Genomic DNA, 114,542 nt, shown 5'->3' with positions numbered 1-114,542 from the left:
TCACCCATAACCCACGTGGCGGGTGTCAGTTCCACGGTTCCCTGCAGGGATTTTCACCCAGCGCCTTCGCTGCGGCCACACAGAGGTCTTCGCCATAGAGCTGGTTACTGCCCCATTCGGAGCCCCACAGGTCAGACACGGCCTGAGCCACAGCGCGCCAGGAGTACTCCTCATCGCATCGCCACATGCGAATCTGAACAGCCATCTCCGGTGTGATCGTCGCGGGATCCACAGTGTGTGTGTCATTCCAGCGACCCTAGTGACGCCGCGAAGTAGGTGGCCACCGGATAACGTCCCCTGCCGCCCGTCGACAGGCCCCAGGGCTTCGTTTTCACAAGATCCGAAAGAGAGGGCCTAGTCGAACACACCCGAGGAACCAGGGGTTTCACCCCGATCCCGAAACGCTGGGCGGTTGAGCGGACCTATGTATGGCTGAGGCCTCGTAGTCGCGCGCCGGGCGGCGGTGGCAGATGGCCTCTGAGAAGGCGCTGCGCGTCGAGGGACTGCCAGGCAGTCAAGGCCCGTGCGTGGCCGAGGCGGACGTGCCCCGACCGGTTCGGCGCCGGCACTCACCGGCCGGGGCAACGCACCTACGTGTGACGAGGGCGGATGCGGCGTGCGTCGTCGCTGGTGGTCTGCGGCTGTTTCTGCGTTTCGGCCCAGGTCGCGAGCAGGGTGAGGGCGTCTGCGCTGGGTGTTCCGGGGGCCGCGGTCCAGGTGGTGATGGTGACGTGTGGGTCGCCGGGCAGGGCGAAGTCGTCGTAGGCGAGTTCCATCGTGCCGACGACCGGGTGGTGGACGACCTTGCGTCCGCGGGTGTGGAGGCGCACGTTGTGCTTGGCCCAGCGGGTGCTGAAATCGGTGCTGCGGGTGGAGAGTTCGCCGATGAGTTCGCTCACCTGCTTGTCCAGCGGGTCCCGCCCGGCCGTCGCGCGCAGGATCGCGACCAGCAGGTTCTTCGCCTCCTCGAGGTCGTCGTAGAAGGCCTCGGCGCGCGGGTCGAGGAACACGTACCGGGCGAAGTTCGGTGGCTGCTTGCTGGCGGGGAACAGGTCGGTGTACAGGGCGCGGCCCAGGTCGTTGGCCGCGAGAACGTCGAGGCGGCCGTTCTGCACCACGGCGGGAACGCTCATGGAGTCGAGGACCTGCTGCACCGACGCGGTGATGGGCGAGGTGGGCCTGGGGCGCCGGCGGGACGTGCCAGGGGCGACGCTGCGTGCCAGGTCGTAGAGGTGGGCGCGCTCGTCGTCGTCGAGTTGCAGCGCACGGGCGACGGCGTCGAGAACGCTCTCGGACGCGCCGCCCAGCTGCCCGCGCTCCATGCGGGTGTAGTACTCAACGCTGAGGCCGGCGAGCATCGCGACTTCCTCGCGCCGCAGTCCTGTGACGCGACGGTTGCCTCCGACGAAGGGCAGACCAGCCTGTTCAGGCGTGATCCTCGCCCGGCGGCTCATGAGGAAGCCCCGGATCTCCTGCTGAAACTCCATGGCCTCAAGGCTAGGACGACTGTTCCCGATGTGGGGGTCCCTGAGAGTGCCTGGCAGTCGCCCGCGAGACGAGGGACGGTGATGAGACACCCCAGAAGATCCGTATGAAAAGGAATGCTGCAAGTGCGTGGAGCTGTCATTCATGCCCCGGGCGATGTCCGGGTGGAAGAGCGCGAGAACCCCACGATCGTCGCGCCGACGGATGCGATCATCCGCGTGTCCGCCGCCTGCGTGTGCGGTTCGGACCTGTGGGACTACCGCGGCATCAACGAGGTGGCCCAGCCGACCCCGACCGGCCACGAGTACGTCGGCGTGGTCACCGAGATCGGTGACGAGGTGAAGGACATCGCGGTCGGTGACTTCGTCGTCGGGTCATTCTTCGCCTCGGACAACACCTGTGAGATCTGCCAGGCCGGCTACCAGTCCCGGTGCGTGCACGCCGAGTTCGTCGGCGCGGGCGGGGCGCAGGCGGAGTACCTGCGGGTGCCGCTGGCCGACGGCACCCTCGTCGCCACCCCCGGAATGCCGGACGACGACCTGATCCCCTCGCTCCTGGCCGCCTCCGACGTGCTCGGAACGGGTTGGTTCGGCGCCGTCGCGGCCGAGGTGGGGCCGGGCAAGACCGTGGCCGTGGTCGGTGACGGCGCTGTGGGCCTGCTCGCCGTGCTGGCCGCGAAGCGGTTGGGCGCGGAGCGGATCATCGCGATGTCGCGGCACGCATCGAGGCAGAAGCTCGCCCTCGAGTTCGGCGCGACCGACATCGTCGAAGAGCGCGGTGACGAGGGCGTGGCCAGGATCAAGGAGCTCACCGGCGGCTACGGCGCCCACAGCGTGATCGAGGCCGTCGGCACCCAGGAATCGATGATGCAGGCCATCCGCTCCACCCGCCCCGGCGGGCACGTGGGATACGTGGGCGTGGCCCACGGGGTGGAGCTGCCGGGCGAGGAGCTGTTCTTCGCCAATGTCCACCTGCACGGCGGCCCCGCTCCCGTGCGCCGGTTCCTGCCCGAGCTGATCCAACTCATCTGGGACCGCGAGATCGCCCCGGGCAAGGTCTTCGACCTCACGCTCCCGCTCGATCAGGTCGCGGAGGGATTCAGGGCGATGGACGAGCGCCGCGCCATCAAGGCCCTGCTCAAGCCCTGACCCCGCACTCCCCCTCCGGGCGCCCAACGCATCGACTGCACGATGTCGGCTGCCCGCGCGAACGCATCGACCTCGAATTCCCCCGTGTGAGAGCACGGTCTGACGACAGACGAAAGAAGCCCTGATCCAGATGACCGCTTGGTCCTCAGACGACATCGCCCGGATCGCCGCCGCCGATGACCTTCACATCGCCCCGTTCCGGGCAGATGGAGTCACTCACGGCACCCTGACGTGGATCTGGTCCGTCGTGGTCGACCGACGCCTGTTCGTGCGTGCCTACAACGGCCCGGACTCCCGCTGGTACAAGTCCGCGATGAGCCGGCATGCCGGCCGCATCACCGCCGCCGGCTCCGCCTTCGACGTCACGTTCGCCGCCGCGGACCCGTCCCTCGCGGAACAGATCGACGCGGCCTACCGCACCAAATACGCCGGCAGCCCGTACCTGCCGCCGATGGTTGCCCCCGGCCCTCAGGCCGCGACCGTCGAGATCACCCCGCGACAGGCCGCCTGACTCCCCCTTTCCAGCCGCCCTCGCCCGGGACCTCGAACACCCTGGGCAGGCCGCGGAACCCCATGTGACTCGACAGGAGAACACACCATGAACCCCACCTACGACTTCTCCGGGCAGGTGGCCCTGGTCACCGGCGCCGCCTCCGGCATGGGCCTGGCCGCCGCCCGTGCCTTCGCCGACTCCGGCGCCGCCGTGGTCCTGGTCGACCGCGACCCCACTGCCGTCCGCAAGGCCGCCGAAGAGATCACCGGCAGCGGCGGGCAGGCGCTCGGTGTCGTCGGCGACGTCACCGACGAACAGCAGATGGAAGCGGCGGTGCGGGCCGCAGTGACCGAGTACGGCCGCCTGGACATGGCGTTCAACAACGCCGGCATCCAGGTAGATCCGTCCGACGCGGCCGACGAGACGGCCGAGGACTTCGACCGGGTCAACGCCGTCAACCTGCGCGGCGTCTGGGCGTCGATGAAGCACGAGCTGCGCCAGATGCGTGAGCAGGGCAGCGGCGCCATCGTCAACTGCTCCTCGTTGGGCGGGCTCGTCGGGCTGCCCGAGCGCGCCGCCTACCACGCCTCCAAGCACGGCGTCATCGGCCTGACCCGCAGCGCCGCGGTCGAGTACGCGCCCCGCGGCATCCGCATCAACGCCGTGTGTCCTGGCGTCATCGAGACCCCGATGGTCGCCGGCATGCTCGAGGGCCAGGCCGAGGCCATGGCCGGGATCATCAAGGAGCAGCCCATCGGCCGCCTGGGGAGTGCGGACGAGGTCGCCGCGGCCGTTCTGTGGCTGTGCAGCCCCGGCGCCAGCTTCGTCATCGGAACGGCTCTTCCCGTCGACGGCGGCTTCACCGTCCACTAATACCGCGCCGGACACCCCCCTCCTCCGCCGCCGGCGGACAGGTGACGGAGCATGGAACCGTTGTTCAGTTCCGGCGAGCGCGCCCGCGCCGTACTGCCCTACCAGAACGGCATCTACGTCACCTCCACCAACACCTCCCCACGCGCAGCCGAGGGGGCCAAGTCGGTGGACCGCCTGCTGTGGATCAGCGCCGCGTCATAACGAGGCCCGCCGGCCACGACGACAGGCCGCGACTTGCCGGGCGCTTCCGGCAGAACCGGGCAGCCCGATTCCAGCGCGGAACCTTCCTTGCCGCGCATCCCGGCCGTCTCCGCGGGTGGCTGCTGCTTCGGACGTAGATGACGTCGGCGGCGATGAAGGGCGCGCCGCTCGTCAGTGAGCAGCAGGAACTCCGTCAGGGCCTTTCCCCTTTCTACAAGTGAGTGGGGGGTGTGGGCCGTCGAAGCGACCAGGTGGGTGGGGTGGCTTGTGCGGTGGCCAGGTTGGTGCGGGCACTTGCGGTGTAGGGGTGGTGGGGGCCCAGAACGCGCTCGTAGTCGGCGAGAACGACACGGAGACAGGTGATCGCGCGGGATCGTCTGCGGGCGGCCAGGAGTGCCAAGCCGAGGTTGCGGCGGGCGTTGAGAGTCTCGAAGTGATCAGCGCCCAGGACACGTTGACGGTCATGGGCGCAGGCGGTGAACAGTGCCAGAGCGGTGGCGTGATGGCCGACTGCGCTGTGGGCGCGGGCGAGGAAGATACGGAGACACAAGGTCTCAGGGTGGTCGCTTCCCAGCTCGGGTTCGGCGCGCCGAAGCAGGCGGTTGAGCTCGGCGATGCCTTCATCGGTGTGGCCGGCACTGACCAGTGCACGGGCGCGGTGGCGGCCCCACCACAGCCCGACTTCTTGGCCGGTGCCCGTCAGATGGGCGAAAACTTGTTCGTACAGGGCGAGTGATTCGGCGTAGCGCCCCATCCGCTCATACATGCGGGCCAGTTCGCCGCGAGCGTTGTTGGTCGAGGGGTGGTCGGGGCCCATAGCACGCTCGTTGTCGGCGAGGTTCTGCTCGAACAGCGCCAGGGCGGTTTCGTTTTCCCCTTTGGAGCGCAAGGTACTGGCCAGGTTGACCTGGGCGTACATTGTCGTCTGGTGATCGGGGCCGTTGATCCGCAGGCTGTCCGCCAGGTTGCGCCGGTGCAGGGCCTCCGCCTCGTCCAGCCGCCCGGCCGCCTCCAAAACGTAGCCAAGGGAGTTGACCGCGTTGAGAGTGCGAGGGTCGTCCGGGCCGAAACGCTCCCGGTGGGCGGCCGCGTATCGTTCACGCAGCGGTATGGCGCGGTCGTAGCGGTCCGCCACCTGATACGCGTAGGCAAGCGCGGCCGTCGCCCCGAGAACCTTGTCGTCCTCTGGTGACGCAAGGCGCGTGTGCTCGGCCAGCACCTCCATGCCCAGGTTGCAGGCCCGCAGTACCTCGGCCCGGTCGACGAGCAAGGCTACGGCGGCCCGGTGCAGGTCCATCAGGGTGCGCCGGGTCTCGTCACCGAGCGGTTCGGCCGCTGCCCACAGGGCGAGGATGTGATCCGTGAGCCCCCGGTCCGCCGCCTCTCGTCTCGACCGGTCGTCCGCGTGCCCCAGCAGCCGGTGCAAGGCCTCGGCCGCCTCCACAACGCGTTCGGCCAGGCGGCCGTCCCGCAGCAGCCGATCACGGATGATCCGCTGAACCAGCCGGTGCATCAGGATCACATCGCCGTCCAGACTCAGGCTCACCACTGAGGCCTCGGACAGCATCCCCACCACACCGTCGACTTCGGCCGCTTCCCGGTCTGCCAGGGCCGTTTTGAGGTCCTCCCGGTACACGCCGGAGGGCGACAGCAGCGCGATGAACTCAACTACGCGGCCCACGGTGAGGGCGTGATCACCGGTCTCCACCTGCCGGATGGCCATGAGCAGAGCTTCCGCCGCCCCGTGAGGATAGGGCTGGCCCGGTACGCGCCGCATCACCTGCCCGACCTGGTGACGGCGAAACCGCTCCTGGTACTCGGCGAACGTCAGTCTCTGAGCACGGATCACCGCGGCCGCTTGGGCCAACGCCAGCGGAAGGCACCCCAGTTCCTCAGCCAGCCCTTCCGCATCGCGGGCGGCGTCATCGTCTTCCGCCACCCCTGTCGTCTCCCGTAGGAAGCGGGCGGCCTCCTTTCGGCTGAACACCTCAATGTCCACGCAGGTGCCGAGGTGGGCCACGGAACGCACCGTACTGGTGATCAATGTGTGGGCCGGGCCGAACCGGGGCAGCCACCTCGCCACCTCGTCCGGATCCACGACGTTGTCCAGCACCAGCAGCGCAGGCTCTTGCAGTTGCTCCAGCCAGCGCCGCGCCGCAGCGGCGGCCAGTTCGGAGTCCTGGACGCCGCCCTTGACGCCCGCGGCGTCCGCAAGCTCGTCCAGCCCGGCCACGACCTGGCCCGGTTCCTCCGCCACGATCCAGGCCACGACACGCCACCCGGCGTCGATCCGAGAACGGGCGCAGGCCCCGGCCAGCTGTGTCTTGCCCACCCCCCGGCCGCCGGTGAGGGCACACACGACCGCCACGCGGTGCTGCTCCATGGCCTGATCGACTGCTTCGAGGAGTTCGGCACGCTCCTGGAAGCCGGGCGGCTCGCGGGGAAGGGGTCCGACAACAATGGTGCCCTCAGATCCGGGGACAGGGGCCGGCTCAGGCCCCGTTGACCGGGGCTCACGGGCCGCGTACCACCCTCCGGCACTGAGCACCGCGGCACTGGCCGAAGACGCGAAGGCGAGAACGGCGTCCTGCTCGGCTCCCGCGAACGTCAGCGCGACCCAAGGCAGCGCAAAGGCGCCTGCTGCGGACACAACCACCACGGTCCACCGAACTCCATGCCCCACAGCAGCCCCCCGGTCGACGTGGTTCGCCGGAAGCAACCGGCATGCCTATGGTGCCCAACTACCGAACGGGCCACCATGCGCCGTCACCGGGACACAGCCCGAACTCAACACCTTGACCAGACAGGCGCGCGGGCAGGCGCGCCCCCGGAGGTCCCGCGGCAGCGGCCGGCGTTAGCGGACACCGCAACGAGCACGCCCGCCCCGTGATGATCTCGCCCACCACAGCCATCGCACGGCGGCCATCGCGGCTGCGGCGCCCCCGCTGCCGGCTCCCGCAAGCAGGCGCGGGAGCCACCCGGGACGCCGAGCGCCCGTGACCGGCGTGAACGATGTACTTGTCCGGTTGCCGGGTGCGATGCCGGTCATCTGGTCCTCCCCTCAGGTATCCGTAAGGGCGCGGTCCCCAGCGACGCTCTAATTCTGGTTTCAGGTTGATCGAGGACAATGAGCGGCAAAAACATGGACTGGAAGGGAGCGGGCCGGCGTGCGGATCATGATCGCGGATGATGAAGCGGCCATCCGGGATTCGCTGGAGCGGGTGCTCCAGGTCGAGGGTTACGACACCAGCACCGTCGCCAACGGTTTCGCCGTGCTCGACGGGATCGGTGGGGCCGACGGCGACACGCTGGATCTGCTGATCCTCGACGTGATGATGCCCCGCCTCGGCGGGTTGGAGACCTGCCGGCGGTTGCGGGCCGCGGGTCGGGATCTGCCGGTGCTGATGCTGACCGCCCGCGACCAGGTCTCCGACCGGGTCACAGGGCTGGACGCGGGCGCCGACGACTACCTGCCCAAGCCGTTCGCCACCGAGGAGTTGCTGGCCCGGGTGCGGGCCCTGCTGCGCCGGCGCACGCCGACCGACGAAGAGTCGCAGATCCTGTCGTTCGCCGACATCCGGCTCGATCCCGACAGATTCGAGGCGTGGCGGGGCGGGCGACCGCTGCGCCTGACCCGGACCGAGTTCTCCCTCCTGCAGGTCCTCATGAGCAACGCGACCCGTGTCTTGACCCGCGACGCGCTGTTCGAGGCGATCTGGGGCTTCGACATGAGCGCCACCGCCAACAACCTCCAGGTGTACGTGAGTTACCTGCGCCGCAAGATGGAGGCCGAGGGTGAGCGGCGATTGATCTACACGCTGCGCGGCCTGGGTTACGTGCTGCGGGAGACGCCTCCGTGAGCAGGCCCGCCGACCGGGAACCGCGTCGGCTGATCCGATGGTGGCGCCGGCGGTCCCTGCGGGCCAGGCTGACGGTGATCGCGGCGACGGCCATCGCGCTCAGCGTGTTCGTGGCCTTCCAGGTGGCCAGCGAACTACTGGGCTGGGAGCTGAAGGACAGCGCCGAGAACCAGCTGCGCGCCGACTCCCGGGTTATGGCCGCGAACGCGCAGCGCGCCGGTCTGGCGCAGGTCGAGCTACCGCCGTATCCCGGATCCGGTCGGCTGGTGCGGATCATCCTGCCCGACGGCTCGACCCGGACGCCGGCCGGTCAACCCGCGCTGCCCCCCGTCAGCGAGAACGCCGAGCGCGTGGCGCAGGGCGCGTCGGCCGACCTGATGGAGTCGAACGACAGCGACGAGGACGGCTACCTCATCTACACGGTGCGGGTGGGCGGCGGCGCGGTCCAGGTGGCCCAAGTCGCCGACGACAGCCCGATCAACCGGTTCGGGTTCGGCATGCTGCTGATCGGGCTGCTCTGCGTGATCGGCGGCGCCCTTGTCGGGCGGACCGTGGCACGGACCGGGCTGGCACCGATCGACCGGCTGACCGCCGCCGCGGTACGTGTCGCGCACACCCGGGACCTCGACGCCGACATCCCGGACGAGGGCGGTGGGGAGATCCGGCGGCTGATCCAGTCGATCAACGACATGCTCGCCGCGCTCCGGGACTCCCGGCAGGCCCAGCGGCTGCTCGCCGAGGACGCCGCCCACGAGCTCAAGACCCCGCTCACCAGCCTGCGCCTCAACGTCGAGCTGCTGATCCGGCTCGATCGACGCGGCACCCTGGACAGCGCACTGCCCGCGGAGAGCCGGACCCGGCTGCTCAACGATCTCGGCGCCCAGGTGGCCGAGTTGAGCACCCTTGTCGCCGAACTGACCGACCTGGCACGCGGTGACGTCAGCGACGAGAACACCGAACTGCTCGACCTCGCCGACGTGGTGGCGGCCGCCACGACCCGGGCACGGTCCCGCACACCCGACATCGAGGTCGCACTCGACGTGACCTCCGTGTGGGTGAGCGGGCGTCCCGCTGCGCTCGAGCGGGCGGTGCTCAACCTCATCGACAACGCCGGCAAGTGGTCCCCCGCGTACCAGCCGGTCCAGGTCCGTCTCGGTGCCGAGGGCTCGTCGGCGGTGCTTGAGGTCGATGATGCCGGACCGGGCATCGACGCCGCCGACGTACCGCGGGTGTTCGACCGGTTCTACCGTGCTGACAGCGCCCGGGCGTTGCCGGGGTCCGGTCTGGGGTTGTCGATCGTGCAGCGGGTCGTCGACGCCCACGGCGGCCGGGCCACCGTCGCCCGCTCCGCACGCGGTGGCGCGCTGCTCCGGGTCGACCTTCCGGCCGCGGCCCCTCCCGCCCCGATCGCTCGGCTCACCGCCGGGGAGGACACCGAGGTCCACTGACCCGCCCCAGTTGGATGCCGCAGGACAAGGAACGTCTCGGACAGGACCCCGCGCGGCTCGTCGTCGGGGCAGGACACCGCGATGCGCTGACTCCAGCCCTGGCGTGTGACGCAGGATCAAAGGGCGGTGACCGTCGGGCCCATGAAAGAAATCCGGGACAGGCCTTGGTCCCCGTCCCGGATCTCGTCCGTGCCGCCGCACTCACCGTTGCAGCGCGGCCTCCTCCTCGTCGTCGGCGAGCGGCTGTTGACCGTCCGGCAGCTGTGCCGCCGGGCGGGACAGCCGGCTCGGCCACCAGATCCGCCGGCCGATCAGCAGGGTGAGGGCGGGCACGAGGACCGACCGCACCAGCAGGGCGTCGAGCAGCACGCCGAACGCCACCAGGAACCCGACCTCGACCAGCATCACCAGCGGAAGTGTGGCGAGGACCGCGAACGTGGCCGCCAGGACCAGGCCTGCCGAGGTGATGACGCCACCGGTGGCCGAGAGGGCTTTGAGCATGCCCTCTCGGGTGCCGAGACGCACGGTCTCCTCCCGGGCCCGGCTGGCCAGGAAGATGTTGTAGTCGACGCCGAGCGCCACCAGGAACAGGAATGCCAGCAGCGGCACCGAATAGTCGACACCCTTGAACCCGAGGATCGTGTCGAAGACGAACACACTGCCGCCGAAGGCCGCGGCGAACGACACGATCACCGTGGCCATCAGGACCAGCGGCGCCAGCATCGCGCGCAGCAGCAGCCCGAGGACGATCAGGACGACGGCGAGCACCAGCGGGATCACCAGCTTCTCGTCGCGCTCGGTGGTCGCCTCGGTGTCGAGGTTCTCCGCACTCGGCCCGCCGACGATCGCCTCCGCCCCGCGCACCGCGTGCACGGCGGTGCGCACCCGCTTGATCGTGTCGTACTCCGCGGCGGTGTCCGGCGCGTCCTTCGGGAACACCGAGATGTTGGCCCAGCCACCGCTGGTCTGCTCCGGGATGGCCAGGGCCACACCGCGCGTGTCCTTGACGATGTCGAGCACTCGCTTCTGGTGCGCCGGCCGCGTGAAGACCGTCATCGGCTGGCCGCCGAGCTCCGGGAAGTGCTGGCGGAGAACGGTGAAGCCGGTGACCGACTCCGGCGCGGACAGGAACTGGTCCTGCTCCCGCAGGGCGCCGGTGTTGCCCGCCAGCCCGAGGGCGAGCACGCCGAGGACTCCGAGCGAGCCGAGCGTCGCCACCCACCGGCGGCGGCTGATGGCGGCGCCGAGCCGCCCCCACAGCCGCGGCTTCTCCTCCACGGCCGTGCTGAACCGCGGGATGGCCGGCCAGAAGATCCGCCTGCCGAGCACCACGAGCACCGCCGGAAACAGCGTCAGCATGGCCACCAGCGCGCACAGGATGCCGGCCGCACCGATCGGCCCCAGCCCACTGGTGCTGTTCAGGTCCGCGACGAGCAGGCAGAGCAGGCCGGCGACCACGGTGGCCGCGGACGCGACGACGGCCGGAGCCGCGCCGCGCAGCGCGTGGACCATCGCGACCCGGACGTTCTCATGGTGGTGCAGTGCCTCCCGGTATCGAGCGATGAGCAACAGCGCGTAGTCCGTGCCGACGCCGAAGACCAGGATCGTCAGCAGCGCCGAGTTCTGGTCGTTGACCACGATGCCGAAGCCCTTGACGAGCAGGTAGACGGTCCCCATCGCGGTCAGTGCGGCCGCGCCCACGGCCAGCAGCGGGATGATCCACAACACCGGGCTGCGGTAGGTGAGGATGAGCAGGAGCGTGACGACGACGATGGTGGTGAGGAGGACCTGCACGTCGATGCCGTCGAAGACGGCGTCCATGTCGCCGTCGATCGCGCCCGGGCCGGTCACATCGAGTTCCAGGCCGGAGGGGCGGTCCTTCGCGGCGTCACGCAACGGGCCGACGATCTCCTCCGGCGCACCGTAGGCCGTGCTCACGTCAAGGGTGAACATCATCGCCTTGCGGTCGGTGGAGAGGCTCAGCGGTGAGCCCTCGTCGTCCGCGCCGGTCGCCGCCGTCTCCGTCGGCGGGTACCGCTTGGCGAGGGTGCTGTAGTGGCGCGTGACCGTCGCGCGGTCGGCGGCGGTCATGCCGCCGGCGCGGTGGTACACGAAGACGAACGTGTTGCTGTCACCCCCGGGGAGACGGTCGTCCAGCACCGCCACCTTGGTGGACTCGGCGCCGGCCGGCAGGGTGTCCACGGCGCTGTCGGTGGTGACCGAGCTCAACTTTCCGCTCAGCGGCACCATGCCCGCCGCCAGCACCAGCCATAAGCCGATCACCAACCACGGCACCCACCGGCCTGCCAACCGACCGGCCGGCGCTCCCCCGGACGGCGCTGCGTCGACTGCCATCACTAGCCTCCTACACACGGGTTGCATCACTTGCCTGGACGCCGACTTCCTACGGAGCGAACCTGAGACGACTGTTAATGCGCTGCTCAGGCCGGTTGGCCGAACCACGTGTTCAGCGCACGCACCAGCGTGGTGGCGTCGAGGTCCTGCCCGGTGGGCAAGGCCCAGGCAACACAGCTGTCGGGCCGGATGAGCAACCCGTCGACGTCCACCCGATCCGCGCGTGCGGTGACGGTGTTGACCCGTCCGCTCCACGCGGCCGCGGCGATGCGGACCTCCGCGCGGTCGACGAGGTCGAGCACCAGCCGCAGGTCCGCCGACCGAGTCACCGGGGTGACGAAGTCCGGGTCGGGCCGCTCCAGCGTCAACTTCATGTCCGGGCACAGGGTGCCGACGAACCCGGTGGTCGTAGCCGGTACCGGGCGTCCATGCCGGCGAGCGGGTCGGCGACGGACCGGGGGACGTCGTCGAGATCCATCAGGTCGGAGAACATCTCCCACGGCGCCCTCGTCTGCGGGCCGGGTCGCATCAGGGCCCTGTCAGGCTGGCGAGACGAATCCGCAGCGACCGGGTGGTGCGGCTGCCAAGGCCCTCGATCACGGAGTGTGCATCGCATCGGCGGTGACGACGACGCCGCGCAGTCGAGCCGGTCCAGCAGCGGGGCGAAGGCGCGGGGATCTCGTTGCTCTTCGCGGCGACTTGGCGCTGGGCGATCACAGTCTGGCCGCCGTGCAGCGCGGCGGCGAGCAAGTGGACGGCCATGCCGTCGGTACGGGATCCACGCACAGCCTTGCCTCGACGGCCAGGCCGATCAGTGTCTCGCCGGGTTCGTCCACCGGGTCGGCTGCGTGCCGGGCGAGCCAGGCGCCCACGATGTCGTCCAAGGCGTCGCCGTCCAGACGAGCGAGGAGTCGTCCCAGTGTGCAGGCGTTCGGTGCGCTGGAGGCGAGTCCGAGTTGTTCGCGCAGGCTGGAGTCGTATCGGCGGAGAAGCGGGCGATGGCGGCCAGGGACGTGCCTCCGCCGAGTACGGCGACCAGGCACAACGCGAGCAGCGAGCCCAGGTGGTAGCGACGGCCGCGGACCCTGCCCGGATCGGGTATCCGGCTTGATATGCCAGCTATCCGACCGGTCTCAGCGCCCGCGCGAGCGCGTCGACGGTCACCCCGACGATCGCCCGGAGTTGCTCCGGGCTCGACCCGGCCCTGCCCATCACCGCGAGAGACTGGTTCACGGCCGCTACGTGTACGGCGAAGTCCTCGGCGTTCTCGTCGGACATTCCGCCGGCCTTCAGCGCGGTGCGCAGGCGCGGGCGCTGTAGGCCGAACAACTCTTTGACGTGCGCTGCGACGCTCGGGCTCAGCGCGGGACTCGCCATGACCGACTGGGCCATCAGGCATCCGTCGGGCACGGAGGGGTCGGCGATGCGCCCCAGGGTGACGTCGAAGAACGCACGGACGGCAGCGACGGGGTCCTCGGCCGCGCACGAGAGGGCCGCGTCGAACTTGTCGCCGTAGCGCGTGGCGTAGCGATCCAGGCAGCGAAGGAAGAGCGCGTCCTTGTCGCCGAGCGAGGAGTAGATCGAGCTGCGGTTCAGGCCGGTCGCCCGGGACAGGTCGTCGAGCGAGGTGTCGGCGTAGCCGGAGCGCCAGAACTGGATCATCGCGGCGTCGAGCACCGTGTCCATGTCGAACTGCTTCTTGCCTGCCATGCGACCCATCCTCTCATCTTGAACTAATCAGTTCAAGATGTGCTAGCGTCGCATCACGGTCCACCCGCCTCGATGGAGGATTCCCATGACCAACCCCGTCCCCGGCCTGCCCCTGCATGACCTGGCCGGATTCACGCACCACTGGGTTGACGCCGACGGCGTCCGCCTGCACGCCGTCGAAGGCGGTCGGCCGGACGGACCGGCCGTCGTCCTGCTCACCGGGTTCCCGCAGACGTGGTGGGCCTGGCGAAAGGTCATGCCTGCTCTCGCCGACCGGTTCCGGGTCATCGCGATCGACCGGCCGGGCCAAGGCAATTCCGAGCACCCGGAACTCCGCTACGACACCCACACGGTCGCCGCGCACATCCAGGCCGCCGTGAACGCTCTCGGCGTACGGAACTACTGGCTCGCCGGGCACGACATCGGCGCCTGGGTCGCCTTCTCCCTCGCCCTGAACCACGAGAGCCGACTGCACGGGGTCGCGCTGCTCGACGCCGGAATTCCCGGTATCACCATGCCCGAAGCGATTCCTCTCGACCCGGCTCTGGCGTTCAAGACCTGGCACTTCGCGTTCCACGTGGTGCCCGATCTTCCCGAGACGCTGATAGCCGGCCGCGAGCGGGAGTACATCACCTGGTTCCTGAAGACCAAGTCCCTCGCGCCCGACGCGTTCGAGGAAACAGAGCTCGACCACTACGGCGCGGCCCTCGCCGTCGATGGCGGCCTGCGCGCCGGCCTCGCGTACTACCGCGAGGCCGCCGAGTCCGCGCGCAAGAACCGCGCAGCACTCGAGCAACGCCGACTGACCACGCCCGTCCTCGGAATCTCCAGCAGCCACGGCTCGATCCCGGATATGGCGGCTTCCATCAGCCCATGGGCCGAGAACGTGACCGGCGTCATCGTGCCCGACGCCGGTCACTACATCCCCGAGGAGCAGCCCAAGGCCATCGCCGCCGCCCTCACCGACTTCTTCAGCGGCCGTTAGTGCTCCAGCAGGAGGGCGATCCCCATTGCCGTCGGCGGCCCGCCAGTCACAGACCCGCTCCGCGCGCCCACGGACGTGCCGTGAACCGCACCTCGCCCCGCTTGTGCAGACAGCCCCGGGCGGCGAGCTTGGTCATCTTCGCCCGCAAGGGTTCCAGCTTGCCGTGCACCGAGGCATCCAGCCCCAGCCGCTCGCCGACCACCCTGACCTGCACCGAGCCATCCGCCTCCCGCACGATCCCCAGGATCTCGCGGTAGCCGCCGGGCAGCCCGACCTGGTCGGCCGCGCCGCCGCGGTGCGGGATGAGCAGGACTGCCCGCTCGGCCACCTCCGCCGATCCCGGAGCCACAACGCCGCGATTTCATGCGGCGCGAGGGTCCACAGCCCCGTCGCAGGCGTCGAGGTCGACTGTCGGCCAGCCGGACGACTGAGTGGCGTACGGCAAGACCGGGGCCGACGGTCCGCGGCAGCCTCACGCCCCTCCGCCCTCCGGACACCCAACGGCAATCGCTGCGGCAGGGAGCTGCTGCGCCAGCACTACCGCACATCGCCGCACCATCAGTGAATCGCCGACGAGTTCGACGAAGCGCGCATTGTCGCGCTGGAAACGCCCCCGGCCGGTTCCATGCCGCACGTGACACACATCATGGCTCTCGCAGTGCCTGATTCCCACGAGCCACAATTACGGTTGCCCGCATGTCCCCTCTGGCCAAAATCAGCAGCGCGTTCGAACCGCGATTCGCGGAGTTCGCATTCGAGCCTGCTTTCACGGCCGCCGTGGACCAGCATGTCGCCGAGATACGTGATCGCCTGTCGGCAGCCCACAGCGGGCTGTTTCCCCCGCCGCCGCCACGCGACGTCCTCACCGACTACGCCCTGGGCTTTCTCGACGCCCTTGAAGAGATGGACTGGCGCGAGCCGGTCGGCCACGACTACGCCGTGTGTCGTCTGACCGCCATCAGCTGGCTCGCCCTGCGCCACGACCTCCTGGCCGCGGACGATGAATACGGCGACCCTTCCAGCAGCGCCAACGGTTTGACCTGAGCCCAGGTATCCCGGCCCGCCGTGCAAGCGCCGGCACCCCACCGGCCGAGACGCGGAACCGCCGGCGGCCCGCTCGGATCGGGCCGCCGGCGGTTCCGGGTCACGCGTCACATACCCGTCGGACGGTCCATGCCGGTGCCCGGGTCCCCCATGTCACGGCCCATCTGGGTCCGCTCCCCCGAGGGCTGGTGACGCATCGCGTCCTCACGGCCCGCCTGATACGCCGTCGCGCCGCCCCGATGCCGCTGCGTCTCCGCCTCGGCCGCCGTCAGCATGCGTTCCATACGCTGCCGCATCGGCGTGATCATGCCCCCACCGACACCCACGATCAGGATGCCGGCGATGGTGGCGAGCGCCGCGACCAGCAGCGACTGGACGACGTTCTCCGCGATGCCGGCCTGGCTGAGCGCGGCGATGACGCCGAGGGCGACGATCGCTCCCCACAGGATGGTCGCGACGGTGTTGCCGTAGGACGCCGAGGACAGGGCGCCTTGGACGATCGTGCGGACCGCGTTGGCGATGGCCATCGTCACCACGACGAGTACGACGGCGACGATGCCGCGCGGCAGCCAGGCGACGATGCCATTGATCGTCGAGCTGACCGGGTTCGGCCCGAAGACTCCCAGGGCGAGCTGCAGCGTGATCAGCATCAACGCGTAGTACACGACCTTGCAGATGATGCCGGTCAGGTCGTACGTCGAGTTCTGGAGCATCCGCGCGGTACCCGCTCGCTCGGACAGGCGCTCGGAGCCCACCTTGCGCAGTACCCGGTCGAGGATCTTGGCGATCGCCTTCGACACGAACCAGCCGATGGCGAGAACGACCAGGAAACCGATCAGCTTCGGCACGAACGTCGCGATCTTCGACCACGCGTCATTCAGGCCTTGGGTGAAGTCGATAGCGAGGGTGTTGGTCATGGGACGCCCTTCCTTCGGGTCGACGGCGGGTTCCCCACTGCCTAGTCCAGGGGGCCGGAAGACCTGAGGCCTCGATTTGCTACGCCATACGGTGCAACAGCTCCCCCGGCCCGTCTGAAGGGCATCTCATCGGCTCGCCCTCGGATTCGGACGGCTGGGTGACAGACAGGAATGTGACCTCTCGTTCATGGTCGGCACACGGGACTCGGCAGCCGTAGCAGCGACCGCAGGAGAGATGGCGGTCACGGGCCGGGAGGCACGGCCCCGGGACACCAGGTTCAGGCTGTCCCCTTCCCTGCGAAAGGGGCGGTGGCCCCACGCCTGCCGAAAGATCGGCGGGAGCAGCCCGTCGCCCGGCCAGAACCTCCGCTGGGCGACGAGGCCGGGCCGGCCTCGACGACCTCGCGGATCTGGACGGTGGCCACCGCGGCCACCATCGCATACGCCCAGCCGGGCACCATCTGCTGTTTGCCCTCACCCCGACCGTCCGCAGCCCTCAGCAACGGCGTCGACACCAGGACCCCGTGCCCGCGGCGGTGCTCCGGGGCGAGCGTCAGATCGCCGAGCGTCCGCACCGACCCGTCCGTGCACCAAGGCGTCGCACAACTCGAACAACGCGTCGCCCCGGGCAATCAGACATGCGTACAACTCCGCCCGGCCCGCTTCCCGAAGCCCGCTGCGGGACGGAGCTTCGGCTGAATGACCGAGCATCTGCGGTCGATTCAAGAAGTCGGACCCACCCCCTCCAGGCGACTTCGCTGAGTAATCTGTCGTCACGGGAAGCGGGCGAACGGGGCGCTTATGTACGGGGTCGAACTCGCTGAACTGACAGCGCTCCTCGATGACTGGCTGGCGCTGGAGGGGGACCCGGATCCGCTGGCACCCGAGGTGTCGAAGCGAGCCGAACGGCTCGCAGTCCTCCTGGATCGTGGCGACTTGGACCCGGTCGCGGCGACGACACTGGTGCGCTACCTCTGGCGGCGATTCTGGCGGCTGCCGGTCGGCACCGGCATGCCCGTGCTGCGTTCCGCGACGACCCTGGCCATACGTTTGCCGGACGAACGACGCGCGGAACTGCCGCCACAGCTGCGGACCTTACTCGCCGTCGACCCGTCCGGCGACGCCGATCGCTGGGCGGCGGCGGGCCTCACCGGGAACCCCGCCCCGGACCGCTCGATCGCGCTGCTGGGCGTCGCGGCGCAGCTGACAGCAGCCGACTCGGCCGAACGGGCCGCGCATCTGGGCAACCTCTCCAACGCCTACTACCGGCGCTTCCTCGAAAGCCAGAGCCTCGAGGACCTGGACGGCGCGATCTCTGCGCTGCGGGAGGCGTCGACTCTCTTCGGCACAGGGTTCCACCAGCTGCCCGACCTCCTCTTCAACCTGTCGCTGATGCTGCGCACACGGTTCCGGGCCCGCGGCGACGCCGCCGACCTCGCCGAGGCCATCGACCGCGCCCGTAGCTCCGTCGAGCTGGCACCGGACCGCGCCGAATTCGTGTCCGGACTCGCGCTCTCCGTGCGGCTGCGCTATGAACAGACGGGCCGCACCGAAGACTTGGACGAGGCCATCGGCCATGCCCGGCGGGCCGCCGCGCTCGTGGGGCCGCACCATGAGGAAGCCCGAATCGTCCTGACCGACCTCGCCTGGCTCCTGGCTTACCGCCACTCCCTGACCGGGGAGGGGCTCGCCGAGGCCGTACGTGTCGCCCGCGACGCGGCCATGCCCGTACTGGCCGTGTTCGGCCGCGATCCAGAGGCGGACGCGCAGTACGAGGACACCCTGGAGGTCCTGCTCGAGCTGCTCACCCGGCAGTATCAGCAGGACCAGGACCAGCGTGACCTGGACGATGCGCTGCGCGCCGTCACCAGCCTTCTGTCCCTGGCGCCCGGCCGACCCGCATATCTGCGCACGTTGCGGTCCCTGCTGCTGTGGCGGGCCGTGCGCGACCAGAACCTCGCCGATTTGAGCGCGGCCGTAGACACGGGACGCGAGATCCTCGCAGCGGACGACGGCGAGAACGCGAAGGAGGACACCAGCGCCCTCGCGCGACTGCTCCTCACCCGCTTCGAGGCGACCGACGACCTCGCGGACGCCGCCGCAGCGGCGCTGCTGTGGTCGCACCGGCTCGGGGGCGTGCCGGGACGCCGGCACCCGCTGGCCGCGCGAGCCCGACAGGTCCTCGAGCGGATCGCGGACACGGCCGATCCGCGGGATTTGTCCGACCGGTTGCTGAGCGAACCCGGGCTTGCGGCGATGCCGCTCGGCACCGCGCAGGATCTGGGAGCGCTGTGCATGTTCGGCTGGCTCCTCTGGTTGCGGGCCTACTACCAGCAGGACGACGCAGCGGCGGATCGTGACCGACAGCGCGCCGCGGAGCTGTTCGCCCCCGTCCACCAAGTCGACGCGGCTGCGGTGCCGGAACCGCTCGCCGAGTACTTCGAACGTTCCGCCGCCCAGGACGTCAGTGCCCGCCTCAACAGCGCGGGCATGAACCGGCTGCATGAGTACGAGCGGACCGAGAACGCCGAGGACGCTTTGGAGGCGATACGGCTGCTGCGCCGAGCGGCACAGACCGCTGACCATCCTGCCGACGAGGCTGCCGCGGCCAACAACCTGGCCATCATCCTGACCGGCCTGCCGCCCGAGCTCGCCACCGAGCAGCTGCTGCGCGAGGCCGTAGGGGCGGCCCGGCGCGCGGTCGAGTTGAGCCCGGCGGACGAGCCGTACTTGCCCGGCAGACTGTCCAACCTGTGTGTGACCCTGTGCAGGTGGTACGACTTCACCGGCGATCCGCAGGACCTCGAGGACGCGATCACCGCCGGCCGGCAGGGTACCGACCTGACCCCGGAAGATCATCCGAGTGCGGGCATGCACTGGGGTGGTCTGGCCCGCGCCCTGGCACGACGCACCGACCCTGCCGACGAACAGCTCCACGAGACCGTCAACGCCTACCGGCGCGCCATCGACCTCCTGCCTGGCGGCCATCGTGCCCGGCCCGCCGTACTGCTGTCCTTCGCCACCTTTCTCACCGACACGCGTCTGGCCTCGGACGAGCCGGCCGCGATCGCGGCCCTGCGCGAGGCAGCGGGACAGAGTGCGCCGGGTCCGCTGCGCGCACGGATCCTGGGCGTGCTCGTCGCGAGTCTGCGACGAGCGTCGGAGTTCGGTGAGGCGATCGACCGTGCCCACGAGTTGCTGAGGCTGACGCCCGCCGGAAGCGCTCAAGCCCAGTCTCTGGCCGTGGAGATCGCGGGCATGGCCCAGGCCGACGGCGACCCCGACGCAGTACGACGCGCTGCCCAGGCCCTTCTCGCGAACGTCCAGGTTCCCGCGGTGGCCGAGCCGGTCACCCCGGCACAGCTCGCGGTGATCGGCCTGACCCTCCTGTCCTTCGCCGACACCCTGGCGGACCAGTCCCTACGCGCCAGTGCGCTCACCGCGTTGCGCAACGCGGTGAGCGCCGCGCACCCCGACGACCCCAGGCGCACCGCATACCAGGCGGCACTCGTCACCGCCCTGCGCGAGAACTACCTGCGCACCCGCGACGTCACACTCCTTCGCGAGGAGATCGAGCTGGCGGACGAGGTCCTCGCGCGGACCCCCGACGACGACCCGGAACTCCTGCTGCGCCTCGAGGCCGGTACCTGGGTGCTACAGCGCCTGCACAGTGATCTGGGCGATCGCAGCCGCCTGGACGACACACTCGACCGCGCCCAGCGGGCCGCCCGGCACCCGGACTCCGACTGGTTCGCCCAGCTGACGCTCGCCGAGGTGCTCATTGAACGCGGCCGGGTGGCCGGCGACGTGGACCTGATGGAGCGGGGCATCCAGATCGGACGCGAGTACCTGCCCGCCGGCCCGCCGGAGGACGAGGATCAGCGGCGTGCGCTCGGCAACTTCGCGACCGGCCTGAGCGAGTACTACACCTATACCGGGGCTTCGGAGGTCCTGGACGAGGCCATCGCCTTGGCCCGCCGGGCCGTTGACGGTCGTGGCGGCCACCTGACCGGAGCCAGGAACACCCTCGCCCAGTGCCTGTCCCTGCGCTACGAGCACACCGGCGACGCTGCCGACCTGCGCGAGAGCGTACGAGTCGGGCGCCAGGCAGCCGCAGCCGTACCGGTCGGCTATCCGTATCGCGGGCTCTACCTCGACAGTCTCCGATCTGTGCTCCAGACTCTGGGCGAGCTTGACGAGGACATCGACCTCCTCAACGAGGCCGCCGACACCGCACGGGCGGCCCGGGCCTGCGCCGTGGACAATCCCGCCTTCGCCATGCTCGGCGCGATCGGGCTCGCCGAGACCCTGCTCTTGATTCACCGACGCACCGGCGACGCCTCGCCGCTGACCGAAGCCCGACGAGCCCTGGAGGAGGTCCTGCCCGGCAACGACGACCACCCAGGCATCGACCGCATGCGGCACGTCCTGGCCCAGGTCCTCGTCGCCGAGGCCGAGCAGTCGGCCGACGCCACCGGCCTCGAACGGGCTCGGCGGCTCGAGGCGCAGGTGGCGACGGCGGAATCCGGGACGAACCACAACCGGCTCATCTCCGCGAAGGCCTGGGCGAGCCTGGCCATGCGGCTTGAGGACCCGGAAGACGCACTGCGCGCCTGCGAGACGGCGGCCGGTCTGCTGCTCGTTCACGTAGGCCCGGCATTGCGGCGGGCCGACCGGGAGCTGGGCCTGCGCGACAGCTCCTGGCTGCCACGGACCGTGGCCGCCGCTGCGCTGTCGGCGAGCCGCCCCGAGCGTGCCGTGGAGCTGCTGGAGCAAGTGCGCGGCATCCTCATGGCAGAGGCCCTGCACGCCCGCCAGGACCTCAGCGCCCTTCGCGCCCTCGCCCCCGATCTCGCCGAGGAGTTCACGCAGCTGAGCGCCCGGCTGGCCGCCGGGCACCGCGACCACGAGGCGGTCGCGGCCCCGGGCAGCCTTCAGGCGGTACAGGACCGGATCGAGGCCGCGCGCCGGTGGCGCCAGGTCGTGGACCGCATACGTGAACTGCCGGGGCACAGCCGCTTCCTGCGCCCTCCGTCCATCGACGCCCTTCAGGAGGGCATCGACGGGGCGATCGTCGTGGTGACCACCAGCGAATGGCGTTCCGACGCGCTGATCCTCGACGGGCACACGGTGACCACAGTCGACCTGCCCGGGCTGACCGTGCAGAATGCCGTCAGCCGCACGAACACCTATCTCGTCGCGCTCCAGGAGGTACAGCGCGTCCAGGCGGAGGCGGCGACCGCGAGTGCCGAGGCCCAATCCGGCGATCTCGCCGCGCTCCAGCGCCACCAGGCGGCCGGCATGGCCGTCGTCCGCGCCCGGGCGGCAATGGAGCGGACCCTCACCGACACCCTCGAATGGCTGTGGGACACCATCGCCGCGCCGGTGCTGCACCACCTCGACCCCCAAGGGACACCGCGTGTCTGGTGGTGCCCCACCGGCCCGCTCACGCTCCTGCCGCTGCACGCCGCGGGCCGCCACCCCGACGGGTCCGTGATCGAACGCGTCGTCTCCTCCTACACGCCGACCATCCGGGCGTTCCAGGCCGCGCGCTCGGCCCCCGCACCGATGGACCCGGCCCGGTTGCTGATCGTTGCCCTTCCCGAGAGCGAGGGACAGCAGCCGCTTCCCAACGTCGCACGCGAGCGCGACCTCCTCCTGAACCGGGTGCACGCCACACAGCGCACGCTCCTCGAAGGTGCCGCCGCGACCCGCGAGGCCGTACGGCGGGAGCTGGCACACCACTCCTGGATCCACTTCAGCTGCCACGGAGACCAGGATCTGCGTGATCCATCGCGCGGCGGGGTGCTGCTGAGCGACGGCGTGCTGTCCATCGTGGACATCGCCGGGACGAGCGGGCACGCCGAGCTGACGCTGCTGTCCGCCTGCAAGACCGCCACCGGCGGAACCGAACTCACCGACGAGGCCATGACCCTCGCCGCAGCCCTGCACTACAGCGGCAGCCGCCACGTCATCGCCACACTCTGGTCCGTCTACGATCCGGTCGCAGCCGACATCTCCGATCAGGTCTATCGCCACCTCCTGCACTCGGGGCGGCTCACCGCGCAGAACACAGCCCGCGCGCTGCACGAGGCCATCGGGCACGTTCGCCGGACGTCGCCCCGTCACCCGAGCACATGGATACCCTTCATCCACATAGGGCCTTGAGGCCCTCGTCGAACGGACCGGACGTGATACTGCCCTACCTGGAGACGACCGAGCCCGGTTTCGCCGACTCGGCGGCAGACACCTTCGTCATCCATGAGCACGGCGTCGGCTTACGGATCCTGTGCGGCCCGTGCCCCCGCTGTTCCGCGCCCATCGACATCCCGCTCTTCCAGGAGACCGTGAAGGGGACCCGTTCCCACCCGTCCACCGCCACAAGCGGCATCGAGACGGTCATGTGCACGTGCCAGGAGCCACACGAGGGACGACCGGAGGGCAGGGTGGGGTGCGGTGCCTACTGGAACTTCCTCCTCTGAGCCGCCGGGACAGCCCGTACGCCGGCCGAGGCCCGGTCCGCCGGCGACCACCACTGATCTGCGGCGCGCGCAGTACCGCGACAGTGTCGTACGCACCGAACTCACGCGGGTACGCGCCACGGCACTGGCATGGCGCAACGGGCTCGGCGCGCTGCTGGCGGGGCTGGTCGGCTTCGGCCTGGTCAAGGGCCGGTCAGACGTGTCCACCCTGGCCGACCCGGTCGCAGCCATGGTGGGACTGCTCCTGCTGCTTGCCCTCGCCGCCGGAACCGTCGGCGCGCTCAAGCTCCTGCACTCCGCCCACGGCCGACCCCGCGTCATCGCCCTCAACGACCTGCTGCCCGAGGCCGTCGCCCAGCACCATGAGGCCCTGAACGCGGCACGGAACCTGCGTCACGGCATCATCGCCACCCTCGCGTGCGCGGCCCTGCTCGTCTTCGCCGTCGCGGTCACCTGGTACGGCCCGGCCAAGGGCGATCCACTGCTCAGGCTGACGACATCAGACACCACGGTCTGCGGAACCAGCGCCCGCGTCACCGCTCACGACATGGTCCTGATGACCGACAAAGGAGAAGAGATCATCCCGCTCGATACCATCCGCAACCTGACACCCGTGGAAAAGTGCTGAGCCCAAGCCATTCAGCTAGGTCTGCCTCGATCTTGGCGTTGTGTGTGTCCTGCTGGGCAGGGGCTGTTGGCAGGTGATGGCAGACGACGGTCCAGCACCTCGGGATGTTCTGAAGGGTGCCGAGGATTTCAAGAGGGTGAGTCCGGTGCGGGAACTCCCCTCGCGAGCCGTTGCACCAGGTGAACAAGCTGGGTCAGGAAGCCGTTCACAGCTTGGAGACGCTCTTCGCGCAGAGGGAGGTCGTGGACAGGGCAGCCGGGAGGTGTCACACGCGCCGCCCAAGTGGCGGGTCGCACTCGGGAGCAGCGCAGCGGCGCGGTTGCGGGACAGCGAAACACCACGTACACGCCCGGAGTTGGAGCCCGCGCAATGGCCCGTAATGCGGTTTAAGACGTTGAGCGGTGACGATTCGGAGGTTCTCGGGCCACGACCTCCGCCGCGCAACCCGCCCCAGGCGGAGCCTCGACACCGAGCTGCAGTCGGCCCCCGCGCTCATGCCCTCGTCGCACGCAACAGTGGCGACCGTGAGCCGGAATATCCGCATATTGACCAGATAACTGACGATCTGCGGGCAGACTGACCTGGGTGCCACGATGCGCACCCACGGGGAGGGGAGATCCGCGTGAAGCGAGGACCGTCGCCAACCACGGTGCGCAGGGCGGGAGTTGCCGTACTCGGAGGGCTGGCGCTCGGCACTGGCGTATGGATCGTGTCGAAAGCCGGGAAGAGCGACCAGGCCGCACGCTCCGTCGGACAGCTGACACGCACGGCAAAGGGCCTGGCCGTCGACGCGGGCAACCCTCTGCGTGGCGTTCGCCGTGGCGCTCTTTCCCAACGGTGGGCCTACCATCACGCGCGCTACTTACGCTTTCGCGATCCACGCCAACTGCGGCTTGCGATTGAGACACTGAGCGCAGCCGTCCGGCTGACGCCCGTCGGACATCCGATGCGCGGTATGCACCTGACCAATCTCGGGCTCACCCTGGAGCTGAGCTACGACGACCTGGGCGATCCCGCCGACTTGGACGCGGCAATCGAGGCACTTCGGGGCGCTGTGGCGTCCACCCCACCGGGCCACTTCCGGCGCGGCTGGTGCCTGGCCAACCTCGGCGTCGCCCTCCAATCCAGAGGAGCGACGCGAGATACGCCAGCCGACTTGGACGAAGCGATCCGCCTGCTGCGCGACGCCACCGTGGTCGTCCGCGTCGACGACTCCGACCGGGCAATCATCGTGTCGAATCTCGCCGGCGTGCTGCGGGCCAGAGGCGAGAAGACCGGCTCTGTCGTCGATCTGGACGAAGCCGTGCGGACACTGCGTGCCGCTCTGGCGATCATCACACCGGATCACCCCGACCACGGCCGGATCAACAGGAACCTGTACGGTGCCGCGCGCGTCCTCGACCGCATGTCCCGGGCCGCAACCGGCGAGCCGAGCGCAGCTGCCCCCCGTTCCCTGGGGCACGTTCCGTACGACGGCCTCAGCGAACTCGTGGCAGGCTTCGAGACGGTTGCCCCGGCAACGGAACTCTTCACCGACACCATGGACCGGCTGGATCGGTTCGTGCGTGGCGACGGTGCGGCCGTCACCGACGCCGAGGCACTTGCACTCGCCGCCCGCCTCTGGAGCCTCGCGGACGAGGACCGGCCCGCCGCCCACGCCGTCGGCCTACTGGCATGGTGCCGGTTCCTCATCGAGGAAGACCCCTTTCACACCGAGGACCTCGCGCTCGCGCTGAGCAGGCTTGCCCCCGACGCCCGGCCCGACCTCATCCGGAGAATCTTCTCCGTCGACTTGCCCGACGGAATCGAACCCGGCGTAGACGACGCGCCGTGCCATCCCGGCCACCTCGACGTCATCGCCACGCAACTGCAGGCCGAGGCTCCCCTGGAGAGGTCGGAAGCCGCCCTGACCATGCTGCGCCGGGCGGTCACGCTCACCCGACTCGCCGTCGAACAGACCCGGCCCGACGGCGAACTCATCGACATGATCTTGGCCGGGCACGCCGACGCCGTCCTCCGGCTGAGCGGCGCGGCCGATGACCCCGCACTGCTCGCCGAGGTACTCAGGCTGCGCCGCCTCTGCGTCGAGAAGGCCGGGCCAGGGCAGGACAGAGCGCGCAGGTTCCTCTGGGAACTGGGGCTCGCCCTCGTCATGCTGTACGCGCACGAACCCGATGCCACGCTGCTGGCCGAAGCCGAGGACGTGCTGGAGCGCTCAGAGGCTCTTCAACAGTCCGACGAACACGGCGACGTTACCGAGGCCGAACGAGCCTCCAAGATGTCGGACGTCCTTCAGGCGTACCTTCTGGACGCTGAAGAGCATGGCTACGCGGATCACAAGCATCTCGCCTGGGCGCGGGCCGTGGGTGCCCTCGCCCAGATCGCGGGCGACAGTGCCACCAGGGTGCGCAGTGCCGCCCCCTACAGCGACGATCACGGGCGCCGACCTGTACGCCCTGGAGATCCAGGGGATCGAGGAGCGTCTGACGGACGATGACGCAGACGGCGACCTCGGCGAACGGATCTCGATTGTCGCCGACGTCCACCGACGGCGATTCCACTCGCGCCGTGCCCGCGCGGACCTCACCGATGCCCTCGCTCTCAGTCAGAAAGCCGTAGAACTCTGCCCGAAGGGCCATCCCCGGCGGGGCTATCGCGTCTCGACCCGATCGTCGACCGCTGCGCGAGCTCTGACCCTGCCGGGCGACCGTGCCCGGCTCGACCACGAGCACGTGGCCCTCGCCAACTACCTCATCAGCAGGGCCGACCCCGACCGACCCGATCTGCCGGAGGCCGAGGCTCGGCTTGCCACCGGGGAGCTGGCTGACTTCTACGCCGGCATCGACGTACAGACATTCCCGCCCCGTGTCTGCGTAGGTCGGAACCGGGTGACCGGCCTGTCCTATGCCGGGGAGCTGTCACCGGCCCGCTTGGAGGCGCTGGAGGACATCGATCCAGGATCGTCGATGGCACCGTGCCCAACTGATGTCCCGCTCCGGGCCGCCCTGAAGCTCTGCCCGCGCTCGGTGATCGTCAGCGAAGGTGTCATCGCCGCCGACGGGCCGACGGGCGGAATCGTCGCCGATGAGGAGCTCATGGCCCCGGATCGCCTGGAGCTGCCGTTTGGCTTCGTGTCGAGCTCCACCAGCTGGCTTTGGTCCGACCGGCTGGATGCGCCGGTGGTTCGTGCCCGGGTGCTCCGTGCGGCGGCGGAGTCGAGGTTATGAAGGGAATCGAACGGAATCGGATGGAAGTTCGCTATCCGGTCATTCCCCAACATCAACCTCAGGAGTCGCATGATGCGCCCCATCAGAGCGGCCTGCCTCGGCACGGCCACGCTGGTCACCTTCCTCGCCTGCACCCCCGTCGCGGCCGCCGCGACGGACACCGGTTCCGCCCACGCCAGGGGTAAGGCCCGGATCATCACAGTCCTGGCCGAGGTGGTCCAGCTGACCCGCTTCCCCGTCACCCCTGGCAGCGTCTCGCAGGGCGATCAAGTCGTCGTCCGCTCGGACCTCTTCGACGAGGCGCACAACAAGGTCGGCGAGACCCACGGCACCTGCACCACCACCCGGGGCGGCGCCGACGAAGCGGAGCAGTGCCTCGTGACCTACATCCTCCCCGGCGGCCAACTCACCACGCAGGGGGTGTACTTCAACTACGTCGACCAGGGTCCCTTCGACAGCGCGATCACTGGCGGCACCGGGAAGTACGAGAAGGCACGCGGCTCGGTCCACTCCGACACGATCGCCACGGACCCCAAGATCGTGAGGCGCTTCACGATCCACCTCGTCTGACGGACCCCGACGTCCACCTGACCCCGGAATCGCGGGTCAGGGGACGTCCAGGGCTGCTCACCTGTCAGATCGTCAAACACACTGACGACATGAGCGGGTTCGTGGCGCTTCCACACAGGTGGGTGGTGGAGAGGACGCTGAGCCGGCTGATGCACTCGCGCTGCCCTGCCCGGGACTACGAGACCTGACACGAAAGCAGCAAAGCCGCCGTCCTGTGGTCGATGACCATGCTCATGGGTCGCCGCCTCGCCCGCCACGGAGCCGAGACGTCACCCGGCAGCCCGCCTCGGCGTGAACTCCCCGGGACGCTCCTCGGCCAGTCCGCCCCACTCCACCAGCCGCTTCACGTTCGACCACACCCCGTCGACCCTCGCCGGCACAACGGCCAGCGCCGACTCCGGCGGGTGTCCGGCCTCCAGCTCCTGCCCGGACAGGGCTTCGGCCAGCTCCACGCGGGCGATGTCCCACCGCCCCAGCACCGCCTACGCTTCGCAGACTCGGCCAGTACCCTCTCCGCCTCCTCACGGAGCTCTGCTCACCGCGCACCGGATGCCACCGTTCTCGCCCGGCCCCCTGACCTTGCGGGGCCGAAAGGTGATCGCCTGGTCGGGTCAGGGCCTCCAGGTACGCAGGGACGAGGCGATCCGCTCGGCGGTGCAGCGGGGGTTGCTCACGAACGGCCGTGATGCCGGGCCGGCACGCGTACGACGCGCTGCTCGTCGACACCGAGGGGCCCGGGTTCCGGGAAGGCGCGTACCTCAACGCCCGGCTCGACGTGCTGGTCGTTCACAGCGTCACCCACCGCGTGGGTCCCCCACGCGAACCGCAGCGCCGCCGAGTTCGCGCCGGACTTCCTCGCCCGCCTCCTTCCCGGTCCCGCGAACGCGTGCTGAGACCACCGCATACCATGGGGCGACTCGGCATCCACCTGCGCTTTCTCTGACAGCAGTGCTGTCTCGCTCTGCCCACGCGGGGAGTGCCGACCGAATGTGAGTACCTGAGGGGGGAACGTGCCCGACACACCGCAAAGGACGGTGCCGCCGCGGCCGACGCAGATCTCGTCGTGGCAGCAGGCCGAACTCAACGCGGCCCGATGGATGCGGCACTGGGGGTACACCGATGCCACCGCGAGCCCCGGAGGGCCGGACTCGGGTATCGATGTCCGGGCCGGTCGCGCTCTCGGACAGGTCAAGTACCAGGCCGCCCAGGTCGGGCGACCGGAACTGCAACGCTTCGTCGGTGCGCGCCCCCACGGGTCGACCGCGCAGCTGATCTTCTTCACCGGCAGCGACTACACGACCACTGCCGCGGCCTACGCCAAGGAGCGGGACATCGCGCTCTTCACGTACCGCCTGGACGGCACGATGACGCCGGTCAACGACACCGCTCGTCGTATCCACCGAGCCACCCCCTCTCCCGCCCCCGCCACGGTCCCCAGCCCCCAGACGGCCGCGACGCCCACGTTCTGGCGGCGGAACTGGGGTGTGGTCGTGGGCGTTTCCCTGCTCATGGCTCCGCTGGGGTCGATCGGGGACGAGAGGACCTACACCGGGCCGCTCGCCCTGGACATCGTGAAGTTCATCGGCATCCTTCTCGGGTGCTGGTCCGTCGGCGCGCTCCTGCTCGCCGCGCGGTTCGGGGCCCGGCTCTCCCTTCGGACCAGGCCCTTCCGGGTGGCCGTCGTACCCCGGCCGCGAACGGACCCGGCAGTCGGCGCGGTGCGGGCACGTGTGCCGCGCCCCGCGCACGACCCGGTCGCGGCAGCCTCCGGGTCCTCGCGGGAAGACCAAGTCGCCGAGGCCGCGCGGCTGCTCCGCTCGGGCAGCAAGCCGCATCATGTCGACCGGATCCTCAAGGACCGCGGTGTCGGCTTCCTGGACCGAGGTCACATCCTCAACGAAGCGAAGAAGCACAACAGGCGTTCCTGAAGACCGGCCACCGCCACTTGATGCCCGGAACCCAGCTGCACGGAGTCCTGGAGCGGTGCGGTAATGACTCGCCGCGGATCTCAACTCGCTGCGCAAGCTCATTCAGGTCTTCTCAGCAACGCGACGGTCGCGGTGCGCGATGCCGTACCGGCTGACAGGCCGGTGAGAGGCTTCACGTGTCGTCCGGCCCCACCTACACCACCACTCCCAATGAGCTTTCCTCCCGTTGTGCCCGAGTCCGGGTCGATTGGCTGTCGTCTCCTTGCTTTCCTCCGGAGGGGCCGCCCGCTAGATTGCGAGGCGTGTGATGCCTTGTGATTGGCGACGGCGCGGGGGCGGCAAGTGGTAGGCATTCTTTTCTTTCTTCTGGTCGTACTCGTATCCCTGATCGTCAATCACGTTTCACGCAGCACCCTCAGGCGTAGAGGGGTGCGCGTGAAAGCCACCTGCGTGAGCCATGCCCCGGGCGCAAAGGGGAAGACCAAAGTCCAGATGGAATTCGTCGACGCTCACGGGGCGACGGTACGGAAAGAACTAGGCGTCCACTTCAGTGATCCGGTGCCGATCGCGATAGGTGCCATGACGGACATCGTGTACGACCCCGAGGGTCGTACCAGCCCCCTCTTCGCCGTCGACGCGTACGCCGGAAAATGGGCTCCTCTGCTGATCGGCATCGTGAGCGTCCTCGCCACGCTGGCGGCTCTTTCGCTTTTCCTCTGAAACGCCCGTGCTTCCATCCCGGCACCTCGATTCCTCGGTGTGGTCCATCGATTCCTGACGTCGCCACACGCGGCGAGCGGATCGACAAGACCAAGGCGAAGATCCGCGGTGACTTGGAGGGCTTCCTCCAGGAGCCGTCCAGCTTCTGCGCAACGCGTTCGGCTACGCGGCCCGCCTGTACCGCGCCGACCACGGAAGCGGCCGAGGCACGGTTCCTGGAGTTCACCGACGTCTGTGGCAACAAGTGCCCGGCGTTCGTGAAGCTGTGTCAGTACTGCCCGACAGGACCCCTCACACCGTCATCAGCGCAGCCAGGGCGCGCTCCATCGCGGCGTTGAACCCTTCCGGCGTCAGCGGCAGACGGGACTTGACGTCCCGACTCCACTGGTCGGCGAGGACCTCGGCGGAGTCGGCCTCGACACCGTCGAGCGCCGCGTCGGCCAGGTCTGACGGAGCGATCTTGTCCACGGGCCAGCCCGCCGCCATGTCGGTGTCGGCCAGGCCGAGGTGTACCGCCGTGACGAGCGTGCCCTGTTCGGCGAGTTCCAGGCGGACGCCGTTGGTCATGGCCCAGGCGGCTGCCTTGGTCAGGTGGTAGGCGTTGGCTCCCTTGCCCCCGAACCACGACATGGCGGACAGGACGTTGACGATCGCGCCCCCGCCGTTCCTGGCGAGCGCCGGCGCGAACTCCCGGATCATTCCCAGGTGGCCGAACATGTTGGTCTCCAGCTCGTGCCGAACCGCATCCAGCGAACCGGTGACCAGATCGGTCCCCGTACTGATTCCCGCGTTGTTGATGAGGAGCGAGACGTCCGGAGCGGCTTCGGCGGCGCTCCTCACAGATGCGGGATCGGTGATGTCGAGGGCAAGTACCTCGACCCCGGGCAGGTCCACGGTCTCCGGTCGGCGGGCCGTCGCGTAGACCTTGCGGGCGCCCCGTTCGAGCAGGCTCTGGGCGAAGGCGCGGCCCAGGCCGCGGTTGGCTCCGGTGACAAGGGCAACTGAGTTGTTGATGTCCATGGCCGGTACGCTAAAACCTGACGTTGACGTCAGAGGCAAGGGCTGGTCGTCAGGGCCGCAGTGAAAGGGATCACCATGACCGTCACCGAGGCCGCGACCGAGCGGCTGATCCGCATCGGTGAGGTGGCGCGGGGTGCCGGCGTCTCGGTGCGCGCCGTGCGCTACTACGAGCAGCAGGGGCTGCTCATCGCGGAGCGTAGTCCATCCGGCCAGCGCCTCTACCGACAGGACGCCATCTCCCGGATCCGCTTCTTCCAGCAGATGTTCGCCGCCGGCCTGACCAGCCGAAGGATCACCGAACTCATGCCGTGCTGGGACGCCGGGCACACCGACGCCGACCAACGAGCCATGCTGCGCGCCGAGCGCGACCGCATCCAGGCCAAGGTCGACGAACTCCAGGCCGTCCTGGACCGCCTCGACGAGGTCATCGCGATCACGGACAACCACCCATAGGCGCAGTCGACCAGACGTCTCATCATCGATCCGGCACCGCGGTCTGGTTGCTCGCCGGTGCAGGCTGTATGAACCGCTCAGGATCGGTGGAGGTGGCGGGCTGCCCTGGGGCTGACGGAGCCGGGTCGCTGGAGCATTGGCCGTTCCAGCAGCCTCCGGAGGCCGTCATGCCCCGTAGCTATCCACCCGAGTTCCGTCGCCGTGTCCTCGACCTGGTTGCCTCCGGCCGGAAAGTCGCCGAGATGGCAAAGCTCCTCGGCATCAGCGGGCACTCCTCAACCACTGCTGGTCAGCCACCCACAGGATCAGAGGTCTCGGTGGGCCCGAGTTCCACATCGGTGAAGGGCTCGCCCAAGTCGGGCATCGCGAAGAGACCCATTCGGGTGCTGCTCTCGACGAACCTGACGAACCGGTCAACCGGCCGGTACAGCCGTTCCTTCTCCAGCAGAGCGTGACACGCACGGCAGCGCCACGGGCGCCGGAGAGTGATCCACTGAGCGCGTGCGCACGCGGGGCACGTCACGAAGTACGCGGTCGGTCCGAAGGGCGTCTCCCAGTTCGCATAACCGCTGCGGGGCCGACGACCGGGCTCGCTGCGGTCAGAGGCCAGGGACGGCCTGCCCAGGAGGACGAATTCCCCTGCGGGCCACTGGCAGGTACAGGAAGTCACGCATCGGCAGGCACGAGTGCGGGCCAGTTCGTCCGTCTTCTCGGTCCGTGGTATGCCGGGCCCCTTGACCTCGATCCAGGTGCCGAGTTCGGGCAGCCAGAAGTCGGGAAGGTAGAGAGTGCCGGAGTCGAGGGTGATCGTCTCGGGTTCGTACTCCCACCGGATACCGTTGCCGTCGAGGGTGGCGGCCCAGTCGGCTTCGAGGCGGGAACGGAACGTGACGTCGCCGTAGCGGGTCGGAACAGCCTCCATGGACACCTCGGCGCCGTCGGGCGTGCTGACCAAACCGGGCTCCCCTCCTGCACTGACCACCGCCGTCGATTATGCCGGTGACGTGCCTGCTGCCACGTGAAGTCCCAGGACTTGCATGACCTGGACGCCGGACGGACGAAGCAGGGGGCGATGCCTCACCGCCCCGGCAGGAAAAGCGGGCGCAGCAGCGCGTATCGCTCGGTCTCCCGCTGAGGTGAGCAAGCCGACCTCGTCGACGCACGGGAGCGTCCAGGTCCTGGAGATCTACCGGGAACACATGGATGGCGGCCGCATGAGTGGCGGCGGAGGATGCTGGAAGGTGTACGAACGGGCGGGAAGGGGCGCGGATGCGGTGGTGGGCCGGAGGTTGCGTGGTCGTCGCGGTGCTGGTCCTGGCCGCGTGCGGCACGTCAGGCGGGGGCGGATCGACGGAGGGCGGTCCGTCAGGGAGCCCCTCCGCACCAGCTCGTACGTCCGCACCGTCCTCGTCCGCCGCACCCCCCGCGAGTCCGACGCGGACCTCGCCTTCCCGATCGGCCGGCACGCCAACTCCTTCGGACACCGACTGTGTCGCGGGCCGGACGGAAGTCGCCGTCGCGCCGGGTGACCCGGTCCAGCGGCAGTTGTGCGTGCGGCCCGGAACGGTGGTCTCACTCGTTCTGAAGCCCCGTACGGACGACAAGCGGTGGACAGCCGCGCGGAGTTCAGCGCCTGTCTTCGTCCTGCTGTCGGGATGGCGGGTCGACGCGGACGGCACCGCGCACGCCTTGCTGCGGTGCGCGGGCACCCGGGGCGGCAGCGCCAGGGTCACCGCTTCGGCGAAGGCGCCCGATGTGGCGGGTGCGGCACGCGTGGCGTTCACGCTGGACGTCAACGTGGTCCTGTACCCGCGGGAGGGGTGAGCCCGAGAGCCGGGATCACCCCTCCGTTCACTCTCGCGTGTGTGTCAGCCGCAGTCGCGCACCTTGAAGGTGTGGATGCCGCGTCCGTGGGTGGCCGCGTACAGGGTGCTGCCGTCCGGGCTCAGCTTCAACTGGAGCACGGCGACGGCCGGGAGCGAACCGACCCGCTGCCACTTGGTGCGGCCCGGGGCGCGGTAGACGACGCCCAGGTCGGTAGCGACGGCAAGGCCGCCGTTCGGTGTGACGACCGCGGAGTTGGTCGGCACGTCGGGCAGGTCGGCGGAGATGTCCTTCCAGGTGGTGCCGCCGTCGGTGGACTCGAAGACGTGGCCGACTCCGGCGCCGGGGCCCTCGGTCCAGTGCCGGGAGAAGCCGTTGACCGCGAGGTAGACGTGGTCGGCGTTCTTCGGATCGATGGCGAAACCGCTCAGGTAGCGGTTGGGGACGGTGCCGTCCACGGGCAGCGTGATGTCGTGCCAGCCGGTGCCGTCCGCGTTGCCGACGGAGATGCCGCGGGCGAAGCCCTGGTTGTTGCAGGGGCCGCACCAGGCCGCGTATACCTTGCCACCGGAGGACGCGACGGCGGTCGCGGTGCGGCCGGCGCCCAGGTCGTAGACGCTCTTCCACTGGTCGCCGCTGCGGATGGCGTAGCCGTGGGTCTGCACCCACACATGCCGGCCGCCCGCGATCCACGTCGAGCTGTCCTTCAGGTCGGCTGCGAGCGGGGCGATGAAGCGGGCCTCGCCGGTTGCGTTGTCGGCCGGGGCGACGTCGTACGACGTGATCTTGCTCGGGTCGGTGATCCAACTGCCGTCGTTGACCGCACAGTTCTGGGTGACCTGGACGGCGAGGTAGACGTACTCCTCGGCGATGTTGCAGCCGTTGGCTGGGTCGGTGAGGGTGTCGCCGCCGTCACCGCCGAAGTTGGAGCCCATCACCTTGTCGTTGCTGCGCAGGATGGACTGGCCGTTGTCCTGCAGGCCGCCGGTGACGGACAGGCCACCGTACGTCGGGTCCTTGCCGACGCCCACCGAGTAGTACTGGAGGGTGTCCATCGTGCCGTCGTTGAGCGAGGTCCAGTCGGTGGCGTGCCCGGAGGCGTCCTGGGAGCCTGTGAGGGGGCGCTTGTAGACGCCGCCGTCATTGCCCACGTACACCCAGGTCTTGCCGTGGTGGCGGCCGATCGCGACGCCGTGCTGGTCGGGGTGGGTGGTCTGGTTGCAGTCGCCGGTCTGCTTGGCCGGGTCGATGCTCCAGCAGGGGAAGCCGAAGTTCCAGTACGGGCCGACGGCCGACCAGTTGCTGCCGCCGTCCTTGGTCTCGAAGACCTCCTCGAGTCCGGCGTACACATGCTCCGGGTCGCTCGGGTCGACGGTCAGGAACTGGTTGTACCAGGCCTGCACGCCCGGCATGTAGCCGCTGTCGGTCAGCGCCGAGCCGCTCGCCGCCAGCCCCTTGTAGTCGGCGAACTTCGTCCAAGGGCCGGTGGGAGAGCCGGACTTGGAGACGAAGATGCCCTCCAGGGCGCTGTCGGGGTTGGTGTTCAGCTGCTCCGGGGACTGGTCGATGGCGTAGTAGCGCGAGCCGTCGGCGGAGCGGGCGAAGGTGACGTTGCCGACGCCGTCCGCGTCGGTGGGCAGGTCACCGAAGCCGCTCGTGATCCGCGTCCAGGCGCCGTCGACCTTGGTGTAGAAGCCGTTGTAGTCGTCACCGCTGCGCCAGCCGATCGCAAGCACGACCTTACTGGGGTCCTTCGGGTCGATCGCGATGTCGTTGGCGATGTTCTTGTACGCGGCCGACTCGTCGCCGGCCTTCGAACCACCCGGCAGATAGTCGGGGTTGGGCGCGAACTCCAGCTTCCAGGCGCCGCTGAGCCTCCTCGTCGAGTGGCTCCACACGCCGGCGCTGGTCGCCGCCCACACCTTGCCGCCGCCGAAGCGCAGTTGGTGGACGGTGGTGGACTCCAGTTCGTCGCCGCCGACCCGGGTGCGCGCGGAGAACGTGCCGTGGTGCGGGTCGGACAGGAGATAGACGCCGCTGCCGAGGTAGGCGTCCGCGTTGGTGGTCGCCTCGCCGGTGCCCAGCCACAGCCGCCCGGCCCCGTCGAGCGCGAGAGCACCGGTGGACTGCGAGGACAGCCGGTCGCTGATGGGCTGCCACTGCCCGCCACCCGTCCGCGACCGCCACACCCCGCCACCGGCGCTGCCCGCGTACACGTACCCGTCGTCGTCCGCCGCCATCGCGGCCATCCGGCCGGTGACATAGCCCGCGCCACCACTGGAGTTGGAGGCGTAGTCGCGGTAGCGCGGGTCGTCGGAGTTGTACGGCCGATCGGTCAGATGCCGCCAACTGCCGCCGGTGCCGGGCAGATTGGTCAAGCTCGCCCAGGCGGTGCCGTAGGCGCCCGGCGCGACGACACCGGGTGCGGTGCGGGCCTCGGCGTACTGGGCCGCGCCCTCCGCTATCTCGTCCGCCTCGTTGCCGTCGTCGTCCTCCGCCGACAGGCTGGGGCTCATGGCGCCCACCGACTGCTCACGCTCGGCGGCGAGTTGGGCCAGGGTACGCGCCCCGAAAGGGCTGCTGTCTCCGCCGGGCGCCGCGCCGGCGGGTATCGCGACGAGTGCTGCGGATGCCGTGATGGCGCAGATCGTGAGCCATCGTCTCTTACGGGTTGATGCTGACACCAGGTCCTCCGAAACGGGTGGTTGTACAGCCGTCGTGGAGAACCCGACCACCGGGGACGGAAGCCGTCCGGCATTTGGACAGTCTTTGACCGGAACCTGCCACAAGCCGGTACGAGGAACCGTGGCCCCTGATCACGCAGCGGCGGTGGGGCCCGCCGTACCCGAAGTCGCCGTCCCTGGCAGCAGGCTCAGTGGTCCGCTCAAGGTGTCCCGCCGTTCACCGATCGCGCGCAGGGACCGGGCGCAGCCGCACGCGAGGGTCCAGGCCGCCGCCGGGGTCCTCGCGCAAGGTGATCTCACCACCGCAGGCGTACTGCGCAGAGTCCCGCAGGTCGTTCGCGATCAGGTAACCGTGGCCATTACGGCGGGTCACTGCGAGCCTGCGGCCACCAGTTTCGCGGTGATGGGTTCGAGCTCGGTGATCAGTTCGTCGAGTTCGGCAGGCGTCAGGCAGTCGTAGGGTGCGGCGGCCAACTCGTCGGTGAGGGTTTCGATGCGTTGCTTGGTCTCGCGGCCCGCGTCGGTGAAGTGGCCGTCGACATCGACGAGTCCGCGCTCGCGCAGGCCGTCCATCACCGCGGCCAGGTGCTCTTTGCGCAGGTGATGGATGCGCCCGAACGACTCCGGCGGGTGAATGCCCATGTCCAGCGCGGAGAGCACGTGGGCCTCTGTGCCGCCGATGCCTGCCCCGACGAGCGCGGCGATGTGCCCGTCACCGCGGTGCTCGCGCAGCATCGTCGCGCAGTGCCACAGCCGGGCGACGGGGTCGCTCGGCACCGCGAGGGTGCGCATCCCGGCGTACATCACCCGACCCTCCATGGGCGCGCTCGTGGCGGCCTTGGTGATCAGATCGGCGGCGCGCACCAGCCCCGGGGAACCGGCCAGCTCATCGCCGAGGATCCGCCGCAGCGAGGCCGTGCTGCCCCGCTCCCGTGCCGCCAACGACGCCTCGGGCGGGATCGTCTCCCAGGCGCTGGGGATGTGCCGTGCGGCCTCCCCGTCGGCGAAGCTGTAGAACGCGGCGTGCACGACCTCGGCCGGCACTCGTCCCAGCGGCGCTGCGCGGCTCGCGAAATAGCCGTCCCAGTAGGTGCGGTGGCCGAGCGCGGCCAGCTCCTCGTTGCACTCGTCCGCGAAGAAGGTGACCAGGCAGATCGGCTCCCAGAGCTCGTACATGCGACGAGCGATGTGAGTCGTCGAGTCCGTGCGCGCCTTACCCATCGGGTTCTCCCTCTTTCGTCAGGTGTGCCGACTTGGACCGTCCCGTCCACCCAAACTCATCGGCCACCGAGAGCCCTCTCACCGCGCGGGCGCAGACCGATCCGGGCCTCCCGCTGCACCGCAAGGCCGGGGCGGCGGGAGAGTTCCCGCCACGCCCACAGCCGTCAGGTCACGGGCACAGGCCGCGGTCGGAGTTGTAGTAGATGTCGATCGAACCGCTCCAGGTCATGCACTGGCCCGGCTCGGGGAGGTCCTTGTACACCGGGCCGGCGTAGGTCGTGTACGAGCCGGCGTCCCTCGCCGTGGCACTGCTGGTCGGCCAGGTGTCCAGCGTGACCTCCATGAACACACGGGCGCCCGGCTTGTTGCGTACGGTGACGGCGCACCACTGCTTGTCCGCGGAGCTGTAGGCCACGTAGGTGGTAGCTGCCACGGTGGTCCGCGAAGAGTTGACCGGAGTCGACATGAACACCTCGTACCCCGTGCCGCACGCCCCGTTGTAGGCGCCGGCGGTGGAGGCCGAGGCCGGAACGGTCGCGGCGAGCGTGCCGCCCAGTGCCAGAACGGCAAGGGCGCCGGCGGTGACTGCCTTGCGGCGGATCGACTTCATGGTGTTCCCCCTGGTGATGTTGTGGCGGGACGGCCGGTCGTTGCCGTCCACGCAGAATGAGACCGGCAAGGCCCACCGACAGTTGTGGGCCTTTTTGTCGCGGTCCTGTCACCGGCGTCACGAGCGTCGTTACGCCAACCACGCGTCCCGAACACCAGGGGAACCGGGCCTAAATACGACGCTGCACCCCCATCGGCCCGGCAAACGACAGACGAAGCGGCATAGGGACCCGGCGACGCAACCTCCGTGGCTTCGTAGCTGACAAGAACCCGTTGAAGGCCCTCTGGTTCTGGACCTTCGGGATCGCCGCGGGCCCGCACCGCTCAGCGGCACCGTACGCGCACACGACGACGCACAGGAACGGCTTGGCACAGCCACTCCAGCCGGAGCGAGCAGGGCAGTACGGTCCGCTGCTCCATCACGGCGGACCAAGCGTGCCCAGTACGAGCGCCTATGCGAGGTCGCCTGCTGGGTGGGCATGGCCTGAGGTGTCAGCGGCTGCGTGCCGTCGGAACAGCGCGGTCCACAGGAACGTCACGCCGAAGAGTGCCGAGTCGGTCGGCTCCTGCCGCATGCGGCGCAGTTCGACCTCTGCCAGGTCCGAAAAGATCCAGCGCAGCGAGTCGGGCGTATAAGCGAGGCCGCCCTGCAACTCGCGCTCGCGGTAGAAGTCGGTGTCGGCCAGTTCGGAGCCCGCGCCTCCTTCGCCGGCAGCGAAGCTGGTCAGGGCGAGATGGCCGCCGGGGGCCAGGACGTGGTCGAGGAGGCTGAGGTAGCTGACCCGGCGGTGCGGCGGCATGTGGTGGAAGCATCCTGAGTCGACGACCAGGTCGTACGGTCCGCTCAACTCGGTTGCGCAGAGAGTGAAAGCATCGCCGCAGAGGAAGCGGACATCGACACCGGCCTCACGAGCCCGCTCTGCGCCCCAGGCGACGGCCACCGGGGAGAGGTCGACCGCGTCCACCGCAAACCCGCGTGAGGCGAGGAAGAGAGCATTGCGGCCCGCCCCACAGCCCAGGTCCAGGGCCCGGCCGGGAGCAATCAGACCCTGGTCGAGATAGGCGGCCAGGTTCTCGTCGGGCTTCGCCACGAAGAACGGGACCGGCCTTGATCGGTCGGTATAGAAGCGGTCCCAGAAGTCCTTGCCGTCACCGGTCGCCAAGCGGCCACTTTGGGATGGGGATGCGAACAGCCCGTCCAAGAGCGTGAGAACGTCCTCGATGGTGCGCACGGTCCGGTCCACCCGGCCCTCCTTTCGACCGAGTGCGATCGTAGGGGCGAGTGGGATAAGGGGCCAGGTCAGGCGGTGTTTCGCGACGCCTGGAGTGGACTGCTGCCGGCCCCGGAACAGGCTGGAGCCAGCCCACTCCACGGCCCGCCCGCGCGTCCACCGGAGCCCTCCTGCGGGTCCAGGAAAGGCCCGCCTACGGCCACGCCCGGCAGCCTTTCTCGACGGGTTTCCGGCGGCGCCACGGCGGCCGCACATGGCCGCGCGGACGTCCTCGCGGACGCAACGGCCGCTTCTGCGAGCATGCCGTATCTGCCGCCTGCGCTCAGCGGGTTGTCGCCCGTGCCTGTGCCGCGGGTGCCGCTCCGCGTCCCGTGCGTGGCCGTCCGTCGGCTACGGGGCGCAAGCGGACGTGGGCGTCCAGGCCGCCGCCCGGGGCGGCGTTCAGGGTGATCTCGCCGCCGGAGGCGGTCACGAGGTGGCGGACGATGGGCAGGCCGAGGCCGGTGCCGTCGTGGTGGGTGGCGGAGGCGCGCCAGAAGCGGTCGAAGGCGCGCTCGCGCTCGGACGCGGGCATCCCTGGGCCCTGGTCGACGACGTGGAGCTCGGAGCCTGGAGTGCGGGCCAGGGTGATGGTGGTGCCGGGCGGCGAGACGCGCAGTGCGTTGGCCACCAGGTTGTCGATGATCTGCTCCAACGCGCCGGGAATCGCCCAGACTTGGCCGACCGGTGCGCCGGCGATGTCGACGGCGACGTACTGCTCGGCAGCGAGCGGCTCCACGTCGCTGCCCTCTCGGTCAGGACGGCGTCCAGGTCGACCGGCTCGGGAGTCGTCGCCGTGTTCTCCGGGCTTCTCGGCGTCCTCCTCGGACTTCTCCACGGTGCCCGGATACGCGGCCAGCGCGGCGGCCTCGGCCTTCGCCTTGATGTCCCCGGTCAGCGGCGGCTCGGGCTTGTCGTCGGTGTCACCCGCCGCCTCACCACCGGCCTCGGTACCACCCGCGCTCTGGGCCTGCTGCTGGAGCAGGGCACGACGGGGACGGGGCAGAGCACGCATCAGGGTGTCTCCAAACACTGGGAATCACTCGCGGCTTCGAAGAACCGCGGGGCCGGATCTCCGGGGGAACGACAACGACCCTAGAAACCCGCTGTTGAGAGCCAGACCAGCAAAGTCAGAGAGACAGACCAGCAGAACGCCAAAGTTTCCCAGCACGGTCATCGACACGACCGGCGCACGCGACACAACAATCCGGCTCACAGGCCCCGAGGGGGCAACTGGGCTGTGTGGCACGGCACTTCAGGTGGCCAGCCAGACGGTGACGGCTGATCGCTTCGCCGCACGCCCCACCAGGGCCGAAAGCGGCCCCCGTCCCACCGGTCTACGGCCCAGCAGGCTCACCTCGGCACGGCCTGCACCGGGGCCAGATGCCCGCCGCGGTGCCGCCGGGCCTCCGCAGGCGGCTCACTCGCCGGTCCGGCCGTCGATGAGCTCACGCGCGATGTCGAGGTGCCCGACATGCCGGGCGTACTCCTGGAGCAGGTGGAACAGGATCCGCCCCAGCGACGGTGCCTGCTCGGGCGTCCTGAAGCGGCCCCCGAGACGCGCCTTGTCGCCCAACATGGCAGTCGACGCCAAGGAGTTCGCCACCGCCGCTTCCGCTTGGTAGGCGGCGATGACCTGGGCGGTGGACGTGCCGGGTGCGACCGTCCACTCCTCGACGTCTCCGCCGGGTGGATAAGCGACGACGTCCTGGGCGCCGAATCCCCAACGCATCCACCGGCGTTCGACCCAGCCCAGATGCTGCACCAGGCCCAGCGGCGACCAGCCGAGCGGTTCGACAGGCGTGCGGAGCTGGTCGTCGGAGAGACCCTCGAGCTTTCGCAGCAAAGCCTCGCGGTACCACTGGAGGTAACCGAGGAGCAGTTCATGGGCGTCACAGACGTCGACGGCCGGACCGTCGAGGATCGCGGGGACCTGCTCCGGAGACTGCATCCTGCGAACGTAACCCTGCCGGCAGACGGCTGCACACCCCATCGTGACCGCGGTCGGCCCGACCCGGTCGATGGTGCGTCAGGGCCGGCGGCGAGCACCATCCGTCCCTACCCAAGAGGTTGACCATGCCTCAGCGGTCGGGCCCGTCGCCTGGCCCTCGACATGACCGCCGGTCCGGCTGGTCATGCGCAGGTGCTCATGACCGCGTGGCGGTGCAACAGCGGCGGCGACGGCACCCCGTCCGGCGTAGGCGATGGCACCCGCCGCCGTACCCGGCCCCGTTCCGGATGCGCAGCCGGAACCGGTCTCGGTCATCACCGTGCGCAGCGAGCAACCCAGCGCTGCCCGGCCTCGGCGCCACCGACTACCCGGACCCCGCCGCATCAGGGCAAGCCTTGCTGGCGCAGCACCAACACCGCATCATGACGCCGTTCCGGTCCGCTACCGCCTGGTGTCGTCGTCGAGTCCGACAATCACTCTGACGTCCGCCTCGGACATGTCCAGAACCCTGGCGATCTCCTCGACAACCGGCGGCTGCGGGTTAAGCCTGCCGCTGCGCAGCATGTGGATCGTGGACATCGACCGTGCGGTCTCCCTGGCCATCACCTTGACCGGAATCCCGCGCAGCTCCATCAACCCGGTGAGCACCGTTGCGAACGGATGCGGCTCCAGCCGCCCCGCAGGGGCAACGGCCGGACCGAGGACCACATCGCCGATCTTGGCCTGGAACCGGATCAGCTGGTCGCCCGCGAAACCGACCTTCGCAACGAACGGCAGGCTCTCACCACCGCTGGAACCCACCGTGCCCGGCACGGACACCTCGGTGAACCGTGAAGGCCCACCCTCGTGACCGGTGTCGATCTCCAGGGGAAGACCCGGCTCGACCTCACGGACCTCCCAGTCACGGTTCCACCAGGCAAGCTCCTGCAACATCCCGTTGAAGAAGGGCGGCAGAACCGTGAGATCCACCGGATCCGGAGGGTTCATCTGGCCACCCCAGATAACGCCGGGCCAGTACCTCAGCGCAGCGATCACTTCTACGGTCAGCGTGCGATCCGCAATCACCATGGCCACACCCTCCCACCGCCGCGCACAGCCGCAGAATCACCGCTTCCAGGCCCTCCCCACACCGACACAGGTCTGCGCCGGTCTGCGGATCCGAGGTTTCCAGCCACCCCGCGCGGTGACGTTCGCGATCGCGGCGGCCAGTGTGACGGCGAGCCGAGCCAGCTACGGCACCCGGCCACTCCCCCTCGGGCCGTCAACCTCCCCGAGGCTGCGGCGGATCTTCGATCCCGCCGAGGTGCGGATCAGCCCGTCAACGCCTTGATCTGAGCAGCGACCTCACGCACAGGGAGCCCTCCCCGGGCCGCGCGGGCCAACGGCACAACGCTGTCCAGGCCTGCGCTTACCGGCATGCCGTACTCCGACAGGTAAGCCGCGGTCACCGTCGCAGCGAACAGCAGGTTCCCCGCCTCCAGACTCGGGTTCCTCGGCAGCTCGCACAACAGCGCCGCAGCCCTGTGATGGGGCTCGGGACAGCCTCGTGCATGATCAGCGGGGTGAAACAAGACCTCGCTGCCCTGTCGGTTCTGTGGGAGCGGCAGTGGCCGGCTCCGCCGGGTGCTTCGCTGCGCCACGCCTATCCGGAGCGGTGGGTGCGTTTCCATAACCTTCCGCAGTCCAAGGAGTACCCCGAGAGTGAGGCCGAGTACGCCATCGTCCTCAAGCGCCAACGCGCGCTCTTGGACGAACTGGGCCCCGACGACGCCCTGCTGTGGGTGATCACCACACAGTGGAGCGGACGACCCGAACCGAGACCTCGCCTGACAGAACTGCAGCGGGTCGATCCGCGCGCGCGGCATTGGAAGAGTTGGATCTCTGACGATGACGACCCGGATGACCTTGTCCACGAGCACGTGTATGCGAGTTTCCGCGCACGCAGTGGCAGTTCCCTGGACCCCTTGCTCCGGCTGGTCGCGGACGAGGCCAGCATCGCGGTCACGCTCGCCCCGCCCGATCTGCGCTGGCTCTTTGGTCCCTATCCCGGAGGCGTGGATGTGTTTGCCTCCAGCACCGCTGAGCGTGACTCCTTGAAGGCGGCTCACCCCGACTGGCTCTCGACTCAACCCAGCGGCCTGTAGGCAGCGGGCCATGTACCGGCCATCATCACGCTGCCGGAAACAGGCGATCTGACGGGCACACAGCGGTACGTGCTGGAATCGGCGTTGCCGCTGAGCTGGAAACCCGGCCGACCTCAGATCTGATTCAGGCGGCAACTCATCGACGGCATACGGCGGCGGACCCGGACCGGCAGACCATGGCAAAACGCGCCCGCTCGGTACGGCGCGCGGGAAACGCGCCTAAGGAAGGGCGTCAACGAGCTGGTAGAGCCCGAAAGCGGCAGCTCCCACGACCAGCAGAATCAGCCCGCAGCGCAGGAACACCGGACCCACGATGGTCACCGAGGCGGCCTGCCCCGTGATGGTGCGCCAGTCCCGCAGCCGCCGAATGTCCCCCGCACTGGCCCACCAAAAACCAGCGCCGACCACAAGCAGCATCACACCGAAGAAACTCACAACACTGACGACGGCCAGGAAATCTTGCCGGGCACTCTGGCCGCTCACACTCAAGGCCGCCACCACGAGCGGCACCACACCCAGCAGACCGAAAAACACGCCTCGCCGCGCAACCTCCGCCGGCCGCAGTCGCGGCAGCATCACCCCGTCCTGATCCACAGCCATAGCCGACACCCTAGCCCGCACGCCGCGAACGGCCCCAACACCCCTTGGCGCAGGCATCACCTGTGCCCCGGAACCAGCCAGGCCGCCGTACTCCCGTCCACTCACATGCCCCTATCCCAGCTGCCGCAGGGACGACCGACGACCACTGGAGCCGCCCAGGTCAGCCGGAGTCCACACTCACAAACAGGAAATCTGATCGCAGAGGCCATTCAGTGCTGCGGGCACACTGTGAGCAGGGCGGAGCAACGGCGTCTGTGCAGGCCCAGAGCACCGCGCGCCAATCTCCGCGGTGGCCAGCGACGGCTATGGCCGCCGCGGGAACCCGCACGTGCTCGACGGGCTGCTCCCCCCAGCAGCATCAAGGACAGCACGGCCTTCGCACCGGAGGTGACTTGGGGCGATCTCCTAGTGATCTGCGTCGGAGATCCTGTCGCAATAGCGGCAGATGCGGTCGAGGGCCTGGTCGGCGGTCTCGGTCCATCTGAGGGCCTGGCAGCGTCGTTTCAGACCTTGATCCACTCTTCGACTGCAGTCTTGTTGTCGTCGAGTTCAGCAGAACACCCCGTGTGTGAGGCAGCGTCGTTCCAACTCGGCGAACCACCGTTCGACCTGGTTGATCCAGGACGAGTAGGCCGGGCCACGACCTCAAAACCAGATCCCTGGTACGTCCTGCGAGGCACTGTCCCTAGCGCATCAGCAGTCCCTGCATCCCCAGCCCGTAGTGCACGCGCAGCCGGTGCAGCTCCCACAGGCCCACCGCCGTGACGGAGAGTGGGGCGCCCAGGATGAACACGTACCGGATCACCGTCGGCACGCCCTCATGGGCACCGGTGAACATGTCGATCAGTGCCATCTCCCATGCCAACGCCATGATCAGCAGGGGCGGCACCGTCTCGTGGATGTCCGCGGTGCGGAACACGTGCTGGACGGCGAGTCCCACGCCCCAGACGACGAACGGCGTCACCCAGAAGAGGACGAAGAGGATGACCGCAAGCATGAGGCCCTTCATCGCGGTGAAGTGGCCCTCCACGAGGGGTTCCTGGCCCTCGAAGAACCCTGACAGCACGATGATCGGGAAGACGGAGGCCGCCGCCATCATGGCCACGATCGCCCCGAAGCACCGCCCCGCCCGGCGCAGCAGGTCCCGTCGCGCCGCCGGAGCGGCCAGGCCGTACAGGACGCCGACGACGACCGGGAGGGTCGCCGCCAGCACGAGGGCGCTGGTCCACGATTTGTCGACCTGCTCGTCCGCCGCATCGCTGAGCTTGGGGGCGAGCTTGTAGGTGTAGGACATCCACAGGAAGGCGCCCACGCCGACCATGGTCCTGATCTTCCGCATCCGCGCCACCTCAGGATCCGAGACGATGCCCGGTCGTGACGGGGTGAAGACCCTGCGCGCGGCGTGGATGGGGCCGATCCGCCGCCGCAGCCGGGTGATCGGCCCGCCCGGCGGCGGCACCGGCGGCCCCGGGTAGGGCGGCTGGGGCTGTGGCGGCACGTAGGGCTGGGGCGGATAGGGCTGAGGTGGCTGCGGCTGGTACGGCTGCGGCCCCTGGGGCGGCTGTCCGCCAGGGTTCCAGTTGCTCATCGTTCGTCCCCCGATATGCGAGTGTGCGCCGGGATGGGCGCGATCGCCGAGTGTATTGAGCACACAGGGTCCGCGCAGCCCTCGCCCCGTGTCGTGCACCGAACGGCCACAATTATGCAAGCTTGCTTGCTTGCATGGTTTCTTCAGCGCTGCCATACCCGAGGGGAGCGCCCCCACCTGGGTGCGCGGCGACGCACCGGACCTGGGCATGACCGCCGGGGCCATCCTCGCCCTGGCCCCCGCGCCCCCCGGCACGAGCAACTCCTCACCGGCGCACTCGAGTACGTCCTGGGTTGCACGCCATCCCCCCAGCCACCAAGGACCTCGCCGCCCGGATCGCCGCCGCCACCGCCCGCTCCGTCGCGCGTCTGACCAAGACGCAACACGCCGACGGAGGCTGGGGCCAGCTCCCCGACGACCCCAGCGACGTCCTGTCCACCGCCTCGGCCATCCCCGTGCTCGCACGACACGGCGACCCGCTCTCCGCCAGCCGGGCTGTCACCCCACGGACATCCACGCCCTGTCCGCCCTCCAAAGCGCCCGCATCCCCGCCATCCCGGCCCGCCGCACACCCTCGGGCACGGCCCCGACCAGATGGCCGGCGCTCCAGGCCGACCTGCGCGGTGTGCTGCTCTCGCAAGAGCAGGCCGCCTACGAACAAGCCCAGCTCCTGGTCAGCCAACGCCTCGACGACATCCGCCCCCAGGCCATCACCTACCCGGCCGACGCGCTCTCTTCCGCCAGGCAGACATCGCCCTGTACCCCGTACGTCCATGCAGGTCGTGACCTGCACACCCGGGTACCGGGCGGTGGGCAGGATCTGATGCTGGGTGACGAAACTGCCACCCGAAGGCTCTGGTGTCCGGCAGAGACCCGGTCTCGGGACGCAGTGGGTCAGACGGAGCCGCAGTGTCAGTGGCCGGTCCTAGGATCGGGTCGCACGCAGTGATCATGAGTGCTGCCGGCCAGCCAACCGACCGAGCGGAGAGTGCCGTTGTCCTCGATACATGACTTCGCGACCTGGGAGCCGCTGCTGCGGCTGGTGCGGGATTCGCACGCGGAGCAGCTTGCCGCGCCGGGTGGTTGTTTCACGGGTCAGATCAGTCTCGGCAGTTGGACCCTGCCCGCGCCGCAGCCGCGCCACGTACCGGGGCGATCCCTGCAAGTGGCGGACATGCAGGACCAGTTCACCGCCGTGGAACGGGTCCAGGCCGCTCTCAGGGCCGACGGCGCGAGCGGCGTTTCGTACATGGTCGAGACGGCGCCGGACGGGAGGACCGTGCTCCATGTCATCGATGCCGGGCCGGCCGTGGAGCACGGCGTCAGGAGCCCTTTCGTGGGAGCCCTGCTCCTGGTCGAGGGTGCCGTTCCCGAGCCCTGGCGGCGGTTGCCCGAGGAGTTCCCGGGGGTGGCGCCGGCGCCGTCGGCGGACCCGGTGCTGCTGGAGCGGACCCTTCACGAGCGGCTCCCCGACGCCATCGGTGCCACGGAGGAGGAGATCGCCGCAGCGGAGGCGCGCCTCGGTGTCACGCTGCCCGACGAGCTCAAGGCCCTCTACCGCGTCACCCGTGCGCTGTGGCAGGACTGGAGTGGCGACTACGCGGCGCAGGAACGCGTCAGCCAAGCGGTCGGCTGTGAGCTCTTCCCCCTGGACGGGCTCTACATCGCGGACGCCCGGTCCCGTCCCTGCCCTTGGCAGTTCGCCGCCAAGGACGCGGCCGTCACCGCACCGGACGCTGCCGTGCAGGGCCTCGTCGGCTCGCCCGGCTGGATCGCCTTCGGTGACAACGGCGGCGGCGACCGGCTGGCCCTCGACCTGACACCGGGTCCGGGCGGACACGTCGGGCAGGTCATCATGATCGGCCACGAGCAGAGCATCGGGGCCGCACTGCGCGCCGACTCACTCACCGACATGGTGGTCAACCACCGCACCGACTGGCGCTCGGACGATGACTGGAACCGTCCGCCGGTGGTGGCCCAGGTGGGCACCCACATCCCGGGCGGCATGGCGGCCGCCGCCCGGCCCGAGCTGGAGGTGCTCCGGATCGGCGGTCGGAAGGGCGAGCCGGTCGGCCTCGCCCCGGTCGCCGGCCTCCCCCGCCTGCGGACGCTCACCGCCTCCCCGGGCACGCTGGCCGATCCCCTGGAGATCGCCGGGCTGACGGGTCTGGAGTACCTGAGCCTCGGCCTCGAGGAGTGGCGCGTCCTGCTCAACGCGGGCGCCGTTCCCCGGAGCCTGTCGGCCGCTGCCATCGATGTGCCGGGCGGCCAGCACCCGTTGCCGGTCCTCGACCTCGCCAACGAGCTCCTCTCCCTGTGGGACCGCCCCCTGATCACCCGGACCGTGCTCGAAGGCGACCTGGACACCGACCGGACGGCCGGGGGCACCCGGTGAGCGACGGCGGAGTGGAGGAGATGTGGGCGCCGCCGCCCGCGTACAGGGTCGAGACCGGTACCGAACCGCTGGACCGGCCGGCCCGGAACTCGTTGGGCGGGTGGCCCTGCTTCGACGACGACCAGGAGTGGCCGCGTTGCTTCTGCGGCGAGCGGATGGCCCTGTTCTTCCAACTGGACCTGCCGGACGACATCGAGTTCTTCGGCGGAGAACACCTGTCGGTCTTCCACTGCGCCCACCACCACGACGCGTCCGACCCGGTGACGGCCGACGGCTGCCTCGTGCCCCGGTTCTGGGAGGCTCCGCAGCCACCGTTCCCGGGCTCGTTCTGGCGGGTGCTGCTCCAGCGTGACCCGGGGGTGCCGGAAGCGGAGCCCGAACCGGCCGTCCGCGCCCTTCCCCTGACTCTCCGGCCCTTCGTCGACGCGCAGAGGCCGTTCGACGTGCATTTCAAGGTGGGCGGCACGGCGGCCTGGGCGCAGGGGCCCGAGCAGTATCGGTGCGCGTGCGGCACGGAGATGGTGTTCCTCTGCCAGGTACCCGAGTACCAGGAGTTCGGCGTCCATCCCGGGGCCCCGGTGCAGCCCTACACCATCCGGGACGACGCCTACCTCCTGTTCCTCGGCAACGAGGTGTACCTGCTGGCCTGCCCGGCGCGTTGCGATCCGGCGGCCGTCCTTCCGGTGAACCAGCACTGACGCCGGGGCGCGTCCGGCCGGCCGCGCCCAGCCAGACAGTGCTCCGGGCCCTCCTACCAACTGACGAGGTAACCGCCGGTCAGTGCCGTGGGGCCGAGTCCGGCACCCCCGCATAGTCGGGCAGCTCGACGCCGTTGATCGCGCGCCCGACCAGCTCGGTGAACCATTCGCCGGTGAAATCGGGGTGCGGCTCGGCGTCCGGCCCGGGGAGGTCGCGGCTGCGGGCGTTGAGTCTGCCGATCTCCTGGTTGGCCTCGACGAACGAGCGCATCCGCGCCTCGTAGCGGGTGAACCCGGTGGCGGGGTCCCAACCGGCGGCGGCCAGTTCTCCGGCCAGGACGTAGGCACCGACCAGCGCCAGACCGGTGCCCTGTCCGGACATCGGCGACGAGCTGAACGCCGCGTCCCCGAGCAGCCCCACCCGTCCGCTCGACCAGCGGTCCATCACCACCTGGGCGACCTGGTCCAGGTAGAAGTCCGGGGTGTCGTCCAGGTGCGCGAGGATGTCCGGGGCCAGCCACCCCAGGCCCGCCATCCGCTCACGCAGCAGGCGCTTCTGGGCCGCGACGTCACGGTGGTCGACGTCGAAGTCGGCCGAGGCGGAGTAGAACATGGCCATCGCCCGGGTGGCGTCCTGGATGGGGCGCAGGAGAGCCGAGCGTCCGGACTCCTGGTCCTGGTACTCGAGCAGCCAGCGGTCGAGCCCGAACTCGTTGGGCACGCTGTAGAAGGCCAGCACGTGCCCGAGGTGGCGCAGGAACCGCTCATGCGGTCCGAAGACCATCGCCCGCAGCTCCGAGTGCAGCCCGTCGGCCCCGACCACCAGGTCGAAGCGGCGACGGTCGCCGCCCGCGAAGACCACGTCGACCCCGTCCGCGTCCTGGGCGAGCTCGGCGATTCGGTCACCGAAGATGTACTCGACGCCGTCGCGGGTGTCGTCGTAGAGCACCTGGGACAGGTCCCCGCGCAGGATCTCGATGTCCGCGATGAACCCGTCGCCACCGTCGTCGTCCGCGCGGAAGGTCTCCAGCACCTGCCCGTCCGCGTCGACCGTGTGCGCGCCGGCGGTGTCGGTGCACGCCGCGCGGACCGCCGCGTCCAGCCCCATGCGCCCGATGACCTCCTTGGCGACCCCGCGCGCGTCCACGGCCTGCCCGCCGGGACGCAGCTCGGGAGCCCGTTCCACCACGGTCACCTCGGCCCCCCGTCGGCGCAGCCAGTGGGCCAGCGCGGGTCCCGCGATGCTCGCCCCCGCCACCAGCACCCTGGGGCTGCTCCCCCGCCTCCGCTGCTCGCCGGTCCGGACGGAGTGCTCCTGCTCGGAGTCGTCGACGCTCATCACTGCCTCCATGTGCTTCCTCCCGCGGTGGAACGTTTCCCGCACAAGCCCCACCGCTGTCGGTGGATCCAGCCGTAACGACCGCAGATCCGCGCCGAACTCATCGGCCCGGCCGAAATCGCGTCCACGCTTCCCGCAAACACGCTGGAACCGGCATCCCCACGAGTCAGGCGGGGCCGGTGACCGCGTGCCCCCGTGTTGCCGAAGCCGTCCCGTCCGCCCGTCGGGGCGCGAGGTCCTGCGCCACTACGTCCGCGGCACCCACCGGCGCTGACCGCCGTCTGCCAAGCGCTGCTTGACCTTGTCGCTGGCGGCAGGGTTGAACGATGACCGGCATGAACACCATCGCGCCGCACACCAGCAGGATCGTCGCCGTCACCGGAGCCGGCACCGGGATCGGCCGGGCCACCGCCCGTGCCTTCGCCGCCGAGGGCGCCCACGTGGTCGCGATCGGGCGGCGAGTCGAACCGCTCGAAGAGACCGCTGCCGGGGACGCCCGGATCACGCCGCTGGCCGCCGATATCACCGCCGAGGGCGAGCCCCAACGGATTCTTCGGGCCGTACGGGAGACACACGGTCGGCTCGACGTGCTCGTCAACAACGCCGGCATCGTACGCAGCGGCGCCCTGGGCGCGCTGACACCCGAGATGATCGAGAGTCAGCTCGCCACCAACCTCGTCGCTCCCATACTGCTGGCTCAGGCCGCGCTGCCGTTCCTGGAGGCGTCGCGCGGGGTGATCGTCAATGTCAGTACATCGGTGGGACAGCGGGCCTGGCCGGGCAGCTCGGTCTACGCGGCGACGAAGACCGCTCTGGAACTGCTGACCCGCAGCTGGGCGGTCGAACTGGCATCCCGAGGAATCCGGGTGGTGGCAGTCGCGCCCGGCGCGATCGACACCCCCATCGGCGAGCACCAGGGGCTGACGCCGGAGCGGAGGGCCGCGGTGCGGGAGTGGCAGTTGTCGCACACTCCGCTGGCGCGGATCGGCCGCCCCGGGGAGGTGGCCTGGGCGATCACCCAGCTTGCCGCCCCGTCCGCCTCGTTCGTCACCGGAGTGGTGCTCCCGGTCGACGGCGGAGCGGTCGTGGCGTGATAGGAGTGGCCCGGGAGGTGGGGCGGGTGCGGATCGGTGAGCTGGCCAGGTCGACCGGGACGACCGCTCGTGCGCTGCGGCACTACGAGCAGGCCGGGCTGATCTCTTGCGAACGGGCCTTCAACGGCTACCGCGTCTACGACGAGCGGGCCGTGGTGCGCGTCGGCAACATCCGCTACCTGCTGGCTGCCGGGCTGACCCTGGAGGACGTACGAATGTTCCTGCCGTGCCTCGACGGCGATGTGGCCGCGGCACCGCCCTCCGACAAGGGCCTACAGGTCGCACGGGAACGTCTCACGGTCCTCAATGAACGGATCGCCGCCCAGCTTCAGGCCCGCGACCGGCTGGAGACCGCCTTGCAACAGGCAGTCGGTGGCCAAGCGGCGGAATCCAGCGACCATCGCAACACGGTGTCGACGTACAGGTGAACGTGGCCCTGGCGGCGGCAGGAGCTTCTGCCGCGCCGTCCGCAGGCCCAACTTGCCAGGCGGGGCCGCGGCGTGGGCGCAGAGGCCGCCGACAGATGAGTACACCCTGGCGCGAGTACGGCCTCGTCAGTCCTGGGTCGAACCAGACAACGCCTCGGAGATCAGACGGATCGCGAAGTCCCGGTCACCCGTGATCCTGTTGATGTGTTCCGCGAGCAACAGGGCCGTGGCCTCCAGGGCGTTCATCTCGCTCGCGGTCCAGTCTCCGTACTGCCGGCGCCACAGGCTCGGGCTCAGGCCGGTGCCGGCCGCGATGACCAGGCCGGCCATGGTCGGGATGGCCTCGGGGCGGACGCTCTTGGGCATCTGGCGCAGTGACGCCACGAGGCTGGGCACGACGTACTCGATGACGTCCTTGTCCTGGCTCTCGTGGGCCAGTTGAAGCCACCGCATGAACATGTAGATGAGCGTGCACGCGCCGTCGATCAGGTCCCGCGCTCCTCGGGGGCCCAGGGAGGCGGTGAACTGGTCGGTCAGTTGCTGCTGTTCGGGATCGGCGGTGGCTCTCCCGTCGTACACGGATTTGAGCCGGGAGTCGATCATCATGAGAGCCGCACCCACATCGCCGGCCGGGGCATGCTGCGGGTCGCAAGGTGATGACACGGGGTTCCTCCACAACCGTCGACGGCGGCGACTCAGCGTGTTCGTACGGTAGCCCACCGCTCTACGGGCGGTCTGTCGAATCCCGCAGTTGTGGGATCTCGGACCCAAGCCATGACTCATCTCGTCATGGCCGAGCCGGTGGCCACCGCCTCACACAAGCGAGGCCACATGCTCCTGGCATCAGCCGGCATCACCGGATCGCGCGCGCGTCGCCGGACGAGACCCCGGGGCGGAGCGGCTCCTCACGGCACCTGGGGCTCGACGGGGCGGCCGCCCTCGGCGCCGTCGGCACTCTCGCCCTCCGGCTCGCGCAGGCGCGGAATGAACAGCGAGAGCAGCAACGCGGCCACGGTGACCAGTGATCCGAGCCAGAAGATCCAGGTGTACCCCGTGTCGAGATAGAACGCGGTGCCGTCGACGACCGTGCTGTCCGCGGCCAGGATGGCGTACGCGCCGGCGGTGACGAGGGCTCCGAACAGGCTGATGAGCATGTTCAGCATGCCGCTGCCCAGGCCCTGTTCGTCGCGTGAGACGACGCCGACGACGAGCGCCGGGGCGCCCGCGACGACGATGCCCGCGCCGACGTTGGCGATGCAGGAGGTGACGATGAGCTGGAGTTCGGTGCCGTGGTAGACGCCGACGAGGGCGTAGCCGACGGCCATGACGGCCAGGCCCGCGCACCAGATGCGGCGTACGTCGAGATGGCGCAGGGCGCGGCTGATGAGCAGGCCGGTGCCGAACATCACCAGGTTCCAGCTGACGCTGACGACGGCGTTGTGGTGTGCCGTCCAGCCCAGGCCGGCCGAGACGCCGGGGATGTGCGGGTAGAGGGCGAGCAGGATGGCCAGGCCGGGCATCGTGAAGGCGACGGTCTGGGCGAGACCGCCCGCGGTGAGCGCGAGGGCGACGGGGCGGCGGCGCAGCACACTCAGGTCGAGGATGGGGTGGTCGCTGGCGCGTTCCACGAAGAAGAAGGCGATCAGGGCGATGGCGCCGGCCAGGAGCCAGCCCAGGGTCCGGGTGTCCGTCCAGCCCCAGCTCTGCGCCTGGCCGACGGCGTAGACGACGGAGGTCAGGCCGCCGCCGAGGACGAGGCCGCCCAGCCAGTCGAAGCCCGAGTCGGCGGCGTGCCGGGGTGTCTCCGGGACCAGGAACGCGATCAGGGCGCAGGCCACAGCGGTGGCCGCGGCGAGGAACCACAGCACGCCGCGGTAGCCCCAGTGGTCGACGAGCCAGCCGGCGAGGAACGGGGAGAAGAGGGCGACCAGTCCGACGCTGCTGCCCATGATGCCGCTGGCGGGCTTGACCAGCCGGGGCGGGAAGACGTCGCGTACCGCGGCGAAGGACAGGGCGCCGAACGGTCCGTAGCAGCCGGCCACCGCACGGCCGGCGAGCACGAGCCAGAAGCTTCCGGCCAGGGCCGCGAGGGCTTCGCCCAGCGCGCCCAGGGCGGTCATCGCGAGCATGACGCGCTTCTTGCCGTAGAGGTCTCCCAGCTTGATCACGAAGGGGGTGAGCAGCATGGACACCAGCGTCAGGGTCAGGCCGAACCAGGCCACCTGGGTGGTGTGGAAGGCCTGTGCCACGCCGGGGATGGCATTGGCGCCGAGGATGCCGCCGGCGGCCAGCAGCTGGGTCGGCCAGGCGAGCGCCACCAGCAGCAGGACGAGGCGGGGGGTCCACCGCCCGTCCGCGGGGGCCCGGACGGCGCGGTCGACTGAGGGGCTTGATGACATCGGCGTCATGCCAGCCCTCCTTTCACGGAGGTACCGAGGGAGGAGAGAGAAGCGCGGGGGGTGTGCGCGGGAGGAGGGTCGGCGGAACGCACATCTCTCAGGGACGTGTCAGCGCGGCAACCCCGTCATCGCGTGACGTCGATGATGACTCGAACACCTAGTGCTTACTAGGTGTCTGGGTTATGACCCACGTCACACAGCGAGACCACAGGGCGGACAGCGGCCGGCCGACCGTGCGCAGGCCACCGGTACTGTTCTGGCATGGCGACACCCAGGGGGCCGCGCGGCCACTACACGGCGGGCCGGGCGCGGCGGACACAGATCCTGGAAGCGGCCCTGCTGGCCTTCGGCCAGGACGGCTACCGCAAGACCTCGCTGGCCCGCATCGCGCGGGACGCCGGGGTCACCGACGCGGGGCTCCTGCACTACTTCCGGGACAAGCAGCAGCTGCTGCTCGCGGTGGTCGAGTTCTGGCACGAACGCATGGACGTGCGCTGGCAGCGCGTCTCGGACTCCGTACGGGACGCCTTCCGCTGCCACCTGGAGGACACGACCGAGACGCTGACCATGCCGGGCATGGTCGAACTCGCCGTCGTCCTCACCGCCGAGGCCACCGCGCCCGACCACCCCGCCCATGCGCACTTCACCACCTGGCAGGAGAAGGGCGTGGCGGAACTCGCCGACCGGCTGCGCGCCGGGAGCCGCAACGGCGAGCTGCGGGCGGACCTGGACCACGAGGGCATCGCCCGCGAGTGCGCCGCCCTGGACGCGGGGCTCATGCAGCAGTGGCTGGCCGGAGGGCGGTCCTTCGATCTCGTCGCCGTCATGCGCGGTCACCTCGACCGCCTTCTGCGGGCCATTTCCAGCGACGGGCAGGGGCTGTAGGCAGACCCGCGCGCTGACGCCGGGCCCGCAGAGCCCCTGAGTTGACATGCATATGTCACTCAAATAGCGCGTGACGCACGTCACCCACCCGAATACCTAGTAATCACTAAGTGTTCGCCGCATGATCGAGCCTGCTCACCTCCGGCGCTGAGAAAGGCCGCCATGCACCACCACTGGACCGCACACGTCGTCAGCCCCCGACTCGCCACCCCCGCCGAAGGACCCCGCCCGGCCGCACTGCTGCGCGGCGAGTTCACGGCACGGGCGCCCGTGCGGTCGGCCAGGCTCCTGGTCACCGCGCTCGGTGTCTACGAGCTGGAGCTCAACGGCGCCCCGGTCGGCGACCACGTCCTGGCCCCCGGCTGGACGAGCTACCGCCACCGGCACCGCTACCAGTCCTTCGACGTCACCTCCGTGGTCCGCGAGGGCCGCAACGCCTGGGGCGCCCACCTCGCCGACGGCTGGTACCGGGGGCTGCTCGGCTTCAACGGCGGCACCCGGGACATCTACGGGGAGCGCACCGGGCTCCTCGCCGAACTGCTCATCGAGTACGTCGACGGCACCGCCGAGACCGTGACGACCGGGGCCGACTGGCGCTGGAGTCCCGGGCCCGTCCTCACCACCGGGCTGTACGAGGGCGAGGAGTACGACGCCCGCCGTGAGCAGGCCGGCTTCAGCGAGGCCGGCTTCGACGACTCGGCATGGCAGCCGGTCGACCTCCTCGACTTCGACACCGCCGTCCTCTTCCCGGCGGACAGCCCACCGGTGCGCCGCACCGAGCTCATCGCACCCGTCGCCGTGACCACCTCCCCCACCGGCCGCACGGTCCTCGACTTCGGCCAGAACCTCGTCGGACGCCTGCGCATCCGCCCGCGCGGCGCGGCCGGTGACACCATCACCCTCCGCCACGCCGAGGTCCTCCAGGACGGCGACCTGTGCACGCGTCCCCTGCGGCACGCCACCGCCACCGACCGCTACGTCCTGCGCGGCGACCCGGCCGGCGAGGAATGGGAACCCCGTTTCACCTTCCACGGCTTCCGCTACGCCGACGTCGAGGGCTGGCCCGGCGACCTCGATCCCGCCGACGTCACCGCCGTCGTCGTGCACAGCGATCTGCGCCGCACGGGCTGGTTCTCCTGCTCCGACGCCTCGTTGAACCGCCTGCACGAGAACGTGGTGTGGGGTATGCGCGGCAACTTCGTCGACGTACCCACCGACTGTCCGCAGCGCGACGAACGGCTCGGCTGGACCGGCGACGTCCAGGTCTTCGCCCCGACCGCCGCCTTCCTCTACAACGTCCGCGACTTCCTGCGCTCCTGGCTGCGCGACCTCGCCGCCGACCAGAGCGTCGACGAGCACCGCGTGCCCCCGGTGTTCAGCCCCGACATCCCCGTCATCACCCCGGTACCGATCCCGCCCGGCAACCCGCCGATGGCCGGGTGGTGCGACGCCGCTGTCATCGTTCCCTGGGTGCTGTACGAGCGCTACGGCGACACCGACGTACTGCGCGCCCAGTACCCCTCCATGCGGGCCTGGGTCGACGCCGTCGACCGTATCGCCGGACCCGGCAGGGTCTGGGGCGAGGGGTTCCAGTTCGGCGACTGGCTGGACCCGACGGCACCGGCGGACGACCCCGGGCGCGCGATGACCTCCTCCACCCTGGTCGCCACCGCCTACTTCGCGCACGCCGCACGCCTGTTGGCCCGTACCGCGGAGGTCCTGGACGACAAGGCCGAGGCCACACGCCGGCACGCCCTGGCCGACGCGGTCCGCGACGCCTTCCGCGCCCGCTTCCACACCGGCGGCGGACTCCTGTCCGAGGACACACAGACCGCCTACGCCCTCGCGCTGTGCTTCCGCCTCCTGGACGACGAGGCCGAGCGCGCGGCGGCCGGACGCCGACTGGCGGACCTGGTCGCCGAGGGCGGCCATCGCATCGGCACCGGGTTCCTCGGCACTCCCCTGGTCTGCGACGCGCTCACCGATACCGGGCACGTCGACACCGCCTACCGGCTGCTCACCCAACGGGCCTGCCCGTCCTGGCTGTACCAGGTCGACATGGGCGCCACCACCGTGTGGGAGCGCTGGGACAGCATGCTGCCCGACGGCAGCATCAACCCCGGCGAGATGACCTCCTTCAACCACTACGCCCTCGGCGCGGTGGCCGACTGGATGCACCGCACCGTCGCCGGCCTGGCACCCGTCGAGCCCGGCTACCGGCGGCTCCACATCCGCCCCCGTCCCGGCGGCGGGATCACCTGGGCCCGGGCCGAGCACGACACCCCGTACGGCCGGGTCGAGACGTCCTGGCGCGTCGAAGGGGGGTCGCTGCACCTCGACCTCCTCATGCCGCCGCACGTCACCGCGCTGGTCGACCTGCCGGGCGCCGAACACAAGGAAGTCGGCCCCGGGCGACACGCCTTCTTCACCCCGCTGCCGGTCGCCGCGCGCTGACGCCCGCCGACCGGCCGTACCGAACACCCCTTTCACCCACACCTGTTCAGCTCAAGGAACACACATGACACACATCAGCCTGCCCGACACCTTCCTGTGGGGCGTCGCCACCGCGGGACACCAGAACGAGGGCGACAACAGCGCCAGCGACACCTGGTTCCTGGAGCACACCACCCCGTCCCTGTTCCGTGAGCCGAGCGGACCGGCCTGCCGGGGCTACGAGCACTGGGCGGCGGATCTCGACCTGGCCGCCGGGCTCGGTCTCAACGCCTTCCGGTTCTCCGTCGAGTGGGCACGCGTCGAACCCGAGCGCGGAGTCGTCGCCCCGGACGCCCTGGACCACTACGAACGCCGGGTGGACGGCTGCCTGGAGCGGGGACTCGCGCCCCTCGTGACGTTCAATCACTTCACCGCACCGCACTGGTTCGCCGCCGACGGCTCATGGACCTCGGCCGACGCGCCGGCCCGGTTCGCCGAGCAGTGCGACCGTGTCATGGCTCGCTTCGGCGACCGCATCGCGTATGCCGTCACCCTCAACGAGCCCAACCTCGAACAGCTCCTCCAGGCCGGGGCGAAGCTCCCGCCCGAGGCCGAGGCGGTGAAGCTCCAGATGCTGGCAGCCGCGGCACGCGCCGCCGGCAGCGACACCTACGCCAGTGCCAACGTCATCCCGGCCGACCGGCAGGACGAGTTCCAGGCCGCGTTCACCCGCGCCCACCGCGCCGCCCGCGAGGCGATCAAGGCCCGCCGCGGGGACCTTCCCGTGGGCGTCTCCATCGCCATCGCCGACGAGGTGGCCGTTCCCGGCGGCGAGGAACGCCGGGACGCCAAGCGTGCCGCCGTGTACGACCACTGGCTGCGCGAGGCACGCGACGACGACTTCATCGGCGTACAGAACTACGAGCGGATCGTCCACGGCCCGGACGGGGAAGTGACCGTCGAGGGCGAGCTCAACGGGATGGGCACCGTCATCGCACCCGGCTCGCTCGCCGGGGCGGTGCGTTACGCCCACGAGGTGTCACAGGTGCCCGTCCTCGTCACCGAGCACGGCATCCAGACCCCCGACGACGCCCAGCGGGCCGCGTTCGTCCCGGCCGCCGTCGAGGAACTCGCGGCCGAGGTCGGCGCGGGCACGCCCGTCCTGGGCTACTGCCACTGGACACTGCTGGACAACTTCGAGTGGATCTTCGGGTACGACGCCCAGCTCGGCCTGCACACCGTCGACCGCGACACCTTCGAACGCCACCCGAAGCCGAGCGCACAGGCGTACGCGAACGTGGTGCGCAGCCACCGGCAGGCAATTGCCGCGCACTCAGGCAACTGACCCGAGCGCAGCAGGCTCAACGCTGCTCGCTGCGCATTGGCGCCCGCCCGAACCCCTCTGCGGCGAGGCGGTCAGAGCCCCTCGCCGTCGGGCAGGATCGTGCGCGCGATGCGGTCGGCGTGCAGGCGGACCGCGTCGGCGAGGTCCAGCGTGCCGCCGGAGATCACCCATTGCAGCTGGAGGCCGTCGCTGACGGCGATGCACTCGCGCGCCACCGCGGGGCAGTCGGTGTCCGCGCGTACCGAGCCGAGTTCCCTCGCGGCGGCCAGTTTCCCGGCGAGTTCGTCGACGGCGCTCTGGTAGCGCTCCGCGAAGAGCGTGTGGGCCGCGCTCGCGGGGTCGGCGGCCTCCGCCGAGGTCAGGACGAACAGTTCGATGAGGCCGGGCTCGGCGAGGTGGCGTTCGGTGGCCGCCACCATGGCCCGCAGGATGTCGCGCCCGTCGGCGTCGTCGGGGAGCCGGGACCACCACGCGGCCTCGGCGGTGAAGCGATGCTCCATCACGGCCAGCAGCAGGTGCTTCTTGCTGCGGAAGTGGTGCAGCAGGCCCCCCTCGGTGATGCCGACGTCCTCGGCGATGCGGGTGAGCGCGGTGCGCTGGTAGCCCTCGAGGGCGAACCGCTTCGCGGCCGCCTCCACGATTTTCTGCCGTCGGGCGACACCGACCGCGTAACTGCCTCGCCGCCCCTGGGTGCTGCTGGTCATGGGGTTCACCGTAGCCACCTGCCTGCGTGGGAGGGCCGGGCGATGCCCGCCGTGCGGGCTGCTGTGATATGAGTCACTCTCCGAAAACCTAGCGTACTAGGTTTTCGCTTCGCATCATCGGTCGAAACCTCGGCGTGACGATGCGCCGACCTCCCTGGGAGCCTCCATGAGCCTTTCGCAGGACCCGGCGCCGCCGTCCCCGCCCGTCGTCCCCGGTGACCCCGACGCCACCGAGTCCGCGCGGTCCTCCGCCGCATCCGAGCGCTGGAGCGCTGCCGAACTGCGGCGGCTGACCGCGCTGATCTGGCCCGGACAGCTGCTCGTGGTGGCCGGGATCATCGCCGCGAACTCCCAGCCGCAGATCGCGCAGCACTTCCACACCACGCAGATCGCCTGGTTCAGCCTGTCCTTCACCCTGGCCACGATCGTCGCCACGCCGTTCGCGGTCCGCCTGGGCGACATGTACGGCAAGCGCCGGGTGATGATCGTTCTCGCGGCGGCCGGACTGGTCGGCGACCTCGTCACGGTGCTGGCGCCGAACTACCCGGTGATGGTGCTCGGCCGCGCGATCGGCGGCCTCTACGGGCCGGTCGCGGTCCTCGTCCTGGCCGCCGTCCGCGATCTGTTCCCGCCCCGCAAGGTGGCCATGGCGCTGGGTACGGTCGCCGGCTCGGTCGGTGTGCTCAGCATGCTCGCCCCGCTGCTGTCCGGCTGGCTGCTGGACGCCTTCGGCTGGCGGGGCGCCCTGTGGTTCCTGGTCGCCTCGACCGTCGTGGCGATCCTGGCGCTGCTCGCCGTGCCGGAGACGCCGCGGCGCGCGGTGGCCGGCCGGCTCGACCGGGCCGGTGCGCTGCTCCTCGGCGGCGGTCTCGCCCTGGTGGTCTTCGCCGTCGGCCAGGGCCGTGACTGGGGCTGGGCCTCGGCCGGAGTCATCGCCTGCCTGCTCGCCGGGCTGACCGCGCTGGCGGTCTTCGTCACGGTGGAACTGCGGGTGAGCGCCCCGATCCTGGACCTGCGCATGCTGGGGCGCCGCTCGCCGGCCACCGTGCTGCTCGGCTCGTCCGTGCCGCAGGCGGCCTTCTTCGCCTCCCAGGCGATCCTGATCTTCCTGGCGCTCTTCCCGCCGATCCCGCACGTCTCCGACGGTCTGGGCTGGTCGACCACGCACACCGCCGTGATCGGCATCCCCGCCGGACTCCTCACCTTCGCGGCCGGCATCGGCGTCGGCAGGGCCGTACGGACGACGAGTCCGCGCAGTGTCTGGTACGTCGGACTCGGCATCCTCGCCGGCGGACTCGCCCTGGCCGCCTTCTACCACCACGACGCCACCCAGATCGTCCTCACCGGTCTCGTCATGGGCCTGGGCGGCGGCATCCTCATGGCCGGCCAGCAGGCCATGATCGTGTCGGTGGTCTCCGCCGAGGAGCAGGCCGCCGCCAACGGGCTGTCGTCCCTGCTCACCCAGGTCTTCCTTGCGCTGACCAACCAAGCCCTCTACAGCGTCCTCGCGGCGGACTCCACGGTCCTCGACGGCACCGCCTTCTACCACGACACGGCCTTCACCCACGCCTACCTCACCATGGCCGCCGTCGTCGTCCTCGGGCTGCTGATCTCGCTCGCCATCCCCCGGCTCGGCCGCCCGGCGGACAGCGCGGCACACGACCTCCGCACCCCGGCCGCGCCCCTCCCCTCCGCCTGACACCCGTATCCGCCCGAGAGGACCACCCGTGCCCCACACCCGCCCCAGCCATCTGCGCGTCGACCACCTAGACCGGCCCCTGGGCGTCCACACCCTCCGCCCACGCCTGTCGTGGAGACTTCCGCACGATGCCCGCGCGCAACTCGCGTACCGCATCGAGGCCGGCGGCTGGGACACGGGCCGGGTGGACTCCGAGGCGAACACCGGCATTGCCTACGACGGTCCCGAGCCCGGCTCGGCCGTCCGGATCCCCTGGCGGGTCAAGGTGTGGACCGACCTCGGCGAAAGCGCCTGGTCACAGCCGTCCTGGTGGGAGACCGGCCTCCTCGCACCGCATGACTGGCAGGCCCACTGGATCGAACCGGCGGAAGCCGAACCCGCTCCCGCCGGCCACCGCCCCGCCCACCTGTTGCGCCACACCTTCAGCCTCACCAAGCCCGTCCGCCAGGCCCGGCTGTACGCCACCGCCCACGGGGTGTACGAGGCGTTCCTCAACGGCCGGCGCGTCGGGGACATGGAACTCACGCCGGGCTTCACCGCCTACCGCTCCCGCCTCCAGGTGCAGACGTACGACGTCACGGACCTGCTGGTCCATGGCGACAACGCCGTCGGGGCGATCCTGTCCGACGGCTGGTTCCGCGGCCGGCACGGCTTCGCCCGCGAGGCGGACGGCTTCGGCTCCCGCACCGGGCTGCTCGCCCAGCTGACGGTCACTCATCACGACGGCACCACAACCGTGGTGGGCACCGGGCCCGCCTGGCGCAGCGCCCCGGGCGGCATCACTGCCGCCGACCTCATGGACGGTCAGCACACCGATCTGCGGGTCCACGCCCCGCGCTGGGCGGTGGCCGACCACGACGACCGCCATTGGGACAAGGCGCAGGTCGCCGTCGGCGGGCTCTACGACGACTTCACACGCCTGACCGGCCCTCTCGCCCCGCCTGTCCGCCGGGTCGAGGAACTCACACCCCTCGCGGTCACCGCGCCGGCGCCCGGCCGTCATGTGGTGGACCTGGGACAGAACATCAACGGCTGGGTACGGCTGAGCAACCTCGGCCCGGCCGGCACCCGCCTCACCCTCGTCCACGGCGAAGCCCTCGACACCCAGGGTGACGTGACCACCGACAACATCCGCGCGTTCGACTGGGCGACCCGTCGACCGCTGCCCGCCGGACAGATCGACACCGTCGTCTCGGCGGGCCGGCCCGGAGAGGTGTTCGAGCCGCGCCACACCACCCACGGCTTCCGCTACGTCCGCGTCGAGGGCCACCCCGGCCCGCTCACCCCCGACGACGTACGCGGGATCGTCGTCCACACCGACCTGACCCGCACCGGCTGGTTCACCAGCAGCGACGACCGTCTCAACCGGCTCCACGAAGCCGCCGTGTGGAGCCTGCGGGGCAACATGTGCGACGTACCCACGGACTGCCCGCAGCGCGAGCGCGCCGCGTGGACCGGCGACTGGCAGGTCTTCGCACCCACCGCCGCCTACCTGTACGACGTCGCCGGCTTCACCGCCAAGTGGCTGCGCGATCTGGCGGCGGACCAGTGGGCCGACGGCACCGTCCCCAACTTCGCCCCGGACCCCGCCGACGAGCAGGCCCGCCGTGCCTCCGCCGAGGGCGGCATGAACGGCTCGGCCGGCTGGGGCGACGCCGCCGTCATCGTGCCGTGGGAGATGTGGCGGGCCTACGGCGACCTGGACGCCCTGCGCGTCCAATACCCCTCGATGTGCGCCTGGGTCGACTTCGCCGCACACCAGGCCCGCACCCGCCGCCACCCCGACCGGGCGGCCGTACGACATCAAGCGGCCCCGCACGAGGAGCACTTGTGGGACACGGGCTTCCACTTCGGTGAGTGGCTGGAGCCGGGTGTGACCCCGAACCTCGATCCCACGCGTGACCACGGCGCCGTGGCCACCGCCTACCTGCACCGTTCGGCCGACCTGCTCGCCCGTACCGCCGCCCTGCTCGGGCACCCGGCCGACGAGGCCCGCTACCGCCGTATCGCCGAGGGAGCCCGGCTCGCATGGCAGCGGGAGTACCTGGCCGACGACGGCACCGTCACGCCCGACACCCAGGCCACCCTGGTCCGCGCGCTGGCCTTCGGCCTGGTCCCGGCGCCGCTACGGGCCCGCACCGCCGACCGGCTCGCCACCCTGATCCGCGCCGCCGGCACGCATCTGTCCACCGGCTTCCTCAGTACCGGTCTGCTGCTGCCCGTCCTCGCCGAGACAGGCCACCTCGGCCTCGCCTACGACCTGCTGCTCCAGGACACCGCGCCGTCCTGGCTGACCATGATCGACAAGGGGGCGACCACCATCTGGGAGGACTGGGAGGGAACGGACGGCGAGGGCCGTCCCAAGATGTCCTACAACCACTACAGCAAGGGTGCCGTCGTCTCCTTCCTGCACCAGTACGTCGCGGGCATCCGGCTGCCCGCGGCCCCGATGCCGGGCGAAGCCGGGTACCGGCGCTTCGTCATCGCGCCGCAGCCCGGCGGCGGACTCACCTTCGCGAGCGCTCGCCTGGACTCGCCGCACGGGCGCATCGCGAGCGAATGGCGTCTCCACGACGGGCAGTTCACCCTCACGGCCCGGGTCCCTCCGGGCACCGAGGCGGAGATACGTCTTCCGGGAGCCGACGTCGTGACCGCGGGGCCGGGCACGCACACCTACACGATCGACATGTGCCATGAGGACAGCTGACGTGCGGGTATGTGAGGGTGCGCGCGGGGTCCGGACGTCAGGGCGCCTCGACCAGGGGCGGTTCGCCCCAGGGGGTGGCCAGCGCCTGCCGCAACGCGCCGACCGCGTCGGTGCCGATGCGTTCGGCCAGTACGCCTTCGATCACGGCGAGCGCGGCCTGCGCCCGGTGGTGGACGCGGAGCCCCTCACCGGTCGGGCGGATCAGGCGGCTGCGGGCGGAGGCGGGGTCGGGGATCTGCTCCAGCAACCCCATGCCGATCAGTCCGTGCACGGCCTGATGGACGGTCTGCCGGGTGACGCCCATCCGCCGGGCGAGCTCGGAGATCGTGGTGCCCCGCTCGTCCAGGGCGGCGAAGACGGCCGCCTGGGCGACGGTCACCGCCTGCTCCCCCGCGGCTTCCATGCTGGCCAGCAACGCGTCGTCGAACCACCGCTTGGCCTCGGTGAACAGCTGGGGCAGGTTCGGCGCGGGCGTGGTCATGGCTCCTCAACGGGACGGGATGCCGAGCATAGCGACCCGTTGCCCGCAGCCCCGATCCGGCAGAAACCTCTGCGCCGCAGAGGGGTTCCCCAACCACGAATGTCAGGTAGCCTGACATTCATTCTCGCCTCGTCGCACCGGAGGTTTTCCATGACCATGGAGTTCGCCACCCGCTACCGGTCCCGCTCGCGCATCCCCGCCGAGCCGGGCAAGCCCTACTTCATCGAGAAGGGCATGGGCGACCGCGCCCACCTGTTCACCGACCTGGTCACCGTCTACGCCGGCGGCGAGCAGACCGAGAACACCTTCAACTTCTTCACCGTCGAAGGCCCCAAGGGCGACCTCATCCCCGCCCACTCCCACGCCGACACCCACGAGATCTTCTACGTCACCGACGGCGCCGTCCGGCTCTTCGTCGAGGACCTCCAGGGCGAGCAGCAGGAAAAGCTCCTCACCGCCGGCGACTTCGGATTCGTACCGAAGAACTGCCCGCACGCCTACCGCATCGAGCGCCACCACAGCCGGATCGTCGGTGTCGCCGCAGGGCCGGGCAAGACGTTCGAGCGGTTCTTCGAGAGCCTCGGCACACCCACCGAGGAACTGGGCCTGCCGAAGCAGCCGTACATACCCGAGCCGCACAAGTTCGGCACCGTCCCGCACCAGCACGATGTGCGGTTCCTGCCCGACCACCAGTGGCGCACCGGGAACTGACCGCGATGCCGTACGTCCATGCGCTGCTGGCCGGGACCCTGGTCGGCGCCCTGTACGCGGCGCTGCGCGTCAAGGCACCCGCTCCCCCGCCCGTCGCCCTGGCCGGCCTGCTCGGCATCCTGCTCGGGCAGACCGTCCTGGGGAAGCTGTGAGCGGCGCGACCCGCGCTCGCGTGGTCGCGTCCGGCCGACGCGTCCTGATCTCCTTCGCCGCGGGGCTGGCCATGGGCGCCCTCTACTGGATCTGGGACCTGAGAGCACCGGCGCCGGCCCTGCTGGGGCTCACCGGTCTGCTGGGCATCGGCCTCGGCGAGCGCGCGGCAACGGCACTCGGCACACGGATCGCCCTGCACCGCACTCCTCCGCCGCCATCCCGAGCCGATGCCCCCGAGACGGCTCCCGGCTGCACCTGCGTGCAGCCGTCCACACCCCGCTGACCTCGTCCGGAAAGAACCTCATGCCTCTGCCACCCGAGCTCGCCGCCCTGCTCGCCCCGCCCGCCCCCGCCCGACTGCCGCTGCCGCCCGCCGCCCATCCCGCCCCGGGCACACGGCTGTTGCGCGGCGCCGTCTACGCCGCCCCCGACGGCATCCGCCCACTCGAACTGGACCTCTGGCTGCCCGAGTACCCGCACGATCCACTGCCGGTCATCGTCTACATCCACGGCGGCGGCTGGCGGACGGGCACCCGCACGGAGATGGGACCGCGCTTCCGCACCTGGCAGCTCAACCCCTTCGCCCGCCTCGCCCAGGCCGGATTCGCCGTCGCCAGCCTCGACTACCGGCTCACCGGCGAGGCCATCCACCCCGCCCAGTTGGAGGACGTCACCGCCGCCCTGGCCTGGCTCGACGCCCGCGCCGACGAACTCGGCCTGGACACCGGCCGGACCGTCACCTGGGGCGAATCCGCCGGGGCCCATCTGGCCGCCCTGCTGGCTCTCACCGCCCCGGTGCGCGGCTGCGTCGCCTGGTACGGCCCCACCGACCTGACGACACTGCCCACCCAGTCCCGGCCCGGCGCCTACGACGCGGACAGTCCCACGACGCGCGAGGCGCTGCTGATCGGAGCGCCCGTGGCCACGGCTCCCGACCTCGCGCGTGCGGCCAGCCCGGTCACCCATGTCACCGCCGACGCTCCGCCGTTCCTCATCCTGCACGGCACCGACGACTGCCTCATCCCGCTGGCCCAGGGCGAGCAACTCACCGCCGCCCTGCGCGAGGCGGGCGCCCAGGTCGACTTCCGCCCCGTCCCCGGCGCGGACCACGCATGGGCCGGCTTGCCTGACGAGGACGTCGAACGGTGCTTCATCGCGTCGCTGGACTTCGCCCGTTCGGTCACCGCAGGGTCGCCCACGCCTGCCTGATACCAGGGGTGGTCGGAGACCTCGGTCACGCTCGCCGGCTACTCGCCCATCTCGTGCTCCGGACGATCCATGGCCGACGTTTCGTTGTCAGTGATCAGGACCGGCGTGTCTGCCGCCGCCCGGGCGCGGTCCGTCGCCGTCGCGATCTCCTCGTAGGTCCATTCCCGGTACAGGCGCTCCCCGTGGGCGTCGGTGATGTCGATGACCACGCCGGTCCACGCCTCGGCGGGCTGTTCGGGGACGAGTCCCAACTCGTATGCGGCGTCCCGGAGGAGGGATTCCGTAACGCATACGCCGGTGAGTCTCTCGGTCAGAGCGAGGACCGCGGCCTTCCGGTCGACGTCAGGGGCGTTCTCGTCGTCCTGTCCCTCGGAGGTCAGGGGGAAGCCGACTTCCCGCAGCAAGGGGACCAGTTCATCGGGAGAGTTGCCGTCACGCGACGAGGGGACCTCGAACGTCGTACGGAGTTCACCGTCCTCGAACCAGTGGAAGAGGTGGATGGGCTTGCCGCCGTTGGTCGAGTGCGCCACGACCCGGCCGCCCCTCGACAGCGTCTCGACGCACGGCGCCGCGATCCCCAGGCCACCGTCGAAGCCGAGGACGAGTGTCCAGTCGCCGTTCTCGCCCGTAACGCTGAAGGCGCCCGCCACGTAGGACTCGTCCCAGTAGTCGTCATCCAGCTCGGCGCGGTGAGCGTCGTTCGCCTCAAGGAGCCCGGCCGTTCCCTCCCCGGTGCCGCGTGGTTCCGCCTCCATCGCCCGCAGCACCTCACGAGGCGTCCGCCCCCGTATCAGGGTCAGGGTGTATCCGCCCTCCATCATGTGTCGGAAGAGCGGCGAAGTGCGGATCCAGGTGTAGTCGTGCGCGGTCACCGAGTTCATATGGCGCAGTGTGCCCGATGCCTCTGACATCGCGGTCTCCAGGTGTGCCCCCCTCTTCACCGACTCCCGGCTCGACATGCTGCCGGTGGAACACCGCCTGGCGAACCGGGCGAGACGTGGCCTGGAGCTGCGTGACGGGCGACGCCCCGAGGTGCCGTCGTGTCAGCGTGGTGCTTCCACCTCGATGCCGCCGAGCGGGTAGTTCCAGCGCCGGTCGAGGCGGGAGCCGGTCTTTCGGGCGCCCTTCAGGTTCTTCACGAAGGCTCTGCGCTGGGCCGGGGTCGCCGAGCGCCAGCGCAGTTCTAGGACCGGGCGTACCGGAGGGATGAGTTCGCGCATCCGTTGTTCGTATTTGGCGAGGGTCGCCTCGTAGTCCAACGGCCGGTAGACCAGGTCGAGATCGATCGACGGTGCCGGGCCGCCCGCCTCGTGGTGGCAGGAACTCAGCCACCCGGCGAGGTAGTCGAGCCCGATTCGAATGTCGGAGGAGGCCTGGTCCTGCCACTTGCCGAGGTAGGGCGCGTTCACCGCTTCCGCGGTCACCTCCTCCGGCATCACGATCAGACCGCGCACGGAGGTGCCCGACAGGGCGATGTGGATACGCGGCCAGTTTCCGCCGGCCTCGATCCGGAAGGAGGTGAAGCAGCCCGCCATGCCCATCCCCGCCCGCAGCTGGGCCCAGTTCAACGCGTCGGACGGGAGCCGCTGCTCCGAGTAGGGCCCGCTGGTGCGGTGCCCGAGGTCGCTCTCCCGCATCATGAACACGGCCTCGAACACGTCACCGCGCAAAGTCACGCTCACCGGGAAGTACGCCCCGACGTCCGCCATGAACGCCTTGCCGGTGATCAGGGCGCCGATGCTGGACCCGTCCGGATTCATCGCCGTCTCCTCCATCCCCTCCGTGTCGGCCTGGGCGGTACCGGGCCGGGCAGACTGTCCAGTTCGGCCTGGACGGCGAGGGTGTCCGGGTGCTGCTCACCCAGATGCAGCCGCCGTTTCGCCAGCACTTCGCGCAGGGCCTCCGCCGCGTCACCGTGCCGTCCGAGCCTGCGGTGCACACGGGCCAGCCCCACCCTGGCCTCCAGGGTCTGGAGGCCGTCAGGGCCCAGGCGCCGCACGAGCTGGGGCAGCAGGAAGTCGTACATCCGCTCGGCCTCGTCCAGTTCGCCCTTGTCGGTGAGCAGGGACGCGAGTGCCTCGATCGCCTCCAGGGTGGCCGGATGGTCCGGTCCCAGGTCCCGTGCGCGTTCCACGGTCACCGCCCGGATCAGGGCCTGGGCTTCCGTCTGCCGGCGCAGATCATTCAGTACTGCCGCCCAGCCGAGCATCGCGCGCTGCGTCTCGACGTACCCGGCGTCCCACAGGTGGGAGCGCACGTCGACGACTAGCTGCCAGGTCAGCTCGGCCGCGGCCAGATCGCCCTCGCGGTGCAGGAGGGGGGCGGCCGCGGCGAGCGTGGCGAGGTCGTCCTGGAGCTGGTCGGCGAAGTGGTTGGCCCAGTTTGTCTCGGACCGGTTGAGTTCGTGCTCCGGTCTGAGCAGCAGCGTGAACGCCTCGGCCGTGCCCGGAAACCTGTCGCGCTCCCGGCTCGCCAGGTCCTCGGCCACGGAATGCATGTAGAGGCGGTAGCCCGTGTCGTTGCGGGAAGGCACCTTGTCCAGTTCGGCGGCGAGTTCCAGGGTGCGAGTGACAGCGCGCTGCTGCCGCTCGCCGATGCGCGCCATCGCCTCGATGAGCGCCGGGCGGCTGTCGTCACGGGAGGGCAGTTCGACGGCGACCTCGGCCCGCAGTTCCTCGATCACGGGCTCGGACTCCGCGCGCAGCACTCCGGTCGCCGAGCCGAAGTCGTACTCCCAGTCCAGGGCCCAGGTCAGCAGGCGGCCGCCTTCGTCGCCGGCGAGGAGCAGGGCGCCGTCGGGGGCCAGCGCGACGTCGGTGACCGGGTCGGCGAAGCCGGTGAAGGCCCGCAGTTCCCGGCCGGTCGTCAGGTCCCACAGGCGTGCCTGGCGGTCCTGGCCGCCGGACGCCGCGAGGAGGAAGTCCGGCGTGACGGCGAGGCTCCGCACGGCGGCGGTGTGTCCGGTGAGCACATGGACGCAGCGGGCGGCGGCGACGTCCCACAGCCGGACGGTGCCGTCGGCGGAGCAGGACAGCAGGTGCCGGCCGTCGGCGCCGGGCAGGACGTCGACCACGGCGTCGGTGTGTCCGGTGAGCACCGCCTCGCACTGTCCGTCGGCGGTCCGCCAGACGCGCACGGTCGCGTCGGAGCCGCCGGTGACGACGTAGCAGCCGTCCTCGCTCAGCCGGGCGGCGCCGATCCACTCCTCGTGCCCGCCCAGCACCCACCGCAGTTCGCCTTTGTACAGGTCCCAGATCTTCACGGTGACGTCCTGGCCGCGGGAGAGCCCGTAACGGTGGTCGGCGCTGACGGCCACGTCCAGCACGGCACCGGGGTGCGCTTCCCAGCGCCCGAGGGACCGGCCGCCGGGGATGTCCCAGGCGGCGACGACGCCGTCGGCGGTCCCGGAAAGGGCCACCTGACCGTCCTCGCTGACAGCGACGTAGTACACGTGGTCGCGGGGGCTGGTGAACAGTTGGACGATGCGCCGGTCGCGGGGCTGCCAGGCGACGACCCGACCGTCCTCGCCCCCTGACACCGCGAGCCGGCCGTCGGCGGTCATCGCCAGGGCACTGATGTGCCCGGTGTGCAGGCTGAGCGTGTGCAGCAGTTGCCCGGTCTCCACGTCGAAGATCCACGCCTCGGAGTTGCCCGCCCGGGCGAGCGCGGTGGGGCTGCGCCCACTGAGTGCCAGGGCCCAGGAGCGGTCGTCGTCGGGGGTGATCCGGCCCGCCGACCAGGCGTCGACGAGTGCGGTACGGCGGCCGAGGGCACCGAGTCGGCGCCACAGGCGTACGGGATCGGTGTGGCGCCGGTGGCCGGGCAGTGCGCGGGCGGCGCGGATCAGTTCGGCCGCCTCCTCCAGCCGACCGGCTGCGCCGTGCGTGACCGCCTGGTCCAGCAGATCGGCCGCTCGGGCGGCAGCGGCGGTGACGTCGCCGGCCTGGTGGGGGCGGACGTAGCTCCAGGGGGCCGGCGGTCCGGCGGGCGGCAGGTGCCATACGCGTACGGTCTTGCCCTCTGCGGTGAGGGCGAGGTGGCCGGTCGCGCTCAGGACGACGTCCTTGGTGTCGGGTGTGGCCTCCAGGGAGAGACGGCAGCGGCCCGTGGCGAGGTCCCACAGCCGTGACGGCTGGTCGCGTCCGCCGCTGGAGAAGCCGACCGTGCCGTCCGTGTTCAGGGCGGTCCGCCCGTATCGGGTCTTGAGTTCCCGTGGGGCATCATCGGAGCCGAGGTCGGCCAGTCGGACGTGGGGGCTCCCGCCGGCGACCGCGACGAGTCGGCCGTCGTCGGTGAACCGCACGCTCAGGAAGGCGTGGTCGAACCGGTGGACCAGTGCGCCCGTGCGCACGTCGTGCACCGAGGTGGTCCGGCGTGTGTGGTCGACGAGGCAGCACAGGGTGCCCCGGGCGCCCAGGAAGTCGACCCTGCTCTCGAACTCCCGGACCTCCACGGGTTCGCCCGTCTCCAGGTCCCAGGTGACGACCTCTCCCTCGTACCCGCTGGTGACCGCGTGCCGTTGATCCTCCGTCAGCGCGACCGCGAGCACCCAGCTGGGGTGGCCGGGGAGTTCGAACCCGGTGGCGGTCTCGAAGTCGAGCACCAGCGCGCGCCCGGTGCCCCCGCCGACGACCAGGACGCGGCCGTCGTCGCGGAGGGCGAGTGTCGAGGCTCGGTATGTGTCCAGGTGCAGTTCCTGGCGGCACTCCCCCGTGGTCAGGTCCCAGATCCGCAGTCCGCCGGAACCGTCCGCCGAGACTCCCGTCGTGCCGTCAGGGGTCAGGGCGAGGGCGGTGATCCAGTCCTCGTGTTCCCCGGGCAGCACGGACTGGGCCGGGGCGGGCGCGTCCTGCACCGAGGCGAGGGCGGCGGCGATCTGCGGGTCGTCGGGCATCCGCGCGGACGCGTCCCGCAGCAGTTCGGTCGCGGCAGGCGCATCGCCCCGCTCGCGGTGCACCAGCGCCAGCAGGTAGGTGCCGTCGTCGGGGTCGCCGAACCGCACGGATTCCAGCTCGTCCACCAGTTCGGCGTCAGTGATGACACCCGTCCGCCAGCGGTGCAGTCCGCGGTTGTAGCGGGCGTGCGGGTGGTGGGGGTCCGCCCGCAGGGCGCGGGTCCACAGTTCCTCGGCGCTGTCGCGGCGGCCCAGGTCCAGCATCGACAGCGCGTGGTTGGAGAGGCTGTCGGCGAGCAGGGTGGCCGCGGACGGGGCGTGGCGGGGATAGGGGCCGACCTCGCGCCGGTGCACCTCGACCAGCCGCTCGGCGAGTGGGCCGAGCCGGGAGGGGCGGGCGGCGGGGTCCTCCGCGAAGCACTCGCGCAGTACGTCCAGCATCTCGACCGGCACCCGCTGGATCGCGCCCGGCGTCCGGGACCGGGTGTAGTCGTCGAAGGCCTGGCCCGCGGTGGTCCCGTCCCGCACCGGCGGCCTGCCCAGGAGCATTTCGAACACGGTGACCGCCCAGGACCAGACGTCCGTGGCCGGGGTGAGCCCGGACGGTGACCGTGCCTGCTCGGGCGAGCAGTACGCCGGGTCCAGGCCGCCCCGGCTGACGAACGGCTCCGCGTCCCCGACCGCACGGGCGCGTGCCAGGCCGAAGTCGGTGACCTTGACCGTGCCGTCCCGGGTCAGCATCACATTGGCGGGCTTGACGTCCTGGTGCACGACGCCGTTCTCGTGCGCGTGGTCCAGGCCCCAGGCGGACTGGATCGCGACATCCAGCAGCGCCACGAGGGGATCGTCGCCGTACAGGGTCCGGTGACGGACGGCTTCCGCGAGGCTGCCGCCGTCGGCCCACTCGGCGAAGACCCTGGGCACGTCCTCCAGGGTGCGCACGTAGACGCAGTTGGCGATGTGCGGGTGCAGGCCAAGACCCACCCACACCTCCGCCTCCCGCTCGAAGTCCCCGAGCCCCTCCGGCGAGCGGACGACGGCCGGGCGCGGGGTCTTCACCGCCAGGTCGATGTCCCAGCCGCGGTGGTGGACCCGGTGCACCAGTCCCAGGCCGCCGGTACGCACCACGTCCAGGACCTCGTACAGGTCCAGGATGACGTCCCCACGGCGCCAGGTGGCCATCGGCGTCAGTCCACCACGGCGGCGTACAGGGGTGTTCCCAGCAGCACCGACCTGCCGGTGCCGTCCGGGCTCTCGCCGTGCAGCAGCCGCTTCGCCACGAACTCGACGTGCTGGGTCGGCCAGCGCAGTCGCGCGACGACCTGCTCAACGCGGCCCAGTGCCATGCGGTCGACGCGATCGAGGTCGCCGTCCACCGCGTCGGCGACGTACTCGTCCTCCAGGTCGGAGGTGATCCCGAGACCGTCGAGCATGGAGGACATCATCGAGCGCCCCACGCCGTGCGCCTCGGCGTCCGGCACGTAGTCGTACACGTGCCGGTACGAGCCGCCCAGGGCGAGGACAGTGCTCTCGGTGCGCCCGCCGAAGAACACCAGCGAGGACGCGGGGTCGTCGCGGAACGCGCCCCAGCGCATCGGCAGCGAGCCCCAGAAGTACTGGCCCGGGTTGTCCACCGTGCCGAGGTCGCCGTGGTCGTGGAGGTACCGGACGACCGTTTGGAGACGGGTGATCCGGTCGGTCGGCGGGGCTTCGGTGGTGCGCTTCGCCGACAGCACGGAGAGGTTCACGCCCACCTCCGTCTGCCGCTTGGCCCCGAACCCGGGGTCGATCTGCGGCAACAGCATGTCGACCTTGCTGTCGGAGATGTACACGTAGTAGCTCAGCGACACTGCCGGATCCTCCCAGGCCTCGACCTTCCCAGCCTAGCGATCACGACCCGTTGTGAGCCATGGGACGGGCGGGCGAAGGGAGTTGAGCGGTGCCTGGTCACAGGACCGGGAGTGGGGCACATGCACGGCGAGGAGGAGCCGACGGTCCCAGGACGGGCCGCTAGGGTCCCGCGTGGACGTACGCGGCCCAGATGTGCGGGTGCGGAACGCGGGCGCGCAGTTCGCGGATCGTGTCGTGCAGGGCGCGGGCGGGGCCAGGGGTGCCGGGGGCCGTCGTACGGCGGTAGAAGTCGCGGGTCACCTGGTCCGCGTGGGTGCTGTCGATCTTCCACAGGGTGCCGACCGCGGTGGGGAAACCGGCGAGCAGGAACGAACTCGTGATGTGGATAGCCTCGTCCGAGAGGTGCTCGGTGGTGCGTGCGGTGCCGCAGGCCGCCAGGAACGCGAGTTGGGCCGCGCGCGGGCGGACCTGACAGATCTCCCGGACCGAGACCTGCTCGCCGCTGGGCAGGTGGAGCAGGGCGCCCGAGGGCTCCGAGGGGTCCGTCGCCGCGTGGCAGCCGAAGTGCGCCCAGGAGGCCTCGTGCAGCGCGCTGAGCACGACGTCCCGGGTGGCTTCCGGGCCGATCAGCGTCCGGTGCGCGCCGAGGAGTCCGGCGGCGTAGTCGGCGGCGCCCGCGACCCCGGGCAGGTCGTCCTCGGCCGCGGCGACCAGCAGGGCCCGGCCGTGCTCGGCGGTGCCGCGCTGCCGCGCGCGGGCCCGGGCGTACGCCAGGGTCTGCAGACCCGGTACGTAGGACGACACCACGGCGTCGAGCGCGGCGCCGCAGCCGTCGGGCGCGCAGTCGGGCGACCGGCATTCGGCCGCGTGCAGCGGCAGGGCGCCGAAGGCTCCTGTCGGCACCCACCAGATGCGCGGCCATTCGGCATCGGCGGGGACGGCGTCCGCGCAGCCGACCGCCTCCAGCACCGGTCGCACGATCTTGTGCCAGGTCCAGTCCAGCGTCTGGCGGACCGTGTTCCCGGCGGCGACAAGCTGGAGCGGGGAGGGTCGCGACCCGCCCTGCGTGTTGATGGCGTCGACCGCTTCCCGCAGCCACCGCGACATGTCGGCGGCTTCCTCGGCCGTGACCTCGAGGGGCAGGGTGGTGATCGTGCGGTCGGTGACGACCAGGGCGTGGCAGTAGCGCTTGCCGCCGTGGTTGAGGACGACCACCGGCCCGTCGGCGGCGAGCTCCTTCAACTCCCGGGCGGTGAGCGGCCGCAGGAAGCCTTCGAAGCCGGGCCGGGCGCGGATGTCCCGGACAAGGTCGTCGAGCGCGCGGGAGGCGCGCAGGCGCGCCAGCCTGGACCACTCGGCGTCACCGGGCGCGGACGTCTGCGGCCGGGCCTCGATCTGTTCCGTCAGCCGCTCGAACTCGTCGGCCAGCTCGGGGTGTTGGGTGCGCAGCTCGCCGAGGTCGGCGCGGGCCTCGATGCGCCGGGTCAGCAGCAACCCGCGGCCCCGCTCCAGGAGTTCGGCGGCGCGGTCGACGTCGCGGCCCGCGAAACTGCGGTCGATGGTGGGGAGTTCGGGCGGGACCCGCCCCGCTTCCAGTTCCCGTACCGACTCCTGCGCAGCCTTCAGATATTCCGGGAGGCGGGGGGCGACATCACGCAGTTCGACATTGCAGAGGATCAGCTCGACGATCGTCCTGATGTCGCCCTCGAACGACGACAGACCGTGCTCGGCCGAGGTCTGGTCGGCGCCCCGGTCGGTGAGGCCGGCCATGGCCTCGATGGCCTCTTCGAGATGGTCCAGGGCCGGGCCGATCTCCTGCCGGCCCAGCGCGCCGGCCGCGGCGCCGATCTCGCCGTGCGCCCGCAGCCACACCGGGACGGCGCCACCACGCAGCACCTCGGGTCCGGCGGTGCCGTCGAAACGGCCCAGGACGGGCGCGAGGCGGGCGGCGAGGAGGTCCTGCGGAGTGCCGTCCTCGCCGGGGGTCGGGTCCGGGAGGCGACCCCGGACGAAGAAGTCGAGGGCCGACCTCATCACGCCGGCCAGGTCGAACGGCGCGCCCTGCGGCAGTTCCTCCGCCGAGAGCGACCGGGTCACCTCGTCCGCTTCCGCGAACAGCTCCTGCGCACGCGCCGGTTCGGTGGCCCGGAGCACGACGGCACGCTGCGCGAGCGCCCGGGCGAGGGTCGAGGCGGCCATCACGCGCATCGGGTGTCCCGGGCCGCACCTCGCGAAGGTCGCCCGGCACTCCTCGACCACGGCGTCGTCGAGGTCGGGGCGGCGGCCGCCCGCCGGTCCCACGGTGTCGGCGAGGTTGACGTAGACGTCGCCCATCAGGTCGTACCAGGGCCGCTCGGCGGTGACGGGCGCGGCCTCGATGACGTCTCGCATCCGGCGGGCGATCTGCATGGCCCGCTCCAGTTGGGCGGGTTCATGGCCGAAGATGTAGTTCTGCAGGGCGTTGTGGAACTCGGTGCGGGCCGCCAGCACCGCCCTGTCGGTCTCGGTCACCATCGGGTCGCCGGGCCGCAGCTCCCCCTCGATCTCCGGCATGAGGAGTCCGCCCGGCGCCGAGGCGATCAGGGCCGCCGCTTCCCGGGCGCCCTCCGCGTCGAAGCCGCGGAACGACAGGACCGTCAGGGCGTCCGCGAGCATCCGGTCGAAGTCGCCGGGGAGGTCGACCCCCTGCTCGCGGCTCTCGCGCAGTAGCTCCACGACCTCTTCGAGGACGGCGTAGTCCGGTGCCTGGGCAGTCTGCGCCGACAGGGCGCTGCCGAGCGCGGCGGAGAGATAGGGGCGTATCTCGTCGCCCTCGGGCGTGAGGTCACGGAGCTCCCGGATGGTCGCGATGTCGGCGTCGAGGGTCTCGGAGTCCTCCAGCCGGACACCGCCCATGCGGGTCAACACCTCGACCATGCGGCCCAGTTCACCGTCCGGCACGCCCCCGGTCTCGGTCGAGGCCACGGCGACGGGCAGCGCGACCTCGAACAGGCCCTGCCGCAGCAGCTCCGAGACGGGGGACCCGGCCGGGGCGGCGGCCAGCGCCTCCTCGGTCAGCTCCCGGCACTCGGCCTCGAACAGCCCGGCCCGCGCGGGCGCGCTGTCGCGCAGTGCCTCGGCCCGCATTCCGGTGAGGGCGGCCAGGACGGCGACGTAGGCGTGCCGGTGCGGCTGGTCGGCGGGGAGGGCGGCGAGGGCGGTGCGGTAGCGGGCGATGTGCTCGTCGCCGCTGTCGTCGGGCTCGAACCCGGTGGAGAGGAAGGCCAGTTCGATGTCGATGTCGACGGGGGCGCCGTCGAGCAGGGCCTGCTCCCGGGCCCGCTCGGCCAGACGCCGGATGAGGGGGGCGACCCGCTCCAGGTCGGCCGGGTCGTCGCTCCGGCTCGCCTCCTGCAACTCCCGGAAGGCGGCGAACATCTCCCGCTGCTCGTCACTGAGGTCGAGGCCGTCCAGGAGCGGCAGCATCCGCTCCAGGTCCTCGGGGGTGACGGTGTCGACGCTCAGATCCTGCAACTGCCGGTAGGCGTCGATCATGTCCCGGTGCCGGTCGTCCAAGGCGCCGACGGAGGCGAGGAGTTCAGCCGCCTCCACGGCCGACGCGCCGTCCTCGCGCGCTGCCGCGAGGGCTGCGAGGGCCTGGCCGAGGGCGGTGACGACCTGGGGGTGCGCGGGGTGCACGGTGGGTGTGGCGGCCAGGGACGCGCGCAGCCGTCGTACGGCGCAGGCGACGCGGCCCGGGTCGTCCTCGGCGATGCCGGCGTCGGCGATGGCCGAGCCCACTCGCAGGTCGAACTCGCCGGGCCAGGTGACCGGCAGGGTGTGGAGGTGGCGCAGCTGGTCCAGCCCTTCGGCGGTCTCCGGCAGGAGGGCGCCCTGCGGGACCGCCGCGATCAGCTCTTCGACGACGGTGAGCGGGGGCGTGCCAAGCAGCCGGCAGGTGTCGACCAGGGTGCGCAGGGCGGGCGCGGCGGCGGCCTGCACGAGAGCGGGGTCGAGGGCGGAGGGGGCGACGGCACTCAGCCGCGCGCACACCGCACGGGCGTAGCGCACGGCCACCAGCAGCGCGTCCGGGGCCACCATGAGCTTGAAACGCTCGACGTGGAGTTCGAGGGCGTGGACCGTCAACTCCAGGAATCCGGCGTGGTCTTCGTCGAGCACGGACTCGAACGCCGATTCCGACCAGGCGATCGCGGCTGCGAGTGCGGCGGGCCGCTCCTCTTGCGGGCCGGTGACCGCGGCGTCGGTGTGCGCCCTGCTCACCAGGTAGGCGAAGCTCGCCTCGTTGGACGGGTCGGCGGGATCGAACCGCTCCACGAGGACCTGCGGGAGCCCGGCTTCCGGAGGCAGTCGTGGGCACAGGTGCACGAAGGTGCCGACGATGACGGACAGGTTCTGCTCCGCCTCGGGATCGTCGTCGCCCAGGTGCCGGAACCAGAAGGTCCAGAAGACCTGGACGACCGCCTCCAGGTCGACCGGCGCCTCCGGCGCGTGCGCGGCCTGCCGGAGCAGGGCGAGCGCGTCGGCCACCGCCTCCGGATCTCTCAACGGCGCGGGATCGCGGGTGTTCTGAGCCGTGACGAGGCGGGCGACCACGCGGCCGCGAAGCTCGGTCATAGATCGTTACATTAGTCTGACCGCAAGTCAGAAGGCAGTGGTTCTCGGTACGTTGAGGGAGGCCGCCGTGGGGGACGGGGCGAACGCGCGCAAGGTGTACGAGGATGCGGTGGAGTACCTGTGCCGTCACGCGGAGGAGCTGCGACCACTGATCCCTGACGCCGTCTGGGAGTCGGCGTTCCCGGTCGTACGGGACGCGGACCCGGCCGGCGAGGCGTGGCGGAACGCCGTACGCGAGCTGCACGCGGCCGTCGAGGCGGGCGGAGTCCCCAACGGGCTGGGGCTGCCCGCGGTGATGGGTGTGGGCGACTGGCCCGGCCGCCGGATACCGCGGGCGTCCGGCTGGGTCTGTCCCAAGCAGAACCGTTGTGGCCGCGTCGAGTTGCGCAACGGGGCCGCGACCCCGACACCGACCTGTGCGCTGGGCGGCTCCGAGATGCGTCCGGTGGGCGGCTGACGGCGTGGGGCTTCTCATCGAGCTGCAGAAGCGCATACCCGACGGCTGGTTCCTGCGGCGGCTGCTGCCCGCCGTGCTGTTCTTCGTGGTCGCGGTCGTCGGCGGCGGCGAGCTGGGTCACGCCCACTGGAACGACTTGTCCCTCGCACGGGAGAAGATCGCCGACGCGCTGCGGACGGGCGGCGGTCTGTCCGCGGACACCGTCGCCTCGCTCGTGCTCTTCGCGGTGCCGGTGGTGGCGGCGGCGTTCGCGGTGCCCTATCTCGCATCCGGGATAGGGGCGTTGGCCGCCGGGGCGTGGCCGTGGTGGCTGATGCCGGTGGGCGATCTCGTGACCAGATGGCGGCAACACCGCTGGGTGGAACCGGACGAGTTGGCCAGGAGATCCCTACGGGCGAATGCCGACGGCAACCCCCTGCGGGCCGCCCGGCTCGACGTGCGCAGGGCCGGCGCCCTCGAGAGCGAGCGGCCCGAGTCCCCCACCTGGTCGGGCGACCGGTTCCACCGCACCGAGGAAAAGATCAGACAGCAGGGCGGCGACCTCGTCACCGGCTGGACCGCCCTCCTCCTCGGCGCCCAGGACCCGCCCCGCGCCGCCCTGGCCGAGGCCCGCGACGCCTACGACGCGGCCTGCGAGGCCCTCGTGTGGAGCGCGGCGTTCACGGTCCTCGGCGCGTGGTGGTGGCCCGCCGCACTGGTCGGCGTCCTGCTGGGCCTGGCGTCATGGCGCTCGCTGCGGCACGCGGTGGAGGCATTGTGCCGGACGACGGAGGCGGCGTTCGCTTTGAGGGAGACGCAGCCTCCGCCGGTCCAGCCGTGAGGGAGGGACGGGCAGCCCCCATCCGCCTCTTCGCACAGGGTCGGTGCCTCGACCTCAACGCGGTCAGGATCGCGTCGAGGTGCTGCTCGCGCACGTTCCCGGTCATACGGAGGCCGGGCAGCGGTGGGCTGGCGGCCTGCCGACCACACTGCTCGTTGCCCTCGATGGGCGCACTTCTAGAGTGAGGTGTCGCAGCGGGACATCAGGTGCGGGGAGGACCCATGGCGGAGGTTGCGGTTCCTGGGCCGGAGCCGGAGTGGGAGCGGCGACGCAGTACCAGGGCGGAAAGCGCAACCCGGCCCTCCCTGGATGTCCTGGCCGCACGACTGTAGTTGGACGTCGAGCGAGGCTGGGAGGATCTGGGCCGGGTGGATGTGGCGATGTTCCGCATCCAGAAGATCGACTTCGCCCTGAGTCGCCTGGAGGGCGGTCCCAGCGGACGGTTTTCTCCCTGTTGACAACCTGTCCTCATGACGGACGAGGCAGACGGGCCAACCCGCCAGATCCCTCGTGAAGCGAACTTCTACCGGAACAGCGGAGCCGACCCGCAGTACGGCAGTGCCGATGGGATCAGACAGGATGCATGTCATGTCTGATGGGCCCTACTCCCGCCTTGCCGACGAGCACCTTCCCGGCGATCTCGCTCAGCGCTGGACATCGCTCCTGCGCCCCTGTGTTCGCCTGCGCCGCGCCGACGCGGGCGGACACGTCGCGGCCGTTCTGGGCGGGTCCCCGCACCTGCCCGTCGGGGCCGCCTGGCCCGAATGGCCCGAACACGGGCCCCTGGCCTTCATCGCGTCGGTACGGTGTGCCGCTCTGCCCAGAGAAGGGCTCGGCGATGAGTTCCCGCGGGACGGGACCCTCCTCTTCTTCCACTTCGACGGTCAGCCACACGCCGACACCGTCGTATGCATCGACGACCCCGAGACCTGGGCCGGCGCCCAGGTGCTGTACGTACCGGAGAACACACCCGTCCTGCCGGCCGACACACCATCCGCCCTGGAGCCGTATCCGCGTGTGGAACTCACCGCGGACAGCGAACAGAGCGCACCCGATCTGTGGCTGCCACAGGCCAGACGGGCACTGCTCGGCGACACACGTGCATGGCCGCGCCACCGCCGCGACCTTCCGGCCCAACTCACGGCGTTCGTCCGCGCCTTCGCGCGCTTGCGCACCCGGGTCGAGCACCAGATCAGCGGCCACGCCTGCCCCGTGCAAGGCCCGGTGGAGTACGACGTCGCGAACGCAACCCTCGCCGAGAGGCACGAGTGGGGTGACCCACCGCTGGACGACGAAGCCGAACGTTGGGTGCTGCTCGCGCAGTTCGCCGGCGACCATGACGCGGACATGATGTGGGGCGACGAAGGCACGCTCTACTGGCTCATCCGCGCCGACGATCTCGCCGCACGCAAGTTCGACCAGGTCCGGCTCGTCATCCAGACGTAGCCGCGGCACGGCACTCGAACCAGGCGGCATGAGGTGCGGCGCCGCCCGCCCGATGCTGCAATGGGCTGACAGGAGCCACCCGTGCGGTCGCCGACGTGCCGGCCCAGGTGCACTTGCTCCGGACGTCACGATGGACCGAATCCGCTTGTGGGGAGTGGTCGTGAACACCGAGCTCGAAGACATGGGACCTGTCGACTACCTGGTCCTCGAATTCCCCGGCAACCGCATGACGGGAGAGGGATTTCCCCTGCTCCTCGACCTCGTCGACCGCGGCATCATCCGCATCCTCGACCTGGTGTTCGTCCGTAAGGAAGCGGACGGCTCGGTGTCCGGGCTGGAACTCCAGGACCTCGGCGAAGGAGTCGATCTGACCGTGTTCGAAGGAGCCTCCTCAGGCCTGCTCGACCACAGCGACCTGCAGGACGCGGCCACGGCACTGGAGGCCGACGCCTCCGCCGCGATCCTGGTGTACGAGAACACCTGGGCCGCGCCGCTGGCCCGCGAGCTGCGCCGCGGCGGCGCCCAGATGGTGGCCGGCGGCAGAATCCCGGTGCAGGCCCTGCTGGCGTCGCTGGACGCTCTCGAGCAGACCACCTCAGCTCCTGACCGCGTACAACGCTAAGGACACGACATGCCAGGACTTCTTCGAGGCATCGCACGGACCGCCGTGATCTCAGGGACCGCCACAGCGGTGTCCAACCGCGTCTCCAGGCGTCAGGCCGGCCGCTGGGCCGAGCAGGAGCAGCGGCAGCTCGCATACGAGCAGCCGGCTGCCGCCCAACCTCCAGCCCCGCCCCGGACCGCGGCGCCGTCCTCCATGGGCGACGACATGACCAGCAAGATCGACCAGCTCAAGCAGCTCGCCGACCTCAAGGCGCAGGGCATCCTGACCGACGAGGAGATGCAGGCCCAGAAGCGCCTGATCCTCGGCTGACGCGCCGAGACCGGTACTGCTCAGTCACGTCCCCGACGGCCGCGGCTGTTCGCGTGGTACCGAGCTCTCGGCGATCGCCATCCACTGGTCGAGGTCGGCCTGGGTGAACTCCGTCCACGGGGGGATCTCGGGGAGCCGGCGGAGGAAGTCGTAGGCCTCGGAGATCTTGGCGCCTTGCAGGACCGGGCAGTGACAGCCGACGACGGCCTCGGCGTTCAGGCGCTGGAAGTCGTCCACGACCGTCCCGAACTTCTCGCCGTCCAGCAGGGCGACCCAGGGAGAGACCAGTCGGCCGCCGAAGAACTGGCCGTCGCGGAATTCGTCCGGGGACAACGCCTCTACGTCTGGCATGGGGGTGGGTACGTTCGTGGCGAAGGTGTCGACGGCCCACAGCACGCGGGTCTTCGAATCGAAGAGGGCACGCGTTGTGGGGTTGTCGTACAGGGGCGGTCGTTTGGCGACCAGGGTGCGGTCACCCACGTCGATCGTGTCGCCGTCGGTCATGAAGCGGCACCGGTTGATGGGGGTCTCCCACTCCTCGGCCATGCGGCCGATGGAGAACCACGTGGTCAGCAGGGTCGCGTTCGGGCATTGGGCGAGAACCGCCAGGAGGTTGCCGGCGTGGTCGCGGTCGTCGTGGGTGAGGAAGATCCACCGTACGTTCAGAGGATCCACGATGGACCAGGCCGCCTCCAGCCACTGGGCGCGCACCGCCGGCGCCCCGGTGTCCACCAGAACCGGCTCGGCTCCTCGGATCACCATCGAGTTCATCGGAAAGTGGCCGACCGGCGGGGCCTCGAGGGCCCACGGGATGACGAACGTCTCCTCAGCGATCTTGTACGGCTGCAGAAGGTTGAACGTTTCCATGGTGTGCATCGCTGCTCTCCCTAGAACGGAGTCGCGCAGCATCCATAAGTCCAGTGCAGCCCCATGGCAGGCCATCGTCAAACGCAGAACGTTTGATCGATTCGTCGTCTCGTACGTAGACGGTGACCCGCGCCCCGTTGACATGGGTTGTTCCGTCCTCGCGGAAACAGCGCCGCAGGATGCTCGTCTTCGCTGCCTCCTGCGGGCTGGTCAGCGAGTGCGCACCCGTCGCACGGACGGCGACGATCCGATCGAAATCCAGCATGCGCGCCGCGATGTCCTGAGCGGGTAGCTCGACACCTGCCAGCGTGTTCGAGGAGACAGGGTCCTGTGCGAGGGCCAGATCTGTCAGGAAACGGGTGTCCGAGGGGTTGGCCGCGGTCAGGATTCGGTGCTGACCGGAGAGATAGAGCAGCCCGTCGCCAGGGCGACCTTCCTTGCGTACGGCAGCGGCGATGGCTGTGGCGTCGTTGCTTCGGGCCTGGGGTGTTCTCAGCGACAGGCTCTGCGGGACGAGTGCGGCCAGTACGGCAACGGCCGCGATCCACGCGGTACGGCGATACCGCTGACGCCGGTGGATGTAGTCGATTACGGCGCCCAGCAGCAAGGCGATTCCGATGTTGCTGTAAAGCACGTACCGGTCGACGAAAAGGGGCTTGCCCAGTGAGGCGATCAGCAGCAGAAGGCCCGGAAGTACAAGAATCGGCACCGCAAGCGCGGAAAGCCCGACGGTCCCCCTCCTCCCCAGAGGTAACAGGGCACACGCCGCGCCCACCACCGCGACGACCACGAAGTAGCCGGGTCGCACCGGTCCGTCGATCCAGGACAGTTGCCCTGACTGCCCCACACTGCAGATCGCCAGCGGCGACAGGCCGGCCACCACACCCGCGGCCGCGACACTCCATGCCGCGAGCACCGGTCGTGGGATGCGGGAGACGACGAGCGTGACGCCGTGTGCGGCCAGGGCGAGGACCGCGAACTCATGGAGCAGGCAGGCCACGAGCATGGTGGAGCCATAGACCGCCCACCGCCACTGCGTGTGGTGCGGGACGGCTGCCACGAGTGCGTAGGTGGCCCAGGTGACCAGGGCGCAGACCATGGCATAGGAGCGGCCTTCCTGCGCGTACTTCTGTACCTGGGGAAGGAGCGGAAACACCAGTCCCGCCAGCAGCCCGACGCGGGGGCCCGCCAGGCGTAGTCCTATGAGCCCGACTCCGCTCGCAGCGAGGGACGTTGCCAGCACAGACGGCAGCCGCAGGGTCAGCAGCCCCCCGCCGAAAAGAGCGAACAGCTCATGCATGACGGCGTAATAGACGGCATGGACCAGATCAACATGCTGGGCGGTGTACCAGATCTGCGAAAGGTCGCGGTGCGCGAGCTGATGGGTGACGGCCTCGTCCCCCCACATGGTGTTCTGCCGGCGGATACCCCACAGCCCCAGCGCCATGGTCAGCGACAGCGGGGCGATGACGACAACTGCTCTGCCCCGGCTCGGTGATGGTCGACGTAGGGGCATGGAAATTGTTCTGGCCGGGGCGGGGCCACGTGCGGCAACGGGCATCGGCGGCAGGTCCTTTCAACGGGAGCGAGAACGCCGCCAGCGTGCCGAGACCTCGTTGACGCAATGCTGACCCAACCTGACCGGCCGATCAGGAAGGCGGACCGGTGCTGTGCGAGGCTGCACGGCATGCGCATCCTGGTGGTCGAAGACGAGGTGGACCTCGCCCGCACCCTGCACACCGGCCTGAGCGCCGAGGGCTACAGCGTCGACCTCGCACATGACGGGCGGCAGGGACTGTGGATGGCCCGTACCGGCGGATACGCCCTTGTCGTCCTGGACTTGATGCTGCCCGGACTCAACGGCTACAAGGTCTGCGCCCAACTGCGCCGGGAGGGCAACTCCACCCCCATCCTGGTCCTCACCGCCAAGGACGGCGAATGGGATCAGGCCGAGGCACTGGACACGGGGGCCGACGACTACCTGGCCAAACCCTTCTCCTACGTGGTGCTCGTCGCACGGCTGCGGGCCCTGGTCAGACGATCCGTCACGGTCGCCCCGACCGTCCTCGCCGTGGGCGACCTCTCGCTGGACGTCGCCGCCCGGATCTGTCGCCGGGCCGGGGTGCGGGTGGAGCTCACCCCCCGTGAGTTCGCCGTACTGGAGCTGCTGGCACGACGGGCGGGCCAGGCGGTCTCCAAAGCCGATCTGCTGTACCACGCGTGGCCCGACGAAGCCTGGGATCCCAACCTGGTGGAGGCGCGCGTCAGCGCCCTGCGCAAGAAGGTGGACGCCGCGTTCCGGCGGCAGTCCCTGCAGACCGTGCGCGGTGTCGGTTACCGGCTGGTGGACGACCGTGAGCGCGACTGAGCCGCGGCGCCGCTGGTGGCCGCGGTCGGTACGAGCCCGCGCGGCCCTGGCCGCCGCCGTCACCGCCGCCGTGATCCTCACCGGCATCGGCTGGTGGGTACACCACGAGGTCTACCGCCAGAGCACGCAGATCGCCGAGGAACAAGCCCAGAAGCATCTCCTCGCCCTCGTCGAGCAGTTGAACGACGGGGTGGTTCCCGTGCGCAGGAGCGCCGTGCCGTACGAGGTCGTCGCGACCGGCCGACGCTCCGCTGTCGCCTCGGGCGGAGGCATGGACAACTTCGATCCCGGCGCCGGCCATGTGCTGCCCACACCGTCCGCGCACCCCGCACCACCGGATGATGATGCGGCCTGGTCCTACACGGTCCGTCCCCTCCGCATACCGGTGCGCCGCGACTACGACCCTGGGAATGAATTCGACTTGGCCGGCGGGACCTACCCGGTCCTGTACGCCGATGTGAACGCCGGTGCACTGAGCAGCGACAAGGCCGCCGCTCTGGGCGTCAGAGCCGACGCCACGCTACGTGCCTATGTGGTGGTACTCCCGGACACGGCCGAGGCGATCACCGAGACCACCGACGGCCTGCTGCTGCGGGCCGGGCTCGTCGGCCTCGTACTCATCGCCGCCGCCGCATACTTCACCGTCCGCATCGCGCTGCGGCCGGTCGAGGCCATCCGCGTCCTCACCGCCTCGGTCACCCCGAACGACCCTCGCGAACGCGTCACCGTCCCCGCCACCGGCCACGAGATCGCCGCCCTGGCCACCACCATCAACGCGACCCTCCAACGCCTCGACACCGCCGCCGCCCAGCAACGCCGCTTCGTCGCGGACGCCGCCCACGAACTGCGCAGCCCGCTCACCACACTCCTCACCAGCCTGGAAGTCGCGCTCGCCTACCCGGAACGCACCGACTGGCCCGCCGCGGCCACCACCGCCGCACGACAGACCCGCCGCCTCCAGGCCCTCGCAGAAGACCTGCTGCTCCTCGCGCGCCTCGACACCCGCGCCCCCGCAACCGACTCCGAAACCGTCGACCTGACAGCCCTCGCCTGCCGGCTTACCGAGCAATACCCCCTCGCCGAACGGCCGTTGACCCTCACCTGCGACAGCAAAGCCCCCGCGTACGTACGCGGAAACCCCGACGCATACGAGCGGCTGCTGCGGAACCTCGTCGACAACGCCGTCCGCCACGCCGAGCACCGCATCCAGATCACCGTCCGGAACGAGGACGACCAAGTCGTCCTCACCGTGCACGACGACGGACCGGGGGTGCCCACCGAGGACGCCGAGCGCGTCTTCGAACGCTTCGTCCGACTCGACGACGCCCGCTCCCGAGACCACGGCGGCACCGGCCTGGGCCTCGCCATCGCCCGCGACCTGGCCCACCGCCACCACGGCACCCTCACCCTCACCCCCCGGACCCTGGGGGCATGCTTCCAGCTCCGCCTTCCCAAATCCCCCGCCCCCGCCTAGGAATCTCAGCGCCGCTATCATCCATTATGAGTAATTTGAAACTAATACTCTGAAATACGGCGAAGATCCTTCGGAGCGGCCCATGTCCCGCAGGGGTCCCGTGCAGGACGGCGACGAGCTGCTGGCCAGACTCGGCTCGCTGACGGCCCAGGCGCGCGAGCAAGCGGAGCTGCGGCGGTCCCAGGTCGAGCTGGCCATCGCCCTGCAGCGCGGCATGCTGCCCGCGGAGATGCCCACGGCGCCCGGCTATGACCTGGCCGTGCGTTACGTGCCGGCGCACCACGGTCTCAACGTGGGCGGAGACTGGTACGACGCGTTCTATCTGCCGGACGGCCGGATCGGGCTGTCCATCGGGGACGTACAGGGCCACAACATCGAGGCCGCCGCCTTCATGGGGCAGGTACGCGTCTGCTTGCGCGCACTGGCCTCCGTGACAAGTGACCCCGGCGAGCTCCTCGCACAGACCAACGACCTCCTCCTGTCCCTCGGCTCCGACCTCTTCGCCACCTGCACCTTCATGCGCCTCGACCCGTCCACCGGGGTGCTGGAGAGCGCCCGCGCCGGGCACATCCCCTGTGTATGGGCGACGGCGGACGGAAAGTCCGGCGTCGGCGGCGACGAGGGCGGTCCGCCGCTGGGTGTCGACGCCGGCATGACCTACCCCGTGACCCGTTACCGGCTCACCACGGGCGGCGTGTTCGTCCTGCTCACGGACGGCGTCGTCGAGGGGCCCTCCATGGAGGTCGACCAGGGTCTGGATCAGGTCGTACGACTCGCCGGAATCGCCGCCGTAGCGGGCATGGACGCGAGCTCGCTCGCCACCGCCGTGATCCGGGGCGCCGACCAGGTGGGGCACGAGGACGACGCCGCCGTACTGGTCGTCGGCCACGAAGGAGCCGAAGCTCAGCTGTAGGGCGGAATGCCGACGCTCCCGCGTCGCCGGAACGGCCGCGTCGGTGTCTGATGGCTTGTGTGGTGGGTACCGAGAATCTGCGCCGGACCGGCGTCGTCGCCCTCCAGGTGCTGGCCGTCGCCGGCTGCTACTACGCCGCGGGGCGGCTCGGGCTGCTGCGCAATCTGGCCGTCGAGGGAGCGGTCTTCACCCCCATCTGGCCGCCCACCGGCATCGCGGTGGCCGCTCTGCTGATCTTCGGGCTGCGCGTCTGGCCCGGCATCACCCTCGGTTCCCTGCTCGTCATCATGCACCTCACCTCGTTGCGACCCGAGGTGCTCGGCAATCTGGTGGGCAACACGGCCGCACCCGTCTGCGCGTTTCTCATGCTCCGTGCGGTGGGCTTCCGTACCGACCTGAGCCGACTGCGGGACGGCCTGGCCCTGGTGTTCCTCGGCGCCCTGACCGGCATGCTGATCAGCGCCACGGTGGGCGTCGGCATGCTCGTGATCACGGACCGGCTGCACGGTCACGGCTTCTGGGAGGTATGGCTGGCGTGGTGGGTGGGCGACGCGATGGGAGTCCTGATCGTCACGCCGCTCCTGCTGGCGCTCCACCGGGCCCGCTGGCCCCCGAGCCTCTCCCGCTGGCAGGAGGCCACAGGGCTCACCCTCATCACCTGCGGCTCCGTCTTACTGGTCACACACAGCAGCCTCAGCGTGCTGTTCCTCGTCTACCCGCTGCTGATCTGGACAGCCCTGCGCTTCCAGCTGGTCGGCAGCATGCTCTGCGCGCTCTTCACCTCCGTCGTGGCCACCGTCGCCGCCACGGAGAGAGCCGGCCCCTTCCAAGGCCTGGACCGGATCGAAGTGATGATCAAACTGCAGGCGTTCAACGGCACCATGGCCCTCACCGCCCTGCTGCTCTCCGCCGTGATCACCGAGCAGCGCAACACCCGACGCTCGGTGGAACGGGCCTGCCAGGAGCTGGTCGAGGTGCTCGAGCACCTCACCGCGGGGAACACGCCACGCGGCGGGCCGACATGGCCGAGCGCGGAGCCGGAGGGCGGGTCCCGGAAGGAGGAGACGGGCCGATAGGCACCACGCCTCAGGGCCGAGCCGGCCCGCTCAGTTCTGACGGGAGTGGACCGGGTTGTTGGCGACTTCGTCCGGGCAGCGGCGGTGCGAGGCCTCGTCGCCGCGATCACGCAGCCAGTCGGTCACGGCCAGCGCCAGGGACGCGGTCATGCCGGCGAGGGCCACGCCGAGGGCGGCCAGCAGGGCCGTGCGGTAGTGGTCGGTGTCGCCCAGGACGAGGTAGTAGATGCCCGGCAGCGCCGCGGTGCCCACGGCCGCGCCGAGGCGCTGGCCGGTCTGGAGGGCGCCGCCCGCCGCCCCGGCCATACGGACGGGGACCTCGCGCAGGGTCATGGTGATGTTCGGGGAGACCACGAAGCCTCCGCCGATGCCCGCCGCGAAGAGGGCCGGCGCCGCCGCCCAGTGCGCCGCGTCGTCCGACACGAGCCACAGCAGCAGCGCGGTGGTGCCCAGGCCGAGGATGACCGCGCTCAGCCCGCACACGGTGAGCAGGCGGCCGAAGCGGTCCACAAGGCGGCCGGCCGTCACCGCGGCGGCGGCCGAACCGACCGCGAAGGGAGTGACCGCCAGCCCGGACTGCAGCGGGGTGAAGTCCAGCCCCCGCTGGAAGAAGAGGGCGAAGACGAGCCACACCCCGCTGAAGCCGATGAAGTAGAGCGTGCCGACGCCCGCGCCGACGGCGTAGCCGCGCACGGTGGTGAACAAGCGCGGGTCCAGGAGGGGTTGTCTGCCGCCTGCGACGAGGCGGAACTGGCGCCGTGTGAAGAGCACGAGCAGCACCGCGCCCACGGGAAAGAGCCACCACAGCCGCCCGAGGCCGCCGGCATCCGCCTGCACCAGCGGATACATGACCGCCAGGACTCCCAGACCGAGCAGGGCGATGCCGGGGACGTCCACCGATCCTCGTCCGGAGCGTTCGACGCGCGGCAGCAGGCGCAGCCCGAGCAGAACGGCGATGACGCCGATCGGCACGTTGACGAAGAAGATCCACCGCCAGCCGTCGGCTGAGCCGGCGAGGGCGAGGATGGCCCCGCCGGTGAGAGGCCCGGCGGCGGAGGAGATGCCCACGGTGGCGCCGAAGAAGCCGAAAGCGCGGCCCCGTTCGGCGCCGCGGAACATCTGCTGGATGAGGGCGGAGTTCTGCGGGGCCATGAAACCGGCGGCCAGGCCCTGGGCCAGTCGGGCCGCCACCAGCAGGCCGATGTCGGGGGCCGCGCCGCACGCGGCGCTGAAGAGGGTGAACGCGCTCAGGGCCAGCAGGAAGATACGGCGCCGATCGAGCGCGTCGCCGAGCCGTCCGGCGGTGACCAGGGCCAGGGCGAACGACAGGGCGTAACCGGAGACCACCCACTGCACCTGGGCGGGTGTGGTGCCCAGACCACGTTGAATGGTGGGCAGGGCCACCGCCACGATCGTCACGTCGAGCAGGCTCATGAATCCGGCGACGAGAGTCACCCACAGCGCACGCCACCGGTTCGGATCCGGGGCGTGTCCGCTCTCTTCACCGCCTCCGTGCGGCCCCTCCGCATCCGAGTCCGACACCGCTGCCACAGGGCCCCTTCCGCCGCTCCACGATCAGGGGACGGGTTCCCTGCCGCGGTCACGCGCACACCCGGGCAACCTCCGGTCGGCCCAGGCAGGGACCTGGCGGAGCGGGGACGGGGCGCGTGGCAGGGCCAGGATGCACCTCCGTCCTGGCTGATCACGTTCGCTGCGCGGTCACCACCGGCCGTGGCCGCGATCCGGTCACTGACCCTCGGCCGGCTCCTCCACCGTGTGCGAGTCGGTCAGGGTGAGGGCGCCGGCTGTCGCGATCAGGCCGACGAGCACCGCGAGGACGCCGTAGATGATCCGCTCACCGTGGAAGAAGGAGTGCACGAGGTCGCTGCTCCAGGCGCCCGCGGGCAGCTGCGTGGTGACCAGCGCCGCGATCAGGGTGCCGACGACGGCGGTGCCGACGCTGGTGCCGACCTCCTGGGCGGTGTCGTTGAGCGCCGCGCCGATCGAGGTGCGGTTGTCGGGCATCGCGTCGACCAGGGCGATGGCGCAGATCGTCATGACGGTGCGCAGTCCGATGGTCATTACGACCATCGAGGCGGCGATAGCGACGTAGCCGTGGTCGACGCCCCAGGCGAGTCCGGCGAGTGCACCGGCCAGGCAGGCCGCGCCGACCAGACAGGCGATGCGGTGGCCGAACTTCTTGGCGAGCCCTTCCGACAGCGGGGTCGCGACGATCATCGTCACGATGATCGGCAGGTTCGCCAGGCCGGCCCGTACGGGGCTCCATCCGTAGGCGTACTGGAAGTGGAGGATGAGCCCGAACATCACGCCGGCCATCGCGATGGACGTGCCGATCTGGGCGATGGCGGCGCCGCGGACGGTCCCGCTGGAGAAGAGGGTGAGGTCCAGCATGGGCGCCGCGCTGCGGCGCTCGTGCCGTACGAACCCGATGCCCGCGGCCACGGCTCCGCCGATCGACGCGAGCGTGATCGTGGAGAGCCAGCCGTGCTCGACGCCGCTGGTCAGCGCGTAGCAGGCCAGGCCGATGGCGAGGACGCTCAGGGCGGCGCCCGGCAGGTCGAGCTTGTCGTTCGTGAGGTCCTGCGGACGGTCGGCGGCGACTCCGAGCCGCACCCCGATGCCGGCGATCAGCGCGATCGGCGCGTTGATCAGCAGGAGCCACTGCCAGCTCACGTGGGCGAGCGCCGTACCGCCCAGCAGCGGGCCGAGCACGAACCCGGACATGCCGACGACGATCATCAGGGTCATCGCACGCATCCGCAGCGTCTGCTCGTCGAACAGCCGGAAGACGAGCGAGTTGGTGATGGGCGCCATGGCGGCGGCAGCAATGCCGAGCCCGGCGCGCAGGGCTATGAGCTGCCCGGCGGAGTCGACGGCGACGACGCACAGGCTCAGCAGGCCGAACACGGCGAGGCCGATCAGCAGCACGCGTCGGCGTCCGACGCGGTCGGCCAGGGAGCCGGCCGTCAGCAGGAGACCGCCGAACGTGAGCGAGTAGGCGCCGGTGACCCACTGCAGGGCGGTGGTGCCGCTGCCGAGATCGCGGCCGATGGTCGGCAACGCGATCGAGAGCAGGGTGTTGTCGACCATCTCGACGAAGAAGGCCAGGCAGAGCGCGGCCAGCGGCATCCAGGCCGCGCGCAGGGATGAGTAGGTACGGGTTGAAGCTGACTCGGTGGTGGTGGTCGCGGTCATGGCCGGCCTCCTGTCGGGACGTCGCCGGTCGTCGCAGGACGCGCGGCGTGGGAACGGGATGCGTGAGTGCGGAAGCGTGAGAACGGGATTCGATTAACGAACGGCGTTCGATACTGGAACGCCGTTCGACAGTAGAACGTCGTTCGATGAAGACGCAAGTCTGTGATTGGATGACTGCATGCCACGCCCGCGACCACGTACCGCCACCGAGACCTCGCCCCGAGGCCGCCAACGCGCCTCGCACTCCATGGAGGCCGTCCTCACCGCGGCCGTGGCCCTGCTCGACGAGGCGGGCCAGTCGGCCCTGACCTTCCGCGCCCTCGCCGCCCGGCTCGGCACGGGCGTCGGCACCATCTACTGGTACGTCTCCAGCAAGGACGAACTGTTCGACCGCGCCACCGACCACGCGGTCGGCGCCATCCTGACCGCCGTCGAGGAACAGCCGCAGAGCGACGACCCGATCGCCGATCTGCGCGAGATGGCCATCACCCTCTTCGACGCGATGATGGACCGGCCGTGGCTGGCGGCCTACTTCATGCGCAACACCGACGTCCAGGGCCACTCACTGCGGCTGTACGAGAAGCTCGGCCAGCAGACCCTGCGCCTCGACCTCACACCGCGGCAGCGCTTCCACGCCGTCTCGGCGATCGTGGGCGTCGTGGTCGGCACGGCCGCCGACCTCGGCGCGGAACTCCCGCAGGAGGTGCTCAACGGCGAGGTGAACCGCGTGGAGTACCTCAGCCGCTACGCCGAGTCCTGGCGGAGACTGGATGCCGCGACGTTCCCCTTCGTGCACGAGATCGCCGACGAGTTCGCCGAGCACGACGACAGGGACCAGTTCCTCGCCGCGCTGGAACTGACCCTGGCGGGCCTGCGCCTCCAAGCGGAAACTCCCTGACACTCCGCCGAAATCACCACGCGCTGCGGCGGGCCGCCGCGCGCCACAGGCCGAGGTTTCCCTCCTGTGAGCGCCATGGCTCCCTCCGCGTGCGTGTCGGATTGCCCTGTTCCGGTAAAGCGAACAACGTCAGGAGGAACAAGCAGCAACAGGACACATCCGACCAGGAAGCAGGTTGCGCGCATGTCTGGCAGCGAGAGCGAGAACCCGGCAATCCCCTCCCCCACCCCCACCGCGCATCGGCCCCGGACGAACCGCGACTGGTGGCCGGATCAGCTGGACCTACAGGTTCTCCATCAGCATTCCTCGCGTTCGAACCCGATGGACGAGGACTTCGACTACGCCAAGGAGTTCGCGACCCTCGACGTGGAGGCGCTCAAGCGCGACGTCTTCGAGGTGATGACCACATCGCAGGACTGGTGGCCGGCCGACTACGGTCACTACGGTCCGCTCTTCATCCGGATGAGCTGGCACTCCGCGGGAACGTACCGGATCGAGGACGGCCGCGGCGGTGGCGGTGCCGGCGCGCAGCGGTTCGCTCCGCTGAACAGCTGGCCGGACAACGCGAGCCTGGACAAGGCGCGCCGGCTGCTGTGGCCGGTGAAGCAGAAGTACGGGCAGAAGATCTCCTGGGCGGACCTGCTGGTCTTCGCCGGCAACTGCGCCATGGAGTCGATGGGGTTCAAGACGTTCGGCTTCGGTTTCGGGCGCGAGGACCAGTGGGAGCCCGAGGAGATCTTCTGGGGGCCCGAGGACACCTGGCTCGGGGACGAGCGCTACAGCGGGGACCGGGAACTCGCCGGCCCCTTCGGCGCCGTACAGATGGGGCTGATCTACGTCAACCCGGAAGGCCCCAACGGCACCCCGGATCCGCTCGCTGCCGCCCGGGACATCCGTGAGACGTTCGGGCGGATGGCGATGAACGACGAGGAGACGGTGGCCCTCATCGCCGGCGGCCACACGTTCGGCAAGTGTCACGGGGCGGTCGACCCCAGCTACGTCGGCCCCGAGCCCGAGGCCGCCCCCGTCGAGCAGCAGGGCCTGGGCTGGCGGAACACCCACGGCAGCGGGGTCGGCGGCGACGCGCTGACGAGCGGGCTCGAAGGGGCATGGACGTACGAGCCGACGAAGTGGGACAACGGATACCTGGACAACCTCTTCGGCTACGACTGGGAACTCACCACGAGCCCGGCCGGTGCCCACCAGTGGACTCCCACCGACCCCTCCGCCCGGGACAAGGTCCCCGACGCCCATGATCCGTCCAAGCGGCACGCCCCGATCATGCTGACGACGGACCTCTCGCTGAAGATGGACCCGGTGTACGAGCCGATCGCCCGGCGCTTCCACGAGAACCCGGACCAGTTCGCGCTGGCCTTCGCCAAGGCGTGGTTCAAGCTCCTGCACCGCGACATGGGCCCGCGCTCGCGCTACCTCGGCCCGTGGATTCCCGAGCCGCAGCTGTGGCAGGACCCCGTCCCCCCGGTCGACCACGACCTGATCACCGACGCGGACATCGCCGCTCTGAAGGCAACCATCCTCGCCTCCGGCCGGTCCGTCTCCCAGCTCGTCACCACCGCCTGGGCCTCGGCCGCCAGCTTCCGCGGCACCGACAAGCGCGGCGGCGCCAACGGGGCCCGTATCCGGCTCGCACCGCAGAAGGACTGGGAGGTCAACGCCCTCCCCGAGGTGACCGAGACGGTACGCGCGCTCGAACAGATCCAGCAGGACTTCAACGCCTCGCAGACCGGCGGCACGCGGGTCTCGCTGGCCGACCTGATCGTCCTGGGCGGCTGCGCGGCCGTCGAGAAGGCCGCGGCCGACGCCGGGCAGCAGCTGACCGTCCCCTTCACGCCGGGGCGTACGGACGCCACGCAGGAACAGACCGACGTGGAGTCGTTCGCCGTACTCGAACCCAGGGCGGACGCGTTCCGCAACTACCTCAAGGCGGGCGAGAAGCTCTCCCCCGAGACCCTCATGCTCGACCGCGCGAACATGCTCAACCTCACCGCGCCCGAGCTGACCGTCCTGATCGGCGGCATGCGGGCACTCGGCACCGGCTACAAGGGCTCCGCACACGGCACCTTCACCGACCGGCCCGGGGTCCTGACCAACGACTTCTTCGTCAACCTCCTCGACATGCGCACGCAGTGGTCGACATCGGCCACCGACGAGAACGTCTACGAAGGCCGGGACCGGGAAACGGGCGAGGTGAAGTGGACGGCGACCGCCGTCGACCTCGTCTTCGGTTCGCACTCCCAACTCCGCGCCCTCAGCGAGGTCTACGCCTCCCGTGACGCCGACGCGAAGTTCGTACGGGACTTCGCAGCGGCTTGGGACAAGGTGATGAACCTCGACCGGTACGACGTCCGCACCTGAGCGGCCATCAGGGCCCCTGGGTCGGGAGTTCCCTGAGATCCTCACCGAGGGGCCCGGCGGGCTGTGCCTCTTGGGACAATGGCGTCCATGACACAGGACGGTTTCGCGGTCGTTCCCGAAAGTATCGGCCAGCCACAGCACTTGGTCGTCGTGGCCGCGGCGATTGTCCAGCAAGGGCGCCTTTTGGTGGTGAGCAAGAAGGCGGCTCCCGAGGTGTTCTATCTGCCCGGCGGGAAGCCCGACCCCGGAGAGGGGCCCATGGAGGCTCTGGCCCGGGAACTCGACGAGGAACTGGGGGTGCGTCCCTTGCAGCCGCGGTTCCTGGCCGACGTCGAAGCCCTCGCGGCTCTCGAGCGCGTACCCATGAAGATGACCGTCTTCCACACAAGCATCAGCCAGGTCCCCCGGCCGGCAGCCGAGCTGGCGGACTTGCGATGGATCTCCGGCGGTGAACCAGACGTGCGGCTGGCTCCGGCGGTGCAGGACCAGGTGCTTCCCCTTCTCAGGCAGAACGGCCTGCTCGCCTGAGAGCGGAGCCGGCGGCATCCGTCCGACCGCTCCGGCCAGGCCTCTCGCCCTGGTCAAAGGCCCCCACCCCATGACACGCCGCCGGATGGCCCATCACGACCATTCTCCGATCTTCCGGTCATAACGTGCTGAATATGATGAAAACTCATGTCGCCTACCTGGCATGTGCCGCAGCACTCACCGGAGCGGGGCTCGGCGCCGGGCCGGCCGTCGCCGCCGATCACATGACGCACCTGGTCTTTCCCGGGGAGTCGATCCAGAAGGCGGTGGACTCCGCCGAGCCGGGAGACACCGTTCTGGTGACCCCCGGCACCTACCGCCAGAGCGTCAAGGTGACCACCCCCCGCCTCACCCTGCGCGGCATGGGCCGCCTCACCGTCCTCGAACCGGCCAAGACCAAAGCCGCCGAGAGCTGTGGTGAGAACGGCAACGGCATCTGCGTGGTCGGCAAGAAGGACAAGAACATCGAAGGCGTCACCATCGCCTCCCTGACCGTGACCGGCTTCTCCAAGGCCGGGGTCATCGCGGTGGGGACCGACAGGCTGACCGTGCGGAACGTGACCGCGGTGAAGAACAAGGTCTGGGGGATCGCGCAAGAGCGTTCGGTCCGCACCGTGTTGCGCGGCAACACCGTTCGGGACAGCGGCGACGCCGGCCTGTTCCTCGCGAACACGATCAGGGCCGAGGAAGGTGCCGTGGACACCGAGGGGACCGTGATCGAGGGCAACCGCCTGGAGGGCAACCGGATCGGTGTCACCGTCCGGCGGCTGCGCGACCTCACCGTCGCGCACAACCGTGTCACCGGCAACTGCGCGGGCGTCTTCGTCGTCGGCGACGAGAACAAGCCGAAGGCGGGCGCCCTGACCGTGCGCGACAACCGCATCGTCGGCAACAACAAGTCCTGCCCGAAGACCGAGCGCCTCGAGGCGCTCCAGGGCTCCGGCATCGTGCTGACCGGCGCCGAGGACACCTTGGTGACGAACAACCGCGTCATGGACAACGCCGGCGACTCCTCGATGTCCGGCGGCATCGTCCTGGCCAAGAGCTTCGTGGGTACCCCGAACGACCGGAACCGGATCACCGGCAACGTGCTGGAGGGCAACTCCCCGGCGGACCTCGTCAACGCGGGCACCGGCGAGGGCAACACCTTCCAGGGCAACTCCTGCCGCGCCTCCCGGCCCGCCGGCCTGTGCTGACCGCCGCGGGACGGCTCATGAACTCCACGAAGGAGGGCGGCCCATGACGACCGCACAGACCTCACCCACCCCATCCACCGCGCCGGACACCCCGCCGCCGACCATGCGGCTCAGGGAACTCGCCTTCGGAGCGGCCTGCGCAGCCGCCCTCCGCGCCGCGACCCGGCTCAACGTCGCCGACGCCCTCGGCGACACCCCGCTCACCGCGGAGCAACTCGCCGCCGCGGTCCGCACCGAACCCAAGCCGCTCCGACGGCTGCTGCGGGCCCTGTCCTGCTACGGCGTCTTCGCCGAGCGGCCGGACGGGACGTTCACCCACACCGACATGTCCCGGCAGCTGCGCACGGACGACCCGCACAGTCTGCGCGACATCGTGCTGTGGTGCACCGAGCCGTGGACCTGGGACGCGTGGCCGCGCCTGGACGAGGCGGTGCGCTCCGGCCGTAACGTCGTGGAGGAGCTGTACGGCAAGGAGTTCTTCCCCTACCTCAACGAAGACGCCCCGGAGTCGGCCGACGTCTTCAACCGCGCCATGACGACCTCCAGCGTGCAGTCCGCGCGCGATGTCGCGGCGTTCCTCGACCTGTCAGGGGCCACCTCGGTCGCCGACATCGGGGGTGGTCAAGGGCACGTGGTGGCGAGCCTGCTGGAGAAGTACCCCACCTTGCACGGCACCCTGCTCGACCTGCCGCGCGTGGTGGCCAACGCCGATCCACGACTGCGGGCGGGAGGCACGCTCGCCGACCGGATGCGGCTGGTGCCCGGTGACTGCCGTGAGGACGTCCCGGTCAAGGCCGATGTGTACGTCATCAAGAACATCCTGGAGTGGGACGACGACAGTACGACCCGCACCCTGCGCAACGTCATCCGGGCGGGCGGTCCCAGAGCGCGGGTCGTGGTCATCGAGAACCTCGTCGACGACACCCCGTCGATGCGGTTCAGCACCGCCATGGACCTGCTGCTGCTCCTGAACGTGGGCGGCGCCAAGCACACCACCGCCAGCATGACCGACAGGCTGACCAAGGCGGGCCTGGTCATCGACGACGTACGCCCGGTCAACCCCTATCTGCACGCGTTCGACTGCACCGTCCCCGGGTGATCGAATCCCGGGGAAACCTTCACGAACCGCCGGTCGCCGGGCACGCAACCCTCGCGTGCCCGGCGACCGGCGGTTCGTGCGCGTGCTTCAGGAGGTGGCGTCCCGCTCCCACCGGTAGAAACAGCGCGCCATCGCGTCCTTCGGCGAACGCCAGGTCGCCGGGTCGTACGCGGTGACGTACGCCGACAGCCGTTCGCTGACGTCCCGGAACTCCGGGTGCCCGGCCACCTTGGCGATGGCGGGCGCGGGGTCCCGTTCGGACTCGATGAGGTGCAGATAGACGTCGCCGAACTGGAAGAGGCTGCGGCGGGCGACACCCACGAGGTGCGGCAACTCTCCCTTGTCCGACTCCTCGAACACCTTGGCGATGTCGACGGCCGACTCCGGTGCCATGCGGGCGATGATCAGGGATTGGTGCATCGTCCTGTCCTTCCGTCCGGGTCAGTCGGAGAGCACCGGCGCGGGCCGGCGATCCGTGGCCGCCTGCTCGATCCGGTCCCGGATCAGGGCCATCTGCACCTTGGAGTTCCGGTTGATGTTGTTCGTCATCCAGTCGTCGTCGACCGGCGCGTCCGGCTTCATCGCGAAGTCCTGGGTCCACACCATCCGGGTGCCCTCGAGCACCTTCTCGTACTGCCACACGATGTTCATGTAGGCGAAGGGCCCGGTCTCGACGCGGCGGGCGCGCACCGTGAGCGTGTCACGGTCGGGCTCGCGTTCCGACACCCAGCTCCACACCTTCCCGTTGTCGTCGGGGTGCATGGTCAGCCGGAAGGTGGTCCGGTTCCCCTCCTGGGAGAGGATCTCGGCGGAGGCGTACTCGCTGAACAGCTGCGGCCAGTTCGCGACGTCGTTGGTCATGTCCCAGACCAGGTCGAGCGGCGCGCCGATGGTGATCTCGTTCTCGGTGTGCCCGGCCATGTCAGGCCTCCGCCAGAAGGACGCTGTTGACCAGTTCGAGGAACTGCTGGGGGGTCTTGCTCTTCTCCGCGTCGACCGGCATGGGCGTGCCGTACCGGTTCTCCAGCTCGCCCACGATGCCGAGCAGCGCGAGGGAGTCGATCCCGAAGGCGTCGAAGCCGGTGTCGTAGCGCTGACGGAGCTCCTCCGGTGAGACAGTCACTCCGGCGGACTTCTTCATGAGCTCGCTGAGCTCCTCCACGGTGATGCGGTCACTCATGCGGATGTTCTCCCTGCTGTGTCGGGTGCTGGGTGAGGAGTGCTGGCGATGCCTCGTCAGGAGGCGTCGCCGGCGCCGCGCCGGAGCACGAGCGCCGAGTTCGACCCCATGAGTCCTCGGCTGAGGATGAGCGCGGTGCGCAGTTCGGCGGCGCGGGCGCGGGAGCTCACGAGGTCGAGGTCGTGGCAGGCGTCGAAGACGTTGGGGGTGGGCGGGATCAGACCGTGCTCCAGCGCGAGCACGGCCGCGGCGACCTCCAGGACGGGCGCTGCCGCGTAGCTGCGGCCGGTGCCGGTCTTCGGCGCGGTGACGGGGACGCGTGTGCCGTGCGCACCCAGGGCGTCCACGATCGCCAGCGCTTCGGCACGATCCGCCTCGGGTGTGCCGAGGGCGTCGGCGAACACGACGTCGATGTCCTCGGGCGCGCAGTCGGCCTCCGCCAGGGCGCCCAGGACGGCCTGGGCCAGCCCTTGCCGGGACTCCTCCCAGCGGGAGGCACCCGTGAACGTGGCCGCGTGGCCCGCCACGGTGGCGCGCACGGAAGCGCCCCGCTCCCGGGCCAGGTCCTCGCTTTCCACGACGAGCATGGCGCCGCCTTCGGCGGGCACGAATCCGCAGGCCGCCGCGGTGAAGGGGCGGTAGGCGCGCTCCGGGTCGTCGACGGTGCTCAACTCCTCGTAGCCGAGCTGGCAGACCATCGAGTAGGGAGCCAGCGGTGCCTCGGTCGCGCCGGCCACGAGCACGTCGGTGCCGCGCCGCACGGCCCGTGCCGCGTGCGCGACCGCGTCGAGGCCGCCGGCCTCGTCGGCAGCGACCACACCGCAAGGTCCCTTGAAGCCACGGCGGATGGAGATCTGGCCGGTGCTCGCGGCGTAGAACCAGGCGATGGACTGGTACGGCCCGACGAAGCGACTGCCCTTGTCCCACAGCTGCTGGAGCTCCCGCTGCCCGAACTCGCCGCCACCAGAGCCGGCCGCGGTCACCACGCCCACGGAGAACGGCGCCGCGTCCGTGTCGCTGCGGCCGAGGCCGGCGTCGTCGAGGGCTTGGTCGGCCGCGGCCATCGCGAAGTGGGTGAACCGGTCGGTCTGGACGAGGTAGCGCTCCTCGACCAGGGCCGGCGGGTCGAAGTCCCGGACCTCGCCGGCCACCCGCAGCGGCAGGTGCCCGCATCCCTCGCGGGTGATCCGGTCCAGGGCGCTGATGCCCTCTTTGGTCGACTTCCAGAAGGTGTCGGTGCTGGTGCCGTTGGGCGCGACCACGCCGATGCCGGTGATGGCCGCGCGCCGAGGATGTCCGCTCATCGTGTCTCCTCCCTCGGCAGGTTCAGGACCACCGCGGACTGGAAGCCGCCGAATCCGCTGCCCACGGAGAGAACGCTGTTCAGCCTTCGCTCACGGGCGATGCGCGGGACGTAGTCCAGATCGCACTCGGGGTCCGGCGTCTCGTAGTTCGCGGTGGGCGGGACGACCTGGTGGGTCAGGGACAGCGCACAGGCGACGAGTTCGATCGCGCCGATCGCGCCGAGGGAGTGACCCACCATGGACTTGATGGAGCTCATGGGCGTGTCGTAGGCGTGCGCGCCCAGGGCCCGTTTGACCGCGGCCGTCTCGTGCCGGTCGTTCTGGAGGGTGCCCGAGCCGTGCGCGTTGACGTAGTCGATCGCCGTACGGTCCAGCCGGGCCTGGTCCAGGGCGTCCTCGATGGCCCGGGCCATCTCCAGTCCCTCGCTGGTCAGACCGGTCATGTGGTAGGCGTTGCCGAACGTGGCATAGCCGCCGATCTCGCAGTACACGCGCGCGCCGCGGGCCCGGGCGTGTTCCAGCTCCTCCAGGACGAGGACCGCGCCGCCCTCCCCCATGACGAACCCGTTGCGGTCCGCGTCGAAGGGGCGCGAGGCGTGGGCGGGGTCGTCGTTGTTCGGGGACGTCGCCTTGATCGCGTCGAAGCAGGCCATGGTGATCGGGGAGATCGGCGAGTCCGACGCCCCGGTTATGCAGATGTCGGCCCGGCCCTCCTCGATCGTGTGGAAGGCGTATCCGACCGCGTCCAGGCCCGAGGTGCAGCCGGTGGAGACCGTCTGCACCGGGCCGCGGGCCTCGAACCGCTCGGCCACCGTCGAGGCGAGGGTGCTCGGTGAGAACGCGCGGTGCAGATGCGGGCCGACCTGCCGGTGGTCCACGTCCCAGCGCTTGCCTCGCTCGCTGACCAGCACGTAGTCGTGCTCCAGTCGGGTGGTGCCGCCGACCGCGGTGCCGAGAGAGACGGCCACGCGCCACGGGTTCTCCACGGCGAGGTCGAGGCCGGAGTCCCGTACCGCCTCCTCCCCCGCCGCCAGGGCGAACTGGATGTACCGGTCGCACCGGGCGATCTGCTCCGGGTCCAGGCCGTGGGCCGCCGGGTCGAAGTCGCACTCGGCGGCGATCTGCGAACGCAGCCCGGCCGGGTCGAAGAAGGTGATGCCCCGCGTCGCCGTGCGCCCGTCGGACAACAGGTCCCAGAAGGCCGGGACTCCGATGCCCTGCGGGGCGACGACGCCCAGGCCGGTGACCGCCACGCGCCTGGTCATGAACGGACCTGAGGTCGCTCGGCCACCCGCCCCACGCTCGTGTGGGTCGGGTCCACCGCGATCGGCACTCCGTCCGCGTCCTCGGTGTCGACGTGGCCGAGCGGCGGGCTCGGGGCGAGCGGGCCGAGGTGGAAGACCATGCGGGCCTCCACCTTGCCGACGTTGCGGAAGCGGTGCCGCATGTAGGCGGGGATCAGCAGCCCCTGCTCGGGCTGCAGGGCGTGGGTCTCGCCGTCCAGGTCCACCTCCAGCTGCCCGCAGAGGACGTAGATGAACTCCTCGGAGTAGGGGTGGTAGTGCTCGGCGATGCGGTCGCCGGGCTGCACGATGGCCACGCCCATGAAACCGCTGGTGGAGCCGACGGTGGCGGGGGTGAGCATGGCGCGCAGGTCCCCGCCGCGCCGGGTGTTGGGCTCGACCTCGCTCAGGTCCACGATTCCGGGAAGTTTGGTCACGACGTTCCTCCGAACATGTGTTACGTCGGCATGGCGCGTGGACATCACGGCCCGGTTGCCGGCGGGGCGAATCAGGCGTCGGACGCCCGGCGGTCGGTGACGAGGTCCATACGGGGGACGTTGAGGTGGTGTGCGCGGTCGCCGTTCCTCGGTCCGGCGCTGCCGGCGTCCAGGAGTTCCGCGAGCTCGGTCGCCTGGTCAGGCTCGGAAAGGCCCAGCATGGCAACGTTGTCGAACCCGGCACGTACGTCCACGAGCCGCACCACCACGTCGTCGCGCTGGAAGATCGTGCTGCGCAGCAGCGGCGTGCGCGGATCGTCGGAGGCCGCCGCGTCCTGACGGGCGAGCAGCTCGGCCAGGCGCATGCCGCACCCTTCACGGGCCGGGTAGTACAGCGCCTGCCGCACGGCATCCGCACTGTCCTGACCCGACGTCACATGGTGTACGGCGGGCAGCGCCGCGCGGGTGAAGAAGAGGCGCGCGGCCTCGGGGTCGTCGAGGTCCCTGTCCTGCTCCAGATAGGGGTTGATGGCCTCCTCGACGGCCCGTACCTCGGGCTGCTTGGCGACATGACGCAGCGCGGCGAGCAGGTCGCCCCGCACCTCGATGGCGCGCACCACCCGGTTGCCGTGCATGAACAAGGAGGTGCGGCACAGCTGGGTGGTGTCGTCGACGCGTGACTCCGGCGAGGCGTACCCGGCCAGGATCTCGGCGACGGCGGTCTCGCTGCCCGGCTTCACCGTGAAGGTGAGCGCGTGCCGGACCAGCCCGTCACCGATGCGCGGCGAGGCCTGAAGCCCACGGGCGCCGGGCTCCGCGGCCGCCGCCGGGCCGCCGGTCTCGCGCACGACGTGGAAGCGGAGCGAGCGGGTGTCGCGGACACAGCTGTGCAGCGGCTCCACCATCCGTACGTGGTCCTCACTGTTGACCCAGGTGAGGAAGGGCGGGGCACTCTCCCACTCGCTCGTGATGAGCCATTGGGAGGGGTTCTCGATGGACTGGCACAGCTGGTCGCTGACATGCCCGGGGACGGAGGCGACCTGGTTGCACAGTTGCTCGTACGCCTCCAGGAACTGCTGCTGGGCGCCGTCGTAGACGTCCACCAGCAGGACGACTCGCAGCCGGGAACCGTCGAACACGGACTGAGAGACGCGCTGCGACGCCTCTCGCATGAATGTTTCCGAAACACGTTCGGACGTGGTGGTCATCCTGCGCACATCTCCTTGACGGGAACGGACCGGACGGGTCTCGATCACGTCGATGTGCCTCCGACGTGCCTCGATCCCTCGATCCCTCGATCCTGGGCCCGCTGCCGGAGGCGCGCGACTCGTATGCGACTGGGCGGGCGACCCCGGGGCCCGGCGGAGCGGGCCCGTTCAGACCAGGTGGGCGAAGACCACCAGGTTGTCCGTGTAGTCGCGGACCGTGCGGTCGTAGTCACCCGCACAGGTGATGAGCCGGACCTGCGCCTGGGCCGTGTCGGCGTAAACACGTCGGCTCGGGAAGTGCTCCTTGTCGAAGGTCTCCACGCTGTCCACCACGAAGGACGCGGTGCGCCCGTCGGCTCGCTTCACCTGGAAGGTGTCGCCCTTCTCCAGCTCGCCGAGGTCCACGAAGACGGCCGCCGAGGTCGCCGTGTCGACGTGCCCGGCGATGATCGAGGTGCCTGCCTCCCCCGGGGAGGCTCCCTTGGCGTGCCAGCCGACGAGATTGGTGTCGTCGGCCGGGGGCGGCTGGAGCTGCCCGTTACGGCCGATGGCGAGTTCCGTGAAGGGCGCGTCGACGGAGATCTTCGGAATGAGCAGGCGTACGGGCCTCGAGCGCGGCAGGTGTTTCCCGGCGGCCCGTGCGGCCGGCGGAGCCGCCGCCGCATCGGAGTGCGGTGCCTGGGCCGGGCGGGAGGCGTCGGACGGTTCGGTGTCGTTGCCGCCGAACAGGCCCATGGCCAGCACCAGGGCCGCTACCGCACCGACCACCAGCGCTTTGGTGCGGGGCGGGTTGTCTGCGAGGGAAGGGGGACGGGCTGCCATCGGACGCTACCTCACCAAGGCGTGACAGAAGATCGGACGGGGGACGGGCAGGGGGAAACCGGCGGACCGCCACGCGACACGCGCGTGGCGGCCGCGACGGCTATCGCATCCGGCATGGCTCAGGCCACGCTTTCGGAGGTCTTCTTACGACGCGCCGCGTACAGACCGGTACCGGCGACCGCCAGGACGGCCAGCCCACCCGCGGTCACGGCCGGCGAGGCCAGGGCGCCGCCGCCGGTGTGCATGCCGCCGCTCGGCTTCTCCTCGCGGCCGCTCCACCCGTCGCCGTCCTGCTCACCGCTCCAGGAGTCCTCCTCCTGCTTCGTGCTGCCGGAGTCCTTGCCCTGTCCCTTGTCCTTGTACGTCTCCGGGTCGAACTTGGGGTCCTTCGCGGTGTCCGAACCGTCCGCGTTCACCGCCGTCAGGGCCCCACCACCGGTGTGCATGCCACCGCGCGGCGAGTCCTGACCGCTGTCCTTGTCGTGTTCCTTGCTGTACGAGGAGTCCGTGTGGTCCTCCCAGTCGCTGCCGGCCGCCTGGGCACCGGGCGCGGCACCCAGGACGAGGACGGTCGAAGCCGCCGCGGTGGCAAGGAGCATGCGAGCAGAGTGCATCTGACATTCCCTCCGCCGGAGAGCGGACAGCTGGCGCTTCGTCAGCTGAGGTGATCCGTCCCCGACGTGATCCACCGTCAGTGCGCACGGCGCCGCGCACCACTCGGGACGATCGGTCGGGTGAACACACCCGCGCGCCCGCCGGAAACGGGGCCCGGCAGCACGACGCGGCCGACCAGCCCCACCCAGGGGGCTGGTCGGCCGTATCCGTACAGGTCAGATCGCTGCCAGCAGCGTGGTCAGAGCATGGCGCAGTGCCGACCCGGCGTCAGGTTCCGGCGCTGCGGCCCGCCAGGCCACGAACCCGTCGGGCCGGACAAGTACGGCACCGCCAGGCTGCGTTCCATGGGCGACCGCCCAGTCCGTCCCGCCCTCGGGCGTCAGCTCGGCGTCGGCCGTGCTGCCCACCCGGTACGAGGTCAGGGGTACGGACATCGATGCGGCGAGGCGGACGGCCGCCTCGTGCCAGCCACTTGGGTGATCGGCGTCGCTGAGCAGGACGAACGAGCTTTCGTAGAGATCCAGCGTGGAGATCGGTTCGCCTCGGTGACGTACCGCCAAGTGGGGTGCTCTGCTGCCGGGTTCACCGGACAGGTCGAGGCGTTCCGGTACGACCGGGGCGTCGGGGTCGGTCCCGAGGACGGCGCCGCGCGGGTAGCGGTAGCCGAGGACCACACTGAGGATGCCGCGCTGCGGGCCGCCGCCACCGCCCATGCCGGGGGGCGGAGCGAAGCCGGGGTGGCTGTGCTCCACGGACCGTGCGGAGGCGCGGGCGCTGGTCGCCTCGGCCACCGGGCGCCGCTCGGCGTCGTAGCTGTCCAGCAGCGCCTCCCCCGCCCAGCCGTCGAGCACCGCGGCCAGTTTCCAGGCGAGGTTGTGCGCGTCCTGGATGCCGGTGTTCGAGCCGAAGGCCCCGGTGGGGGACATCTCGTGGGCCGAGTCGCCGGCCAGGAAGACCCGTCCTTCCCGGTAACTGCGGGCGACCCGCTCGGCGGCGTTCCAGGGAGCCTTGCCGGTGACCTGGACGTCGAGGTCGGCCACTCCGATCGCGCGCCGGATGTGCTCCACGCACCGCTCGTCGGTGAACTCCTCCAGGGTTTCGCCCTGTTCGGGATGCCAGGGAGCGTGGAAGACCCAGTTCTCCCGGTTGTCCACCGGCAGCAGCGCCCCGTCGGCCTCCGGGTTCGTCAGATAGCAGACGATGAAGCGGCGGTCGCCCACGACGTCGGCGAGGCGGCGGGACCGGAAGGTGATGCTGACGTTGCTGAACAGGTCGCCAGGACCGCTCTGGGCGATGCCGAGCTGCTCACGCACGGGGCTGCGGGGACCGTCCGCGGCGACGAGGTAGTCCGCGCGGATGGTGGTGTGCTCGCCGGTCTCCCGGCTCTTGACCACCGCGGTGACGCCATCGGGGTCGGTGTCGAACGACAGCAGTTCGGTGCCGTAGCGCAGATCGCCGCCCAGCCGCTCGGCGTGTTCCAGCAGCACCGGCTCCAAGTCGTTCTGGCTGCACAGACACCACGAGCTGGGACTGAAGCGGGCCAGCGCGCCCCCCGCGTCGATCTCCTTGAAGAGCCACTCCCCCGCGTCACCCACCAGGGTGGGTGTCTGGAGAATCCCGTGGTTGTCGTCCAGCGTGGCGGCGGCCTCCCGGATCGCCGGCTCGACGCCGGCCGTCCGGAACAGCTCCATCGTGCGGACGTTGTTCCCGCGCCCACGGGGGTGGATGGAGGTGCCGGTGTGCCGCTCCACCAGCGTGTGCCGTACGCCCAACCGGCTCAGGAACAGCGAGGTCGACAGCCCGACGAGGGAACCGCCGACGATGAGGACGGGGACGTGATGGATCGTGTGGTCGGTCTGGTCGTCTGGTCGTTCCGTTCTGCGTGTCATGGCCCGCCTCCAGCTCGCTGTCTCTGTCGACCCGGCCGGATTCGGCCGCGAGCCTCATGCATGCCCCCTCGGCGTCGGCGCGGGCCCCAGCTTCACCCGCTCCGCTCGCCGGGTTCGCCGAGTCAGCGGACACCGACCGCGCCGCCGACGTCATGGTGCGAGAACGGAGTGCACATGTTCGACCCGTGGCGAAGCCGCGAAGTACGCCCCGGCCGGAGCACGCCACTTGGCGAATCCCTCGGAAGCAACTCCCTGGGGTCGGTCCCCTGTCAGTGGTGGGTCGTGGTGGGGGCCTCGGTGTGCTCGGCGTCGACGCGAGCGGTGACTCCGGTCTCCACGACGGTGCGGGTGGCGTCGACGGTGGCGTAGATCCACAGGATGCGCATCGGTTCGGTGGCGGAGGCGTTGCGGAACCGGTGGGGCATGCCGGCGGGCACATAGGTGGTGTCGAAGCGGGTCACGTGGTGTTCGGTGCCGTCGATCTCCACGATGGCGTCGCCTTCGAGGATGGTGACGGACTCCGGGCAGTTGTGGGTGTGCAGGGCGATGCCGGCACCGCCGTCGAAGAGGGTCTGCCCGGTGAGGAAGACCTCGGCGCCGGTCGCCTTGGTCACCAGGGGGATGGTGCGGGCGCCGCCGCCGCGGCTGAAGGCGGTCAGTTCGGCCGGGCGCAGCACGGCGGGCGGGAAGGAGGCGAAGCAGGGCTCGTGGGTGGGGTGGTCGTGCACGGTAGTGTCTCCAGGTGGTCAGACGGGGGGCAATGCGGACGCGCGCGTGCCCACCCCGGTGGGCCACCGACGGACTGCTCTCCGTGGCCCACCGGGACGCAGCGGATCAGGCGATGCCGATGGCGCCGGTGAGCAGGGCGAAGGCGATGTAGGCGAAGGAGACGAGGACACCCCAGCGCAGGGCGTGCTTCTGGAAGTCGCCGAGTTCGGTCTTGACCAGGCCGATCAGGACCCACAGCGGTGCGCTGGTGGGGCCCATCATGTGGAGGATCTGGCCGATGGCGCCGGCGCGGGCGATCTCGTTGGCGTCGATGCCGTAGTGCGCGGCGGATTCCGCGAGGACGGGGACGACGCCGAACCAGTAGCCGTCGTTCGACATGAAGAAGCCCAGCGGCAGGGCGAGGACCGCGGTGAACAGCGGGATGACGTTGCCCCAGCCGTCCGGGACGATCGACAGGGCCGCGTCCGCCATCGCCTTGATCATGCCGGAATCGGTCATGATGCCGGTGAAGACGCCGGCGGCCAGGACGAGGATCATCACCGGGACGGCGTTGGACGCCTGCCGCTTGATGAGGTCCTGCTGGTCGCCTATGGCGCGGATGTTGACGAGCAGCGCGATGACGAAGGCGACCATGAAGAGGACGAGAAGGTCGGCGACCTCGAGGATGAGCAGGACCATCAGCAGCACGGTCAGCGCGGCGTTGAACCACATCCGCCAGTCGGCCTTCACCGGCTCGAAGGCCTCACCGGAGGCGATCTCCAGCCGGTAGGCGTTGAGCTTCTCGGGGTCGAGCTTGCTGCGTTCGCGCACGCCGAGCCAGTAGGCGACGGAGATGATCGCCAGGCTGGTGAGGGCCATGGGGCCGATCATGTGGACGAAGTACTCACTGGCGTCCAGGTGCAGGACGCTGATGCCGCGGGTCGCGGCGCCTCCCCACGGGGTGGTGCCGGAGATGGTGCCCAGGGACATGGCGGCCAGGGTGGCGAGGATGAGCGGGTTGATGCCCAGGCGCCGGTAGATCGGCAGGAACGCGGAGCAGACGATCATGTAGCTGGTAGTGCCGTCACCGTCGAGCGCCACGCAGAGCGACAGTACGGCGGTGCCGACGACGATGCGGACGGGGTCACCCTTGGACGCGCGGACGATCGCCTGACACACCGGCTCGAAGAGTTTCACCTCCATCATCAGACCGAAGTAGAGGACGGCGAACAGCAGCAGGGCCGCGGTGGGCGCGACCGTGTCCAGGCCGTTCGTGATCATGTCGCCGAGCTTGGTGCCCTTGCCGGCCATGACGGCGGCGACGATCGGGGTGAGCATGATGGCGGTGAACGCGGAGAGGTACTTCCGCATCACGAGCAGCATGAAGCTGCCCAGAGTGGCGAAGCCGAGGACGGCGAGCATCGTTGCTCCTTGGGGCAGGGCTGGGGGCCGCCCGTCGGGCGGCGAAGAGGACGGCGCGGTTTTCAGTGCGTGTCGGGTCAGCGGACGACCTTCGGCGCACGCGGTGCCGTCGTCGGCTTGTGCGCGGAGTCGGCCATGGTACGTGCGGCTCCTGTACGGCGGTCGGGGGCGCGGGGCGCAGCGGGGCGGCACCCGGGGGGCGTGTCCGGGTACGCCTGGCAGCGGAGTGGCCTGGCGGTGGTCGGTGTGGAGCGATACGGGGAGGCGGCTCGCCCAGCTCCGGACAACCGGTTTACCGGATTGCCGGTAGGTAACTAGAATCCAGCCATTACGTCAATACCGAAGTGAGGAATTCGATGGCCGAACTCGCCAGGATCGCGGTCGAGCCGCGGGAGCCGCTGGCCTCCGAGGTGTCCCGCCGCCTGATCGACTACCTGATGTCCGGCGAGGTGCAACCCGGCGACCGCATCCCCTCCGAGCGCCAGTTGACCGAGATGCTCGGCGTGAACCGGCCGACCGTCCGCGAGGCGATCAAATCGCTCGGCTTCCTCGGCCTGCTCGAGATCCGCCAGTCCAGCGGGACCTACTTCCGGGGCACCGACTCGGACGTGCTCTACCGCCTGTTCGAACTGGGCCTCGTGCTCGGCGAGCGCGGCGCCCGCGACATGGTCCAGGCCCGCGCCGAACTGGAGGTGATCGTCGCCGGCCTGGCCGCGCAGGCACGGGACGACGCGGGTGTCGAGCTGCTGCGCGCCCGGCTCACCGCGATGCGCGAGTGCCCCGACGACGAGTTCCCCGAGGCCGACACCGCCTTCCACGCCGCCCTGGGGGAACTGGCCGGCAACACCGTGCTGCGGGACATGCTCAAGGGCATGCGGGCGATGATCCAGCGCGGCTGGGTGGAGCGCACCGGGGCCGTCCGCTCCCGCGAGGTGGCCTACGACGACCACGTCCCGATCTTCGAGGCGGTCGCGAACGGGGACGCCGAAGCCGCCCGCGCCGCCATGGCCCGGCACATGGACGGCGCGTCCCGCCGCCTGATGAAGGCGCTGGAGCAGCGCGAGGGATAGGGCTTTTCGGCGAGTTGCCGGTCCGCTCCGGCATCTCGCGGCCCACCCATCGGAACAACCGGTTGACCGGTTTACCGGTTCCGCCTACAGTGGCGGCGCGGCACCACGACACGCACTGCCGCCCCCCATCTCGGGCCGGCCTTCATCCCATCGCCGAGGACACTTCCCTCGGTGCCCAAGGCCCGCCCCCGGTCGGGACCCCCGCTGGTCCCCGCCTTCCGAAAGAGGAAGAACCCGGTGCTCGAAACCGCCCCCCTGGTCGCCATGATCCACGCCGTGCCGACCGCCGGCCGCATCGCCCAGGCCGCGTTCGCCCAGGAGTTTCCGCAGGCCAGGGTCTGGAACATCCTGGACGACCGCCTGCTGGACGACGCCCGGACGGCCGGCGGCCTCACCGACACCCTGAGCCGCCGTATGCTCCGGCTCATCGCCCACGTGATGGACGGCGGCGCCCAGGGCCTGCTCCTCACCTGCTCCTCCTACGGAGACGTGGTGGACACCGCCCGCCGACTGTGGGACGTACCGGTGCTGAAGTCGGACGAGTCCCTGTTCAAGGCAGCCCTGGTCGGCCCCTACCGGCGGATCGCCGTCGTCGCCTCCGCCCCGCCGGCCGTTCCGGCGGCCGTCGCCCAACTCGAAGCACTCGTCCCCGCTGTCCGCCCGGACCGCCCCGTCGACATCGTGACGGCCCTGAGCGAAGAGGCCGCCGGGGCCGAGCCCGAGGCCGCCGCCCGCCACCTGACGGACGCCCTCCACACCGCCGGCGGCGCCGACGCCGATGCCGTGCTCCTCGCGCAGTACTCGCTCACCCCGGCCCGCGACGCCCTGGCCGCCCTGCTGAACGTGCCGGTACTCGACGGCGCCGGTGCCGCCGCCCGCGAACTGCGCGGCCTGCTCACCTCGGCGGTCGCGTCATGAGCGGCCGACTGCCCTGGCCGCTGGCCTACACCGTCTCCGGCGCCGACTGCTCCGCCCCCATGCCGCTCGGCCACTCGGCACCGCTCTCGGACGCCGTCCGCGACCTGGCAGAACTCGGATACGACGGTGTCGAGGTCCAGGTCCGCGAGGTCGGCGCCGACGACGCAGAAGCGCTCGCCCGGACCGTCGACGCCGCGGGGCTGAGGGTCCTCGGCATCGGCACCGGGCCGGTCGCCGCACAGGACCGGCTCACCCTGACCGATCCCTCCCCCGACGTCCGCCGCCACGCCCTCTTCCGACTGCGCGGCGCGGCCCGGCTCGCCGGCGCGCTGGGCGTACCCGTCTCCCTCGGCCAGACCCGTGGCAGGTTCCTGCCCGGCCTCGCGGACATGCAGCGCCAGTGGGCCGAGCGTGCCGTCGAGCAACTGGCCGAGGAAGCCGCCGCCTGCGGCAGCCGACTTCTGCTGGAGCCGCAGTCGCGTGCCACCACCTCGTTGTGGCACACCCCGGACGACACTCGCTCCGTGATCGACTCCCTCGACGTGCCGGCCGGGCTGGTCCTGGACACCCACCACCTCGACGCGGAAGGCGTCGACGCGGTCCGGTCCATCACCGACCACGCCCGAGTCACCGGCTGCCTCCAGCTGGCTGCCGCCTCGACGCGGGGTCCCCTGACGGTCGGTGATCCCCGGCTGCCCGCCCTGCTCACAGCGCTCCGCACCGGCGGATTCACCGGCTGGCTGACGCTGGAGCACACCCAGGACGGCGACAGCACCAAGGCCGCCGCCCGCTCCTGGACCGCGCTCACCGATGCCGCGGCCGCACTGTCCTGACCGCCCCTTCACTCCCCACTCCCCTGTTCTGAGAGGAACCCGCACCATGAGCAGCAAGACCTACCGCCTCGGCGTCCTCGAAGGCGACGGCATCGGCCCCGAGATCGTCCCCTCCTCCGTCGAGATCGCCACCGCCGCCGCCGAGGCCGCCGGCGTCTCGGTCGACTGGGTGACCCTGCCGCTGGGCGCCGCCGCCATCGAGACCCATGGCACCCCGGTCCCCGAGGAGACCAAGGACGCCCTGGCCGGCCTGGACGGCTGGTACCTCGGCCCGCACGACTCGGTGTCCTACCCCGAGCCGCACAAGTCCGCGCTCAACCCCTCGGGCACCCTGCGCAAGCACTTCCAGCTCTTCGCCAACATCCGCCCCGCCAAGTCCTTCCCCGGCGCCAAGGCCATCTGCGACAACGCCGACCTGGTCATCGTCCGCGAGAACACCGAGGGCTTCTACGCCGACCGCAACACCTTCGCGGGCACCGGTGAGTTCATGCCCACCGCGGACACCGCGATCATGCTGGGGATCATCACCCGCGAGGCCACCGAGCGCGTCGCCCGCGTCGCCTTCGACCTGGCCCGCTCGCGCCGCAAGAAGCTCACCATCGTCCACAAGGCCAACGTCCTCAAGCTCACCACCGGCCTGTTCCGCACGGTGTGCCAGGAAGTCGCCAAGGACTACCCGGACGTGGCCGTCGACGACTTCCACATCGACGCCATGACCGTCCATCTGGTGCGCCGCGCCCAGGACTTCGACGTCATCGTCACCGAGAACATGTTCGGCGACATCCTCTCCGACCTGGCCGGCGAGATCTCCGGCTCGCTCGGCACGGCCCCCTCCATCAACTCCTCGGCCACCACCGCCATGGCCCAGGCCTCACACGGCTCCGCCCCCGACATCGCCGGGCGGAACATCGCCAACCCGGTCGCCATGATCCTCTCCGGCGCCATGCTGTTCGAGTGGCTCGGCGCCAAGCACGGCGACGACAAGCTCGCCGACGTCGCGAAGATCATCGAGAAGGGCGTGGCCGACGCCATCGCCGCCGGCACCTCCACCCGCGACCTCGGCGGCTCCGCGTCCACCACGGAGTTCACCGCCGCCGTCATCAAGGCCATCTCCGCCGGCCGGAACTGACCCCGGCTCCGGGGCGGGCGTCCCCACCGCCCGCCCCCCGGCCCGCCTCCCCCGCACCACCCGCACGCCCGAGGAGAGACCCCCGACCATGACCCTGCGCATCGGCTGCACAGCCGACGACTTCACCGGCGGCACCGACGTCGCCGCGGCCTTCCGGCGCGCCGGCCTGCGCACCGCCCTGGTCTTCGGCACCCCGGACGCCACCACCGAGCTCCCGCCCGACTGCGACGCCGCCGTAGTCGCCCTCAAGTCCCGTTCCACGCCCGCGGAGGAGGCCATGGCCGACTCCCTGGCCGCCCAGCGTTGGCTGTGGTCCAAGGGCGCCGCCCAGATCTACTTCAAGTACTGCTCCACCTTCGACTCCACCCCGCACGGCAACATCGGCCCGGTCGCCGATGCCCTGATGGACGCCGCCGGCGCCGGCCTCACCCTGCACTGCCCGGCATCACCCCCCAACGGCCGCACCGTCTACCAGGGCCACCTGTTCGTCCACGACCAGCTGCTCTCCGACTCGCCGCTGCGCCACCATCCCCTCAACCCGATGACGGACTCCTCCCTGCCGCGGCTGCTGTCCGCACAGACCCCCCACCGGGTGGCCGTCATCGACTGGCCCACCGTGCGCCGCGGCGTCGACGCCGTCCGCGATGCGCTGCTCGCCCATGAGCAGGCCGGTGTGCGCCACGTCATCGCCGACGCCCTCACCGACGACGACCTCGCCGTCCTGGGCGCCGCCGCGCTCGAGATGCCGGTGGTCGCCGGAGCCGCGGGCCTGGCCGAGGGGGTCGGCCACGCCTACCCCACCAGCGGTCCGGCCACCGCTGAGCCTTGGCCCGACCAGGGCCGCGCCGCCGTCCTGGCGGGCAGCTGCTCGGCCAGGACGCTGGAGCAGATAGCCCAGTTCTACGCCGCCGGTCTGCCCTGCCTCCACCTCGACGTCCTCGCCGCCGCCACCGGCCGCGACGTCACGGCGGAAGCGCTGGCCTGGTTCGACGAGCAGGACCCCGCGCAGCCCGTCCTCATATACGCCTCCGCCTCGCCGGAGGAACTCGCCGCCGTACAGGCCCAGTTGGGTGTCGCGGAGGCGGCCGCCCAGGTCGAGGACCTGCTCGGCGCCCTCGCCACCCACCTCGTCGAACGCGGGGTACGCCGTCTCCTCGTCGCCGGTGGTGAGACCTCCGGCGCCGTCACCACCGCCCTCGGCATCCGGGCCGTCCTCGTCGGCGAGGAGGCCGACCCCGGCGTCCCGTGGACCTACGCCACCACGAAGAGCGGCGACCTCGCCCTCATGCTCAAGTCCGGCAACTTCGGTGCCCCCGACCTGTTCACCCGGGCCCTCACGGAGGCCAAGTGACCGCCTACCACGACGAGTCGGCCGCCCGCGCGCTCATCGTCCGTACCGCCCGTTCCCTCTTCGACCGCGGTCTGACCCACGGCTCCACGGGCAACCTGTCCGTCCGCCTGGCCGACGGCAGCCTGCTGCTCACCCCCACCGGATCGAGCCTCGGCACCGTCCAGGAGACCGAACTCTCCCGCACCGACCCGCACGGCACCCACCTGGACGGCCCCAGACCCACGAAGGAGGCGTTCCTGCACGCCGCCTTCTACCGGGCCAGGCCCGCCGCCCACGCGGTCGTCCACCTCCACTCGACCTACGCCGCAGCCGTCTCCTGCCTCGACGGCCTCGACCCGGCCGACGCCCTGCCCCCGCTCACCGCGTACTACGCCATGCGCGTCGGCACCCTCCCCCTCCTCCCCTACCACGCCCCCGGGGACAGCAGCCTGGAACCGCTGGCCGAGCACACGGCCCGGGACCATCACGCCGTCCTCCTCGCCAACCACGGCCCGGTCATCGCCGGCGCGACGCTGGAGCAGGCGGCCGACGCGATCGAGGAGCTGGAGGAAACCGCCAAACTCCACCTCCTCCTCCAGGGCCACCCCACCCGTCCCCTCACCCCCGAGCAGGCTGCCGCGCTCGCCCCCACATCCCCCTGACGGCCGGATGAAGAACCGCGAGCGCGGCAGCCACCCGAGCGAAGGAGCCCGTATGACCGTCCCCCCCGTCCCCACCGCCGACCTCGTCGACCGGTACGGCACCGAACTGCGCGTCTGCGACCTGCAGTTCCGCCAGTTCGGCGCCCACCGCGGCTTCGCCGGACCGGTCCGCACCGTCTCCTGCCACGAGGACAACGGCCTCCTGCGGGACCTGCTGCGCACCCCCGGCGACGGGCACGTCCTCGTCATCGACGGAGGCGGCTCCCTGCGCACCGCGCTGGTCGGCGACCTCATCGCCGGCGCCGCCCAGGACAACGGCTGGGCCGGGCTGATCGTGCACGGCGCCGTCCGCGACAGCGCCACCCTCGCCGGGCTCCGGATCGGCATCAAAGCGCTGGGCACCATCCCCCGCAAGAGCGCCAAGGACTCCGCCGGAGCCGTCGACACCCCCGTCACCTTCGGCGACATCACCTTCCACCCCGGCGACATCCTGCACGCCGACGACGACGGCATCGTCCTTCTCCCCGAGAGCACGGAGAACTGACCAGTGATCCTCAAGACCTTCGGCTGGTCGTTCGCGATCACT

General features: G+C 70.5%; 100 protein-coding genes and 1 pseudogene. 54 read left to right on the top strand and 47 right to left on the bottom strand.

Annotated features, from left to right (window positions below; genetic code table 11):
- Positions 1-345: 345 nt before the first annotated feature.
- Positions 346-435: pseudogene (locus tag IQ210_RS48540) on the top strand (IS5 family transposase); the annotation flags it as partial.
- 155 nt (positions 436-590) lie between these two features.
- Here IQ210_RS48540 and IQ210_RS34175 read toward each other — a convergent pair.
- A complete protein-coding gene (locus IQ210_RS34175; protein WP_194083061.1) occupies positions 591-1,487 on the bottom strand; it encodes a helix-turn-helix transcriptional regulator in 897 nt (298 codons plus the stop codon).
- 123 nt (positions 1,488-1,610) lie between these two features.
- Here IQ210_RS34175 and IQ210_RS34170 point away from each other — a divergent pair, with 123 nt between their 5' ends.
- The 4 genes from IQ210_RS34170 (at position 1,611) to IQ210_RS34155 (ending at position 4,200) form a co-directional block, all read left to right on the top strand.
- Entirely contained in the window at positions 1,611-2,633 is a 1,023-nt protein-coding gene (locus tag IQ210_RS34170) for a zinc-dependent alcohol dehydrogenase family protein (RefSeq protein WP_194083060.1), read from the top strand.
- Between the two features lie 130 nt (positions 2,634-2,763).
- Positions 2,764-3,144 carry a DUF2255 family protein gene (locus IQ210_RS34165; protein ID WP_194083059.1) on the top strand — a complete coding sequence of 127 codons (381 nt, stop codon included), beginning with the start codon at positions 2,764-2,766 and terminating at the stop codon, positions 3,142-3,144.
- Positions 3,145-3,231: 87 nt separating this feature from the next.
- Complete coding sequence (locus IQ210_RS34160) at positions 3,232-3,999, top strand: SDR family NAD(P)-dependent oxidoreductase (RefSeq protein WP_194083058.1); 768 nt, start codon at positions 3,232-3,234, stop codon at positions 3,997-3,999.
- 51 nt (positions 4,000-4,050) lie between these two features.
- The gene (locus IQ210_RS34155) at positions 4,051-4,200 is read left to right on the top strand and encodes a hypothetical protein (protein WP_194083057.1); all 150 of its coding nucleotides are present in this window, start codon (positions 4,051-4,053) and stop codon (positions 4,198-4,200) included.
- A 211-nt stretch (positions 4,201-4,411) separates the two neighbouring features.
- Here IQ210_RS34155 and fxsT read toward each other — a convergent pair whose 3' ends face one another.
- Positions 4,412-6,850: an FxSxx-COOH system tetratricopeptide repeat protein gene (gene fxsT / locus IQ210_RS47990; RefSeq protein ID WP_194083056.1), complete on the bottom strand. Its 2,439-nt coding sequence runs from the start codon at positions 6,848-6,850 to the stop codon at positions 4,412-4,414.
- Between the two features lie 517 nt (positions 6,851-7,367).
- Between fxsT and IQ210_RS34145 the strand changes: the two genes are divergently transcribed.
- The gene (locus IQ210_RS34145) at positions 7,368-8,060 is read left to right on the top strand and encodes a response regulator transcription factor (protein WP_322657319.1); all 693 of its coding nucleotides are present in this window, start codon (positions 7,368-7,370) and stop codon (positions 8,058-8,060) included.
- Positions 8,057-9,508 (top strand): HAMP domain-containing sensor histidine kinase, encoded by a 1,452-nt coding sequence (locus IQ210_RS34140; protein ID WP_194083055.1) that lies wholly within the window; start codon positions 8,057-8,059, stop codon positions 9,506-9,508. Before IQ210_RS34145 ends, IQ210_RS34140 begins: the two co-directional genes overlap by 4 nt.
- Positions 9,509-9,709: 201 nt before the next feature.
- Here the strand turns inward: IQ210_RS34140 and IQ210_RS34135 are convergent, their stop codons facing one another.
- The 4 genes from IQ210_RS34135 to IQ210_RS34115 all read right to left on the bottom strand — a co-directional run bounded on the left by IQ210_RS34135 (position 9,710) and on the right by IQ210_RS34115 (position 13,573).
- A complete protein-coding gene (locus tag IQ210_RS34135) occupies positions 9,710-11,863 on the bottom strand; it encodes an MMPL family transporter (RefSeq protein ID WP_194083054.1) in 2,154 nt (717 codons plus the stop codon).
- Between the two features lie 86 nt (positions 11,864-11,949).
- Positions 11,950-12,363 (bottom strand): aromatic-ring hydroxylase C-terminal domain-containing protein, encoded by a 414-nt coding sequence (locus IQ210_RS34130; RefSeq protein WP_407699732.1) that lies wholly within the window; start codon positions 12,361-12,363, stop codon positions 11,950-11,952.
- A gap of 213 nt (positions 12,364-12,576) precedes the next feature.
- Complete coding sequence (locus IQ210_RS34125; RefSeq protein WP_194083052.1) at positions 12,577-12,747, bottom strand: hypothetical protein; 171 nt, start codon at positions 12,745-12,747, stop codon at positions 12,577-12,579.
- Between the two features lie 235 nt (positions 12,748-12,982).
- The gene (locus IQ210_RS34115; protein ID WP_194083051.1) at positions 12,983-13,573 is read right to left on the bottom strand and encodes a TetR/AcrR family transcriptional regulator; all 591 of its coding nucleotides are present in this window, start codon (positions 13,571-13,573) and stop codon (positions 12,983-12,985) included.
- Positions 13,574-13,658: 85 nt separating this feature from the next.
- On the opposite strand from IQ210_RS34115, the gene IQ210_RS34110 reads away from it, so the two are divergent.
- A complete protein-coding gene (locus IQ210_RS34110) occupies positions 13,659-14,558 on the top strand; it encodes an alpha/beta fold hydrolase (RefSeq protein WP_194083050.1) in 900 nt (299 codons plus the stop codon).
- A gap of 46 nt (positions 14,559-14,604) precedes the next feature.
- Here the strand turns inward: IQ210_RS34110 and IQ210_RS34105 are convergent, their stop codons facing one another.
- Positions 14,605-14,886 carry a hypothetical protein gene (locus IQ210_RS34105; RefSeq protein ID WP_194083049.1) on the bottom strand — a complete coding sequence of 94 codons (282 nt, stop codon included), beginning with the start codon at positions 14,884-14,886 and terminating at the stop codon, positions 14,605-14,607.
- Positions 14,887-15,254: 368 nt separating this feature from the next.
- Here IQ210_RS34105 and IQ210_RS34100 point away from each other — a divergent pair, with 368 nt between their 5' ends.
- Positions 15,255-15,602 (top strand): DUF6401 family natural product biosynthesis protein, encoded by a 348-nt coding sequence (locus IQ210_RS34100; RefSeq protein ID WP_194083048.1) that lies wholly within the window; start codon positions 15,255-15,257, stop codon positions 15,600-15,602.
- A 107-nt stretch (positions 15,603-15,709) separates the two neighbouring features.
- On the opposite strand, the gene IQ210_RS34095 is transcribed toward IQ210_RS34100, so the two are convergent.
- Complete coding sequence (locus IQ210_RS34095) at positions 15,710-16,519, bottom strand: mechanosensitive ion channel family protein (protein WP_194083047.1); 810 nt, start codon at positions 16,517-16,519, stop codon at positions 15,710-15,712.
- A gap of 801 nt (positions 16,520-17,320) precedes the next feature.
- Here IQ210_RS34095 and IQ210_RS34085 point away from each other — a divergent pair.
- The 6 genes from IQ210_RS34085 (at position 17,321) to IQ210_RS34060 (ending at position 27,426) form a co-directional block, all read left to right on the top strand.
- On the top strand, positions 17,321-22,687 hold the full coding sequence (locus IQ210_RS34085) for a CHAT domain-containing tetratricopeptide repeat protein (protein WP_194083046.1): 5,367 nt from the start codon (positions 17,321-17,323) through the stop codon (positions 22,685-22,687).
- Between the two features lie 23 nt (positions 22,688-22,710).
- The gene (locus IQ210_RS34080) at positions 22,711-23,001 is read left to right on the top strand and encodes a hypothetical protein (RefSeq protein ID WP_194083045.1); all 291 of its coding nucleotides are present in this window, start codon (positions 22,711-22,713) and stop codon (positions 22,999-23,001) included.
- Positions 22,976-23,629 (top strand): hypothetical protein, encoded by a 654-nt coding sequence (locus tag IQ210_RS34075; RefSeq protein WP_194083044.1) that lies wholly within the window; start codon positions 22,976-22,978, stop codon positions 23,627-23,629. The genes IQ210_RS34080 and IQ210_RS34075 overlap by 26 nt, the downstream gene beginning before the upstream one ends.
- Positions 23,630-24,251: 622 nt before the next feature.
- Positions 24,252-26,126 (top strand): tetratricopeptide repeat protein, encoded by a 1,875-nt coding sequence (locus tag IQ210_RS34070; protein WP_194083043.1) that lies wholly within the window; start codon positions 24,252-24,254, stop codon positions 26,124-26,126.
- Positions 26,041-26,856 carry a hypothetical protein gene (locus tag IQ210_RS47485; RefSeq protein WP_322657313.1) on the top strand — a complete coding sequence of 272 codons (816 nt, stop codon included), beginning with the start codon at positions 26,041-26,043 and terminating at the stop codon, positions 26,854-26,856. Before IQ210_RS34070 ends, IQ210_RS47485 begins: the two co-directional genes overlap by 86 nt.
- A gap of 72 nt (positions 26,857-26,928) precedes the next feature.
- A complete protein-coding gene (locus tag IQ210_RS34060) occupies positions 26,929-27,426 on the top strand; it encodes an allene oxide cyclase barrel-like domain-containing protein (RefSeq protein WP_228048915.1) in 498 nt (165 codons plus the stop codon).
- Between the two features lie 269 nt (positions 27,427-27,695).
- On the opposite strand, the gene IQ210_RS34055 is transcribed toward IQ210_RS34060, so the two are convergent.
- Both IQ210_RS34055 and IQ210_RS47985 read right to left on the bottom strand, forming a co-directional pair.
- Positions 27,696-27,905: a hypothetical protein gene (locus IQ210_RS34055; protein WP_194083041.1), complete on the bottom strand. Its 210-nt coding sequence runs from the start codon at positions 27,903-27,905 to the stop codon at positions 27,696-27,698.
- 191 nt (positions 27,906-28,096) lie between these two features.
- On the bottom strand, positions 28,097-28,228 hold the full coding sequence (locus IQ210_RS47985; protein WP_265584726.1) for a hypothetical protein: 132 nt from the start codon (positions 28,226-28,228) through the stop codon (positions 28,097-28,099).
- Between the two features lie 208 nt (positions 28,229-28,436).
- On the opposite strand from IQ210_RS47985, the gene IQ210_RS34050 reads away from it, so the two are divergent.
- Together IQ210_RS34050 and IQ210_RS48645 are read left to right on the top strand one after the other, a co-directional pair.
- Positions 28,437-29,354, top strand: a complete 918-nt coding sequence (locus tag IQ210_RS34050; protein ID WP_256785434.1) for a restriction endonuclease — start codon at positions 28,437-28,439, stop codon at positions 29,352-29,354.
- 579 nt (positions 29,355-29,933) lie between these two features.
- A complete protein-coding gene (locus tag IQ210_RS48645) occupies positions 29,934-30,074 on the top strand; it encodes a hypothetical protein (RefSeq protein ID WP_194083040.1) in 141 nt (46 codons plus the stop codon).
- A 291-nt stretch (positions 30,075-30,365) separates the two neighbouring features.
- Here IQ210_RS48645 and IQ210_RS34040 read toward each other — a convergent pair whose 3' ends face one another.
- On the bottom strand, positions 30,366-31,094 hold the full coding sequence (locus IQ210_RS34040; RefSeq protein WP_194083039.1) for an SDR family oxidoreductase: 729 nt from the start codon (positions 31,092-31,094) through the stop codon (positions 30,366-30,368).
- Between the two features lie 75 nt (positions 31,095-31,169).
- Between IQ210_RS34040 and IQ210_RS34035 the strand changes: the two genes are divergently transcribed.
- Complete coding sequence (locus tag IQ210_RS34035; protein ID WP_194083038.1) at positions 31,170-31,547, top strand: MerR family transcriptional regulator; 378 nt, start codon at positions 31,170-31,172, stop codon at positions 31,545-31,547.
- Positions 31,548-31,836: 289 nt separating this feature from the next.
- Here IQ210_RS34035 and IQ210_RS34030 read toward each other — a convergent pair whose 3' ends face one another.
- On the bottom strand, positions 31,837-32,502 hold the full coding sequence (locus tag IQ210_RS34030; protein WP_194083037.1) for a PDDEXK family nuclease: 666 nt from the start codon (positions 32,500-32,502) through the stop codon (positions 31,837-31,839).
- A gap of 611 nt (positions 32,503-33,113) precedes the next feature.
- On the opposite strand from IQ210_RS34030, the gene IQ210_RS34025 reads away from it, so the two are divergent.
- On the top strand, positions 33,114-33,371 hold the full coding sequence (locus tag IQ210_RS34025; protein WP_322657309.1) for an acetyl-CoA synthetase: 258 nt from the start codon (positions 33,114-33,116) through the stop codon (positions 33,369-33,371).
- 44 nt (positions 33,372-33,415) lie between these two features.
- On the opposite strand, the gene IQ210_RS34020 is transcribed toward IQ210_RS34025, so the two are convergent.
- The 7 genes from IQ210_RS34020 to IQ210_RS33990 form a co-directional block, all read right to left on the bottom strand.
- Positions 33,416-36,055 (bottom strand): WD40/YVTN/BNR-like repeat-containing protein, encoded by a 2,640-nt coding sequence (locus IQ210_RS34020; RefSeq protein WP_194083035.1) that lies wholly within the window; start codon positions 36,053-36,055, stop codon positions 33,416-33,418.
- Between the two features lie 369 nt (positions 36,056-36,424).
- The gene (locus tag IQ210_RS34015; protein ID WP_228048914.1) at positions 36,425-37,276 is read right to left on the bottom strand and encodes an SCO6745 family protein; all 852 of its coding nucleotides are present in this window, start codon (positions 37,274-37,276) and stop codon (positions 36,425-36,427) included.
- Positions 37,277-37,445: 169 nt separating this feature from the next.
- A complete protein-coding gene (locus IQ210_RS34010) occupies positions 37,446-37,886 on the bottom strand; it encodes a hypothetical protein (RefSeq protein ID WP_194083034.1) in 441 nt (146 codons plus the stop codon).
- Between the two features lie 451 nt (positions 37,887-38,337).
- On the bottom strand, positions 38,338-39,129 hold the full coding sequence (locus IQ210_RS34005) for a class I SAM-dependent methyltransferase (RefSeq protein ID WP_194083033.1): 792 nt from the start codon (positions 39,127-39,129) through the stop codon (positions 38,338-38,340).
- Between the two features lie 310 nt (positions 39,130-39,439).
- Entirely contained in the window at positions 39,440-40,171 is a 732-nt protein-coding gene (locus IQ210_RS34000) for a sensor histidine kinase (protein ID WP_322657305.1), read from the bottom strand.
- Between the two features lie 405 nt (positions 40,172-40,576).
- Complete coding sequence (locus IQ210_RS33995) at positions 40,577-41,107, bottom strand: DinB family protein (protein ID WP_194083032.1); 531 nt, start codon at positions 41,105-41,107, stop codon at positions 40,577-40,579.
- Between the two features lie 441 nt (positions 41,108-41,548).
- Positions 41,549-42,175: a helix-turn-helix domain-containing protein gene (locus IQ210_RS33990; protein ID WP_194083031.1), complete on the bottom strand. Its 627-nt coding sequence runs from the start codon at positions 42,173-42,175 to the stop codon at positions 41,549-41,551.
- A gap of 482 nt (positions 42,176-42,657) precedes the next feature.
- On the opposite strand from IQ210_RS33990, the gene IQ210_RS33985 reads away from it, so the two are divergent.
- Complete coding sequence (locus IQ210_RS33985; protein ID WP_194083030.1) at positions 42,658-43,251, top strand: DUF3885 domain-containing protein; 594 nt, start codon at positions 42,658-42,660, stop codon at positions 43,249-43,251.
- A 219-nt stretch (positions 43,252-43,470) separates the two neighbouring features.
- Here the strand turns inward: IQ210_RS33985 and IQ210_RS33980 are convergent, their stop codons facing one another.
- Entirely contained in the window at positions 43,471-43,851 is a 381-nt protein-coding gene (locus IQ210_RS33980) for a DUF6336 family protein (RefSeq protein WP_194083029.1), read from the bottom strand.
- Positions 43,852-44,536: 685 nt separating this feature from the next.
- Positions 44,537-45,439 carry a hypothetical protein gene (locus IQ210_RS33975; RefSeq protein ID WP_228048912.1) on the bottom strand — a complete coding sequence of 301 codons (903 nt, stop codon included), beginning with the start codon at positions 45,437-45,439 and terminating at the stop codon, positions 44,537-44,539.
- 994 nt (positions 45,440-46,433) lie between these two features.
- On the opposite strand from IQ210_RS33975, the gene IQ210_RS33970 reads away from it, so the two are divergent.
- Both IQ210_RS33970 and IQ210_RS33965 read left to right on the top strand, forming a co-directional pair.
- Positions 46,434-47,834, top strand: coding sequence for an SMI1/KNR4 family protein (locus IQ210_RS33970; RefSeq protein ID WP_194083028.1), 1,401 nt, complete (start codon positions 46,434-46,436; stop codon positions 47,832-47,834).
- A complete protein-coding gene (locus tag IQ210_RS33965; RefSeq protein WP_322657303.1) occupies positions 47,831-48,532 on the top strand; it encodes a hypothetical protein in 702 nt (233 codons plus the stop codon). The genes IQ210_RS33970 and IQ210_RS33965 overlap by 4 nt, the downstream gene beginning before the upstream one ends.
- A 79-nt stretch (positions 48,533-48,611) precedes the next feature.
- Here IQ210_RS33965 and IQ210_RS33960 read toward each other — a convergent pair whose 3' ends face one another.
- Positions 48,612-49,871 (bottom strand): FAD-dependent monooxygenase, encoded by a 1,260-nt coding sequence (locus IQ210_RS33960; protein WP_228048910.1) that lies wholly within the window; start codon positions 49,869-49,871, stop codon positions 48,612-48,614.
- A gap of 326 nt (positions 49,872-50,197) precedes the next feature.
- On the opposite strand from IQ210_RS33960, the gene IQ210_RS33955 reads away from it, so the two are divergent.
- Both IQ210_RS33955 and IQ210_RS33950 read left to right on the top strand, forming a co-directional pair.
- Entirely contained in the window at positions 50,198-50,965 is a 768-nt protein-coding gene (locus IQ210_RS33955) for an SDR family NAD(P)-dependent oxidoreductase (protein WP_194083027.1), read from the top strand.
- 26 nt (positions 50,966-50,991) lie between these two features.
- Positions 50,992-51,393, top strand: coding sequence for a MerR family transcriptional regulator (locus tag IQ210_RS33950; protein WP_322657389.1), 402 nt, complete (start codon positions 50,992-50,994; stop codon positions 51,391-51,393).
- 126 nt (positions 51,394-51,519) lie between these two features.
- Here the strand turns inward: IQ210_RS33950 and IQ210_RS33945 are convergent, their stop codons facing one another.
- The gene (locus tag IQ210_RS33945) at positions 51,520-52,056 is read right to left on the bottom strand and encodes a hypothetical protein (RefSeq protein WP_194083026.1); all 537 of its coding nucleotides are present in this window, start codon (positions 52,054-52,056) and stop codon (positions 51,520-51,522) included.
- Positions 52,057-52,298: 242 nt separating this feature from the next.
- Positions 52,299-53,801, bottom strand: coding sequence for an MFS transporter (locus IQ210_RS33940; RefSeq protein WP_194083025.1), 1,503 nt, complete (start codon positions 53,799-53,801; stop codon positions 52,299-52,301).
- A gap of 252 nt (positions 53,802-54,053) precedes the next feature.
- Between IQ210_RS33940 and IQ210_RS33935 the strand changes: the two genes are divergently transcribed.
- From IQ210_RS33935 to IQ210_RS33925, 3 genes are all read left to right on the top strand, one after another.
- Positions 54,054-54,677, top strand: coding sequence for a TetR/AcrR family transcriptional regulator (locus tag IQ210_RS33935; protein WP_194083024.1), 624 nt, complete (start codon positions 54,054-54,056; stop codon positions 54,675-54,677).
- Positions 54,678-54,839: 162 nt separating this feature from the next.
- The gene (locus IQ210_RS33930; protein WP_194083023.1) at positions 54,840-57,131 is read left to right on the top strand and encodes a glycoside hydrolase family 78 protein; all 2,292 of its coding nucleotides are present in this window, start codon (positions 54,840-54,842) and stop codon (positions 57,129-57,131) included.
- A gap of 64 nt (positions 57,132-57,195) precedes the next feature.
- Positions 57,196-58,455 carry a family 1 glycosylhydrolase gene (locus IQ210_RS33925; protein ID WP_194083022.1) on the top strand — a complete coding sequence of 420 codons (1,260 nt, stop codon included), beginning with the start codon at positions 57,196-57,198 and terminating at the stop codon, positions 58,453-58,455.
- Between the two features lie 71 nt (positions 58,456-58,526).
- On the opposite strand, the gene IQ210_RS33920 is transcribed toward IQ210_RS33925, so the two are convergent.
- On the bottom strand, positions 58,527-59,159 hold the full coding sequence (locus IQ210_RS33920; protein ID WP_194083021.1) for a TetR/AcrR family transcriptional regulator: 633 nt from the start codon (positions 59,157-59,159) through the stop codon (positions 58,527-58,529).
- A gap of 166 nt (positions 59,160-59,325) precedes the next feature.
- Between IQ210_RS33920 and IQ210_RS33915 the strand changes: the two genes are divergently transcribed.
- Both IQ210_RS33915 and IQ210_RS33910 read left to right on the top strand, forming a co-directional pair.
- Positions 59,326-60,858, top strand: a complete 1,533-nt coding sequence (locus IQ210_RS33915) for an MFS transporter (protein WP_194083020.1) — start codon at positions 59,326-59,328, stop codon at positions 60,856-60,858.
- 28 nt (positions 60,859-60,886) lie between these two features.
- Entirely contained in the window at positions 60,887-63,565 is a 2,679-nt protein-coding gene (locus tag IQ210_RS33910; protein WP_194083019.1) for a family 78 glycoside hydrolase catalytic domain, read from the top strand.
- Positions 63,566-63,602: 37 nt separating this feature from the next.
- Here the strand turns inward: IQ210_RS33910 and IQ210_RS33905 are convergent, their stop codons facing one another.
- A complete protein-coding gene (locus IQ210_RS33905) occupies positions 63,603-64,046 on the bottom strand; it encodes a MarR family winged helix-turn-helix transcriptional regulator (RefSeq protein ID WP_194083018.1) in 444 nt (147 codons plus the stop codon).
- A gap of 150 nt (positions 64,047-64,196) precedes the next feature.
- Here IQ210_RS33905 and IQ210_RS33900 point away from each other — a divergent pair, with 150 nt between their 5' ends.
- From IQ210_RS33900 to IQ210_RS33885, 4 genes are read left to right on the top strand one after another with little or no spacing between them, the layout of a single operon-like run.
- Positions 64,197-64,757 carry a quercetin 2,3-dioxygenase gene (locus tag IQ210_RS33900; protein WP_194083017.1) on the top strand — a complete coding sequence of 187 codons (561 nt, stop codon included), beginning with the start codon at positions 64,197-64,199 and terminating at the stop codon, positions 64,755-64,757.
- A 5-nt stretch (positions 64,758-64,762) separates the two neighbouring features.
- The gene (locus tag IQ210_RS33895; protein ID WP_194083016.1) at positions 64,763-64,909 is read left to right on the top strand and encodes a DUF1427 family protein; all 147 of its coding nucleotides are present in this window, start codon (positions 64,763-64,765) and stop codon (positions 64,907-64,909) included.
- Positions 64,906-65,193 (top strand): DUF1427 family protein, encoded by a 288-nt coding sequence (locus tag IQ210_RS33890; protein ID WP_194083015.1) that lies wholly within the window; start codon positions 64,906-64,908, stop codon positions 65,191-65,193. Before IQ210_RS33895 ends, IQ210_RS33890 begins: the two co-directional genes overlap by 4 nt.
- A 20-nt stretch (positions 65,194-65,213) precedes the next feature.
- Positions 65,214-66,119 carry an alpha/beta hydrolase gene (locus IQ210_RS33885; RefSeq protein ID WP_194083014.1) on the top strand — a complete coding sequence of 302 codons (906 nt, stop codon included), beginning with the start codon at positions 65,214-65,216 and terminating at the stop codon, positions 66,117-66,119.
- 38 nt (positions 66,120-66,157) lie between these two features.
- Here IQ210_RS33885 and IQ210_RS33880 read toward each other — a convergent pair whose 3' ends face one another.
- The 5 genes from IQ210_RS33880 to IQ210_RS33860 form a co-directional block, all read right to left on the bottom strand.
- Positions 66,158-67,000, bottom strand: a complete 843-nt coding sequence (locus tag IQ210_RS33880; RefSeq protein ID WP_194083013.1) for a DUF6461 domain-containing protein — start codon at positions 66,998-67,000, stop codon at positions 66,158-66,160.
- Between the two features lie 162 nt (positions 67,001-67,162).
- Entirely contained in the window at positions 67,163-67,879 is a 717-nt protein-coding gene (locus IQ210_RS33875; RefSeq protein ID WP_194083012.1) for a hypothetical protein, read from the bottom strand.
- On the bottom strand, positions 67,876-72,195 hold the full coding sequence (locus IQ210_RS33870) for a WD40 repeat domain-containing serine/threonine protein kinase (RefSeq protein ID WP_194083011.1): 4,320 nt from the start codon (positions 72,193-72,195) through the stop codon (positions 67,876-67,878). Before IQ210_RS33870 ends, IQ210_RS33875 begins: the two co-directional genes overlap by 4 nt.
- 5 nt (positions 72,196-72,200) lie before the next feature.
- Positions 72,201-72,863, bottom strand: a complete 663-nt coding sequence (locus IQ210_RS33865) for a DUF7019 family protein (RefSeq protein WP_194083010.1) — start codon at positions 72,861-72,863, stop codon at positions 72,201-72,203.
- Between the two features lie 160 nt (positions 72,864-73,023).
- Entirely contained in the window at positions 73,024-77,478 is a 4,455-nt protein-coding gene (locus tag IQ210_RS33860) for a CHAT domain-containing protein (protein WP_194083009.1), read from the bottom strand.
- Between the two features lie 67 nt (positions 77,479-77,545).
- Here IQ210_RS33860 and IQ210_RS33855 point away from each other — a divergent pair, with 67 nt between their 5' ends.
- From IQ210_RS33855 to IQ210_RS33835, 5 genes are all read left to right on the top strand, one after another.
- A complete protein-coding gene (locus IQ210_RS33855; RefSeq protein WP_194083008.1) occupies positions 77,546-77,935 on the top strand; it encodes a hypothetical protein in 390 nt (129 codons plus the stop codon).
- 4 nt (positions 77,936-77,939) lie between these two features.
- Positions 77,940-78,755 (top strand): hypothetical protein, encoded by an 816-nt coding sequence (locus IQ210_RS33850; RefSeq protein ID WP_194083007.1) that lies wholly within the window; start codon positions 77,940-77,942, stop codon positions 78,753-78,755.
- Positions 78,756-79,343: 588 nt separating this feature from the next.
- A complete protein-coding gene (locus tag IQ210_RS33845) occupies positions 79,344-80,201 on the top strand; it encodes a DUF1963 domain-containing protein (protein WP_194083006.1) in 858 nt (285 codons plus the stop codon).
- 181 nt (positions 80,202-80,382) lie between these two features.
- Positions 80,383-80,823 carry a DUF6325 family protein gene (locus tag IQ210_RS33840; RefSeq protein WP_194083178.1) on the top strand — a complete coding sequence of 147 codons (441 nt, stop codon included), beginning with the start codon at positions 80,383-80,385 and terminating at the stop codon, positions 80,821-80,823.
- A 9-nt stretch (positions 80,824-80,832) separates the two neighbouring features.
- The gene (locus tag IQ210_RS33835) at positions 80,833-81,135 is read left to right on the top strand and encodes an SHOCT domain-containing protein (protein WP_194083005.1); all 303 of its coding nucleotides are present in this window, start codon (positions 80,833-80,835) and stop codon (positions 81,133-81,135) included.
- Positions 81,136-81,159: 24 nt separating this feature from the next.
- Here the strand turns inward: IQ210_RS33835 and IQ210_RS33830 are convergent, their stop codons facing one another.
- Together IQ210_RS33830 and IQ210_RS33825 are read right to left on the bottom strand one after the other, a co-directional pair.
- Complete coding sequence (locus IQ210_RS33830; RefSeq protein WP_228048906.1) at positions 81,160-82,011, bottom strand: MBL fold metallo-hydrolase; 852 nt, start codon at positions 82,009-82,011, stop codon at positions 81,160-81,162.
- The gene (locus IQ210_RS33825; protein ID WP_228048953.1) at positions 81,962-83,518 is read right to left on the bottom strand and encodes a glycosyltransferase family 39 protein; all 1,557 of its coding nucleotides are present in this window, start codon (positions 83,516-83,518) and stop codon (positions 81,962-81,964) included. Before IQ210_RS33825 ends, IQ210_RS33830 begins: the two co-directional genes overlap by 50 nt.
- Before the next feature lie 171 nt (positions 83,519-83,689).
- On the opposite strand from IQ210_RS33825, the gene IQ210_RS33820 reads away from it, so the two are divergent.
- The 4 genes from IQ210_RS33820 to IQ210_RS33805 all read left to right on the top strand — a co-directional run bounded on the left by IQ210_RS33820 (position 83,690) and on the right by IQ210_RS33805 (position 87,833).
- Positions 83,690-84,370 carry a response regulator transcription factor gene (locus IQ210_RS33820; protein ID WP_194083003.1) on the top strand — a complete coding sequence of 227 codons (681 nt, stop codon included), beginning with the start codon at positions 83,690-83,692 and terminating at the stop codon, positions 84,368-84,370.
- Positions 84,357-85,844, top strand: coding sequence for a sensor histidine kinase (locus tag IQ210_RS33815; protein WP_194083002.1), 1,488 nt, complete (start codon positions 84,357-84,359; stop codon positions 85,842-85,844). Before IQ210_RS33820 ends, IQ210_RS33815 begins: the two co-directional genes overlap by 14 nt.
- Before the next feature lie 82 nt (positions 85,845-85,926).
- Entirely contained in the window at positions 85,927-86,757 is an 831-nt protein-coding gene (locus IQ210_RS33810) for a PP2C family protein-serine/threonine phosphatase (RefSeq protein ID WP_194083001.1), read from the top strand.
- A 59-nt stretch (positions 86,758-86,816) separates the two neighbouring features.
- On the top strand, positions 86,817-87,833 hold the full coding sequence (locus IQ210_RS33805; protein ID WP_322657292.1) for an MASE1 domain-containing protein: 1,017 nt from the start codon (positions 86,817-86,819) through the stop codon (positions 87,831-87,833).
- A 30-nt stretch (positions 87,834-87,863) separates the two neighbouring features.
- Here IQ210_RS33805 and IQ210_RS33800 read toward each other — a convergent pair whose 3' ends face one another.
- Together IQ210_RS33800 and IQ210_RS33795 are read right to left on the bottom strand one after the other, a co-directional pair.
- Positions 87,864-89,375: an MFS transporter gene (locus IQ210_RS33800; protein ID WP_194082999.1), complete on the bottom strand. Its 1,512-nt coding sequence runs from the start codon at positions 89,373-89,375 to the stop codon at positions 87,864-87,866.
- Positions 89,376-89,579: 204 nt separating this feature from the next.
- The gene (locus IQ210_RS33795) at positions 89,580-91,049 is read right to left on the bottom strand and encodes an MFS transporter (RefSeq protein ID WP_194082998.1); all 1,470 of its coding nucleotides are present in this window, start codon (positions 91,047-91,049) and stop codon (positions 89,580-89,582) included.
- Between the two features lie 247 nt (positions 91,050-91,296).
- Here IQ210_RS33795 and IQ210_RS33790 point away from each other — a divergent pair, with 247 nt between their 5' ends.
- The 5 genes from IQ210_RS33790 to IQ210_RS33770 all read left to right on the top strand — a co-directional run bounded on the left by IQ210_RS33790 (position 91,297) and on the right by IQ210_RS33770 (position 97,146).
- Positions 91,297-91,947, top strand: coding sequence for a TetR/AcrR family transcriptional regulator (locus tag IQ210_RS33790; RefSeq protein WP_194083176.1), 651 nt, complete (start codon positions 91,297-91,299; stop codon positions 91,945-91,947).
- 183 nt (positions 91,948-92,130) lie between these two features.
- Positions 92,131-94,323, top strand: coding sequence for a catalase/peroxidase HPI (gene katG, locus IQ210_RS33785; RefSeq protein WP_194082997.1), 2,193 nt, complete (start codon positions 92,131-92,133; stop codon positions 94,321-94,323).
- An 87-nt stretch (positions 94,324-94,410) separates the two neighbouring features.
- Positions 94,411-94,851, top strand: coding sequence for an NUDIX hydrolase (locus tag IQ210_RS33780; RefSeq protein ID WP_194082996.1), 441 nt, complete (start codon positions 94,411-94,413; stop codon positions 94,849-94,851).
- A gap of 134 nt (positions 94,852-94,985) precedes the next feature.
- On the top strand, positions 94,986-96,047 hold the full coding sequence (locus IQ210_RS33775) for a right-handed parallel beta-helix repeat-containing protein (RefSeq protein ID WP_194082995.1): 1,062 nt from the start codon (positions 94,986-94,988) through the stop codon (positions 96,045-96,047).
- 43 nt (positions 96,048-96,090) lie between these two features.
- On the top strand, positions 96,091-97,146 hold the full coding sequence (locus tag IQ210_RS33770; RefSeq protein ID WP_194082994.1) for a methyltransferase: 1,056 nt from the start codon (positions 96,091-96,093) through the stop codon (positions 97,144-97,146).
- Positions 97,147-97,233: 87 nt separating this feature from the next.
- Here IQ210_RS33770 and IQ210_RS33765 read toward each other — a convergent pair whose 3' ends face one another.
- The 12 genes from IQ210_RS33765 to IQ210_RS33710 all read right to left on the bottom strand — a co-directional run bounded on the left by IQ210_RS33765 (position 97,234) and on the right by IQ210_RS33710 (position 108,014).
- Complete coding sequence (locus IQ210_RS33765) at positions 97,234-97,566, bottom strand: TcmI family type II polyketide cyclase (RefSeq protein WP_194082993.1); 333 nt, start codon at positions 97,564-97,566, stop codon at positions 97,234-97,236.
- Between the two features lie 21 nt (positions 97,567-97,587).
- Positions 97,588-98,067 (bottom strand): SRPBCC family protein, encoded by a 480-nt coding sequence (locus tag IQ210_RS33760; protein WP_194082992.1) that lies wholly within the window; start codon positions 98,065-98,067, stop codon positions 97,588-97,590.
- A gap of 1 nt (position 98,068) precedes the next feature.
- Complete coding sequence (locus IQ210_RS33755) at positions 98,069-98,326, bottom strand: acyl carrier protein (RefSeq protein ID WP_194082991.1); 258 nt, start codon at positions 98,324-98,326, stop codon at positions 98,069-98,071.
- A 56-nt stretch (positions 98,327-98,382) separates the two neighbouring features.
- Positions 98,383-99,630 (bottom strand): beta-ketoacyl synthase N-terminal-like domain-containing protein, encoded by a 1,248-nt coding sequence (locus IQ210_RS33750; RefSeq protein WP_194082990.1) that lies wholly within the window; start codon positions 99,628-99,630, stop codon positions 98,383-98,385.
- On the bottom strand, positions 99,627-100,895 hold the full coding sequence (locus IQ210_RS33745; protein WP_194082989.1) for a beta-ketoacyl-[acyl-carrier-protein] synthase family protein: 1,269 nt from the start codon (positions 100,893-100,895) through the stop codon (positions 99,627-99,629). The genes IQ210_RS33750 and IQ210_RS33745 overlap by 4 nt, the downstream gene beginning before the upstream one ends.
- On the bottom strand, positions 100,892-101,395 hold the full coding sequence (locus IQ210_RS33740) for a cupin domain-containing protein (RefSeq protein WP_228048905.1): 504 nt from the start codon (positions 101,393-101,395) through the stop codon (positions 100,892-100,894). Before IQ210_RS33740 ends, IQ210_RS33745 begins: the two co-directional genes overlap by 4 nt.
- Positions 101,396-101,421: 26 nt before the next feature.
- Positions 101,422-102,558, bottom strand: coding sequence for a SchA/CurD-like domain-containing protein (locus tag IQ210_RS33735; protein ID WP_194082988.1), 1,137 nt, complete (start codon positions 102,556-102,558; stop codon positions 101,422-101,424).
- Positions 102,559-102,726: 168 nt separating this feature from the next.
- The gene (locus tag IQ210_RS33730; RefSeq protein ID WP_194082987.1) at positions 102,727-103,380 is read right to left on the bottom strand and encodes a class F sortase; all 654 of its coding nucleotides are present in this window, start codon (positions 103,378-103,380) and stop codon (positions 102,727-102,729) included.
- 119 nt (positions 103,381-103,499) lie between these two features.
- Positions 103,500-103,979, bottom strand: coding sequence for a hypothetical protein (locus IQ210_RS33725; protein WP_228048900.1), 480 nt, complete (start codon positions 103,977-103,979; stop codon positions 103,500-103,502).
- Between the two features lie 231 nt (positions 103,980-104,210).
- Positions 104,211-105,884 (bottom strand): FAD-dependent oxidoreductase, encoded by a 1,674-nt coding sequence (locus IQ210_RS33720; protein WP_194082985.1) that lies wholly within the window; start codon positions 105,882-105,884, stop codon positions 104,211-104,213.
- A gap of 269 nt (positions 105,885-106,153) precedes the next feature.
- On the bottom strand, positions 106,154-106,612 hold the full coding sequence (locus IQ210_RS33715; RefSeq protein ID WP_194082984.1) for a cupin domain-containing protein: 459 nt from the start codon (positions 106,610-106,612) through the stop codon (positions 106,154-106,156).
- Between the two features lie 106 nt (positions 106,613-106,718).
- Positions 106,719-108,014, bottom strand: coding sequence for a CitMHS family transporter (locus IQ210_RS33710; protein WP_194082983.1), 1,296 nt, complete (start codon positions 108,012-108,014; stop codon positions 106,719-106,721).
- Positions 108,015-108,370: 356 nt separating this feature from the next.
- Here IQ210_RS33710 and IQ210_RS33705 point away from each other — a divergent pair, with 356 nt between their 5' ends.
- From IQ210_RS33705 to rraA, 7 genes are all read left to right on the top strand, one after another.
- Positions 108,371-109,084, top strand: coding sequence for a FadR/GntR family transcriptional regulator (locus IQ210_RS33705; RefSeq protein WP_194082982.1), 714 nt, complete (start codon positions 108,371-108,373; stop codon positions 109,082-109,084).
- 237 nt (positions 109,085-109,321) lie between these two features.
- Positions 109,322-110,002: an aspartate/glutamate racemase family protein gene (locus IQ210_RS33700; protein ID WP_194082981.1), complete on the top strand. Its 681-nt coding sequence runs from the start codon at positions 109,322-109,324 to the stop codon at positions 110,000-110,002.
- Positions 109,999-110,835, top strand: a complete 837-nt coding sequence (locus tag IQ210_RS33695) for a sugar phosphate isomerase/epimerase family protein (protein ID WP_194082980.1) — start codon at positions 109,999-110,001, stop codon at positions 110,833-110,835. Before IQ210_RS33700 ends, IQ210_RS33695 begins: the two co-directional genes overlap by 4 nt.
- Positions 110,836-110,881: 46 nt before the next feature.
- On the top strand, positions 110,882-111,964 hold the full coding sequence (locus IQ210_RS33690) for an isocitrate/isopropylmalate dehydrogenase family protein (RefSeq protein ID WP_194082979.1): 1,083 nt from the start codon (positions 110,882-110,884) through the stop codon (positions 111,962-111,964).
- A gap of 88 nt (positions 111,965-112,052) precedes the next feature.
- Positions 112,053-113,315 carry a 3-oxo-tetronate kinase gene (gene otnK / locus IQ210_RS33685; RefSeq protein ID WP_194082978.1) on the top strand — a complete coding sequence of 421 codons (1,263 nt, stop codon included), beginning with the start codon at positions 112,053-112,055 and terminating at the stop codon, positions 113,313-113,315.
- Complete coding sequence (gene otnC, locus IQ210_RS33680; RefSeq protein WP_194082977.1) at positions 113,312-113,956, top strand: 3-oxo-tetronate 4-phosphate decarboxylase; 645 nt, start codon at positions 113,312-113,314, stop codon at positions 113,954-113,956. Before otnK ends, otnC begins: the two co-directional genes overlap by 4 nt.
- A 52-nt stretch (positions 113,957-114,008) precedes the next feature.
- Positions 114,009-114,500: a ribonuclease E activity regulator RraA gene (gene rraA, locus IQ210_RS33675; protein ID WP_194082976.1), complete on the top strand. Its 492-nt coding sequence runs from the start codon at positions 114,009-114,011 to the stop codon at positions 114,498-114,500.
- Positions 114,501-114,542: the final 42 nt, after the last annotated feature.

Origin of the sequence: Streptomyces justiciae (assembly GCF_015163075.1) — a bacterium.
Taxonomy (GTDB): Bacteria; Actinomycetota; Actinomycetes; order Streptomycetales; family Streptomycetaceae; genus Streptomyces; species Streptomyces justiciae.
The sequence above is the reverse complement of the archived record's forward strand: the minus strand, read 5'-3'. Positions and strand labels throughout refer to the sequence as shown.

Excerpts from the sequence above, each read along its gene's own strand:
- IQ210_RS33880 (WP_194083013.1), bottom strand. The coding sequence starts at position 67,000 with ATGAACTCGGTGACCGCGCACGACTACACCTGGATCCGCACTTCGCCG.
- IQ210_RS33755 (WP_194082991.1), bottom strand. The coding sequence starts at position 98,326 with ATGAGTGACCGCATCACCGTGGAGGAGCTCAGCGAGCTCATGAAGAAG.
- IQ210_RS33975 (WP_228048912.1), bottom strand. The coding sequence starts at position 45,439 with ATGAGCAACTGGAACCCTGGCGGACAGCCGCCCCAGGGGCCGCAGCCG.
- IQ210_RS33925 (WP_194083022.1), top strand. The coding sequence starts at position 57,196 with ATGACACACATCAGCCTGCCCGACACCTTCCTGTGGGGCGTCGCCACC.
- IQ210_RS33760 (WP_194082992.1), bottom strand. The coding sequence starts at position 98,067 with ATGGCCGGGCACACCGAGAACGAGATCACCATCGGCGCGCCGCTCGAC.
- IQ210_RS33905 (WP_194083018.1), bottom strand. The coding sequence starts at position 64,046 with ATGACCACGCCCGCGCCGAACCTGCCCCAGCTGTTCACCGAGGCCAAG.
- IQ210_RS33875 (WP_194083012.1), bottom strand. The coding sequence starts at position 67,879 with ATGAATCCGGACGGGTCCAGCATCGGCGCCCTGATCACCGGCAAGGCG.
- rraA (WP_194082976.1), top strand. The coding sequence starts at position 114,009 with ATGACCGTCCCCCCCGTCCCCACCGCCGACCTCGTCGACCGGTACGGC.
- IQ210_RS33935 (WP_194083024.1), top strand. The coding sequence starts at position 54,054 with ATGGCGACACCCAGGGGGCCGCGCGGCCACTACACGGCGGGCCGGGCG.
- IQ210_RS33940 (WP_194083025.1), bottom strand. The coding sequence starts at position 53,801 with ATGACGCCGATGTCATCAAGCCCCTCAGTCGACCGCGCCGTCCGGGCC.
- IQ210_RS33995 (WP_194083032.1), bottom strand. The coding sequence starts at position 41,107 with ATGCAGTCTCCGGAGCAGGTCCCCGCGATCCTCGACGGTCCGGCCGTC.
- IQ210_RS33825 (WP_228048953.1), bottom strand. The coding sequence starts at position 83,518 with ATGCCCCTACGTCGACCATCACCGAGCCGGGGCAGAGCAGTTGTCGTC.
- IQ210_RS33710 (WP_194082983.1), bottom strand. The coding sequence starts at position 108,014 with ATGCTCGCCGTCCTCGGCTTCGCCACTCTGGGCAGCTTCATGCTGCTC.
- IQ210_RS33895 (WP_194083016.1), top strand. The coding sequence starts at position 64,763 with ATGCCGTACGTCCATGCGCTGCTGGCCGGGACCCTGGTCGGCGCCCTG.
- IQ210_RS33840 (WP_194083178.1), top strand. The coding sequence starts at position 80,383 with ATGGGACCTGTCGACTACCTGGTCCTCGAATTCCCCGGCAACCGCATG.
- IQ210_RS33985 (WP_194083030.1), top strand. The coding sequence starts at position 42,658 with ATGATCAGCGGGGTGAAACAAGACCTCGCTGCCCTGTCGGTTCTGTGG.
- IQ210_RS34165 (WP_194083059.1), top strand. The coding sequence starts at position 2,764 with ATGACCGCTTGGTCCTCAGACGACATCGCCCGGATCGCCGCCGCCGAT.
- IQ210_RS33810 (WP_194083001.1), top strand. The coding sequence starts at position 85,927 with ATGTCCCGCAGGGGTCCCGTGCAGGACGGCGACGAGCTGCTGGCCAGA.
- IQ210_RS33690 (WP_194082979.1), top strand. The coding sequence starts at position 110,882 with ATGAGCAGCAAGACCTACCGCCTCGGCGTCCTCGAAGGCGACGGCATC.
- IQ210_RS33870 (WP_194083011.1), bottom strand. The coding sequence starts at position 72,195 with ATGGCCACCTGGCGCCGTGGGGACGTCATCCTGGACCTGTACGAGGTC.
- IQ210_RS33770 (WP_194082994.1), top strand. The coding sequence starts at position 96,091 with ATGACGACCGCACAGACCTCACCCACCCCATCCACCGCGCCGGACACC.
- IQ210_RS34175 (WP_194083061.1), bottom strand. The coding sequence starts at position 1,487 with ATGGAGTTTCAGCAGGAGATCCGGGGCTTCCTCATGAGCCGCCGGGCG.
- IQ210_RS34100 (WP_194083048.1), top strand. The coding sequence starts at position 15,255 with ATGTCCCCTCTGGCCAAAATCAGCAGCGCGTTCGAACCGCGATTCGCG.
- IQ210_RS33820 (WP_194083003.1), top strand. The coding sequence starts at position 83,690 with ATGCGCATCCTGGTGGTCGAAGACGAGGTGGACCTCGCCCGCACCCTG.
- IQ210_RS34095 (WP_194083047.1), bottom strand. The coding sequence starts at position 16,519 with ATGACCAACACCCTCGCTATCGACTTCACCCAAGGCCTGAATGACGCG.
- IQ210_RS33740 (WP_228048905.1), bottom strand. The coding sequence starts at position 101,395 with ATGTCCACGCGCCATGCCGACGTAACACATGTTCGGAGGAACGTCGTG.
- IQ210_RS33930 (WP_194083023.1), top strand. The coding sequence starts at position 54,840 with ATGCACCACCACTGGACCGCACACGTCGTCAGCCCCCGACTCGCCACC.
- IQ210_RS33990 (WP_194083031.1), bottom strand. The coding sequence starts at position 42,175 with ATGGTGATTGCGGATCGCACGCTGACCGTAGAAGTGATCGCTGCGCTG.
- IQ210_RS33695 (WP_194082980.1), top strand. The coding sequence starts at position 109,999 with ATGAGCGGCCGACTGCCCTGGCCGCTGGCCTACACCGTCTCCGGCGCC.
- IQ210_RS33725 (WP_228048900.1), bottom strand. The coding sequence starts at position 103,979 with ATGCTCCTTGCCACCGCGGCGGCTTCGACCGTCCTCGTCCTGGGTGCC.
- IQ210_RS33795 (WP_194082998.1), bottom strand. The coding sequence starts at position 91,049 with ATGACCGCGACCACCACCACCGAGTCAGCTTCAACCCGTACCTACTCA.
- IQ210_RS33920 (WP_194083021.1), bottom strand. The coding sequence starts at position 59,159 with ATGACCAGCAGCACCCAGGGGCGGCGAGGCAGTTACGCGGTCGGTGTC.
- IQ210_RS33860 (WP_194083009.1), bottom strand. The coding sequence starts at position 77,478 with ATGACCGAGCTTCGCGGCCGCGTGGTCGCCCGCCTCGTCACGGCTCAG.
- IQ210_RS34035 (WP_194083038.1), top strand. The coding sequence starts at position 31,170 with ATGACCGTCACCGAGGCCGCGACCGAGCGGCTGATCCGCATCGGTGAG.
- IQ210_RS33735 (WP_194082988.1), bottom strand. The coding sequence starts at position 102,558 with ATGACCACCACGTCCGAACGTGTTTCGGAAACATTCATGCGAGAGGCG.
- katG (WP_194082997.1), top strand. The coding sequence starts at position 92,131 with ATGTCTGGCAGCGAGAGCGAGAACCCGGCAATCCCCTCCCCCACCCCC.
- IQ210_RS33790 (WP_194083176.1), top strand. The coding sequence starts at position 91,297 with ATGGAGGCCGTCCTCACCGCGGCCGTGGCCCTGCTCGACGAGGCGGGC.
- IQ210_RS33835 (WP_194083005.1), top strand. The coding sequence starts at position 80,833 with ATGCCAGGACTTCTTCGAGGCATCGCACGGACCGCCGTGATCTCAGGG.
- IQ210_RS34040 (WP_194083039.1), bottom strand. The coding sequence starts at position 31,094 with ATGGACATCAACAACTCAGTTGCCCTTGTCACCGGAGCCAACCGCGGC.
- IQ210_RS34135 (WP_194083054.1), bottom strand. The coding sequence starts at position 11,863 with ATGGCAGTCGACGCAGCGCCGTCCGGGGGAGCGCCGGCCGGTCGGTTG.
- IQ210_RS34115 (WP_194083051.1), bottom strand. The coding sequence starts at position 13,573 with ATGGCAGGCAAGAAGCAGTTCGACATGGACACGGTGCTCGACGCCGCG.
- IQ210_RS33915 (WP_194083020.1), top strand. The coding sequence starts at position 59,326 with ATGAGCCTTTCGCAGGACCCGGCGCCGCCGTCCCCGCCCGTCGTCCCC.
- IQ210_RS48645 (WP_194083040.1), top strand. The coding sequence starts at position 29,934 with ATGACGGACATCGTGTACGACCCCGAGGGTCGTACCAGCCCCCTCTTC.
- IQ210_RS33730 (WP_194082987.1), bottom strand. The coding sequence starts at position 103,380 with ATGGCAGCCCGTCCCCCTTCCCTCGCAGACAACCCGCCCCGCACCAAA.
- IQ210_RS33750 (WP_194082990.1), bottom strand. The coding sequence starts at position 99,630 with ATGAGCGGACATCCTCGGCGCGCGGCCATCACCGGCATCGGCGTGGTC.
- IQ210_RS33980 (WP_194083029.1), bottom strand. The coding sequence starts at position 43,851 with ATGGCTGTGGATCAGGACGGGGTGATGCTGCCGCGACTGCGGCCGGCG.
- otnK (WP_194082978.1), top strand. The coding sequence starts at position 112,053 with ATGACCCTGCGCATCGGCTGCACAGCCGACGACTTCACCGGCGGCACC.
- IQ210_RS33765 (WP_194082993.1), bottom strand. The coding sequence starts at position 97,566 with ATGCACCAATCCCTGATCATCGCCCGCATGGCACCGGAGTCGGCCGTC.
- IQ210_RS33745 (WP_194082989.1), bottom strand. The coding sequence starts at position 100,895 with ATGACCAGGCGCGTGGCGGTCACCGGCCTGGGCGTCGTCGCCCCGCAG.
- IQ210_RS33775 (WP_194082995.1), top strand. The coding sequence starts at position 94,986 with ATGATGAAAACTCATGTCGCCTACCTGGCATGTGCCGCAGCACTCACC.
- IQ210_RS34060 (WP_228048915.1), top strand. The coding sequence starts at position 26,929 with ATGCGCCCCATCAGAGCGGCCTGCCTCGGCACGGCCACGCTGGTCACC.
- IQ210_RS33955 (WP_194083027.1), top strand. The coding sequence starts at position 50,198 with ATGACCGGCATGAACACCATCGCGCCGCACACCAGCAGGATCGTCGCC.
- IQ210_RS33960 (WP_228048910.1), bottom strand. The coding sequence starts at position 49,871 with ATGAGCGTCGACGACTCCGAGCAGGAGCACTCCGTCCGGACCGGCGAG.
- IQ210_RS34110 (WP_194083050.1), top strand. The coding sequence starts at position 13,659 with ATGACCAACCCCGTCCCCGGCCTGCCCCTGCATGACCTGGCCGGATTC.
- IQ210_RS33780 (WP_194082996.1), top strand. The coding sequence starts at position 94,411 with ATGACACAGGACGGTTTCGCGGTCGTTCCCGAAAGTATCGGCCAGCCA.
- IQ210_RS33845 (WP_194083006.1), top strand. The coding sequence starts at position 79,344 with ATGTCTGATGGGCCCTACTCCCGCCTTGCCGACGAGCACCTTCCCGGC.
- IQ210_RS33900 (WP_194083017.1), top strand. The coding sequence starts at position 64,197 with ATGACCATGGAGTTCGCCACCCGCTACCGGTCCCGCTCGCGCATCCCC.
- IQ210_RS34010 (WP_194083034.1), bottom strand. The coding sequence starts at position 37,886 with ATGAAGTCGATCCGCCGCAAGGCAGTCACCGCCGGCGCCCTTGCCGTT.
- IQ210_RS34085 (WP_194083046.1), top strand. The coding sequence starts at position 17,321 with ATGTACGGGGTCGAACTCGCTGAACTGACAGCGCTCCTCGATGACTGG.
- IQ210_RS34000 (WP_322657305.1), bottom strand. The coding sequence starts at position 40,171 with ATGCGTGCTCTGCCCCGTCCCCGTCGTGCCCTGCTCCAGCAGCAGGCC.
- IQ210_RS34155 (WP_194083057.1), top strand. The coding sequence starts at position 4,051 with ATGGAACCGTTGTTCAGTTCCGGCGAGCGCGCCCGCGCCGTACTGCCC.
- IQ210_RS33885 (WP_194083014.1), top strand. The coding sequence starts at position 65,214 with ATGCCTCTGCCACCCGAGCTCGCCGCCCTGCTCGCCCCGCCCGCCCCC.
- IQ210_RS33705 (WP_194082982.1), top strand. The coding sequence starts at position 108,371 with ATGGCCGAACTCGCCAGGATCGCGGTCGAGCCGCGGGAGCCGCTGGCC.
- IQ210_RS33720 (WP_194082985.1), bottom strand. The coding sequence starts at position 105,884 with ATGACACGCAGAACGGAACGACCAGACGACCAGACCGACCACACGATC.
- IQ210_RS33830 (WP_228048906.1), bottom strand. The coding sequence starts at position 82,011 with ATGCACACCATGGAAACGTTCAACCTTCTGCAGCCGTACAAGATCGCT.
- IQ210_RS34015 (WP_228048914.1), bottom strand. The coding sequence starts at position 37,276 with ATGGGTAAGGCGCGCACGGACTCGACGACTCACATCGCTCGTCGCATG.
- IQ210_RS34160 (WP_194083058.1), top strand. The coding sequence starts at position 3,232 with ATGAACCCCACCTACGACTTCTCCGGGCAGGTGGCCCTGGTCACCGGC.